This is a genomic window from Paraburkholderia aspalathi (assembly GCF_900116445.1).
Taxonomy (GTDB): Bacteria; Pseudomonadota; Gammaproteobacteria; order Burkholderiales; family Burkholderiaceae; genus Paraburkholderia; species Paraburkholderia aspalathi.
Genome location: NZ_FPBH01000015.1, coordinates 57,546 through 172,888 on the forward strand (window position 1 = coordinate 57,546; position 115,343 = coordinate 172,888).

Sequence of the window (115,343 nt, forward strand, 5' to 3'; positions counted from 1 at the left end):
TTACCGGTTTTCGAGCGTGCCGGCGTGACGCTCGTGATGCCGGGCTGCGGTTCGTGCGCGAATTGCGGACCGGGGCAGTCGGCCGATGCGAGCGAGGTGACGATCAGCGCGATCAACCGCAATTTCCCTGGCCGCTCGGGGCCGGGCAACGTGTGGCTCGCGAGCCCGTACACCGTTGCGGCGAGCGCGCTGGCCGGAAAAATCACCACCTTCGAACAATTGAAGCGCGCCCGCGGCTAGAATGCTGGCCGGACCTTGCGGCCCGGCATCGTGGTGCGTGCGACATCCGAAAGTACCCAAGGCCGGCACAAGACCGGCTGCGGCGAGCATCATCGTGCATCGCCTGAATGACCTGCATCACCAGGAGACAAACAATATGACATCCCCCGATCACGCTCGGTCCGTCGCGCGTAGTGCCGGCGGCGCGGCGTCTTCCGCAAGCGCAACTGCCTCGGCGTCCGCTGCGTCCACCACGCTCGACGCCGGCAGCATCTCCGCGCGCCTCGACCGGCTGCCCGCCACGCGTTCCATCTGGAAGCTGGTGGTCCTGCTGAGCCTCGGCTTCTTCTTCGAACTTTACGATTTGCTGTATTCGGGCTACGTCGCGCCTGGCCTCGTCAAAAGCGGCCTGCTGACCGCGACGACGCACGGCCTGTTCGGCTCCACCGGCGTCGCGAGTTTTATCGCGGCTCTGTTCAGCGGGCTGTTCATCGGCACGATCGCGTGTGGGTTTCTGGCGGATCGCTTCGGACGCCGCGCCGTGTTCACGTATTCGCTGCTGTGGTACACGGCGGCCAACGTCGTGATGGCGTTTCAGGAAACGGCGACGGGTTTGAACTTCTGGCGCTTCGTGGCGTGTGCCTGTGGAATTAAGGGGGTTATTTTCGAACGCTCTGCCTTTCCTGTCGGCCTTGTCGGGCGAAAAACCAGAATTTTTAACCCCTCGCTGGTTCTTAGGAATCAGGCTTTTCGATTTCACAGTGTGAAATTCGAGACTATGCTGCACTGCACTTTTAATTGAAAGTCTAAGACGAGCGGCAGCGATTCCCCGCGCGCGATCGTAGTTCCCAAGCGGTGAATAGTGTCGGACGACCAGACTATCTGGAAGCTGATCATTTATGAGCACAACAAATCTGGATCCAAGCAGTTGCATCGTAGATGCAGGTGCAATTTCGGCACGGTTAGATAGATTGCCGCCTACCCGGACCGTTTGGAAGTTAGTCATCCTGTTGAGTCTGGGTTTTTTCTTTGAGCTCTACGATCTTCTGTACACCGGGTATGTAGCGCCCGGGCTTGTAAAAAGTGGCCTCCTGACGTCTTCGACCCATGGCATCCTCGGCACTACTGGGATCGCAAGCTTTATCGCTGCACTATTCGCTGGCTTATTCGTTGGCACTATTGCGTGCGGATTCCTCGCCGACAGATTCGGGCGGCGCTCAGTCTTTACGTATTCTTTGCTTTGGTACGTTGCAGCCAACGTCATCATGGCCTTTCAACAATCGGCCACCGGTTTGAATTTTTGGCGCTTCGTTGCAGGGATCGGCATTGGCGTCGAGCTGGTGACGATCGGCACGTATATCTCCGAACTTGTGCCCAAGCAGATCCGAGGGCGCGCATTCGCATGCGAGCAGGCGGTCGGTTTCACGGCCGTGCCGGTGGTGGCGTTCCTGTCGTATCTGCTGGTGCCGCGCACATTGCTCGGCCTCGACGGCTGGCGCTGGGTCGTGCTGATCGGCGCGCATGGTGCAGTGTTTGTCTGGTGGATTCGTCGAGCCTTGCCGGAAAGCCCGCGCTGGCTCGCACAACAAGGACGTCTTGCCGAAGCGGATCGCGTAATGACCGAACTCGAAGCGAAAGTGCGCGCAGAGTATGGTCGCGAATTGCCGCCGCCCGCGTCGTCGATGCCGGTCGCGCCGCGCGGTAGCTTCAGTGATATGTGGGTGCCGCCATACCGCAGCCGCACGTTGATGATGACCATCTTCAACATCTTCCAGACGGTGGGCTTCTACGGCTTTGCAAACTGGGTACCGACGCTGCTCATCAAGCAGGGCATCACGATTACCACGAGCCTGATGTACTCGAGTGTGATCGCGTTGGCCGCGCCTATCGGTCCGGTGATCGGCCTCTTTATCGGCGACCGCTTCGAACGCAAGACGGTGATCGTTGTGATGGCTGCCGTGAATATTGTCTGCGGGCTGTGGTTCAGCCAGGCATCGGGCGCGGTGTTGCTGGTGAGCCTTGGGGTGTGTCTGACGCTTGCCGGCAATATCATTTCCTACAGCTTTCATGCCTACCAGACCGAACTCTTTCCAACCAGCATTCGCGCGCGCGCGGTAGGGTTCGTCTATTCATGGAGCCGTTTTTCGGCGATCTTCACAGCGTTTCTGATTGCCGCCGTGTTGAAGCAGTTTGGCACCACTGGTGTTTTTGCCTTTATCGCTGGAGCGATGCTGATCGTAATGCTGGCAATCGGCTTGATGGGACCACGCACGAAGGGTATTGAGCTGGAAAAAATATCTCAGTAGCTTGGAGAGACGAGTCTGTGAAAAGGCTGCTTACTGCGGCCGTAAAAATCGCTCCCCTTAATTGACAGCGCAGTCCCCGCGAAACGATTGAACTACACCCGGTTCGTACCATCGCCGAATATGGTCGATGCAAAAACCGATAGAAATCGTTCGAAGTGGCTGCTACCTGGCTGGACCGTCAACATAGCGAGCTCAGTCAGCGGACTTGGCGCGGCCCGGCGAATGGCTGGAACCTTTAAAGATGGTGTGACCAAGCAGCATCGCTTGGATGCTGGTGTGGGCATACAAAAATGTTTGCTCCAGACCCGTCAGGAAAGGGTTTGCGGGCGAGCGGCAATTCGCACAAGCCGTCTAAATTGTGCGCGGCACCACGCTTTTATGGGCGCACAACAAAGTCTGCACCAATCGGTTTTGGCCCTTTCGCGGACAACAAAGTGTGCTCCAAAGCCAAAAAGTGCGCTGCGATGCAGCATTCGAGATAGCAAGTAGCTATCAGAGCGTCTAATGGCGCCGGCACAGAGCCGAGAGACAAGAGCGGCACGCGGTGATAGACGTCGAAAGGTGGGGTTGATCTCGCGCGGGATGAGGCACGACAAGCATACCGTCGCTGCGGTAGTCGTCGCCGGCGCATCCGTCAGCGGTCTCGTATATGTGCCGCATGGTCGAACCATCTGTCTGCGGAGTACCCCGCAGACACCGATGTATTCGTCGAAGTCGTCGCAAAGCAAGCCTTCGCCAGACGCTGAGATGCCAAAGGCATTACGTTGTCCGGGCGTCGCAGCGTCCAGTCTTGGAAACCACGTTCACAGAATGCGGAGAAAACGCCCGTCGTCCAATGCGACGGCAAAACTCTGTCGTCAAACAGCAGGTCAGTTGCGAACGACGTTACCCGATATGAGGCAACGCTTTCCGTTGGTGCTGGCGGAAACTGCTCTAGAAACACTTATAGATGTAACTGTGCGAAGTCCAGGATGTCCAGTAATCGCTCGGTCATTGGCCTCGCCACACCTGTCGCGGCAATCTCGCGGTGGTTAGCATGCGTGTTTTATTGCTATCGATGTCGTGTGAACGGTCGAAAGCAGTTGTGTCTATTTACGGAATATCCCGATGCAACATAACTCCCAAGCTCAACGCATTGTCCTGGCTGCGCGGCCCGAAGGCGAGCCTAAAGCAACGGATTTTCGGCTGGAAAAAATGTCGATTCCGGGGCCGGCCTTAGGCCAGGTCCTTCTTCAGACCCTTTGGTTGTCGCTTGACCCTTACATGCGCGGGATGATGGATGACGTCGAGTCCTACGTGGAACCTGTCGCGCTAAATCAGACGATGGCTGGTGAAGTCATCGCGCGCGTACTCGCTTCTCGGCTTGACGGATATTCCCCGGGTGATGTTGTGCTGGCGCCCATCGGTTGGACGACTCATGGCCTCTCGGATGGGACGAGATTGCGCAAGATTGCGCCCAGTACTATCCCATTGGAAGCTCACTTGGGAGTTTTGGGCATGCCGGGGTTTACTGCGTATGCTGGGATGGCTGAAATCGGCAAGCCGAAACGTGGCGAGACGGTTGTGGTCGCTTCGGCCAGTGGCCCGGTAGGCTCGCTCGTCGGCCAGATTGCCAGACGTGCCGGGGCGAAAGTGGTTGGGATTGCAGGCGGTGCTGAGAAGTGCTCTTACGTGAAGGAAGTCTTTGGCTTTGACGTAGTCATCGACCATCGCAAAGGCAACCTCGGGCAGGCGTTGTCAGACGCATGTCCGAACGGAATTGATGTGTATTTTGAAAACGTCGGCGGCCCCGTCTGGGACGCTGTTTTCCCGTTGCTCAATCGCTTTGCACGAGTACCTGTCTGCGGCTTGATTGCCGACTACAACGGCATTTCAGGTGAAGACACGATTACCGCCCGGGACATTATGTTGATGACTCTGGTAAAGAGCTACACCATTCGTGGCTACATCAATTACGACCTCGAGCATTTGCTGCCCGCATTTCTGGCTGACATCGCACCGGGTGTAGAGGACGGCAGTATCGCTCACAGGGAGCAGATTGTTCAAGGATTGGAGAACGCACCCGCTGCTCTCAACGGCCTATTGAAGGGCGCAAACTTCGGAAAGCTGGTTGTTAAGGTAGCTGAATAGTTTGGGCCCGGGAGCGCCGCGGTTGTACTTTTTGGTTCCGATGTCTCCGGTCCATACAATCGGAATCTCGACCCGCTGAGACGCGTTGGAAGCTGGCCTGCGTGTGGCACACAGACGCACTTCAAGCGTTTTTTGCGAAATAGGAATTTTCCGAAACCGTGATGAACACCCAGCCGTCGCCGGGCATTCCGTTCATGGTTTCGTTGACCGGCGGACGGGGCTATCTGTTCCGATCCCAAGAGGCGCCCGCACGTTGCTCGAATCCGTCGCCACGCCGACGGCCATAAATTGAGTGGCTAGGTAAGACCCGTAAACGATAGCTACGAGCGATTGTTCGCCGCGTCCGGGCCGCTATGGGGCTGCTAGGGAGGCGGCGCGGAAGGGCTCCGCGCCATAGCTAGCGTAAATGGAGCGGCCGGCATCCCGCTCGCAGAGGGCAACTCGCCTTGCTCGACCTCGGGGACAGAGTCCGTCGCTTCGGCACTGGTTTCGAAGGCGTGTGATGCGACGCCTCGCTTGCGCAATGCTTGCCCGAACATAAGACGATATGTGAGTCCGCAGCGAGCAGCACTGGCGCTTCTCCGCGCCGGTTCGAGGCGTGGCGTCGTATTCTCCTCTCACTGTGCGGAGAGAAGGCAAGCGGGGATGCATTTCGAGCCCGGGTCGTGGCCGACTCCGGGTGAACTGAAGCCGGCTAGCAAATGAAGGATTGCGGAACGTTGGGCGTCCGACCAATCCGACGCTTACATTCGCCGGATAACTTCGAACGCGGCAGGCAATTCAGCAGCTTCAAAGCCTTTGGCCTTCGTTTTTTCCAGGTAGTCAGAAAATAGCTGGAGCAAACTGTACTCGACTCCGGCCGATTTTGCTCGGTCCCGTAGAGATTGAACACCATACGAATGCACGACAATCGAGGCCTCGTTCCCCGCGTAATCATTTCGCGAGATGGCATCGGTGGCCTTTGCGACTGACTTATCCAGGACGTGCCGGAACGAGTCCACTGCGTGCTTCAGGGTGTCGACGGATACGTCTGCTGCTTGCAACATCGCGGCACTCTGCAGAAAGCCGAACGTGGTCGCATAGTACATCGTTAGCAATCCACCATCGAGATGATTGGCTGCTGCGGGATTCTTTCCGACGTAGGTGAAGGCTCCGCCTAACAGATGGAAATAATCTGCGTATTGCTTATACGAAGCCTCAGGCCCAGAGGCTAGGAGCATGCATTCTTGAGTACCGATAGCGCGCGGATAATCCATAATCGCACCGTCGAGATAGTTCATCCCGATGTCGTTAGCCCAAATGGCGGAGCGAGCGGCTTCGTCACCGGTTCCGGTGGTCAATTGGAGAAGCGTCTTTCCCTTTAACAGCCTTTCAATTTCGGGCGTGCGGAATAGTGCGTCGCTCGTGCCGTAATCGCTGAGGCAAACGACGATTAGTTCGCTCGCGTTGATCGCTTCCTCGATGTTACCGGCAAGCTCAGCACCGAGTGCTACCAACGGTTTGGCCTTTTCTGCGCTTCGGTTCCAGACAGTGACTTTGTTTCCGCCTCGCAGGAACGGCGCAACTAAGGCGCTGCCCATCTGTCCCAAGCCGACAACCGACACAGAAATTGATTTCATGAAGCCCTCGAGTTCTAAAGAAAACGCCAAGATGTAAACGTCTCGGCAAAATATGACTTTAAGCGTCCCATATTTGGCGGTACATGTGCATTGGGGCCAACCCGCCAGGCGATTGCCACAAGTTCGACAACGGTTCGCCTGGCTAGGCTGTCCACTTCCGCCATCGTGCTACTCGACTGCCTTCACCATGTCCTCAATCACCTTCTTCGCATCGCCGAAAACCATCATCGTTTTGTCCATGTAGAATAGGTCATTGTCAAGGCCTGCGTAGCCCGCCGCCATCGAACGCTTGTTAACAATCACGGTACGCGCCTTGTACGCTTCAATGATTGGCATGCCAGCAATTGGAGACTTCGGGTCGGTTTTCGCCGCCGGGTTCACGACGTCATTCGCGCCGAGCACCAGGACGACGTCGGTTTGCCCGAACTCGTTGTTGATGTCGTCCATCTCGAACACGAGGTCGTACGGTACCTCGGCCTCAGCTAGCAACACGTTCATATGGCCAGGCATCCGTCCGGCCACCGGGTGAATCGCGTAGCGAACGTCAATGCCTTTCTCGACGAGTTTGTCCGTCAATTCCTTCAACGCATGTTGTGCGCGAGCGACGGCTAGGCCATAACCAGGCACGATAACAACCGACTCGGCGTTGCCTAGCATAAAAGATGCGTCGTCCGCTGAACCGGCCTTCACGGGGCGTTGCTCCTGTCCCGCTCCGCCAACGACAGCGCCTGGTTCAGCGCCAAACCCGCCTAGTAATACATTGAGGAATGAGCGGTTCATTGCGTGACACATGATGTACGACAGAATCGCTCCCGACGAACCAACCAGCGAACCAGCAATAATCAACATTGCGTTGTTCAACGAGAAGCCGATTCCAGCCGCGGCCCAACCCGAATAGGAGTTGAGCATTGACACGACAACGGGCATATCTGCGCCGCCAATCGGGATGATGATCAGCACGCCCAGAGCAAAGGCAATCAGGGTCATGGCGATGAACGGCAGCCATGACTGCGTGACAACGAAAATGACGCCGAAGCTAACCATCGCAATTGCGAGCAACAGATTGATTAAGTGCTGACCCGCGTAGATGACCGGCGCCCCCTGGAAGGGCCGAAACTTGTATTTACCAGCCAGTTTGCCGAAAGCAATCACTGACCCGGAGAAGGTGACAGCGCCGACGAACGCGCCGACGAAAAGCTCGATACGGTTGCCGTATGGCAGGAGCCCTGTATTCGGACTATCTGGCGATACGAGACCGAACGCCGATGGCTCGGACACGACGGCGTAGGCGATACAAACGGCGGCAAGGCCAATCAGTGAATGCATCGCAGCAACGAGCTCGGGCATTTTGGTCATCTCGACCCGCGCTGCTAGGAAGGCGCCGATAGTGCCGCCGACAATAAGTCCGGCGAGCAAAAGACAAATTCCCAGCCCGAGATTCGAGCCAAGAGCCGACGCTTGCTTCGAAATCAGGGCTATGGTTGTCAAAATCGCGATTGCCATACCACCCATGCCGAACATGTTGCCGGCTCGAGCAGTCTTCGGATTCGACAGTCCTTTGAGCGCCTGAATGAAGAACACCGACGCAACGAGGTACAGCAATGTGACGACGGTCATACTCATTTCGATTTCTCCATTGTGAGCTTTTTCGGCTCCTTCTTCTTGAACATCTCTAGCATTCGTCTGGTCACGAGAAAACCGCCAAATACGTTTACCGCAGCGAGTCCAACGGCGAGCGTGCCGAAGAATTTTCCGGTTCCTCCGATAGTCAGGCCGGCCGCAAGCATTGCTCCCACGATGACGATTGCCGAAATTGCATTGGTGACAGCCATCAGCGGCGTATGCAAGGCTGGTGTGACGTTCCAGACGACGTGGTAGCCGACATAAATGGCCAAAACGAAGATAATTAGGTTAATCACTGTATGGTTAATGACTTCCATTCCCGTCTCTCCTCAAGCCTTGCGTGTGAGTTCACCGTCTTTGGCTAGTAGTGTGGCCGCGATGATGTCGTCAGAGAAATCGATGTTCAAGGTTCCCGCCGGCGTGAGTATCAGCTTCAGGAAGTCGAGCATATTGCGTGCGTAGAGCGCTGATGCGTCCGAAGGCACCATGGAGGCCAGATTGGTGTACCCGGCAATCATTACTCCGTGTTTGGTGACAACCGTATCGACTTCGGTAAGAGGGCAATTGCCGCCTGGCCGCCCTTCGAATTCCGGACCGCGACCGGCAGCAAGGTCAATGATTACGGAGCCTGCCTTCATCGCCTTGACTGTCTCAACAGAAATCAAAGTCGGGGCCGCTCGACCTGGAATGAGGGCGGTCGTGATGACTATGTCAGCCTGCTTCGCACGCTCATGAACGATGTTGGCCTGACGCGCCAGCCAGCCCGGCGGCATTGGGCGTGCGTAACCGCCAACGCCGCTAGCCGCTTCCCGCTCCTCGTCTGTTTCGTAAGGGACGTCGAGGAATTTGGCGCCGAGCGATTCAATCTGCTCCTTCACTGCTGGGCGAACGTCCGACGCTTCAATCAATGCACCGAGTCGCTTGGCCGTTGCGACCGCCTGGAGGCCTGCTACGCCCGCGCCCAAGACAAGTATTCGAGCCGCTTTCACTGTGCCTGCCGCGGTCATTAGCATCGGCATGAAGCGTGGATATAAGCCCGCAGCCAAAAGGACGGCTTTGTAACCGGCAATATTGGCCTGAGACGAGAGAACGTCTAGGCTTTGCGCGCGCGTCGTACGCGGCGCTGAGTCCAGAGCGAAAGCGGTGACGCCGGTAGCCGCCAGCTTGGCAGCGTTATCTTTGTCGAAAGGGTCCAATATCCCGATAAGTGTCGCACCGCGCCTCAACAGAGGGAGTTCGGTTTCGGTGGGAGATTGGACCTTGAGAATAATGTCTGCGCCAAAGGCGGTTGCCGTATCGACAATCTCTGCACCGGCGGCAGCGAAAGCGCCGTCGAGATAGCTTGCCGTTATGCCTGCACCGCTCTGCACAGTCACCCGATGTCCTTGGGCGACATATTTTTTCACTGTTTCGGGCGTGGCGGCGACTCGCGTCTCGTACGCCCTCCTTTCGGTAGGCACTCCAATATGCATTTCTGGGTCTCCGTTGCATGTAACAACTGATGGCACGAGCCATCGAGTCAATCAAATGGGTAAGCTTGGACGTGTGTGAACAGGAGAGACGTCGAGCTCGACGTCTCTCCCCCGGTATCGAAAAAGTGCCAGCGTCAAATCCCTACACTTTGTTTATGCAGTTTGGCTTGCCTTTGAGGGCATCTGATGCAGGACGTGGTCACAGGAGGGGGCGCACGCCTGCGTCTGTACCATCGGTTGTGAACCCTCTGCGCGTATGCCAAGGCGTTCAAGCAGCCGCCGGTCGGCGTCAACCTGTGGATTGCTCGTCGTGAGCAACTGGTCCCCGTAGAAAATTGAATTGGCTCCCGCGGCGAAGCAAAGAGCCTGCAGGGCTTCATCCATTTTTTCACGCCCGGCTGAAAGCCGGACCATTGCGCGGGGCATGGTTATGCGTGCTATGGCGATGGTGCGCACAAACTCGAAAGGGTCGAGCGGTGCAGTACCAGTCAGCGGTGTACCGTCAACCTTGACGAGATTATTGATAGGTACAGACTCTGGGTAGGGCTCCATATTGGCGAGTTGCGCAATTAGTCCCGCGCGCTCTCGCCGAGATTCTCCCATTCCTACAATCCCTCCGCAGCATACGTTGATTCCAGCGTCGCGGACATGCTCGAGGGTGTCCAGGCGGTCTTGGTATGTGCGTGTGGAGATAATCTGACCGTAGAATTCGGGTGACGTATCGAGGTTATGGTTGTAATAGTCGAGGCCAGCTTCACGCAAAGCCAGCGCCTGGCGCGCCTCCAACATGCCGAGTGTCACGCAGGTCTCCATACCCATTGCCTTCACGCCCCGAATCATGTCTTTTATGGGCTCGAGATGTCGGTCTTTCGGGCTCCGCCATGCCGCGCCCATGCAAAAGCGAGTTGCACCGCTCTGTTGCGCCAGTCGAGCAGCAGCGAGAACTTCATCCACGGCCATAAGTTTGTCAGCTTCCACATTAGTAGCGTGATGTGCCGACTGCGGACAGTACGCGCAATCTTCCTCGCAGCCCCCGGTCTTGATAGAGAGAAGAGTAGATAGCTGGACCGTATTTGCGGAGAAATGCTCGCGATGTACTTGTTGCGCACTGAACAGCAAGTCGATGAACGGCTGCTCGTAGAGTGAAACCACGTCTGAAACCTGCCACCGCATTGCAGCGCTTTTCGATGTGAAATTAGTACTGCGTAACGGGATTTTTGAGTTAATCATCGCGAATATCCATTCCAGTGGTTCGTAAATTAGGGGCTTGTCAGACCGCTGCCTCGCGAGCACCGAAGAGGTGGCGGGTAGGTGTCTTCTTCGGCCGCTTCTGCGCTTAGGTGAGGTACGCGCGGAGAAAGTGCTGTGTAGACGGCCACGATATGGCATTTTGAACTGGCTTCGCTTGCCGTTTCGAAGGCGCGGCGGCCGATGCTAATGTCCCGCTGGGGGAGTCCGCCCAAGTTGCTTCCCGTACTCATGGACGCGGGGTCGCTCATGAAGCAGTATCCGTGCAGCTAATATCGAAGTCGGCCGCCTGATTTCGACTTCATATCGTCTGTGACTATTTCGAGGCACGCGGCCCTACGCAATAGATACGGTCCGCATCTTTTGAAAAAAACGCACACCGCTCAGTGCTAGCCCGAGAGCGATAACAAGCAAAACAGCGGAACCGAAACCAATGTAGTGCAATCCTCCGAGAGAAAAGAACAACGCGCCCAGAGCCGGACCGGCGGCAGCACCAAGGTTTAGAATTGCGCCGCCGATAGCGGCACTGCGGCCTGTATCGTCGAGCTCCGCAAGAAGGGCTTGGACATAGGGAAGTGTAAAGGTCAGGGCAGCGGAGAGCGTGACGGTCGACGCCAGGAAAAGCAACCGCGTCGGGACGACGTACATTCCAAATGAAATCGCGATTAGCAGAATCAGCCCGATAAAAATGGGCAGGCGGTAGCCAAGCCGCGTTCCTAGCCATGTAGCTGCAAGCGCCGCTGGGATCTGTGCCAGAGCTAAAGCAGTAAACGCGGTGGTTATCTCCGATTCGGCTAAATGCAAGAATTGAGCGGCGGCTTCGGCGAATGTCCAGCAGACCGCCTGCGATGCAAACATTGCGAATATGGAAACAAGAACTTGTATGACGCCGACTGGCACTATGGCTTTTGGGGAGGAGCTGACGCTGCTTATAACCGGTCGCGTGAGCTTCGCGCGTGGAACGCCGAAGGAGAAAAGCCCGACAAAGACGAGCAGGAGAAGCTCGACAAAATCGAATCCCCTCGGTCCGAATTCACTGATGGCAGACGGGACGCAATACATGAGCGCAGAGAACATGAAGGACATCGTCAGCAACATCTGCGCGTATGTTTTCTCTGGACTTTTGTACATCGCAGGCAGTGCGTTTGTGGTAGCGGTCAACACCCCGAGTCCTGCGCCAACGATAAGGCGCGATACAGTGGCTGTGGTGGAATTTTCCGCGAAAGTCGACAGGAGAGAGCCCGCTATAGCGATTGCGACCGCCGTAACCGAGAGAAGCCGCTTATCACGAAATTCAATCGAACGGCCTGCGACCACCGCCGCGATGGTCAGCGCAAGAAGTTCGGCGGAAGCTATCCAGCCCGCTGCCGCCTCGTTCACGCGAAAGCGATTTGAAAGACTCGAAACCTCATATGGGAGACTTGTAAAACTCAGCCACGCCAAGGTCGCGACAATTAACAGGGAGAGCCTTTCCGTGCGGTCGAGGCTGGGGTGATGGTTGTTCATCGAGTTACCTTCAATTTTCGCCGGGTTGACAGTACGATATTCGTCGACGAGCCTGACGCCCCGTCCGAAATACGATTCATATGAAAGATTGGGCGCCCCTGCAGTTTGTCAGTGGCCATTCACTCCCTTTGAGTTTAAGGAGCCATAGTCCTGATGAGAGGTGCGTCGAGGTCATTTCTAAGTGCGCCCAGGTCAATGTGAAGGGCCACTGGTTGACGAATGGGTACAAACCAGAATCCGCTCGACATCAAAATCGGCAGAGATTCGACTTGCCCTACAAAGGTTACGACGCGGTAGAAAGTTCAGATGCATTCGTGGTCTCCCTGTAGGTTGCCTGACAGGGAATCCCACTACACTTGCGAATGCTCGCGCGTGCATTCTGTAATCAATGTGCGCGCGAACCACAGGGAGCTCATCCGGAGGTCATTGGTTCACATCTCGCACCCTGACCGTTGAAGGACGGCCACTATCAATTTGGCACGTCGGACAAAATCTGGACATCTTGGGGGGGACTATTTGGTTGACCGGCAAGCATCACATGTTGTTGTAGATTGGGCTGCCACCGCCTTCCGGCGTGACCCAACCGATGTATTGGGTCGGGTCCTTGATATCACATGTTTTGCAGTGGATGCGGTTCTGGACATTAGTCTGCAGTTGCACGTTGCTACCAAAGAGTTTCGGCTCCAACCCGACCATTAGCGTTCCGAGGCGTAAGCCTTTATTCATGCTTTGAAGGCTTGCGAATATGCACACAGTTCATCGCGCTGTCGGCCTTGATCTCACTGCACCGGCGGTGGCTTCCGCTGCTAGCATCCCAGACTTGATTGCGGCGTGGCTTCCCCCGACGCGTGACGCGTTGAGGAAACCCGCCTTACACCCCACGAGTGCTCCATCGTTGACTGCCATGGGTGGTGTTGGCACAACAATCGCTCACAATTCGCGAAAATCGTTCGGACTTCTGGTGACGCTTGACTTATCCGAAATTTGCCCATCGCTCTCGATGACCGACCATGCAAAGCTGCAAGTCCATGAGGTGCGGCTATATGCCGCAAGGAATACGTTATGCGCGCTCGTGAATTCTGGAAGACGTTCGAAAAACTACCTGTGATTCCTAGTGACGCGCTCTTTATTAGACACCTTGTCGATATTGGTAAAGAGTGCGACTGAAAGTTAAAAAAAGCTAGATAAATTGATCGGCGCCACGACGCACAGCGAACCGCGCATCGACGACGAGCTGACGCAAGGGATGTTGGTCCTGTAAGTGTCGGCTTGCCAGCATGATCACGCATTGACTAATTGATTCTATCGATATTCGCTGTATTTGCAATGCTCCCACAGGCCAGAAAGAGCGAGACACATGGCCAACTTTCACCTCGACGCGGCCGCGACGTGCTGTCAACCTATGGCCGATTCACTGCCTGTCTGATTTGCCATGAAGGTCGGTGGCCATGTGTCACATCTTGATTGTCACAGATCCACATGTCGATGCCGAAGACCAAACCATTGACTGGAGTGAAATCCGAAAGGCGAAGTCTTGGCGGGCCACCCAGAATCGCTCACATAGAGGGAGTGCAGGTAACCGCGCGTCGCTGGCCTGGAGCATTGGTAGAAACTTCAGGCAATCAAAAATCGGGATTCGGCTCCTGAACATGAGATGAGGAGTCTCGTATCTCACGGAGTGAAGACTCCAGTGAAATAACCTTTGAGGAAAAGATGTCACAGTCGAAACTAACAAGACTTACCAACGCGGCGACCGTTGAAGATGTTGTGGCCGTGATTGAACGGGATGGAGGCGTAATCATAGAGGACTTCCTGTCGGAAGACGTACTCCGCAAACTGAACGCCGACCTTGAACCTATTTTGAATGTCACGCCGTTTGGGGAGGATCCGACGTTCGCAGGTGTCAAAACGCGACGTGCCGGTGCTTTGTTCTCGCGGTCGCGCTGTATGGTCGATATCGTTTTGCACCCCCTGTACAAGGGAGCGGCCGATTCAATTCTTAAAAAGCCGGTTGATGTGTGGTTCGGCGAAAATCGGGTGGCGGTGACGCCGATGATTCAGGTCGGCATGACACAGGCGATTCAGATTGGGCCGGGGCAGGGGGAGCAACCACTTCATCGCGACGACACGGTATTCTCCTGGCGGCATCCCACTTTCGCCCGTGAAGCGCGGCTTCAAATCATGGTCGCCGCCTCTGATTTCACTGCTGAAAACGGCGGCACGCTGGTCATCCCAGGTAGCCACAAATGGGATGACGAACGACAGCCGTCGCGGGCCGAAGCTATTTCCACGGAGATGACCGCCGGTTCTGCATTGATTTGGGTTGGCTCGCTGTATCACGCCGGCGGTCACAACAAGACTGAGACGGCAAGACTCGGCGTCACCATGTCGATTGACCTGGGAAATCTTCGTCAGGAAGAAAACCAGTATTTGAGCTTGCCCGTCGAGAAGGTGAAGTCGCTACCAAGTGAAGTCCAGCAATTGCTCGGATGGTCGGCGGGTGACAACTACATGGGTTGGGTCGAGATTGATGGGCAAATGTGCGACCCTCAAGTTCTATTGCGGACAGAAAGCGATAAAACGATAGAGAAACGCCAGTTGCAGGCGCTTAAGCAATAGCACGCAACTGTAGCTTGCCGAGAGCTTGACGATCTCAAGTACCCCTATAGCCATGCGATTATGCCGGCTACAGCGTTTGGGCTCTACGCTAGGGGTGCGGATACGTGGAACGTCCTCAATTCAGCCGTATCACCGTAACGTGGAGCTTTGGAAATACCAATATGAAGCTTAAAGATAGGGTGGCAGTCGTGACGGGTGCGGCAGATGGAATCGGGCTCGCGACCGTGCGACGACTTTCAGAGGAAGGGGCTGTCGTAGTCATGTGCGATATCGCCCATGCGCAGCTAGGCGAAGAGTGGGCAAAGCTCGATCAGATTGGCCGTAGAGTTGCGTGTTTTCCGTTGGATGTGACCTGTCGTCCTGATATTGATTCGATGGTCGGGGACGTGTGCGAGCGGTTCGGCCGGATTGACATCCTGATAAATAATGCTGGTATTACTCAAGACGCACGGCTCGTCAAAATGACCGACCAGCAGTTCGACGCCGTCATGAATGTCAATCTCAAAGGCGTTTTTAACTGCACCCAGGCCGTTGTGGACGTGATGCTCAAACAAAGACGCGGCGTGGTGCTGAATGCGTCCAGCATTGTCGGTGTCTACGGCAATTTCGGCCAGTCGAATTACTCTGCTAGCAAGTTCGGTGTGGTTGGTTTAACAAAAAGCTGGGCGCGTGAGTTTGGTCCGATGGGAATTCGTGTCAATGCTGTTTGTCCTGGATTTATCGGTACAACCAGCTTGCTCAAGATACCGGAGGATGGTCTCGCCAAGATGCGCAGTTCGTGCTGGCAGAGACGCCTTGGGCTGCCCGACGAGGTCGCGAATGTCTATGCGTTCTTGGCGAGCGACGACGCAAGCTTCATTAACGGTGCTGCAATTGAGGTGTCCGGCGGGATGACGCTGTAATGGTTGATAACCCTCGCGGCGGCGAGCCATTTTGAGGCACGCTGCTACTCACAAAGACACTTGCCCAGATATCTTTTGAACTTACAGCCCCGTCTAATTTTTGGCCGCAGCAAAGAACTAGTAGAGCCCTGGTTGTTGATATTCGACGAAGCGTAGCTCGTACGACCCGAGCAGGTTCGGAATACTTGCCTTGACGGTGTTCCGTGAACGTGCCCGTGCGGTCGGGCTCAAGGCAACGTGACCGCCGACCCTGCGGCGTGTCGATGGTCGTCGAGTTGCGAAAGCGTATCGTTGACGGTTTCCAGTGTCCTCTCCGCGAGCCAGTGTGCAAGCTCGCTGTTCAGAACGTATGGAGGCAGAAGATACACTGTGCGTCCGATCGGACGAATCAGCAGACCGTGCTGTCTACCCTGCATGTGGAAACGTTCAGCAAATCGGGGACCGGCAAATTCGTCACGGACGTCAAATGCCCATATCATGCCGCGCTGCCTGAAGCTCTCAATGCGGTGGTCAGCCGCGAGCTCTGCCAATGCTTTCGTTAGAGTCAACCCGACGAGTTGATTCTTGCGGAGAACATTGGTTTCCTCAAACCTGTCCAGGACAGCTAGCGCCGCGCGGCATGCTAATGCGTTGCCCGTGTACGAGTGAGAGTGAAGGAATCCACGCGAGATGTCATCGTCGAGAAATGCGTCGAAGATAGCGTTACGACTCAGAACAATCGAAAGCGGGAGGTATCCGCCGGTGATTCCTTTCGAAAGGCAGAGGAAATCAGGCCAGATAGCAGGTGCATCTGGCAGTGTGGCTTGCTCGAAAGCGAAGAAGGTGCCTGTACGGCCACAGCCGACAGCTATTTCGTCTGCTATCAGATGAACGTCAAATCTATCGCAAAGGGCACGCAGCCCGCGCAGGTAGGCCGCGTCGTGCATTGCCATACCCGCGGCACACTGGACCAGCGGTTCGATAATTATCGCTGCAATGTCCAGATGCCGTGCTTCGAATAGCGCGTGGACTTCTCGCAGGGCGCGGCTTGCCACGTCTTCGCTAGTCTCGGTGTCTCGCGCGGCGCGGGAGTCGGGCGACATGACCAGGTGAGGGTGCAGCAGTAATGGGTCATATACATGACGAAATAGCGCAACGTCGGTCACAGACAATGCACCGAGCGTCTCGCCATGGTAGCCGCCGCGAAGACATACGAATTCTTTTTTCCCGGCTACCCCCTTGTTGCGCCAGTAGTGGTAGCTCATCTTTAGTGCAATCTCAACTGCGGATGCTCCGTCGCTACCGTAAAATGCATGACCTAATGCTCCCCCGGTCAGGGCGTTCAGTCGTTCGGCTAACTCCACTGCCGGCGCATGCGTGCAGCCTGCAAGCATGACGTGGGGCAGAGTTACGAGTTGATGTCGAAGCGCTGCGCTTATCCCGGCGTCGGAATGTCCGAAGAGATTTACCCACCACGAACTATTGGCGTCGAAGTAGCGTCGACCTTCGTAATCTTCGAGCCATGGCCCTTGTGCTCGTGCAATAGGCAATGGAGGCGCGACGCCGGCCCGCTGCATCTGCGAGCACGGATGCCATACATGACGTGTGCTGCGTTGTTGCCACGTCGCGTTGGCGTTAGATCTGACTTTGCCACCGGACACTGGCGCATGAGATTTCGAGTTGTTCACCATAGTCGAGGTCGTTCCGAATGTATACCCGATTGCATGCCAGTCCGTTGATTGTCACCGGGGACGACGACGGACACTTCCATGATGCGAATCCATTGTCCACGTCTGTGTGGATTTAAAGAGGTCCTGAGCGGACAGATTCCTGTGCGAACGCTCCGCGTCAAGTTACAGTTGAATGCTTGCACGCGGTCGTGTCTTTTGTTGCACTTTTACTGTCCGTTTCGCACCTGTCTTCACCTATTTCCCTGATGTAGCCTCGGTACGTGTTGCAAGCCGGACTTTCACGGGAGCCAATCGGAAGACGATGTGCTGTGGTGCGACCAGGCGGGACAGTGCGATATTGCGCGTCTTTAGACCGCACATGCCGACCCTTCTGCACCGGGCACGGTCCATACAGCCCTCGGAAGAGAGCGTGCGGACGCGGCTACTGTCGCAGGTCGCTCCGCGCTCGGGACTATCAATGACGCTTGCGGGCATCCGGTAAGAGCTTTTTGTCTAATTGTCCTTGTATCGAGCAATACGTTGATGAATATCCTCACAGCCGGCTTTCTCGAAAACCCATATCCGACATACGAACAGTTGCGGAATGCTGGCCCGATTCACTGGAGCAACGAGTTTTTTGGCGGCGCTTGGCTTGTCACACGCTATCGAGATATTGCAGAGGTGTTGCAGAGTCGTCGATATTCCGCGCGTCGCACGGGAGGCTGGGTAACGGCGGGAAAGCTCGAACACAAGTTGGAACTCTGTCCGTTCCAGAAGCTGTTTAGTCGAGCGATGCTGTTTCTTGACTCTCCAGACCATTGTCGTCTGAGGCGGGTCCTGAATCGCGCGATGAAGCAAGCTGTTTCACGGGTTTCTCGCGAGTTCGTCGAAGCCACAGTACATGGGTTGATCGAAGGTGTCGGCGCGACCCGCGAGTTCGATTTCGTGGGTGAGATAGCTACTCCGCTGCCTGCCTTGGTTATCGCTCGGGTGTTGGGAATCGAAAATTTCAGCGAACCCCGTCTCCAGGAATGGTCGGCGGATTTGTCCGCCTTTATCGGCTCTCCGGAGCCGGATCTAGACGTAAGGAGACGAGCTCAGACCAGCCTTCTTGAAATGTCCGGCTTTTTTAGGGAGGTGATTGCGAGCCGTCGAACGCTCGGCTGCGATGATGACCTGGTGTCGTCGTTGATAACCGCCGAAGTGCGAGGGGAGATAGTTTCGGAGCCAGAACTTGTCACGCAATGCGCAATGATGCTGTTTGCAGGCTACGAGACAACGCGAAATCTGCTCGGCAACGGAATGCGGGCGCTCTTGACCAATTCGACAGAATGGAACGCGCTTCTGGCATCTCCCGAGCTCATACCTGGGGCGGTTCGTGAGCTCCTGCGCTATGACAGCCCGGTTCAATATACGGGACGGCGTGTCACTACGGACCACATGCTCCACGGACACAAACTGGAGCGCGGGCAACTAGTCATCGCGTTGATTGGTTCGGCAAACCGCGACCCTGAGAGGTATACGTCTCCCGACCGCCTGGATATCCGGAGGCGAGAGGGATTAAATCTGTCATTTGGGCAGGGTCCGCATGTCTGCATCGGGGCATCACTCACTCAGCTGGAGGCAGAGGTTACCTTTCGCGCCATTGCGAGGCGTTGGCCGGACATGCGGTTATCTGAGGCCAGTGGTTCGCAAAACCGCAACGCTGTCTATCGTGGGCTTGAAAGTCTGTCGGTGAGAACAGGAAGGCATGAATTGGCTCGATCCAACAATTTTGTTGGTTTGTAGCCGGTTTAAGCGGCGCGACCTCGGACTGCAGTTTGCTAACTGGACCTTTCCACACCGGTAGTTGTCCGATGCTCACCTTTTTCTCCTCGCGCCTCAATCGTAATCTGTAGCCAGCAGCCAGTAGAAGGGCGGACGGATTGGGTGACTCGTCACCTCTTAAATCGTCCGGGAACGTACCCGCTCGGTGGACTACAAGGCTGGAATTACTTCCAATTCCCCCCCAGTTCGAACGACCGGGCGTAAGTAATTTCAAGACTACGAGCTGAAACTTTTGAATTGAGGCATCGCGTGGCTTGGATGTAGAGATGCATCGTCTTCGAAGGCATCCTTCATCGTCACCTCTGCAAAATTCATCTTTTTGAATTCAGGAAGATTGATGGACATCAGACAATCCGATACCACAGCAGCGCATCTGCCGCGAATCGAAGAGATTTCGTATGTGCGTCGGTCGTGGACGCCAGCTCAAACCGAGGCGCACATCCGGACACTTCCGATTTGGAACGGCACGATTGAAGTTGAGCAGAAATTCGGAGGGCTTCAAAACCGAACCTTCTTCGTGACAACCAGTTCCAGAGAGAGATTCGCAGTCCGAGTCGGGTTCGACCAGTTCCGGACGAGGCAAACGGCCATCGTCCAGTGCACTATCGCTGCCCACACTCTCGGCGTTGGGCCACGACTAATTTACGCCGAACCGAACCTCACCGTCACCGAGTTCGTTGATGGTACCGGTGTGCAGCTTGAGCAGATGAAAGACCGGGCCATCGTGAAGCAGATTATCGATAGCATGAAGAAGCTGCACAACGGCTCCCACGCAGTAGAGGAAACAATCAGCTATTGGTGGCCGTTCGACTCGGTGAGGCGCTACCTGAACGCTATGGAAAATGGAAAAGAAGCCAACGGCTTCCATCCGTCGAAATGGGTCGAGATGGTGCCCAGGTTCCGGGAGATTACGAATCGGCTCGAAACGGCAATTCAGCCCTATCTTCCGGTCCTGACCCACAACGATATGGTGTTCGTGAACATGATTTTCGACCCTGACGGTCAAATCATGTTTATCGATTGGGACGGAGGCGCGTATGGACATCCCATGTGGGATGTCGCTGAGATGTTGATGTGGGGAGAGGCGGACGACGAAATGACGCGGTATGCGCTGCAGTGCTACTACGGCGAAATCGACGGTGAACAATTGCAGCAGCGTCTCCGTGAAGTTCACGCATTTCAAATCATGTCGGCGCTGCGTCTGTGCACTGAATGTGCTGAACACATCCTCGACCCTTATTTTTTCCTCACGCCTGAGGAGGTATCGAAGGGCATGGATATTGTTCTTCCTGGACAGGATCCATCTCTGGATGGTCTTTACGACCTGATTCTGCCGCGATTCGAATCACTTTTAAGCCAATACGGGCGTGAATTTGAGAGTTGATGTCAGTCGGGTCTGCCGGCGGACTGCGAGCTCCCCCCAACGGAATGAATCGCTGCATAAAGGATACTGACATGAAGCTAGCGGGAAAGAAGATACTGGTGACGGGTAGCACGATGGGTATCGGCTATGGCGCGGCGGCCCAGTTGCTCGAAGAGGGTGCGGTTGTAGCTATCCATGGCCGCGATATGACGCGCGTGCGCGACGCGATTCAAAAGTTGGGCGGAGGCGAGCGTCTCGTTGCCGTCGTCGGAGACGTCGCTGACTTGGACTCGTGCAAATCTATCGTCCAACAGGCCGTGGCGAAAATGGGCGGCCTCGATTGTTTGGTCAACAATGCTGGTATCGGCGAATTGGGCTATCTCGAGGACCTCTCCGAAGAACATTTCGACCGCATCATCAATACGAATCTCCGGTCAGCATTTTTTCTTACGCAATATGCCCTTCCGGAGTTGAAGAAGACGCGCGGCAACGTTATTTTCACAGCTTCGACGGCCGGTATTTGTGCTGGACCAACAGATAGCCACGTGTACGCGGCGGCGAAAAGCGGAATGATTTCTCTTGGGCAATCGCTCGCCTTGGAGCTCGCACCTTATGGCATTCGAGTGAATATGCTGTGTCCGGGATACATCGACACGCCGCTTATCGCGGCCGAGAACGCCAAACTTAACGGTCAAGTGTTCCAGTTCATCGAGGCATGCGTGCCGCTCGGACGCTTGGGGAGCATCGAAGAGTGCGGCTCCGCCATCGCGTACCTAGCGTCAGATGCAGCAGCCTACTTTACGGGTTCTGTTATCTCGAACGACGGCGGGGCAACGGCCGCCCGCTCTTGGGGCGGCCGCAATTGAGCCGGGTTCGGGCGTCGCTGGTGGCCGACCAGATTGTTTTGGGTGTGAACAGGGCGGTACCGAAGTTTGCGAAAGCGTTGAGAGCAGCGCGGGTGGACCGTGCGTAGCTTTTCCTCGAATCCAGGGGCTAATTATGAAAGTGCAAATTGATTTCACGGGGAAGCGGGTTCTAGTTACCGGTGGTAACTATCCTATTGGGCGGGCGACTGTTGCAGCATATCTCGAACATGGCGCCATCGTGGCGGCTCAGGTACCAAACGAGTTAATCTCTGACGAATTGCTCAAAGAGTTAGCTCACGACGACAGATTGATCTGCATAGTTGGCGACCTCAATCAGGTGAGCGGATGCCGATCTGTGGTCGATGCGGCCGTTGCGAGACTTGGTGGCTTGGATGTCCTGGTGAATGCGAGTGGACTACGGGCGGACATTCCCTTTGAAGACGTAACTCCAGAGAACTGGGATTCTGCTATCAACGGCACGTTCAAGGCCGCGACGTTCGTTACACAACAGGCCTTGAAGAGTCTCAAAGAATCGAAAGGAAACATCGTCAATGTAGCAACGAACCTTGGCCTTATGGGCGGACCGGCTGGTTCCTCGGTGCATTCGGCAGCTATGGGCTCGATAGTCAACATGACCCGAATGGAAGCACTTCGACTCGGCGGTGAAGGCGTGCGGTCGAACTGCCTGTGTCACGGCGTCATTGATGAGTATGCATCTCGATGGGGTGCCAGCGCTGATCTCCCTGGGTCTGCGCTAAACACTGAACTGAAGGTACGTCCGATTGGCAGACATGGCCGTGTTGATGACATGACCCCGGCGATTCTCTTCCTTTCGTCATCTAATGCGGAGTTCATGACCGGCTCTGTGATTGTTAACGACGGTGGTAAGTTCTCCGGCTGTTAAACCGCGGAACTCATGCGTTGAAACTATTCGTCTCCGGAGTAAGTGATGCAGCAAAATGCGCTCGTGGCGGGTGTCGGAACTACTCGTTTTGGTCGTCACTCCGACCGCTCGCTCTCGAACCTTGCTCACGAGGCAATTCGTGATGCGCTCGAGGATGCCGGCATTACCATTGACAGGGTCCAGGCAGTTTGGTCGGGTAACGCCGCTGCGGCAGTAACAACGGGACAGGTTTGCATCGCGGGTCAAGCTATCCTGCGTGGCTTGGGGTTGGGAGCTGTTCCAGTCGTTAACGTTGAGAATGCATGTGCTACGGCATCCACCGCCTTCCAGCAGGCGGCGTCGATGGTGACGCTTGGGGCCTACGACATCGTCTTGGCCTTCGGTGTTGAGAAGCTTTACCACCCCGATAAGCAGCGCGTATTCTCGGTCTTTGCAGGCTGCGCCGACGTTGAGCATCCTGACGCTCTGAACGCATTTGTACTGAACGAAGGTCGTGCTGAGAGCGGTGCCGGTCAAACACGCTCTGTGTTTATGGACGTATATGCGCGAATGGCCCGCGACTATATGAAGTCGGCCGGTGCAACGGCGGCTGATTTCGCTGCTGTCTCTGCCAAAAACTCCTTCCATGGAAGCCTGAACCCGAATGCTCAGTTTGTGGAGGTGCTAACTGCGGAGCAGGTCCTTGGGGCTCCTATGATTATCGAGCCGTTGACGAGATTGATGTGCTCGCCGATTGCCGACGGCGCCAGCGCGGCAGTGATTATGTCACCGAGGGCCGCGCGTGAGCTCGGTGTGTCAAAGCCAGTCAAGATTCTGAGTTCAGTCCTGGCCAGCGGCTATGACTACCACGACGGCGACGAGAAGCTAACCGCCTCCGTTTCAAAGCTGGCCTACTGCGGTGCAGGAGTTGGTCCCGAGGATGTCAACTGCGTTGAACTGCACGACGCTTCATCACCAGCAGAACTTGTCTACTACGAGGCCCTTGGTCTGTGCGCTCCTGGGGAGGGCATTCGCTTACTTAGGGATGGAGATACGCGGCTCGGGGGAAGGATTCCGGTCAACACTTCCGGTGGTCTCGTGCGAAAGGGACATCCGATTGGTGCGACGGGTCTGGCGCAGATCCACGAACTTACAATGCAACTCAGAGGATGCGCCGGCGGGCGTCAAGTGCAAAACGCACGCGTCGCGTTGGCTGAGAACGGTGGTGGTTTTCTTGGAGAGGACTCCGCAGCAATAGTGATTTCAATTTTGGGTGTCTAAGTCGCGGCCATTTTGTTCTTCGCTCGTCGCTGGCAAAGACCGAAGTCGGAGAGTTCCGTCGTTACCGCATCCCACGCAATGCCCTATCGAGGCGAACTGAAAACGGAGAAGTCGAGAAATGAGCATCATTCCCGTACACGAGATAATGTTGAGCCATCCGGAGCATGCCCGGGCCCCTCACGACCCTGCTTTCGAGAGCGGCGCGGCTTACGTTGGGAGGATTTGTCCGCTTTCCGACGCGTCAATTCCACTTCTGGATTTGGGATTCCGACACGGCGACGCCGCATATGATGTCGTTAGCGTCAGCAAAGGTCTCATCTTTCGCCTCGATGACCACCTGGAGCGGTTTGCGCATTCTTGCAGGAAATTTCGCCTTAGAAATCCGTTCGATAATCAACGTACTTCTGAGATTCTGACTGAGCTCGTGAGGCACGCGGGAACCAAAGACGCGTACATATGGTGGTGTGTGACCCGCGGGCGGCTTGCTCATGGGGCGGGAAATTACAATACAGACGCGTACGAAAATCAGTTTTATGCCTATGTCGTCCCTTATAGATTCATTGCGGATGACTCGGTTCGTCAACGGGGTATGAAGTTACAGGTTAGTGAGTCATTCATTCGAATTCCGGAACGAGCGGTGGACCCGACTGCGAAGAACTTCCACTGGCTGGACTTGCAACTCGCGCATTTCAAGGCCCGTGATGAGGGGTTTGACCTGCCGGTGTTATGCGACGCGAATGGAAATCTGACGGAAGCGCCGGGGGCAAACATCTTCTTCATCAAAGACCGCGTGGTATATACGCCGGACCACGGAGTGCTTGAGGGCATAACTCGGCGCACAACAATGGAACTGGCGACTGAGCTCGGGCTTACGGTTCGTGTCGAAGCCGTTAATGCTGAACAGCTGAAAAATGCGGACGAAGCCTTTGTTACGTCGACTGCCGGTGGAATTATGCCTATCAATAGCGTTGACGAGAAGGTATTGGGCGGCGAAGCTGGGCCTGGCGAGCTGACAACCGAGCTTCACAATCTATATTGGCGGAAGCGCTGGGATGGATGGCTTGGAAAAAAAGTCGACTACAACCAATGAGCGCGTGCGTGGCCCAACCTCCATTTCGGGGCCGAGCGAGAATCGACGGATGCTCGGCCGTTGAATGTGCTTATCTAGGAGCGGGCGCCCTTTCGGTGAAAGAACATCTAACCGGTGATATCGGTAGCCACTCAACCTTGCAGAACTGGTAGGCGCGTTCGGCTGTCGCTTCCACGCAGCCCGGGTTCCGGCCCGGTGGATGCATGGGATGCTCTGCCCTTGATGGCTGAGCTATAAGCATGGCAGCGGTACGGCAGTCATCGCACAGTTGTCGGAATGGCGCGTGACCGTTATCGAAAGTCGATTGGGCGTAATGGCTCAAGCTCTTGGCTGGAACAGGTGCGTCGAGTGGAATTTTGCCAATGCGAACTCGCAAAAGTCCCTGTTGGCATCTCCCGCGTCATGCATTCCTTGGGCAAAAGTAGCGGGCGCGTCGCTTGGCGCATATATCGGAAAGGGGACGGAAGGTCGCTCCACTGGCGAGGACGCCAGAAAGCCGTTCTGGTTCCCCAGTGACAGTGGCCACATAAACGTGTCCCATCCACACCTCACTCTCGCTTTGGAATTTTCTTAAACTCAAATCGCTAATTATCTTAGCGACTGTTGAGGTGGGGGGCGCGGTGTTCGAAATAATTTCTCTCTCCCCGTTTGTCGTCGTTTTCCAGCAAAGGGCTGCGTCGTGATGCACTCAAATTCGAGCCGTGAAGCCACTCCCCTTGTAGCAACAACGGGTATCCACAACTTTCGGGATTATGGTGGCTACGAGGTAGCAGGAGGAGGGCGGCTGGTAGAGGGCAGACTATATCGCTCGGGCGAGCATGCCAAAGCTTCCGATAATGACCTGCTCGTATTGCGTTCGCTTGGCCTGGATGCCGTCATTGACCTGCGCGGAAAGAGCGAGCGCGCGAAGGCGCCGTGCCGCCGTTACGTCGGTTTCCCCGGTGTCGTCATTGCCTCGGATGGCGAAACTGCCGCCTTCGCTCCTCATGTCGAAGCGGCGTCTCAAGCTATGCAAGGCGCGGACGCGAGAAAAACGCTGACGTCTCGCTATAGAGAATTGCCGTTTCGCCCGGCAATTGTTGACGTGTTCCGCCAGTACTTTCGCACGCTTGCCGAGTGCGATGGACCGACCGTCGTCTACTGCTCTGCAGGAAAAGACCGCACAGGCGTCCTTGTTGCGCTCTTGCACACCCTGATGGGCGTTCACCGGGACGACGTTATCCATGACTACCTCCTCACGAACACGGCAGGCGATTCAGATGCACGTGCAGCTGCAATCAGAGCTGACCTCGAAAAGCGATTCGGGGCTGGACTTACCGATGATGCAGTCCGCGTGATTACCTCCGTAGAGGCGGGATTCCTTGAGGCCGCCTTCGAGGCGATAGCGGAACAACACGGAAGCGTAGATGCCTATGTGTCGACCGTTTTACACGTTACGTCGGAGATGCGCGAGGAGTTGGAGTCACGTCTCGTTGTCTGAATGGTTCCGACGAGCGAATGGAAACGCATAGGGCGGATTATAGCCGTCTCACATGGAAACCTTCAAAGACATGAACATTTCTACATTGCTTGGAAACGCTGCCCGGACATATGGGACCCGGCCCGCTGTTTCGATGGGAGACGAGCAGAGGTTCACCTACTCGGAGATGTATGAGCGGGTCGTAAGGATAGCAGGCGGTTTGCGTAATGTGCTGGGCTTGAAGGTCGGGGACCGTGTTGTCCTTGCGATGAGCAATCGGCCTCAGTACCTCGAAGTTCTGTTTGCGATTTGGCACGCTGGTCTCGTCGCTGTTCCGGTGAACGCGAAGCTACACGCTCGCGAAGTCGCATTCATTATTGATAACTGCGATGCGTCCCTCTGCTTCGTTACTGAGGAGCATGCGGAAGCGATTGCGTCTTTGGCGGGCAGCGGTGAGCGACCGGTCAAAGTTGTGTGTGTCGATGGGACTGACTATTCGGCATTGTTTCATGCCCCCATTACTCAGACCAATGTTGGTCGTGATGACTTGGCGTGGCTCTTTTATACGAGTGGCACCACCGGACGTCCCAAAGGGGCCATGCTCAGTCACCTGAATCTCCAATTGATGGCCTGGAGCTACCTGTGTGACTTCGACCATGTTACCGACCGGGACAGTCTTTTGCATCTTGGGCCGCAGTCCCACGCTGCGGGACTCGTGTCATTGTCGTTCGTTGCGAAAGGGGCCAACAATGTGCTGCCCGTGAGCGGTGGAGTGGACGCGAGCGAAATCGCGCTGCTCATAAATCGTTACGAGAATCTGACTTTCTTTGCTGCGCCCACGATGACCCGACGCCTTGTCGACAGTCCTGACATCGCTCGATGCGCAGTTGAGCACGTCCGGTCTATTGTTGGCGGTGGCGCACCATTCTTCGCAGCCGATGTGAAGCGTGTTCTGGAGGTGTTCGGCCCACGCTTTATCAACGCATATGGGCAGGGCGAATGTCCATGCACTATTACCGGCATGCCGAAACATCTGTATACCCCGGATGTGACTGACGAACGCCTTGTCTCTGTCGGCGTAGCCCGCTCTGGGGTTGATGTACGGATTGTTGATGCGGAAAACCGCGAGGTTGCGTGTGGAGACCCAGGTGAAATTGTAGTGCGAAGTCCAATTGTCATGAACGGATACTGGAAGCAGCCGCACGCGACAGCAGACGCGGTGCGCGATGGCTGGCTGCATACCGGGGACATGGGCACGATGGACGAGCGTGGCTTTGTCTGGCTGAAGGACCGTGCGAAAGACGTCGTCATCAGCGGCGGGTCGAATATCTACCCTCGCGAAGTCGAGGACGTCCTATGCTCCGACCCCGGCGTAGCCGAGGTCGCTGTAGTGGGTGAAGCCGATGCGAAGTGGGGCGAGGCCGTTGTGGCGTTCGTCGTCGCGCGAACTGGACACTCCTTGACAGTTGAGAGCCTTGACCGCTTGTGCCTCGACAATCTTGCTCGCTACAAACGTCCAAAGCGTTATGTATTTCTCGATACCTTGCCCAAGAACAGTACCGGCAAGGTATTGCGCACGGAGTTGCGCGAAAAATTGAAGGTGAGGTGACACAGCTGCATTCTTTGGCGAGGCGATTCCGCGTTTCTTCAATTCCATGAATTGCGCCCGAACGGGATCGAGGCGTCCCCGACGTCTCCGTTTTGAACGGTTCGGCTGAACCTCGAGCCGCGTCCGAGTTGACCAAAATTTTGATAAAGGAAAGTTATGACAATCTCTTCAGGCGACGTCGAAGCTATCGTTCGAATGTTTGAACAGAGCAAGTGGAAGCAACTTGAGCTTCGTGTTGGGAATTCCGAACTTTTCCTTAGCAAAGAGGCCGATGGTCGTGCGTCGTTTTCGCCGACTGCATCGTCGACAGTTTCGACGGCTGCGAATGGCCGACTGGCTGCTGCTTCGGCGGTTGCTACGCCTGCTTTATCGACGGTGGTTAACAAGGACCCGACGCCAAATCCACTGACTGGTGGGAGGATTGAGTTGCCCCCGGGTTGCGTGCATGTTTCGGCGCCGTCACTTGGGACTTTCTATCGTTCACCGAAGCCTGGCGCGGCCTTGTTCGTGGAGCTTGGGCAGGAGGTTACCGAAGACACCGAACTTTGCCTCATCGAGGTTATGAAGCTTTTCACCACCTTACGGGCAGAGGTAAAGGGCACCATCCGCGAAATCTTAGTCAAGGACGGCGACCTGGTTGAGTATGGACAACCGCTCTTTGTGGTGCAAACCAATGGCTAACCTATCCGCCAAGACCGAGCGATTGTTTGTTGCCAACCGAGGAGAAATCGCTCTGCGTGTCATCAAGGCCGCCCACGAGTTGGGTATTGAGACCGTTCTTGGCGTCTCAAAGGCTGACACCGACAGTCCAGCTGCGAGAGAGGCGGGGCAGACGGTAGTGCTAGGGCCATCAGCGTCACGCGACTCGTATCTCAACCAAAACCTGGTGGTTCATGCCGCCGTGGCAACCGGATGTACAGCATTGCATCCTGGATACGGCTTTCTGTCCGAGCGACCTGGACTGGCCGAACTTTGCGCTCAGGAAGGCGTGGTTTTCATCGGACCTACCGCTGAGTCTATTCGCGCCGTCGGTGACAAGCTCTCAGCTAAGCGATTGGCGGAAGCGGCCGGTGTGCCGATGACGAAAGGCAGTGACAAGGTCGCTGACAAGGATGAAGCGCTGCGCATCGCGGAGGCGATTGGCTACCCAGTCATTACGAAGGCATCAGCCGGCGGCGGCGGCCGCGGGATGATTGTGGCGCACAATCCTGAAGAACTCGCAGACGCTTTTGACCGGGCGGCGGCAACTGCACGTGAGGCCTTTGGTGACGACACGCTGTACATAGAAACGTACGTTGAGCGCGCTCGCCACCTGGAGGTTCAAGTTGTCGGGGATGGTTCAGGGGGGGTGATTCACTTTGCCGAGCGCGACTGTTCAGTGCAGCGCCGGTACCAGAAGATGATTGAAGAGGCACCGGCGGCAATTTTACCGGATGACGTCCGCACACGCTTACGCGCGGCAGCTGTCAGTCTTCTGTCTTCGATTTCATATCGCAACGCTGGTACCGTCGAGTTTCTCTATGACGTTGACCGTCAACAGTTTTTCTTCATGGAGGTCAACGCCCGGATTCAGGTCGAGCATCCCGTCTCGGAGCAGATTACCCGAGTTGACCTTATCAAGATGCAGATTGAGGTCGCGCTAGGCCGTCGACCGCTTCCGCAGCAGGAGACAATCGAGCCGCGAGGACACGCAATTGAGGCCCGCATCCTGGCTGAGGACCCAAGCCGGAACTTCTTGCCTAGCCCCGGAAGGATTACACGATGGATACCGCCCACCGGCCCGGGCGTGCGGGTCGACTCGGCGGTGATGGAGGGGTCCGTTGTTCCCCCCTTCTACGACAGCATGATTGCAAAGCTAATCGTCAGCGCTGACACGCGAGACGAAGCGATTGACCGGCTTATCAAAGCATTGTCGAAATTTCAGGTTCAGGGCGTTGCAACCAACATCCCATTGTTGACTGCAATCGTCAGTCACGACGACTTCCGAAACAATCGAATTAGTACCCGTTGGCTGGAAACAACTCTGCTTCCCAGCTTCAAAGCATAAAGGCGAAACCATGGCACATATTGAGTTTGTCGATGAAACTTTCCGCGACGGTATGCAGAGCCTTTGGGGCATGCGTTTGCAAGCGGGTATGGCTCTTCCGGTAGCAGGCAACCTGGACAGAACAGGTTTCAACCGCATCGAACTGAGTGGTTCGAATCACTTCGAGGTTCTCGTTCGATATTGCAAAGAGAATCCATGGGATTCGCTCGACGCCCTTGTTGAGGCGATGCCGCGGACTGTCCTCCGGTCCGGTATGCGTTCAAATGCGATGGGAACGTTCCGCACGTCATCCGATGCAATTATGGACGCTTGGATGCGTCAGCTGAACCGGCACGGCTGTCGCAGCTTTTGGATCTACGATTTGCTCTACAACGTCGACAAAATGACGCGTCTCGCGAAGGTGGCCAAAGAATTCGGCTCCGAAGTGACGGGCGCGTTGATGTATACCCTGTCGCCTGTTCATGATGACGCGTATTACGCCGATAAGGCGGACAAGCTGTCCGCATCCCCGGACATCGATACACTGCTGTTGTATGACACAGCCGGTGTGATTACCAAAGAGCGCATGGCAACGCTGATTCCGGCCATCAAGGCAAAATCTCGAGGGAAACCGCTCGAGATGCACGCAAATAACCTTTTGGGCCAATCGGCGAAGAACTATCTCGACGCTATCGAGCTCGGCGTCTCGGTTATCCACACCGCGAGTCGCCCGATGGCAAACGGCCCGTCGGTACCGTCGACGGAAATCATGGTCCACAATCTTGAGTTGCTGGGCCACACCCACTCGCTTGACAAGCGTCAGTTCCAAGCGGTGGCGGACCGCATGGAGCAAGTTGGTAAAGCAGCTGGCTTCCTTGTCAACCAGTCCGCAGAGTACAACCTGTTCTCTGTCCAGCATCAAATTCCAGGAGGCATGACTGGTACGCTCAAGGCACAACTTGCTCAGCACGGAATGTCCGATAGGCTGGACGAGGTGTTGGCGGAAGTTGCGATTGTTCGCAAGGAACTCGGCTACCCAGGCATGGCGACTCCGTTCAGTCAGCTCGTCGGCATTCAGGCTGTTTTAAACCTTGTACATGGTGAGCGGTATAAGACTATCCCAGACGAAATCATCGAGTATGCGCTGGGGAACTATGGCCAGACCGTGGCACCTATCGAACCGAATATTTTGGACCAAATCCTCAGCAGTCCGCGTGCAAAGTTCGTTAAGGACAATCCTCCGGAGCAACCGACCATCGAGGAACTGCGCAAGCGATATGGCACGCGGGATGATGATGAGCTTTTGTTGAAGGTATTGTTGCCGGAGGCGGATTTGGAGCGGATGAAGGCTGCAGGCCCCTTGAAGCGGGACTATCCTCTCTTGTCTTCGCCGGAAATGGAGCAGGTCGGTCGTCTGATGAAGCTGGCGAATCTTCCGGTGGTGCAGATGCAATCGGAAGGCCTCTCATTGACGCTTCGCAGTTAAGCAAGACAAGCGAAGGTCTGGGAGTATTTTGCCCGCACGGTCTCCGTGTGGGTTTTTTCGCCTCATCTACGCAGGTTGAGCGTTTTGCGCTGGGGCAATAGTCGAGGAGCTCTGGCGCAGAGCAGTATTTGGCGCTTTACGTCAGAGTGCGCGGAAGTTCAGATGCGATTGCCGACACCGATTCGGCCCAAAAACGAGCAAGGTCAGAGCCGGCATTGATGGCGCGCGTAGACGCCGCCTGCCTGGTCCGCTGCCGTGGAGAGATCGGGGGAAGAGAGGTGGCAACCGACTCAGTGCGAAATTGTCGAGGTGATTGGCCGGTCCATCGCTTGAAAGCGTGACGGAAATTTGCGGCATCGCTGTATCCCAGCAATTCAGCAATTTCCTCCGTCGTCTTCGCAGTGGTCGACAGATACTGGGTTGCCAGCGTTCTCCGAACGTCGTTCAGCACCTGAAGATAGGAGGTGTTCATGTCGCGTAGCCTTCTCCGTAATGTGCGTGGCGAGAGGCATAGCACGCTTGCGACATCGGGCAGACTTGGAATTTCGCGGTCGGTGCTAAGCAGCAACGCCTTCATCTCGTCGAGTAGATTCCTTGGATGGCGAAACTCGTCAAGCAGGTGGTCGCAAGCGCGCACGCAACTGGCATGGGTCACAGAATCCGCTTGCGGCAACGGGCGCCGGAGCCACCCGGCATCGAAGACGATCTCAGCGCGGACCGAGTTGGGTTCGACTGGGCAACCGTAAAAGGACAATGTTCCCGACGCGGAGGACGCATAGGCCGGAATCCGGATGAGGCCGGGGCGGAAGTTGGCACCTAGTAGATCTCTGAGCAGCGAAAGTATTGCCGCAATTTCCATGGTGAGACATTCGGCCGCCCGAAAGGTCGAACGCGGACCGTTATCGATTAAATAAATGGATGCATTCGTTCTGTCGGTGGCCAGCGCACTTGTCCACTTGCAATTGAGCAGCGGACCATATCTTGAAGCCAGCTCGAGAGCATCGGAAAGGGTCGCGCTACTCAACAACGCGAACCCAACAATACCAAAAGTGGTCAGATGCATCTGCTGACCAATCTCGAAAGCGAGGCTCGGCTCCGACAGATTCCGAATGCCGTAGTCGAGCGCTTGCAGTTGCTGCGTCAGCGATATCCTCGCCTTCGGATTGCACAATTCTTCAGGTGATACATCGATATGTGCGAGAACCTCGGCTCCCGAGATGCCTCGTGACTCAAGAACGTTGAGAATTGTACGCAGCTCGGCCAGCGTTAATGATGACGTTGTCGCGTTCATTTCACTGTTTTCGAATACGGGAATCATGATAGTTCCAATCTCAAGGTCTCGAGCGTACCTGTTGGGGCACCGGTGAGAGACAAACGCTGATGCAGCTGCTAAAGAGGGCCAGCAACAACCAAGTGAATCTGAGGACCGGCTTCCCACGAGCCGCGGACGCGCTGAACGTATTGTGCGGAGACGCGCGAAGCCGGCGCAATCAGCGGTCAAGCTCACCTTCGATATCAGCGCCTTGCGTCATCGTTTGGCGTCCATCGGCCTGCTCACAGGAGCTGTCGCTTCTCCATGTGGACTCGTCAATGAAAACCATTTGAGTGACCTAATTCTAGGCCTCAAGCGACCGAAAGTTCAAGGACAAAAAAATTAAACATCCCCAGTAGAATCCCTAATTACAGGCATGAGAGCGGTATCGCCCGAAAGAGTGATCGCGAGAGATCTCATTATCGACCATGGTTGATACGGAAGTGTATTTTGGTTTTGTGACCTATTTTTTAGGCCAAACTCGTCATCTGCCCTCGACAGACGAAGGTGTGAATATTACGTATTGCCTTCAATTTATATTTCAGGGGCATATCAATCTGCGAGCCTGTTCTGCTGCCATGCGGTCCTTGCGTCGCGAGGCACTAGCCCACTAGGGGGCAATCCTCCGTGAGCAGCTTAGACGAGTCCCGGTTCTCGGCTGCCTTGCCAACCTTGCAATGCTCGCAAGTGAATTGATGGACGTTGTTTCTTTGCTGTTGAGTCGATTGTGGGTTCGCCGTATCTGGGATGTTGCGCAGTCGCTCGCCCTGGCCTTTCGACCGACTTTCTTTGACCCGGTTACACCTGTTGAGCTCGCATGTGTCCGATAGGCTAACGCACAGCGATAGAACGGACGGGTCCAGGCACTTTGATAGATGAAAGTCAGCTGCCGGCTCAACGATTCGCCACTTTTCAACATGCGCATTGATGTTGTGCTGTACGAGTGATTGATATTCAACGGTACTTCAACTAGTCAGCCGGATCGTCTTTGACGATGGAGGGAATCACGAACGGTCGGATTTTTTTCGCTTTCGAGGTCTGAACCGCCACTTGTTCGCAAATGCAGCGGGTCGGCCGGGATGAGTAGCCGCAGCACTCGATGAAGACCGCAACTGCCGCGTGTATTCGTTTCTTCCTTAGCTCACGGACTTTTAAAGCAGCCGGTACGCGGAGCGTGCCGCGAACGGTCGATTCTTACCAAGGAGTTTCATTTTGAAGGTATTGGTAGCAGTAAAACGGGTGGTCGACTACAACGTTAAGATTCGCGTACGTGGCGACGGGACAGACGTCGAACTTGCCAACGTGAAGATGTCTATGAATCCATTCGACGAAATCGCAGTGGAAGAAGCGGTGCGTCTAAAGGAGGCTGGTGCCGCGAGCGAGGTGGTGGTGGTGTCGGCCGGTGGTCCACAATGTCAGGAGACGTTGCGAACGGCCTTGGCTATCGGTGCAGACAGGGCGATTTTGGTCGAATCAGCAGAGACCCTGCAACCTCTCGCCGTGGCGAAGATTTTGAAGGCTATCGTCGACAGGGAGCAACCGCAACTTGTCATTCTGGGTAAGCAAGCCATCGACGATGACTCAAACCAAACCGGCCAAATGCTTGCGGCCCTTGCGCAACTGCCGCAGGCAACGTTCGCATCCAAGCTGAAAATTGCTGACGGCCGAGCAACCGTTTCCCGTGAGGTCGATGGTGGCTCGGAAACGCTTTTGCTGACCCTGCCTGCTGTAGTCACAACCGACTTGCGCTTGAATGAACCTCGGTATGTGACTTTGCCAAGCATCATAAAGGCGAAGAAGAAGCCTTTAGAGACCATCAAGCCTATAGACTTGGAAGTCGACATTCTCCCTCGCTTGAAGACCTTGAAACTGGTTGAGCCGTCAAAACGCAACGCCGGGGTAAGCTTGCGAGACGCGAAAACACTAATCGAAAAGCTGAAAACCGAAGCGAAGGTTCTGTAAAGGAAGATGCGAAAATGACGATTCTGGTGATTGCAGAGCATGACAACACTTCGCTGAAGACGGCAACGCTCAACACGGTGGCGGCTGCGTTATGTATCGGTGACGACGTTCATGTCTTCGTTGCTGGGCATGACGCGCGCGGAGTCGCTGAAGAAGCGGCCAGGTTAAGCGGAGTAACGAAGGTTCTTTGGGCCGACGCGGAGCATCTTGGCAACAATCTGGCTGAGAATATTGAAGCGACCGTACTTAGTATCGCCCGAAGGTACTCTCATATTCTAGCCCCGGCGACGGCTTACGGTAAGAACGTCGCTCCCCGCATTGCGGCGAAGTTAGACGTCGCTCAAATTAGTGACATTACTGCGGTAGTCAGCTCTGATACGTTCGAGCGGCCTGTCTATGCTGGCAATGCGATTGCCACTGTTCAGTCAGTCGACGCAATCAAGGTCATAACTGTCCGGACCACGGGTTTCGATGTTGCAACCACCGGTGCGGTCGCGACGGAGGTTGAGGTGATAGCCGCAGCTCCGGACTCGGGCGCGTCACGTTTTGTCGGCCGTGAGGTAACGAAGCTGGATCGGCCTGAACTGACGTCAGCCAAAATCATCGTTTCTGGTGGCCGCGGCCTTGGCAGCGGTGACAATTACCAAAATGTCCTTGCTCCACTTGCGGACGCTCTGGGCGCAGCATTGGGCGCTTCTCGCGCAGCCGTCGATGCAGGATTTGTACCCAACGACTATCAGGTTGGCCAGACCGGAAAAATCGTTGCACCCGAGTTGTATGTCGCGGTCGGAATTTCAGGCGCGATCCAACATCTGGCCGGGATGAAGGATTCGAAGGTCATCGTCGCAATCAACAAAGACCCCGAGGCGCCCATTTTCGGGGTCGCCGACTACTCAGTCGTGGGCGACCTGTTCTCGGTAGTTCCCGAACTGGTTAAAGAGCTAACCTAGAATCAATGCAGTATTGATTCTGAGCAGCACTAGAGACGGGGGGCGGATAGCGCGGCGTTGCTGAACGGGCGCAGAGCTTATCTGCCCCACCGGCAGCGACCCTGATAGTCTTCGAGCATCGCCGAGCTGCGCAGTAAGCTCTGGGCGCTTCCTTGTCGGCACCGGACTTGCCCGGTCGCCGAAGTCAAATATTCCTCCCGCTATCTCGAGTGTACTGCCTAATGGCAGGAGTAAATCGGATCTTTCAGTGCGGGAGCGTAGCTGCCGCACTTAAGCTCAGATGGGTACTTCAGCGTCTAGCGCGCTCTTACGGAATGCCTTGAGCGTAATGTAGTAGAGGATGCCGAAGGCCATCCAACCGAACCCAAGTTCGAGAGCGGTACTGGACATCTGCGTAGCGACCGCAATGATAATTGCGATTCCCGCTATGGGGCATAGCATATGCGCAAACCAGCGGCCGGAGCGCCTCCGGAAGCCAAGTAGGACGAGGACGGCTAAATGCACGCCGATGTACGCGCAAAGTGCTCCAAAGTTCACGATGCCGGTTAGCTCGTCCGGATGAGCCGCGAAGGTCAGCGCGATGGCTACAGAAAGGACGGTTGACACTAGCAGGGCGCGATGAGGTACTTGATGACGCTTATGCAGCGCAGTCAAGAATTTGGGCATCTGTCCGCCCTCCGCCATCGCGCAGAGAACTCGTGAGACTGCTGCCAACATGGGGGGCGTAATGGCAATGCCGGTTACGGTCGCTGCGGTCCATGCCATGATGGCGCCGGCTGAGGGAGATACACGTGCGCCAGTGAGGTCATATACGCCACTGGCTAGGTCCTTAAAGGTAAATCCCTTCGCGAGAGCGGAAAGCACCCACGACTGCAGGACCGCCACGGCACCGATGAAAAGCAATACGACGACAATCGAGCGACCGATGAGATGCCTTTGACATGGTTTTACCTCGTCCGTGAGCGTCGTTATCGCGTCGAAGCCAATGAAGGCGAGAATACAAATTGACGTTCCCGCGAACAACCCGCTTGCTGTTACGCCAGGTGACCACAAGGTCGAAGCGGGAAAGGCGAATTCGCCGTTAGCCTTCAATTTGAAAATCGCCCACCCAAGAAAGCCAGCAACTGCTACGAGTTGGACAACCAGGAAGAGGATATTTACCCGGGCAGTGAACGCGATGCCGAACCAGTTGACGGCCAAACTAAATCCTGCGAATACGAGCACCCAGATCCATCTTGGTATGTCAGGAAGGAACGTATTGAGGGCCACACCTGCAATCACATACATTAGTGCCGGGATGAGAAGATAATCAAGAAGGACCATCCACCCGGCAATGAATCCGGGACCAACTCCCATGGCATGGCGTACATATGCATACACGGAGCCGGAACTCGGCACCTGCGTACAAATTTCCTTGTACGAATGAGCGGTGAAGTACATACAAACGACGCCGATGACGTATGCCGCGACTGCGGCGTGTCCCGATAGATCATAGACGTACGCGAACGTGCCCCATGGCGCTATCGGGGCAACAAAGACAATGCCGTAAATGACGAGGTCCCGAAAGGACAGGACCTTTGCGAAATGGCCGGCACCGCTGCTTTCCCTCGGAAGCGAAGAGGCATCGGTAGCTGAGATGTGTTCCATCACTTTCCTCAATATCAATAGTAAGATTGAACAGGCCGAACTCACGCTCCGAGCTTCCGTTCGCCCCAGGGTATATCGCCGTGGCTGACTGATGAAATCAGTCACTCGTGGCAGTTAGTGGGGTTGTGGGCCGATACGTACTTCTGGTCAACAATACACATCCACGACGATGGTTTGCCGCAAGCTGGTACAGCTTTTCCGCGCAAACACAGCTCCGTTCGGCGCTGCCAAGTATCGTCTCTGATTGACGATCCAGTGCGTATGTTTGTTGAAGCCAAAATGTGTGTGATATTAGGACAGTGAGCGATTCGTTCATCCGTGCCCGCGACGCGCGAGGTGACCAGAGAGGGAGAGCGTTGGCTCAAAGCGTCTGGAGATAGAGACCTGAGGTTCCGATGACCTTCCGTCTTAGACGGAGCTACGCATCGTCCAGGAGGTCATCCCGAGCTCTGTAGCAAGCCGCGGCGGTAGCAAGCTGACGGAATGCGGGCAGAGCGATGACCGGTTTTCATCGAAATTTTGTCCTGTTTGAACATGGTTGAGGTGGTGTTCATTCTCTAATCTGTAATCTCAGTTGATTTCATCTGTAGTTCTCGCTGCATCGGGCCAGCGTCCTGAGTCAGGAATTCACAACTGGAGTCGTTCTAGGTTAATGAAGATCGCATTGTAGGATTGAAATAAATATGTACTACGAATGAAATGTGGAATCTTTGTTGCCTGAGGATCGTGTTGACGAATGAAATAGCGCCGAAGCCGAATCGACGAAAAGTGGATTTGAACGGAAAGACAATAAGTATCGCAGGACGGGCGTTACGCTTGCCGGTCGAGAAATGGCTTAATCCGACTCTTTCGCCACCGGCGCGGGTGACCAAGTTCCGTCGTACGCGCTCAATAGCGAATAATCCGGAGAATTTCAAGCTTACGAGACTGGGACGTATGCGAGCAATACTGCCGGTTGAGATATGTCGTCCACCGTTGTTCAGAACCGCGACAAGCAGGTGTTCTTGGCTGAGACGGTAACGTTTAACATCTTGATGAACCATATGCTAAATGAGAAATATTACATCGCCGGCTGACGCGCAAGCGCTTGTTGGTCAGGGGGTGCTCCTTTCGTCTTGGACTGAAATCGGCCAAATGCGCATAGATGAGTTCGCTGCGGCGACCGGGGACCGGCAGTGGATTCACGTGGACGTCGAAAGAGCCGGCGTTGAGTCACCCTTTCGGAGCACAGTCGCGCACGGCTTCCTCACCTTGTCTTTGCTTCCGTACTTTCTGGACTCGTGCCTCGAGTTCAAGCAAAAAATGGCCGTTAACTACGGACTGAACAAGGTCAGGTTCATAACGCCGGTTCCGAGTGGAAGCAGGGTGCGGGGACGGATTGCTCTGATCTCGGCGGAGGAAGCGTCTGGGACATTGCAACTGGTTTGGTCCATTACCGTGGAGCTTGACGGTAGCGTGAAACCGGCATGTGTAGCAGAGATGCTGACTCGCCATGTTTTTTGATTGCATCGCTGGTGGAAGTTTGGCTTCGGTGACTTGGCCTGCGTTGAGACTAATTTTTGACGAGCGGGCTGAGGCATCGGCATCCCCAGCAGACTAGGTATTGCCGAAGCAAGAGGCGTTTGCTCTTGGCAAAGCGAAAATTGAGGCAACGGTTAAGCGACTGCTTCGTTGCATGACAGGCGTACCGGTCGTGGTTACCTCCGCCGAGTTGACCCATTCAAGCTAATGGATTTCCTGGACATGGTCTCCAGTTCCCTGAATCATTGGCGACCTCCAACGAGGGTAATAAGATATGTATTACGCACCCGTACAGGACATGCTCTTCACTATCGAGGAATTGACGAGCTATTCCCGTGTCCAGAAGCTTCATAGATTTTCCCACGTGGATTCAGCTACGGTAGCGACCGTGTTGGAGGAGGCTGGACGTTTCGGACGTGATGTCCTAGCGCCGCTAAATGCGCCGGGTGACCGGGATGCTGCCGTTTTCGAGGCTGGGAAGGTTCGCACGGCGGCCGGATTCAAGGAGGCGTACAAGCAGTTTGCGAAGAACGGTTGGCAGTCACTCGCTCATGATTCGTCTCTGGGCGGGGAAGGGTTGCCGGGAGTTCTTGCTGCTGCGTGCGAGGAAATCTGGCATGCCGCAAATATGTCCTTCGCCCTATGTCCGATGTTGACGGAAGGAGCGATAAAGGCACTCAACATGACCGGCTCAGAAACTTTGAAAAGGCTTTTCGCAACTAAACTGGTCTCGGGGGAGTGGACGGGCACGATGAACCTGACGGAGCCACAGGCGGGCTCGGACCTTTCGTTAGTTCGTACGCGCGCGGAGCGCCAAGCGGACGGAACCTATAAGATTTTCGGTACGAAGATTTTTATCACGTATGGCGAGCACGACTTCACCGACAACATCATTCATCTGGTACTCGCGAGGGTAAACAGCGCGCCTGCTGGTGTGAAGGGGTTGTCTCTCTTCGTTGTCCCGAAGTTTCTCGTTGAGGAGGACGGAGGCATCGGTTCGCGAAACGACGTTGCGTGCGTTAGTATCGAGCACAAACTCGGAATCAAAGCGAGCCCGACGGCGGTGTTGCAATTTGGCGACGCTGGCGGTGCGGTAGGCTACTTGGTTGGCGAAGAAAATCGGGGCCTTGAGTACATGTTTATTATGATGAACTCGGCACGTTTCTCTGTAGGCATCCAAGGGGTTGGCCTATCTGAGCGGGCCTATCAGCAAGCGCTCGCCTATGCTTGCGAACGTCGGCAAGGTCGCGACGAGGGGACTACCGAAAATCCGACGGAAATCATCAATCATCCTGACGTGCGACGCCAATTGGCGACTATGCGCGCTTCGGTTGAAGTTTCTAGAGCTTTAGCCTACAGCGCCGCTGCTTTTGATGATCTGGGCAAATATTCGGACGATGTCTTCGTAAGAAACTCGAACGCAGCGAAGTACGAATTTATGGTTCCGATCGTCAAAGGCTGCTGTACGGAGGCCGCAGTCGATGTGGCGAGTGCGGGGGTTCAAGTCCATGGGGGGATGGGATACATCGAAGAGACTGGTGCCGCGCAATATTACCGTGACGCCCGTATTCTTCCCATTTACGAAGGAACAACTGGTATCCAGGCTGCGGATTTTGTCGGTAGAAAAATCGCGCGAGATAAGGGTCGGGTAGGTTCAAGCTTTATCACCGAGATGGAAGAGGTAATTTCGGAGTTGGAAGCGCATGCCGGAATAGCCTTTCTACGGGCAGCACGTTCGCTCTACTTCGCTCGTCGGTCGTTTGGTATGGTTATCGACTTCGTTCTGCGGAACTACGATTCGAACAGGGTGCTGGTGCTCGGCAACTCGGCTCTGATTCTAAAGTTGTCTGGCCTTGCGCTTGGCGGTTTGCAGATGGCGCGGACGATGCTGGCTGCCTCCCGAAGGATGAACGAAAACAGGGTGTTCTTTCAATCCAAGCTGGAGATTGCGGATTTTTATATGCGTACAATTCTTCCGACATGTACGTCGCTGGAGATTTGCATCTGTAATGAGGATGGCAGTGGGAACCACGTGCCTTCGAGACAGGCGTTGGCTTCGGTTTGAATGTTCCCATTCGCAGGGTTGTACTGGAGCAGCCCTGCGTCCATTACCGCGGCGTTATGGCGCGAACTACGAGAAGAATTCTGCGGGACTGGGAGCGAATCTGTTCGCAGTGGCACGGAGTTCGGTGAGCAATAAGTCAAGCTGCACTCCCCCTCATGGCGGTCCTTGTGTACCGGTTGCGTGTGAGGGAAAAATCTGACCGAACATTCGGAATGTCAGCATCGCGGCGTAGTCCAGACGAAGCGAGAACTTGGAATCGGCGGAGGCGCGCAAAGTAATTTGATTTGGCGGAGCCGGCGATGTCGAGCCACCGAATTACGATCTCGCGATGAACAGTCTACGCTGCCATAGCCTCGTGAAATCCACTATGCTTTTGCAGCTGCTGACTGCTCACAGTCATTTCACACGGCATATCGCCGCCGCATTCTTTGGCGCGATATTGACGGGGAGCCTGCCCAGTCCAACGCTTAAACGCGTGGCTGAAATTAGCAGCATCACTATATCCGAGCTTCTCTGCGATTATTTCGGTCGTGTGTGATGTCGACGATACATAGTGAAGCGCAAGCTTTTTGCGGACGTCATCGAGAAGCTGGCTGTAGGACGTGTCCATTAGGTCGAGTCGGCGTCGCAGGGTACGCGCTGACATGCAGAGCGAGCTGGCAACCTCGGGAAGGGTCGGAATGATACCCGCGGCATTCATGAGCATGGCACGTACGCTCGCAGCCAGGTCCACGTCAGTGCCTCGTGCTTCCATGAGCTGGTCGCACGCCTCAAGGCAGGCGCGATGGGTACGCGGGTTTGCTTGAGATAGCAAGCTGTCGAGCCAGGCTGCATCAAACCGAATCTGGGCGACACTCCCTTGGCGTACGCTCTCACAACTCAGTAACGCGCTGGCGCGACTCTGGAATTCCGCCGATGTTGAGGGAAGGCAGATGGACGATGTGCGAAACCCTGCAATCTGCAGGTCCCGGAGGAACGTCAATACCTTCGCTACTTCAAATTCGACGCACAGCCCGCTCTCTTCCGTTGAAAGGCCGACAGGCTCGGAGAAGTACAGGATGGCTTCACTTCCTTCAATAGAGAGCGTCGGTCCACATTTCATGTTCAGTAGCAGCTTGTACTGCGCGGTGACGGCCAGTGCCTCTCGCAGCGTCGAACTGCTCCACAGCGCGTATCCGATGATGCCGAATGCTGTCAAATGGACGCGCGACCCAGTGCGAAGAGGCATTAATCGGTCGCCGGTAAAGCGAGTAGCGTTCGCAACTACAGTTGCATGCTGCGTAAGGGTTGTAAGGCATTTTCCCTGATGTAGCACGGCGCTCGTCAAACCTGTGCCCTCCAGCGTGACCATGGATCGCACGCCAAGAGAGCTAGCCGAGTCAATGATGACCGAAATTTCCGTCGGGTTAAGGCAGGAAAACCCTGCGGATGCGTCCATATCCAGTCGTTTCATGCTAGCTCCTACGCGCTTGCGGACAAATTTATGCTGCTGGCTCGACACCGGCATCATTTTTCTCATATAAAACCGGTTGAGTGACCTAAGTTTATGAGTTGACGGACCAAACATGCAAGATGAAAAAAATAAACGTTTTCCCCTATAACACCATGTCAGATAAGGGTAGGGTAAATTCTTCAAGAACACCGTCCAGTCCCGGAAGTGGCGCATTCTAGATGATCAATGTCATCGTAAAACATTCTGTAAACTTGTGTGTTGACCTATAATGGCGTGACAAAGCGCGGAGCGAGTCTTGGGGAGGATGTGGTGTACAGGGTTGGGGCAACGGAGGCGGCGAATATGACAGTGGAGGACTTCGGCGGGTCGGTGCAGAGTCGTAACCGAGAGCGTCGCATTAGCGAAATACTTCGCTCGGCGATTGAAGTGTTTAAGGAAGACGGGTATGCAGGCTTTGCAACCCGCAAGGTTGCGGTACGAACTGGGTTGACACTGAGCAACGTCCAATACTACTTTCCGACGAAAGAAGACTTGCTACGCACGACCGTGCAAGCGTTCCTCGACGACTCGCTCAAACACTATCGGACAATCGCACGCCAAAGCGACATCCCGGCGCACCGCCGGTGCTCGGTCCTTCTCGACCGTATCGTTGAAGAAATTCAAACGACAGACGCAAGAAAATTCCTCTATGAAGTTTGGGCTCTTGCGCAGCACGAGACATACATATCGAGCCTCCTCAAGGCTGCATATAGCGCCTATTGCGACGTGTTCGCTGGACTGCTTCAAGATATTAATCCAGACCTTTCCGACGACGAATGCGCCGCGCGCGCACTTGTCCTAACGGCGCAGGGAGAGGGCATGATGATATTTTCCGGATTTTCGGTGGATTCCGAAAAGGACTACGCCGAATTTATCCGGACTACAAAGCGCAGCGTCAGGCTGGTGGCCGGGCTGTCCGAGCGCGGCGCGCGGGCCATGCCTGAGGAGCGTAGCCTGCAACTCGCGCCAGAATCGAACGGCTGCGACGACGAGGCTCAGCCCGCGCCCACACTGGCAGGCGTTTTCGGGTCAGAAGGCCATCTTCAACACGGCCGGGCGGAGTTGAGCCTGCGGCAGGTTCCCAGTGGCAGCGGTCCCTGTCGTCCGACAATGCAGAACAAGAGAAGGGAGGAGAAGGTCAACAAAATCGTGACCGCTGCCGCGAACGTTCTGTCGCAGGCCGGATACGCCAGCTTCACGCTCGGTCGGGTTGCCAAGGAAGCGGGCATGTTGACGTCGGCACTGCAGCACTACTTCCCGAATCACGAAGATTTGTTGCAAGCTACCATCTCCGCTCTAATGAGAACCTACCAGGACAGGTATGCTGAGATGAGCAGGCCGAGCGGGAGGCCTGCGATGGAGCGTCTGCTCGACATTCTTGATGACGTGACGGATGAGGCGTGTGATCCCCGTGTCTGCAGATTTTCGTTCGAGATGTTTGCTCTTTCCCAACGTTCGGACGTCACTCGCGACTTGGTGAGCAGCATCTATTCCGCTTATCGAAACGTGTATGTGGACTTGGTGAGAGAAATCGACCCGTCTGCTACTAATCGTGAATGCCTGGCGCGAGCGACGTTGATAGCCATGCAGGTAGAAGGTTTGATGGTCTATACCTACGAGGCTGGGAAAGGCACACACGGTATTTCCAGAGTGCGCGAAGTCATCAAGGCTAACGCCGTCCAGATTGCTGTCGGACCATTGAAAGGTAGGGTCCACGACTCTGACGACCGGCCGGCCTAACGCGGGCGTTGCTCGTGCGTGCGGGGGGCGCTAGCGAGTCGCCTCCGCGCGTTGTACGCCGACATCCGTGCCGCAGCGCACGCGGCTTTTGGCCCAATCGCCGCTGCACTTTCCAGTGCTTGCGCGGTTCTTGTGTCCGACTATCGATAGTCCTTTCTCAACGCCTGACTGGTGCGGGACAGCACGTTTCGTCTATCCGCCGCGGCGGCCCATGGCGGATAGACGGGGGCGTGGACAATCGCCGATATAGCCATATCTTTGGGCTCTGTTTGGGATGCCTGCGAATAGCCTCGGGACACTTCCTAAGTGCTAGCAAGGCCACGTCAGTATTTCACCTGGTGCGGTGGCTTCGCCGTGGGTGCCCGTATTGCTCGGTCAAACCGCACACCGTCTTTGGCCGGGGCCCACCTGTTGAACTGCCACGCCTCCTATAGTCTGCATACCATCGCAGCCCTGTCGTCGAGGTAGGTCTACTCCTTCGCCAAGCTGCATCCCGGAAGTACCTAACCTCAGAAAATCTATGTCCGTTGAATTCGAAACTCAAAGTGGCGTGGCGCTTATCACGCTGAATCACGCGCCGGTAAATAGCTTGGGCCTGGCAGTTCGAAAGGCAATCGTTTATGCGGTTCGCAGAGCTGAGGCAGACAGCACAGTGAAGGCCGTAGTTATCACGGGCGCCAACGGGTGCTTCTCGGCGGGCGCAGATATTGAGGAGTTCGCCGACGAGGGCGGATTGGCATTTCGGTCCCCCACGTTGCCTGAGGTGATTGACGTTGTCGAACGTTGCAAAAAGCCCGTCGTTGCCGCAATTTCGGGTTTTTGCCTCGGCGGAGGGATGGAATTGGCGCTTGGTTGTCATTTCCGGGTCGCTGAACGTGTAGCTCGGTTCGCGTTGCCCGAAGTCAAGCTCGGTTTACTTCCTGGTGCAGGCGGGACGCAGCGGCTCGCTCGGGCAATTGGGATGCGCGAAGCGCTTGGCATCATTTGCACTGGTGAGCCCCTAAACGCAGAAAGAGCAGCGCTACTCGGCCTGGTAATCCTCGCTGAGGGGGATGCCTTAGGTATCGCAGCCGCAGTGGCCTTGGAGGCGGCCTCACGCGATGAGAGACCGAGTCTTCGAAATCGAGAGGTCTCGGAAGAAGACCGCACAGACGCAGAGAAAATTGCAAAAGAGCAGCTGTCCACCCTCCGTCACGCGAGATTGGCCCACACGGCATGCATCAAGGCAGTGACGGCCGCCGTTACGCTTCCCTTCGACGAGGGAGCGAAGGTCGAGTTTGAGTGCTTTCAGGAGCTGCTGGAAAGTGCTGACAGCAAGGCGCTGCGATACGCCTTCTTTAGCGAGCGCACTGCGGGCAAGATTCAAAGTGTTCCTGCCAATGCGGGCATTCGCCCAATCGACTCCGTTGCTGTCATCGGCGCAGGAACAATGGGTGCGGGTATCGCGATGTGCTGCCTGAATGCAGGCTACCCTGTCGTGCTGGTCGACCGCTCTCGCGACGTCCTCGACAAAGCGATGGCGACTATAAGAAAGACCTACGACGCCGGTCTGAAGAGAGGCCGACTGACGGAGGCTGTTCACAAGAAGCGGCTCGAGGCGATTGAGACCACGACAAATATGGCTGCAATTGCTCGGGTGGACTTGATTATCGAGGCGGTCTTCGAGCAGATGGACGTCAAGGAGGCGGTGTTCAGAACGATCGACGAGCACGCGAAGGATGGCGCCATCCTTGCCTCGAACACGTCGACGCTGGACGTAAACCGAATCGCCGGCTTCACCAGGCGCGCGGGCGACGTGATCGGCTTGCATTTTTTCAGCCCCGCGCACGTCATGAAATTGCTGGAGGTCGTGCGCCCGAGCCAAACGCTCCCCGACGTGCTGGCCACAACGATGAAATTCGCAAGAAAGATCGGCAAGGTCGCAGTCGTTTCGGGTGTATGCGACGGATTTATCGGGAACCGTATGGTCGAAGAATACTGTCGCCAAGCGTTCTTCCTTCTTGACGAAGGTGCAACGCCGAACCAGGTTGACCGCGCTCTCGAGCAATGGGGCATGGCGATGGGCCCGTTCGCGATGTCAGACCTCGCTGGCAATGACATTACATATGCCATCCGTAAGAGACGCGCTGTTGAGCAGCCTGACCGCCCATATTCAAATATTCCGGATGTAGTTTGCGAGATGGGACGTCTGGGTCAGAAGAGTGGTGCCGGCTGGTACTTGTATCCGGCCGGCAGTCGCAAGCGTGTTGTTGACCACGAGATTGAGTCGGTCATAAGCCGCCTTCGCGGCAAAACTGGCGTTCCGAGGCGTGATATCTCGGACGGCGAAATCGTATCGCGATGTCTGCTCGCCTTGGTTAACGAAGGTGCCAAGATTCTTGAAGAAGGGGTGGCACAACGCGCGTCGGATATTGATGTTGTGTACCTCAACGGATACGGATTTCCCTCTGTGCAGGGTGGCCCAATGTTCTATGCCAACAAACTCGGTATCCCGGAGGTCGTAAGTCAGATGGAACGATTTCAACGAGGCTATCAAGGCAAATTCTGGACGCCAGCATCGCTCATCGCCCAATTGCTGAAGGACAAGAAAGATTTCAATCACGCATAGCCGGTGAGACTTGTCGCCGCGGAGGAAAAAATGAAGGAAGCCGTAATTGTATCAACCGCTCGTACCCCGATTGGCAAGGCATACAGGGGCGCGTTGAACGCGACCAAAGGTGCGACGCTCGGTGCACATTCAGTTCAGGCGGCGGTTGAAAGGTCAGGCGTTGAGCCGGGAGAGGTTGAGGACGTCATCATGGGCGGGTCGCTGCTCGAAGGCACGACGAGCTGGAATATCGCTCGCCAGATTGGGTTGAGAGCGGGCTTGCCTGTCACAACAAGTGGAGTCAGCGTCAACCGATTTTGTTCGACGGGCTTGCAGACGATTGCTATGGCAGCGCACAGCATTCTCGTCGACGGAGTCAATGTGGCAGTCGCCGGTGGGCTGGAGTCCATCAGCCTCGTGCAAAACAAGCACCAAAACATGCATGCCTTCAAGGACGAGTGGTTGGCGGAGCATCGCCCAGAATACTTCTGGTCGATGCTCGAAACCGCTGAGGTCGTTGCCAAGCGCTATGGAATTTCTCGGGAGCGACAGGACGAATATTCCCTCCAGAGCCAGCAGCGATTTGCGAAGGCTCAGGAGGCCGGCCTCCTTGCGTCGGAGATTGTCAGTATCTCGTCCGAGATGGAGATCACGGACAAGGCGACGGGCGAGGTAACTCGCCAAAAAGTGACGCTTGAAAAGGACGAATGCAATCGACCCGAGACTACTATCGAAGGCTTGGCCGCACTCAAGCCAATCAAAGAAGGCGGCACAATCACCGCAGGCAATGCAAGTCAATTATCTGATGGTTCGTCGGCATGCGTTGTGATGAATGGTGCACTGGCAGAGAAGCGGGGAATTGAGCCACTCGGCATTTTCCGAGGGTTCGCTGTAGCAGGATGCGAACCTGACGAGATGGGCATCGGTCCTGTCTTCGCCATTCCCAAACTCCTGAAGCAGACGGGTGTTCGTATGGAGGATATCGGACTGTTCGAACTCAACGAAGCATTTGCGGTACAAGTGCTCTACTGTCGCGACAGGCTGGGAATTTCCAATGAGATTCTCAATGTCAACGGCGGGGCCATTGCGGTGGGACACCCATATGGCATGTCCGGCTCGCGATTGACAGGGCACGCATTGCTTGAGGGGCGCCGCCGTAATGCCAAGTACGTCGTCGTCACGATGTGCATCGGCGGGGGGATGGGAGCGGCTGGATTGTTTGAGGTCGTCAAATGAACTCTCTGATTCTTTCTCGTCGCGATATCAATTTCATGTTGTATGAGTGGCTCGCAGTTGAGTCTCTCACCAAGCGCGAGCGATTCGCGGACCACTCGAAAGAAACGTTCGATGCCGCCCTCGACACATACGAGGAGGTTGCGACGGAACTCTTCGCGCCTCACAATAAAAAGAATGACCAGGTTGAGCCGTCTTATGACGGTGATGTGGTTACGGTCAATCCGGAGGTAATTTCAGCAGTTCGGGCCTTCGCGGATGCTGGGCTACTCGCGGCAGTGCAAGATTATGACTTGGGTGGAATGCAGCTTCCGAACGTCGTTGAGCGAGCGGGAATGGCTTACTCGATGGCCGCCAACCCTTCCACTTCGGGCTATCTGTTTCTGACCGCCGCGAACGTCAATCTGTTGCTGGAATACGGCGGCGAGAATCTGATCAGACGCTTTGTAGCGGACCTTCTAACGGGAAAGGCGTTAGGCACGATGTGCTTGTCGGAGCCTCAAGCGGGTTCGTCACTCGCGGACATCACAACCCGTGCGGTCGCGCAACGCGATGGTACCTACCGGCTCTCTGGAAACAAAATGTGGATCTCCGGCGGCGACCACAATATCTCGGAGAACATCGTCCATCTCGTGCTTGCCAAAGTTCCGGACGAAACTGGGAAATTGCCGGCTGGCGTTGCCGGTATCTCGCTGTTCGCCGTGCCGAAGTTCGTAACGAACTCAGACGAAACGCAAAAGCAGCGCAATGACGTCGTGGTTGCGGGACTCAACCACAAGATGGGATACCGGGGCACCACGAACTGCCTGCTCAATTTTGGCGAGGGCAAGTATAAGCCGCGAGGTCAGGCCGGTGCCGAAGGGTACCTCGTTGGCGAAGTCGGACGTGGGTTGAGCTATATGTTCCACATGATGAACGAAGCTCGCATTGGTGTGGGGCTGGTGGCGGCTGCGCTTGGCTATACCGGATATCTACATGCTGTCGACTACGCAAGAACGCGTCGGCAGGGACGGCCGGCTTCGAGCAAGGGAGCGCCGGCGAGAAACGGACAGGTTCCGATTATTGACCACACCGACGTAAAAAGGATGCTTCTTGCGCAGAAGGCGTACGCCGAGGGCGGGTTGGCGCTGGCTTTGTATAGCGCGAGACTCGTGGACGAGCAGCAGACAGCACCAGATGAGCCGGCGCGTATCCGCGCCGGACGTCTACTCGATTTGCTTACGCCTATCACAAAGAGTTGGCCGTCTCAGTGGTGCCTGGAAGCCAACACTCTCGCGATTCAGGTGCATGGCGGCTACGGCTACACGCGAGATTACAACGTGGAACAGTTCTATCGCGACAACCGTCTGAATCAGATTCATGAGGGAACGCACGGAGTGCAAGCCATTGATTTTTTGGGCCGAAAATTTCCCATGCAAGGTGGTGCACTCGTTCAAACTTTCGCGTTAGAAGTTGCCGCTACAGTCAACGCCGCGCTTTCAATTTCAGACCTGAAGAATTACGCCGAGAGCTTACAGACCGTTATGGCGCGCGTTTTCTACACGGGAGCGCGTCTTCAAGAGGACTCGGATCGTGAACGACAGCTCGCGAACGCATCGAGTTTTATGGAGGCATTTGGCCATGTCGTAGTGTCGTGGATATGGCTTCAGCAGGCGATGGTTGCCGAGCGTGCCCTTAAGGGAGCGGTCGACGATTCAGGCGCAAACTTTTATCGTGGGAAATTACAGGCGTGCAAGTATTTCTTCGAATGGGAACTTCCGAAGATCTCTTCCATGCTTGCTGTGTTCGAACCCTTGAGCGTTGCTTGCCTGGAGATGCAGGACGGGTGGTATTGAGATTGGCACATGGATAACGCCGGCGAGCATCTTTGAACTTCAAAATGGCCTGGTCTCACATTGCTATTGATTCCCGCGAGACTAAAATTTCACACGAATCAGAACACTCGTGTTCGTCTGTTCGCAGCATACGCTGATCTCGATGCAGAACGCTATGCGCCGTTGTGAACGTTCTATCATCAATCTCCCGGGAGCTTCACCGTGTCGTCAACATCCAATGGTCAAAGGCTGCAGCGAGTCCGCGCCGGAACCCCGCCCGTAGAAGTAAAGAAGATTATTGACGCAGATGGTGGCGTCATCATTCAAGGTCTCTTTGCAGAGCAGGTAGACCGTCTGAACTTTGAGTTAGACCCCCTCATGAACGACTGGCATGAGGGGGTAAAGGGTAATGAGTGGATGGTGGAATTTGCCGGGCGGCAAACCAAGCGCATGACTCAGTTGATTGCGCGGAGTAAGGTGTTTCGTGAAGAAATCGTTGACAACCCCACGATGCTCTCGTACATCGACACGATGATGCTTGGAACCTCGGACTCGTACTGGATGAATGCCGCACAAGTAATTCAGCTCCAACCTGGAGAAAAGGCGCAGTTCCTTCATCGCGACCTCGAGAACTATCCAATTTTCAGAAAGTACGGTCCTGAGGGCCCGGAGGTGATGTGCAATTGCCTTGTTGCGTTATCCGAATACACCGAGGAGATGGGCGCGACTCGTGTTATTCCCGGCAGCAACAAATGGTCAGACTTCGAGGAAAGCGGCGACCCGGAGCAGACTGTCGCGGCGGAGATGGAGAAAGGCGACGCTCTGGTCTTCTCCGGTAAGTTGCTCCATGGCGGCGGAGCGAACCGCAGCAACAAGCCTCGGCGGGGCATGGCACTTGCCTTCTGTCCGGGATGGCTGGTTCCCGAAGAGGCGTATCCATTTGTCGTTCCGATGGAGATTGCGCGTACGCTTAGCCCGCGTGCTCAACAGCTGGCAGGTTTCCGGTCGTTTCACAACTCCACCCTCGGCGGGGGTAGCCTTTGGCAAGTCGACTATCTTGAGCTCGGCGACTTCCTCAAGCTGAACGAGCCACTGAACGAGAATTCATAGGGTCTCGGATGTTGCTGCCCGTTTCGCAGTGCCGTTGCAATATATAGGGCGGCAATTGCATGGACGATTTCTTAGTGTAATCAAGTAAGAGAAACTATGAAGACTGTACTTATTCTCGGGGCGACCGGAAATCTTGGCGGCTTGGCTGCTAGTGTTTTGAACGAAAGGTATCCGGAAGTCGGCCTGAGGCTGACAAGCAGCCGGGAGTCGGGTTGTGACTCGCTCCGCGAGCTTTATCCAAATGCAGAAGTCCTTGGAGCAGATTGGTACGACCCGAGTAGTCTGGTTGAAGCCATGCGAGGTGTTGACTCTGTCTTCATTGTTGTCCCAGACTTTACAACGGACGAAAGCATTGTCACTCCGAACATAATCAGTGCCGTCAAGACCGTTGGCGGCATCTCTCAAGTTGTGAGGTTGATTGCTATCCCTCCGGGCCTAACCGCAGCGCAACTGTCGCCGGAGTTTCTGGCAACGCGATGCGGGGCAAATCTAAGCGTTATCGCCAAGCCACTTTTGGATGCAAGTGGTCTTCCGATGACCTACATAAATGTGCCATGCTGGATTATGTTCAATCTGCCATGGTTCCTCGCACCTGAAATAAAGGCGAGGCGTCGATTGGCGATGCCGCGTTTGTCTGACTCCTCGCGGTTATGGATTTCTGAGGCCGACGTCGCGGAGGTCGCAGCCAAGATACTCGCGGAAGACCCGTCGAAGCACGTCGGAGAGGAGTATGTGCTGACCGGGACGGAGCGCATCGATTTCGTTCAGATTACCAAGCTCCTCGGTGAGGTGATAGGCGAAGAGGTCGTATTCGCAGCCGACGACCACCCGCTACGCGACGCCATGGGAGACAAGTTTGACGCACTAATGACGTACTTTCGCCACGAGACACGCGACTACGGCGGAGTGCCGGTGACGAATACGGTTGCTCGTCTCCTTGGGCGCCCGCAAGTGACCCTCAGGCAATACCTGACAACCAATCGAGATCTATTCATCTAACGTTGCTCGGCGCGACTACTCGCGTCGGCCGGACGGAGACTTGCCAACAAGCCTCGGCAGGTCGGGTTTGTTCGCGAGTGATCCGCCTACTTCATCGACACACGCCAGCATGTGTGCGTCTGTTCGAGCCGAATAGAAAGTGCCTGCCCGGCTGCGTCGGATTAACAGCACCCCCGTCGGTGTTTAAGACAAGAACCAGTTTCCCCTGAAGAAAGGCTAACCGAGCGAGCGACACTCGCAATACGGTGCGGGTCGCCGGCCGCCATAACGCACCGTTAAGGCTGGCGAGTGCTTGTGCAACGCCACACATTCAACGATGTTCGTTCGTGACGGTCGGGTATACGCTTACCGGGCGAGCAATCATGTCTTTCACGGCTGGGTCTCCTCAGATTAGGGGGAGCACTCATTTCCTGTCCGAGCACCCCACTTTGGGCCTTGCACCGACGCTAACGTTTGATTCTGCTTACGTCGATGACGATGGCCGCGATTCACAGCCATTGAGGCCTCGATACACATTACCGTTTAATTTTGATCGAAATAGTCTGATGGTGAGCAGGGTTGGGGTCATCGTCAGCGAGTAGCGGGCGTGTGGGCAACGAGGAATTGCCCATCTATTTTCGGTTTCGCATTCTCTCCCGGACTATCTGTAGCGCGGAGTGAGATTGCCTACACCTGATGAAAGATACGTGCACCAGAACGACCGAAAGACTGACCTGGCCGGCGAAAGCAGGGTTACCTAAGGATTGGGGAGCGGAAACGAAATGGCAACATCAAGCGTCGAGGTTTCGTCGGACACGACCGACCGTGGACTGCAACTAAATCAAGACCTGGTCAATCAACTGAACGAGTTGGTACAAGGGGGACACGCCGATTCAGAATGTTGGTCGTCCAGTCGGCCGGTGCTGGTTGAGGGTCTGCTCTGGAGCATTCTTGGGGCGGTCCTCTGGATGGTCACTCTCTATATCGTGTCGTAGGAGTAGCACCATGACCGAGTCCAATCAGAGTCACGCGAGCGATGTTGAGCAGGAAGCGCTGTCTGGCCGCCTTCCCGTTCTTGCCAGTGAGCGCCTCTATGAAAGTTACGGCTCGTTTATGTGGACGTGCTGTACGTTCAGTGCCGCGACATGGGCGTTCCTTATCGGCGGATTTTTGCCGTATGTCGGTGATTGGCGTCTTGGCGTCATCGGCTACGTCATCGGCCTCATTATCGGCATGGTCATCGTGTCACTCGCTTCAGGGATGCCGAGTTACAAGTACGGAACTGACATAATCGATACGGCGAAGCCAAGTTTTGGTTACCGCGGCATTGTGATTCCGTTGTTCGGCGTACTTGCGACGCAAATCGGATGGTCTTACGTCGTTGAAGCATTGACGTCCCGCGGTGCCGCTAATATCGCTGCAACCGTGACAGGTACGGATGTGACGGGTGGCGCTCATGAGAAGTTGGTGATTGTAGTTGCGCTTGCGCTACTACTTGTTGTCTGGCTGTTGGCGTGTAAAGGACCCAAGCTATTCGAGCGACTCAACGGTTATATCGGGCCGCTCCACATGGCAATTACTGTAATGATGTTCGGCATTCTGATTCATAAGTTTGGGGTGCACTCGCTCTGGGTAAATCAACTTCCTTCTGACAAGATGCTGACACACGACAGGACCAGTGGGCTGGCCTTGGCGGTTGAGTTTGGCATGTCGAATGCCATGGGTTGGTGGTCGGTGATGGGCGGTCTGACGCGGCTCGTGAAGCGACGGACTCACATCATGGGGCCATCGATAATCGGTATCGGGCTGATGGGCGCCGCCTTCGTTTCTTCCGTTGCAGCTCTCGCAGCAATCAGTGCAGGGACCTATGACCCGACGGTTTGGATGATTTCCCTTGCCGGACCGATTCTGGGAAGCGCTACGATGGCGGTAGTCCTTAGTGCGAACCTCGCAACAATGGTTGTGATGATTTACCTTGCCGGTGTATCAATCCAGCAGGTGAAGATTCTTTCCAAAATCAAGTGGGAACTATTGTTGGCCCTCATGCTTCTCCCGGGAATTTATTTCGCATTCAAGACGGAGTGGTTGCTTTCAGCCGTCATGAGTTGGTTGTCGTACAACGGCGTGATGTTTGTCGGTGTAACGGGCATCACCTTCGTCGACTACTTCTTTCTTCGGAAGGAGCATCTTGATCCGGCTCACTTCTTTGCGACGACCGGAAGCAAGTATGAATTCTGGGGAGGTGTTAACTGGATTGCTGTCGCCATCACCGGTCTTTCGACGTGGGGCTATCTGTTGCTTTACAACCCCGTTACGTCGGAAACGTACGGGCCGTTCAAATACCTTGGCGCGACTCTCCCGATGGTGATTCTCTCGGGGCTCGCATATTTCATAGCAGCCAAGCTCATCCTCATTCCGCTAAGCAAAGGTGCTTACACAGGCGAATGGAAGACTAGCCGGGCGACGTTAAGTCAGAAGCCCGAAATCGACGCGGTAACTGTTGCACTTTGATGTTCGACTCGGACGTTGAAATCTTCTAATCATGCGCCGTTTCATTTAACTGCCATCCTGGCTGTGCATGTTCGAGCGATATTCATCGGAACGGTGATAGTCGATACGGGGAGGCGAACCTCTGTAGATACAAATCAGGATGGTATGGCGATGATGTTGGCGCGCCATGTATCCTGATCACTCGCGAATTGGGGCTGTAGAAGCAATAGGTTGAAAGTCCGTTGGCGTTGCTTGACTCTCCGAAGAGAAGGCGCTGGAAGGAGATAGACAAAAACGGTGATTCCGTCACAGCAGGTAAAGTCAAAATGGACGTGTCAATGTCAAAAGGACGAAAAGCTTCACTCATCGGGCTCGGCGCTATGGGAGCGGCTTTGGCGCGGGCCTTCATTCAGAATGGCTTCGATCTAACAGTCTGGAACCGGACGGCGGCCCGAATGGAAGCAGTTGTCAAGGAGGGGGCGAGGGGCGCCTCGTCTGCTGCTGACGCGGTGGCTGCAAGCCCGTTGCTTGTAATCTGCACGATAGATAAAGCAGCAGCCGCCCAAATTTTGAAGCTAGACGATGTTGCTTCGTCTCTGATGGGCAAGACAGTTGTGAACCTCAGTACCGGAAGTGTCGACGACGCGCGTGGCATCTCTGCGTTTGTCGAGTCACATGGGGGGAGATACATCGATGGCGGAATCATGTGTTATCCGCGCGATATCGGGAAGCCGGCTACATCCCTTCTTTATTCCGGTGATAGTGAAGCATTTGAAGAATGGAAAGAGTCGCTAGCTGCACTCGGCGGCGATGTGCGATATTTCGGAAATGACCCAGGCACAGCTCCGACTGTTTACCTCGCACTTTATGCGTTCTACTTTGGTTGTGTTGCGTCGTTTTTTGAGGGGGCGGCACTTGCGGAGCGCGCAGGCGTCACTCCGGAGTCGTTTCGAGAAACCTCGAAGATGATGGTCGATATGCTCAACGACGCGCTGCCAGATACGACTCGCCGTCTCGAGTTGGAAGAGTTCTCTGGCGATCAGGCCTCTATTGACGTACACCATGCGGGCCAACTCGTGGTGCGAGATGCGTATAGGGTCGAGAATCTCTCCTGCGAAGTGACAAACGCATACATCACATATCTCGAACGAGCTCAAATGGTTGGCGATGGCCCGAACGACATCGCAACCATGTATCGTGCTGTGAAGGGGGCTTCATGAGGTCTTTGGATAGGGTTCTCAAAAGTCGAATCTATTTACAGATGTAAATGCCAATCTGTGTCGCGAGTCAATAGAGCGTCAATTAACGCGGCATTTCGTCTGCCACTCGATTCGATTCTTGAGAGAGGGGGGGCGCGTCTGAGCCGGTGCTCATGTCGGTCTATACCAAAGACGGGCAGCCGCTAGCTATGTGCGTCTGTTCGCGACTGGACGTTCTGTGCTGTTTGTTCGAATAGACTCACATCCGAACACCGGTGTGGAGCGCGTCAACCAGGTCGACATCCAGGACTTCCCATTCACGGGGCTGGAGATACACGCAACGCCGGCTCTCAGTTTTCGCCATCTGCGTGCCTTCATCTTGGTTGCCTCTCCTCGATTTGCTGCGACGCACGCATTTCTTGGAACTTTGCCGATCTGTACCTTTACGCGCCATGATGGAGTGTCGTCATCGGTCGTCAGGTCGAGCGCTACTGAACTCGATAGCGAAGTGTCCCACACAACCGCCTTTGAGGAAGGGAGGCTCGAGAGGAGGTACGTCGCAGGATGCGGTGAAGTCCCCAGCTCAGGCGCTTTAGCGAAACCTTGAAGCGCTTGGGATACACCAGGAACCTACTTCGCGCGTCTTGGCTAAAGTTAGGAGATTGCTTCGGCCTGATTTAATTTCAGATAGTTGGCGAGCTCGAGATAGTCAACTTGCCAGAGGCTGCCACCCTCAAGTTTGCCGTTGTGGAACGAGCGGAACCCGATAAGTTGTTGGGCTCTCGGGCTAAGAGTGCGCGCAACTTCCATAGGAACGACGAACGGATACGCCTCTTCCGGGACGAGCCAGCCTGGGCAGAATGCGAGTGTCATCGCGCGACGAGGACGATTGCTTCAATTTCCCCGGCACCGTGGAGAAGTTTTCCAGCGAATAGCATCGCATTACCCTTTTCCATGACAGCTGCGACTGTCTGCGATGGATCGCCACGATTTTCAAAGTCTTCCCATTTGTGGCTGCCGGGAATAACGCGCGTTGCTCCCATTTCTTCCGTGTAGTCAGATAAAACAATAATACAGTTGCACATGACTTCAAGACCTTTAGGGCCATAAGCTCGAAAAATCGGATAGTTTTCGAGATCGCGATGCAGAAATTGTGCTTTCTCACCAGGCTGCAATTGAATGACCTGTGCCGCATTCATCCAGTATGAATCGGAAGTGTCGAGCATCAGTTTGTCGACGTAAGACAGCATCGTCGGGTCATCGAGCATCTCCTCACGAAATGCTTTGCTACGAGCGATCAGCTGCGTCACGCGCTTTGTCTTATAGCCGGCGAATTCCTTCATCCAATCGTTGCCCACAATGCCTTGGACCCACTCTTTTACAATGGAGTCAATTTCATCGTATAAGCGGTCGACTTGTTTGGCGAATAGCCCTTTTAGAATCACGTCGCCGTCGGCCTGAGTAAGTCCGTTGACTTCGTCCGCTGGCGTGCCCGTCGCAACCTGTTGAACGTTTCTAATGGTCATTTCTGACGATATGAATATGCTCCTTAACGAATACTGTGAAATCTCTGACGATAACTAAGGTGCGACAGGTATGTGGCGACAGAGGGGTTGTTAGATGATGGACTTAACGAGGCGACAATTTTAGGCTGTCGCAAAAGCTTGCCAATGTGCATAAAGGACATTTGTCATGCCCTCGGGCCGTGCGTCACACAAGGGCGCTGAAAACGAGGTCGGTCGCTGATGGGGTAAGGGTGGAAATTTCGTTTTTTCGACCGTCTGAAATTGGCCGTTAGGCGGGAAATTTTGGCCGGTGAAAACCTGTGTTTCTTTAACGTATCTACATAAAATTTCCAAATTATTCGCAGTACATCGCTTCGAGTGCACTAGCTTCCGCAGCATGAGACCGATGTCATCGCGCACTTCAGGACCCTTGATAGGAGTTTTCACAAATGGCTTTGAAATTGCAGAATCGCGTCGCGGTAGTCACGGGTGCCAGTTCCGGAATCGGACGCGCCATTGCTCTCGCATTCGCGAAGGAGGGTGCGTCGATAGTGTGCTCGGATATCCGCAAGTCGGCGAATTCTGAAGGGTACGAACCTGATCTTAAGATTGATACGGATGACCTCATTGTGCAGCGTGGGGGTGCGGCACACTTTGTGTCTTGCGACGTCACGCAATCGAAGGACGTGCAGGCTCTGGTAGCCGCCGCAGTCGATAAGTTCGGTCGGCTGGATGTGATGGTCAACAATGCGGGCGTAGCGTTCGATTTCGCGACTGTCCTCGAAGAGCGTGAAGTGGACTTCGATATCACTATGGCTGTTAACGTGAAGGGTGTGTGGCTAGGCAGCAAATATGCAATCGAGCAATTCATGAAGCAGGACCCTGTCACGATGACCAACGGCGGACAGGTCCGCGGCCGAGTCATCAATATGGCCTCTATAGCCGGGCTGGTCGGCCTCAAGCAGCAGCCGGCTTATTGCGCATCCAAGGCGGCAGTAGTCGGTCTTACGAAAGAAATGGCCGTTGACTTCGCTGAACACCGCATCAACGTCAACGCGATTTGTCCGGGTTTTCTTGCCACGGCGATGGTGCGCTCGTGTCTCGAGGATGAGGCGACTAGCAAGCGGCTACATGGCCTGACGCCGTGGCCGCATCTAGGCACGCCTGAGGACGTATCGAAAGCCGCATTGTTTCTGGCGTCCGACGACGCAGAGTGGATGACGGGTTCGATGCTAACTGTCGATGGTGGATTCACCGCTCCCTAATGAGCACTTCAAAAACCTCGGCGAACTGGGAGAAGGCTGTGAAACGACTTGAAGGAAAAGTAGCAATTGTGACTGGAGCGAGCTCGGGCATCGGGCGCGCAATCGCACTTCAGTTTGCAGCAGAAGGTGCGAAAGTCGTTGTTGCGGACTTGCACGAAGGCTGGAATCGAGGTGGATTCGAAGAAACGGCGTCAGCGACGACTGTCGAAGAGATAGAGAGGAATGGAGGCGCCGCATTCTTCGTGACGTGTGATGTCACTAGTCAGCAGCAGGTGGCTGCCTTGGTCGATTCCGCTGTTGAGCACTTCGGCACTCTGGACGTCATCGTGAACAATGCAGGAATCTATCGTGTTGGAAAGCTTGTTCACGAGTTCGAGGAGGCTGACCTTGATGCGTGCTGGAACGTCAATCTGAAAGGCACCTGGTTCGGGTGTCAGGAAGCCATCAAGGTATTCCTTGCGAAGGGCGCCGGCACTATCGTCAACATCGTATCGACAGCAGGTCTTGGCGGACATCCGAAACAGTCCGTTTACAACATCTCAAAAGGCGCCGTATCTAGCTTGACGAAGTGTATCGCTATCGAATACGGCCGAGACGGTATCCGCGCGAACGGTATTTGCCCAACTTATGCCAAAACGTCGATGACGCGGGGGCATTTTGATGATGCCGATTACATGAAGGCGTTTGCGGAATCCATCCCGCTGAAACGTTGGGGCGAAGTCGCGGACGTCGCAAATCTGGCGGTATTTCTCGCAAGTGATGAATCAAGTTACATCCATGGCGCACTTATTCCGGTGGATGGTGGGGAGACACTTTGCCGCTACTCGGTAGAAGATGAATAAGGCGCTATTTAAGTCGAAGCTGCCGGTATTCGGAGGGTAGGCTTGCTTGCTTCGATTGAGGAAGATGCATTTTATGTGCTTGGTCGTACGCTGGGTGGAAAATGGGCTGTTGCGTCAATGATGCCTTGAAGTAATTCAAATACTCGAGAGAATTCATGAGCAGTAAACTTAGCAACCTGTCGAAAGCAGATGTCTTACATCAATTTCATCCATACACAGATGCACGGTTGCACGAGGAAGTTGGTCCCCTAGTCATTACGCGAGGTGAGGGGGTCTATGTTTTCGACGAACTGGGGCGCCGCTATCTTGAGGCGATGTCCGGCCTTTGGAGCGTTGGCCTTGGATTCAGCAATGAGCGTCTGATACGCGCTGCTGAGGCCCAACTTCGAACGCTGCCCTTCTATCACCTGTTTTCGCACAAATCGCACGTATCAAGTATCCAGCTCGCGGAGAAGCTCATCGAACTGGCGCCGGTCCCTATGAGCAAGGTGTTTTTTACTAATTCTGGTTCCGAGGCAAACGATACAATCGTCAAGCTCATTTGGTACCGGAGCAACGCTGCAGGGAAACCGGCGAAGAAGAAAATCATTAGCCGCGCGGGCGGTTACCACGGGGTCACGGTTGTCAGCGCAAGTCTCACGGGGCTTCAGGGAATTCACCGCGGGTTTGACCTGCCACTTCCAGGATTTTTACACGTTAGCTACCCGCACCTGTATAGATTTGGCCTCCCGGGTGAAACAGAGGAGGCATACGCCGACCGCCTGGCTGCGGAACTCGAAGACTTAATTCAGAAAGAAGGCCCCGAGACAATCGCAGCTTTCTATGGGGAGCCTCTGATGGGAGCAGGTGGCGTAATAGTTCCGCCGAGGACCTATTGGGAAAAGATCCAGAAGGTCTGTCAGAGGCACGATATTCTTATCGTCGCGGATGAGATTATTTGTGGGTTTGGTCGGACTGGAAACATGTTCGGTTGCGAAACATTTGATATCAAGCCGGACATCATGGTGGTTTCGAAGCAATTGTCTTCTTCGTATCAACCGATCGCTGCGGTTCTGATAAACGACAGGGTGTTTCAGCCTATCGCAGAGCAGTCGCATGATTTCGGTGGATTTGGGCACGGTTTGACTGGTGGAGGCCATCCGGTTGCTTGCGCCGTCTCACTTGAGAACATTCGAGTCATTGAGGACGAGAATTTGGTTGAACACGCCCGACACATGGGGCATCGACTGCATACTGCTCTTACGTCGATGACCGATCATCCGCTAATTGGCGAGGTTCGTGGATGTGGCCTTGTGGCAGGGGTGGAATTGGTTATAGACAAGGCGGAAAAGACAGCGTTACCAGAGAAGGGTAAGCTCGGTCGAGAATTCATCACACGGGCTCATTCGAACGGGATCATTTTCCGAGGCATATACGACACGATTGCGATATGTCCGCCTCTTATCAGTACGTCCTCTGAGATTGACGAACTGATTGAAAAATTTGGCCGCACGCTCGATGACGTTAGTCGTGCTTTAGGCTGAAGAGCATCTAGCCAAGCCACAAGTGTCGCTACGGTGTCACGATGGACTCCCGGCGAGCTGGCGGTGGTGGCGGATTGGTTGGGCAGGAACCTCACGCCGAACGTTATGATGTGCGACGTGATCCCGTCAGGCAGCGAGATAGCTCGCAGTTGAGCCCCTATTCATTGCATAGATCATGCCGTTTGTATATTGGCCCGCGCCTGAGGTCAGAAAGCCAATCACGTTGGCCACATCAAAGGGCGTGGCACAGCGGCCCATTGGCACGCTACGACGATAGAATGGGTGTGTCGACGAAGCCGGCCGATGCGGCATTTGACGCGATTCCGTTGCGGCCGTAGCCAGGTGCGAGACACTTTATCGAGCCATTAACGCATGCTTGCTGGCGCAGTACGCCGCAAAGCCTTTCACCCCCTCGTGCCAGCATCTGGACTAGCCGCGATGAGCGAGCCATGAGTACAAGCGACAGCGGGGGCATGGGAAGCGACCGACGGGGCGATATTCGACTCAAGTGATAGGTGAGCCCGTTCACTTGAGCGTTAGTAGCGGACTCGGGTGGACACCTGAAACCTGTTTACCCTGGAGTAATTCGATCGGGCTGCGCATTTCGCCACCGATTTCGACAAAGCCCATTTTGCTGGAAGGAATCCATGACCAACCTAGGAGTTTCTGCATTTCCTCGGAGAAAGTCTTGACCACCTCCACAGGCAGTGCGAGGTACATGTTCTCTTCTTGGCGGACCTGTGCCAAATCGAACGTCATCGTTAGGCCGGTGCGCGGTTGGTCGGTCTTGTTGCTGCCGCCGGCGTGATAGACCGAGCCCACCCAGATCAATGCCGAACCTGCTTTCATTGCGGCGGGAATGGTTTCTTCCCGTGTCGGCATGCGTTCGTCGTCCCAGCGATGGCTTCCTGGAATCACCAGAGTTGCCCCATTGTCCGCCGTGAAGTCGGTGATGGCTACCATGACCTGGACGCGAGCTTCGCCACTGGTCGGCGTATGCTGCCACAGGAATGCGAAATCGTCGCGATGCAACGGCTGACCACCTTCACCTGGGCCGATCTGAATAACCTGCGTCACCCCGATGCGAATATCTGGCACTTGCTCGACGCGTTCGCTACCCATCCACCCGTAGACCAGCTTGCTCCGCAGAATTTTTTCCGCTGCCCCTTTGAACGTGGGATGGAGCGCGACATCGGTCATGTACTTGGTGCGTGCGAACAACGCGCTGGCTCTGCGTGTCTTGGTTCCGGCGAACTCGTGGTCTGTACCCGTCGGCGTATCGGCAAGAATGCGGTCCAAGTCGATCTTGAGTTTTTGCAGAAGACTTTCACTAAGAAAGTTCTCGATGATGACGCCGCCGGCATCCATGATCGCCGCGACGGCGTCATCGACGGAGGCCGTAGAGGGAAGGCTGGGAATGTTGACTGACATGATTCATTCACGTTTAGTTAAGGAGAGACCGATTTCTGACCAAGGTATAGCTGTCCTGGCCAAGGCATGAAGGCGTTATCCGCCAGTCGGGCTTCTGGATTCGATTGATCACACCGGGCGCAACGAGGGAATCGAATTCGTTGAAGCCTTGGAAAGGCAGGATGGCAATGTGCATGAGTATCGTGGGTGATAGTTCATGCACGATGAGGCACGATTTGTAAATGGTCTCACACGCGTATGGAGACCTCGACGGTGCTTTGAGTTAATCCTGGGCCTTGTCGGAGCTCTGCGAGGAAATTAGAGGCTAAGAGGGGGCGGGTCCTCGTTGCGCACGGCTCGTAATCCAGTCTCTCCAGGATAGTGTCCTCGTGATGAAGGCACGACGAAGAGTCTCATCAGAACGTAGTAGCCGATGCCACTGACGACCGTTGCTGGGATACCAGCCCCAAAATAGCGGAACCATGGCTTTACTGCTAGCGTAATAGGATTGTATGGCAGGAGATACAGCACGACGGCGCCAGCACATACGACGACGGCGATCCAATTGACACCACCCCAAAACCAGTATTTTCCATGACTCGAACGCGTGAAAATGTGGTCGATGTCGATGTGTTCACGGCGCAGGATGAGGTAATCGACAAACGTCACTGCTAAAAGACCGGAGAATATTGTTCCGTTGTACGCTAGCCATGTCATCGTCGAGTCTAGTGTCCATCGCGTGTGAAATGAGACCCAAAGACCAGGTGAGAGAATGATAGCTACCAACCAAGGCCATTTGATTGTTGAGAAGAAGCGGACCTGCTGAATGGAAACACCTGCTTGGTAAACGAGGACCACGCTTGTGGCGACGTTCGCGAACAGCACGAAGGTCATGATCGCCGTACCGAGATAATTCCCGCCAATCTTGATCATCCAGATCGTTGGATCTGCCGTACCCGCCGCGACAGCTGCGTAGGAAGCCACTAGCGCCAGAAAGCCAGAACCTATAACGCCAGTCCCCAACACCATTGGCCCCATAATCAGTCCGCGACGTTTGACCAGTCGCGAAAGGCCTCCGGAGAACGGCCACCAAGACAAGCCGTTCGCAAAGCCGAATTCAACGCCATATGCAAAAGCGGTCTTGGGATCAGAGGTAAGCGCCTTTGATGGGTCGACGTTCATATTCCACAAGCCTGACCCGTATTTTGCAAAAAGCAATGCCAGCATGAGTGCTGTGATAATAAGGTGACCTGGCGAGATGTAGTCCGCCAGCCGCTCAAGCATGTGAGGCCCTTTGCTGGCAAGGATCCATGTCCCTAGCAGCATCGCAATCGCGACGAAAACGACCATCGTCTCGTTTGGTGCGCCGCCTCCCTTGACTGTTTGGATAACGTTAGCGGCACCTCGCCCGGTCATTGCAAATACGACATAGGTCCAGCCGAGCGACGCTGCTAGAACGCCGAATAAGGGAACGATCGACCCTCGTGTTCCGAAGGAAGACTTAGACACGTCGATTCCGTCGATCCCCGAGCGAAAGGACGGAATTCCCATTGCCAGTTGAACTGGCACGATACCGACGATAAGTCCCACGATGTACCCTGCCAACCCAAGCTTCGTGTTTCCCACAAACGGCAGTGCTCCGCCGATCAGAAAAGCGTACGTCGCCGCCGCAAAGGTGACCCCCGTCCACATATAGGACATGTAGCCGTCATAAATACGCTCAGCGGGCAGTACGGGTAACCGTCCAGCCAGTGACTCCCTCCCGCTGCCCGATTTCAAATCGTCAATCATTTCATCCTCTCTTATGCCAGGAAGTTGAGCGCGATAACCCAGATGATCGCTGCCACCACTATCCAAATAACGCCTTCCACATAGGTCCTCGTCAAGGGTTGCCCGTATTGACTGAGGCGATGTTCTGCGCTCTTGAGCATTTTTAGACGGTGGGGGAGATCGACATTGATCTCGCTTTGTGAGGGAGCGTTACTAGCCGTTTGCACAGCAAGCTGCTCTGCTTCGTGTGAACTGCGTATCATGCGCAGACTCCTTCAGGTTGATTCGTGATTCGCGCAGGGTGCGCCCGGATTCTATTTGGGTGCGGGAATGCTCAGGATCCTCCGTCTTGAGCATGCGCGCTTGCGGTCCGGCATCTGGTGAGACACCCGGGGCAAGCCGTCCGATGCAAGGAGCGGGTAAATAATCGATGTTCAAATTAATGGACGCCATGCGCCATCCGGTCAAACCATTGTGTGAAATGGCCAAAGAGACGCGGACTAGTCGGTTCGTCGGGATTTCGAAAGCCTTGGATACCCTCCCCGTGGGCTGCGCTCGTCATTCCGCAATCGGAGACGCATTCCAAGATGACTCTCTATGCTTTCCTCCTGTCCGCGTCATGATTGACGATCTGCTCCCGCGCTGAGCGGCACAGACACCTGAACCCACTAAAACATGCTCATCGCCATATACGAGAGCTATTCGCACGGCCGGTTGATCGTGCTGGCCGCCTGTCTTTCACGAGTCGCTATCTCGCATCGTCGGTGACGCGCGAACGCAAAAAGTCACAACGAATCTGGCCGATCGACTAGTCAGCGGTACTCTGAAAAGCGCCGTTCATCAATTCTGATGCGTGTTTCCATATTCCGCCCTGTGGTATGGGTAGAAAACTGAAACCATTTTCTGTAGTCACGGCATTCTGCTGTTGATGAACGAAGTCGTTACAGGCTTCGGCAGAGCGGTGAGATGTTTGCGTGGCAGTAGTGCGGGTCCAACCGGATTTGTTGGTCTTCGCGAAAGGACGTGCGTCCAGTTACTTCCCGATGTCGGCGGTTGGGCTAGGGAATGCCGTCGACCAGGTCGTGTCGCACGACAACGTGGATTTTGAACGCGGGCTCACTAACTCCGAATATCCGGTCCGCGCGGTCGTCGCCTTGGCGAACATTGATGTGATCAAAAACTGGGCTTGCTGAAACTTGTGCCCAAGAATTTTTGAACCTGCGTTGCTCAACCGTATGGAGAAAACCGGACAACATCCCGCCGTTGGTTAGGCTTGCTCAGCTGGGACTTTCGCCACTATTGATTTTTACGATGAATAGGCTTGGACTGTCCAAGGTAAGCTCTGTGACCTCGGCGCTCGAGAAGCGTATGGCCCGCAGCGTGAGTGACTGCACGCTCCGTCGGACCAGTTGTTGGTCTAGTTTTCATGTGATAAATGCCATGGGGCAAGCCTTCAATTGTCCTTGTCGAACATGGCGGTATACAGTCCTCTGGCTGAGAATGGCGGGGCGCCAAGCGTCCGACAAATTTACGGTGAAAGGATGGCGGGTGCGCCAATTTGACACGCGAAACGACGAGGTAGCAGTGAGTGAAGCCGTAATGACTCGCAGGGTATCGGTTTTCGGACTTGGTGCTATGGGTAGCACGCTGGCGCGTGCATTGTTGCGCGCCGGCCATGACGTCACCGTCTGGAACCGTTCTGCGGGCCGTATCATTGACCTTGTCAACGAAGGGGCGACCGGCGTTGAGGCGGCGGAAGTAGCGACCGCAGCGAGTCCTTTGCTTGTGATGTGCACCATCGATAAGGCTGCAACTGAAGCGATTCTTCGAGCCGAGAGTATCGGGGGAATGCTTTTGGGAAAGACGGTCGTCAATCTGAGCACTGGCAGTTGCGATGACGCGCGCCGCATCTCCGACTACGTTCGGCAAAAGGGCGGCCAGTATATTGACGGCGGGATTATGGCCTACCCCCGAGACATCGGCAAAGCGGAGACGACGATAGTTTATTCGGGAGATGCAGAGGGGTTCGCGAGACACAAAGCTGTGTTGCGAGCCATGGCGGGAAAAGCCGAATTCTTCGGTGACGATCCGGGCACTGCGTCTGTGATTTATCTGGCGCTGTACGCATACTATTTTGGCGCGCTGACAGCGTTCTTTGAGGGCGCCGCGCTTGCCGAGCGGGCTGCCGTCAGCCCTGAGTCGTTCCGAAAGATATCTGGCATCATGAATACGATGCTCGCGGACGGGCTCAGTGACATCACCCGACGCCTAACCGGAGGCGACTACTCTGGCGATCAGGCCACGGTTGACGTGCACTATGCAAGACAGCTTGTCGTTCGTGACGCGTACATCTCTGAGAACATCGGCTATGAGACAACAAAGGCCTATCTGAGCTATCTCGAGAGAGCGCAGCGGGCGGGAAGCGGCCAGAAGGATATTTCCATCATGTACGCATCTGTGAAAGATGGTAGTTAGTCCCTTTCGGCGGTGGCCTGTTAGCATTTTTGGACGGCGAGGACATCGTCTTGGAAGGGGGGAGCCTCGTCTCCCCTGACTACTACCAAACTAATCGCTCACGATATTTCCTCTGGGTAAAGCTTGGACATTACGGATACGTCCTGTGCTTCACCGCTTTCGACACGCCACAAACAGTCCACATGCAGTTGACCGTCTGTCACCGACATTTTGTCCCGCTGGAACATGTTTCGCCCGGAGTGTCTCCTCTAACCTGCTAATCAATCGCTTGTTGAAGTCAAAAGAGTGTGAGCGGCAAGAAAATTCTGACCTTGCCACCTGAATCAGGCCCAGCGCCTCGTTCTCTCTCGATTGCGCGATGGGCCCGGCCGTTAGCACGGCGTAAACCGTAGAGGATGTGATGGCGATTTCCCGGACGAAACTATTTGCCGCGATTTCATTGGCGGCTGTGCTGTTTGATTCCACGGCAGCTGCTGTTGCTGCTGACTTGACGTACGCTGGTGCCGAGGCGGGCGCCAGCAAAGATGGAATTCCCGCATTCGACGATGCCAGCAGTATTAGCCCGGGTTGGGGGCCTGGTAAGAGTCGCGCGGATTTTTGGAAGTACAAAGGCGAGAAACCTTCGTTCGTTATCGACACGTCGAATGTCGAAAAGTATGCGGACAAGCTAACGCCAGGGCAAATTGCCCTTCTGAAAACGAACAAGGGCTACACGATGCCAGTGTACCCGTCGCATCGTGACTGTGTGCTACCCGCCTTCGTGCAGGCGAACACAAAGGCTGCCGCTGGCAAGGCCGCAATTGGTCCCGATGGCTGGTCGCTAGCGAACGCGCAAATGCCGAGCGTACCGTTCCCCGAGCCGAAGTCTGGTATCGAAGCGATGTGGAACTTTCTCACCCGCTATCACGGCGTTGGGCTGGAATGGCAAGATGGTTACACGATGGTCTCCGCAAGCCCGGGCCAGAGCAATCGCATCGACATTCGTTGGAAGCAAATGTACTACTACCCATGGGGTAAGAAAGGACAAACTGCCCCCATGTCAAGCAACGAGCTTATGATGGGCGTGTACTATGGATACAACACGCCGGCCGCCTTGGCGGGACAAGCCGTTGTGAACCGCGTCTACTTTAAGGAAGACACGGAGTCCTATTACTACTTCACTGGGCAACGTAGAGTTCGTCGTCTACCTAGCTACGCGTACGATACGCCGCTCATTGGTTTCGAAAACCAGTATACGGTCGACCAGAGTTTGAACTTCTTCGGACTTCCGGACCGCTTCGACTGGAAGCTTCTAGGCAAGAAGGAAATCTACGTACCGTACAACGCATTCGGTATGGTTGATACCAAAACATCGGCTACTGACGGCGCGCAAGACCACTTTATCAACCCGAACAACCGCCGCTATGAATTGCATCGCGTGTGGGTGGTCGAGGGCACGGTGAAATCCGGCATGCGTCACACCATGCCGAAAAAGCTGCTCTATCTGGACGAGGATTCGTGGATTGCGGTTGCTGGAGACGACTACGACACCCAAGGCAAGGTTTGGAAGGTGAAGGAGTCGCCGGCGATTCCGATTGCCGAGTTGGGCGGCGCATGTAGCGCGGACCAATTCGTTATGTACGACGTCAACTCGAGCCGTTATGTTGGTGACGGTCTCGTGTTCGGCGCGACCAAGGATGCTAAGTACTACGAGGACAGCGGCGACAATGCAATTCTCCGCGACGATTTCTACACGATGCAAAGTCTCCAGCAGCAAAGCAGCCGCTAAACCGGCTGTACGACGCGAACCCACGCTTCGCGTGATTCCTCTCGAAGGGTAGTCCCTTCCGTTTCTGCCTGACTGCGCCCAGTGGTCAGGCCTTTTTTTGCATATCACATTACTCCACAACTTCGCCCGTCTGTAGAGCGACGCAGAGGCGAATGGTTCGTCGTACGTCCCTCTGCATTGCAATCGATAAGTATGCATCTGGAACGATTAGTCGAAAAAATTCTCTGCTCGCATGGTGAGGAGTCCAGCCTCGGCCAATGCGTTGACCACATCAAATAAAGTGGCCTCGCAAACCATTCGCATGGCCATTATCAACATTGGCGAGGAAATTTCCGCTTATTACTGTGCGGTTGTCGGACTCTTATGCGTAGTGGTTCTGGAAGTCGCCGTGAGAAAAACGTCACACGTTCTGGCGTCAGCGGCTAGGAATGTCCGCTCGTTAGCAAAATTGAAACGTTAGGGGAGAGGCATGAAGATTCGGAAAACAAAGTTGGTGTCTGTTGGTGTTCTAACTGCAGTAGCAGCATCGTGTGCGCATGCCTTTACGTTCACATACGGCGGCATCCAGGGGAACTTCGACTCCGCATATACTGCGGGCATTGGATATCGTCTGCACGATCCAAGTTGCGCGTTGACCGGCGACTCTGTCTCATGCGGCGGAACCGCCAACACAGCACAATGGTCGAACGGCGACGACGGCGATCTTAACTATCGGCGTAACCGACTGTTCACGGCGTACCTGAAAGGCACCAACGAGCTGTTCCTCGATGATCCGGAATACGGGTTAAAGTTTCTGGCTCGCGCGACGTATTTCTATGACTTTGCGGCGGCGAATACCAGTCGGACGGAATTGAGTTCGGCCGCTTATGCCCAAATGGTCCGCAACATCCGTTTGCTCGATTTGTGGGCCGAGAAGGATTTTCGTCTCGCAGACCAGTCCGCACACATTCGCGTTGGTAACCAGGTCGTCAACTGGGGTGAGAGTCTCTTCCTGGCAGGTGGTATCAACGCAACTAACTCTTATGACTATCAAAAGCTTCTGATTCCGGGGACGCAGCTTAAAGAAGCTGTCCTTCCGGCGCCAATGATCGAATTTGAATCGGCGCTGGGCCATGGTCTCAATATTTCTGCCTATTACCAGCTCGGATGGAACGGCAACATATATCCTGCGGTTGGATCGTATTTCAGCACATCTGATTCACTTAACAACGGCAATGTTCCGCTCAGCGTCAGTACAGTAAACGGCAATGTCGGCGCGGCCGATGGAGCGACAATCGCCGGTAGCGGTACTCGGGGCGCATACGGGGCGGCGAACAGTGGTTTGGTGAACGGCACCTACGTGGGCTCGCCGTTTAACGCCATCGGTGTTCCCGTGGCAGGTAACGTCTACGGTAAGAACAGCGGGCAGTATGGCATTTCGATGCACTATAAGCCGACATCGATACAGGCAGATTTCGGGTTCTATTACCTCCGCTACAACGACAAGAGCCCTGTCCTCAACATTACGTCAGCCGGCCAGTATCAATATCAATACCTCAATAGTCGACAACTCTTCGGACTAAGTACGAACTTTCAACTTGGGGATTGGGCTATAGGCAGTGAACTCGCCTATCGTCCCCATAGCGCAGTCTCTTTGTCAGGCTGCTACGGCGCGAACGGGCCAATCAACGCAAATACAAATGCCGCCAGTGGATATTGCCCGTTGTGGGAGGACACGAAAAATATCAACCTCGATATTAACGCGTTGCTGGGCATTACCCCGGCAAACTATCCGATAGTCTTGAAGGCTTTGGGTGGTGCGGACACAGCAAACCTTTCGCTCGAGGTAGGCGTTACCAAGTTTCCTGGTATCAGTTCCAACAGTGTTGTCACCCGTACGATCAACGGACAGACCGTCCAGCAAATACCGGCCGCAGGCTACGTGGCGTGGCTTAACGACCCCTCGAGCGCCAACGCGACACCGATCGGAGTCGGAACCTCAACGTCGGCCGGCATGGTGGTGGATTTCAACTGGACATATGACGGGACACTCATTCACGGCTGGCAGGTTACCCCGGGCGCTACTTATTCGCGCACGCTTTTCGGCAATACGCCGACGTTCAGCGCCAACTATCTCCATAACGCGAGTTCGCTCAACGTGTATGTGCTCTTCAACCAGAACCCGGCGACATGGCAAGCGGGCATCAACTGGACTACATATATGGGTAAAGCCCCGTATCAGTACTACCGGGACCGTGACTTCGTCGGCGCATTTGTAACCCGCAATTTCTAGTAGTCCGTCCCCCGCATGGGGGACTTGTTTTCTTGAGGAAGAGACCGTGCTTATAAGTGCAATCGGAAAACTCGAACGTTGGTTGTTCGCGCATCGTGCCATAACACTCATCACTTTTTTGCTCTTCACCCTCGTGATGGGAGCGTTCGCAATCCAGCTGCGAATGGAGGCCGGCTTCGAGAAGCAGATTCCTATTGGCCACGAATACATCAAGACCTTCCAGAAATATCGAGATGATTTGTTGGGTGCCAACCGGCTAACAGTCGTTGTCCGCGCCAAACATGGAACCATCTGGAACAAGGAAGGGCTGACGCGCCTCTACAAGGTCACGCAAGCCGTTGCTTATCTGCCGAACGTAGACCGGCTCGGTGTGCAGTCTCTGTGGACGCCGAACAGCTTCGTCAACGAAATCACGGAGGAGGGCTTCCGCGCTGAGCCGATTATCCCAGGAACCATAACGCCAGAAAATATGAATGCTGCGCAGGTTGAAGCTGCGCGGAAGGCGACCGATCAGGGCGGCTACATGGGCTCGCTGGTCTCGCGGGACCAGAAAGCTGCCATGGTGACGGCTTCGATCAATGAGGTCGGTGCGGATGGCAAGGTTCTGGACTACGTCGCCTACAACAAGTTGATTGAGGATAAAGTTCGCAAGCCATTTGAGGACGCGGGTTACGAGGTCCAGATCATCGGCTTTGCAAAGCAGATTGGCGACATCGCGGACGGAGCCGAGGGTGTTCTGCTGTTCTGCGGTATTGCGTTGGTTCTGACTGGTGTTGCGGTTTACTGGTATTGCCATTCTCTGCGCTTTACGATTCTGCCGATCGCGTGTTCTCTGACATCACTCGTGTGGCAGTTCGGCACGTTACGCCTACTGGGGTTCGGGTTGGACCCGCTAGCCGTGCTCGTTCCCTTTCTGGTTTTCGCTATCGGTGTGTCGCACGGAGTCCAGCAGATTAACTTCATCGTCCGGGAACTGGCACACGGCAAAACGACCGAGGAGGCCGCGCGGCACAGTTTTACTGGACTGCTGATTCCAGGCACGTTGGCCTTGGTCACCGCGTTCGTTTCGTTCGTTACGCTGCTACTCATCCCGATTCCGATGATTCGAGAACTGGCAATCACGGCGTCGCTGGGTGTCGGATACAAGATTCTCACTAACCTGGTGATGCTGCCGGTTGCCGCGTCTTGCTTCACTTTCACGCGTGAGTATGCGCAAAAGGCGATGCAGAAGCGCGAAAGTCGCGCCCGTTGGCTTCGGGTGCTTGCACGTATCGCCGAGCCGCGCAATGCTGTCATCACCTTGCTTGTCGTTGCCGGAATCTTTTCAGCAGCGGTATGGGAAAGCCGTGACCGCGTAGTGGGGACATTGCAACCAGGGGCACCTGAATTGCGTCCTGACGCGCGCTTTAATCGCGATGCTGTATCGATTGCCAACAGCTTCGATGTTGGTCTTGATTGGCTTACGCTGGTTGTCGAAGCGCCGCCGAATTCATGCGAGTCGCCAGCTGTCGGGCAATACGGTGACGCGCTTGCCTACGAGATGAATACCGTGCCTGGCGTCGTGTCGGTCGGTTCATACGCCGGCATGCTGCGGACTTACAACCAGGGATACAACGAGGGCAACCCCAAGATGGGTGTGGTGCCGATCGACCCAGGGAACTACTCGTCGCTCAGCGCTGAAATCAATCGCGTGCGCGGCTATATGCGCCCAGACTGCAGCATGACGGCGGTCCATCTCTACCTTGCTGACCATAAGGCATCGACCATCAACCGGGTGATTGCCGCCGCCAAGGCGTTTGCTTCGAGCCATAAGACTGCGGGAGTCGAACTCCGGCTGGCCGCAGGCAATGCAGGTGTGCTCGCGGCGACAAACGACGAGGTTGAGAAGAGCGAGTTGCCGATGATGCTATACGTGTATCTGGCCATCGTCATACTCGTCTTTGCGGTCTATCGAGATTTTCGGGCAGTGGTCGCATGCTGCCTGCCGCTGACTGTGGGCACTTTCATTGGATATTGGTTCATGAAGGAGTTCGAGATTGGTTTGACGGTCGCCACGCTTCCGGTCATGGTGCTGGCCGTCGGTATTGGCGTCGACTACGCGTTCTATATCTACAATCGACTCCAGGCTCACCTTGCGGGCGGTGAAACGATTGTTAAGGCATTGGAGCATTCGATTCTGGAGGTCGGCATGGCAACGATCTTCACGGCAATCACGCTCGCGATCGGTGTTGCGACCTGGTCGTTCTCAGCGCTTAAATTTCAGGCCGACATGGGCAAGCTGCTCGCATTCATGTTTGTCGTCAATCTCGTTATGGCGATGACAGCGCTGCCCGCACTCGCCGTTGTTCTGGAAAAGCTCTTTCCGCGGCGTCGCCCTGTACGCGCGCCCGGTGTTCTCAGTCACTGAGGTGTTCCGATGCAAAATATTTTGCGGAATCCGTTCCGTTCTCCCGTAAGCGCGCCGCGCGCAGGAATCCGGGCATGCGCAGCCGCTGCCTGCCTGCTGGTTTTCTCGAACTATGTTCTGGCTGCTGACGCACCGGCCGCCAAGCCGGCACTCGCGGTTATGCCGGCTGCGCACAGTGCCGGCGCGCTTGGCACGGCAATGCTTAGCGCGGCCACGGCCGGGAAGCGGATCGTGAGCGTCGGCGACCATGGCGCCGTATTGCTGTCGGACGACAACGGCGAACACTTTCGTCAGGCCAAGAGCGTGCCAGTCAGCTCGATGTTGACGTCTGTCGTCTTTGTCGATGACAAGACGGGCTGGGCTGTTGGGCAGTGGGGGGCGATTCTCAGGACAGACGACGCAGGCGAGACGTGGCGGCTTCAGCGCGTCGACATCGCCAATGACCGACCATTCTTCTCGGTGTATTTCAAGGACAAGTCCGAGGGATGGGCCATTGGGCTTTGGTCTTTGATGCTGCATACAACCGATGGTGGTGCGACATGGAAGGAAGTCGCCCTGCCGCCGCCACCGGGCAGTACAAAGGCCGACGTCAACCTCTACGGCATGTTCCCGAACGCGAAGGGCGAGCTGTTCATTTCGGCTGAGAAGGGTTTCGTGTTGCGGTCGACCGACGTTGGCGCATCGTGGACCTATCTTCCAACTGGATATGCCGGTAGCTTTTGGAGCGGCACGGCGTTGAAGGACGGTACCCTGCTGGTCGGCGGCCTTCGTGGCTCAATCTACCGCAGTAGTGATGATGGACAGACGTGGACCAACGTTTCGACGAGCTTCCACAGCTCGGTGAACAGCATCATTCAGCGTTCGAACGGAACAGTCCTCGCGGTTGCACTGGATGGCGTCTCAATGCTGAGCAATGACGACGGGAAGACCTTTGGCGGAGCGCAACGGTCTGACCGGTTGCCACTGACTGCCGTGGCACAGGCACAGGACGGGAGGGTGGTTCTTTTCTCCGACAGTGGGCCAGTAAAGCAATAGCCTTGGTGTGGGCCTGCCTCTGCAACATTGACGTCATAGCAGTAGGCTACGTCGAAGTTTGGCAGCGCGCGTGGCGAGCGGGGAGCGAGTTTTGCTTACCACGTGCAGCCTGCCATTCCTGGCTATCCAGGAGATCAGGGAACTTGACCATTATGAATCACTATCGAGGACACGTCCTTGCCATTGAGGAGGTGAGAAATACCGATGGCAGCCATAGTGCCTACGGAATCATCTTCTTCAGAGGCGAGGTGCTAATGCGCGCGCGACAGAGCGAGCGATTCGATAACGAATGCGCTGCGTACGTGTCGGCAATGCAGTGGGCGCGGGCATGGGTCGACGAGAATGGATTTGAAGCTACGGTCTGATCGTCGGCTTCATATTCGGCTGACCGGGAAGGACGGTTACTCAGTGGTCGTTAGCTGGTATGAATGAGGTTGCAGTTGTGGGCGCTGCAAGAAGTACCGACAATTCGCTTAACTGAGTTAACCCACTGCGTAGCTTATTTATGCACGATCGCGCGGCATATGATGGGGTGGGCGAGAGCTTTGGGCCCGGCCCGCAGCCTGCCTTGAAGGATAGCCGGGGAGCCGGGAAACACGATTGTGTCGGCGGATAGATTTGCGACGCTCTTACTTAAGGCGCGTTCAGCTTGAGGAAGTCAGCGAGTTCGAGGTAATCGACTTGCCACAGACTACCGCCGCCGAGTTTGGCGTTGTGGAATGACCGGAATCCCATCAACTGTTGAGCGCGCGGGCTCATCTTCCGGGCGATTTCAAGTGGCACCACAAACGGATAGGCTTCTTCCGGCACCAACCACCCGAGGCAGAAGGCGAGCGCCAAGGCGCGGCGTGGTTTGCTGCTACGGTTTTCGCCGCCGCCGTGAAGCATCTTGCCGGAGTAGACGAGAGCGTCGCCTTTCTCCATGACTGCGGGAATGGTCTGCGCAGGATCGCCTCTGTCTTCGAAGTCGGCCCACTTGTGGCTATCTGGGATGACGCGGGTGGCACCCATTTCTTCCGTATAGTCAGAAAGTGCCACCAGGCAGTTACACATCACTTCGGGACCTTCTGGGCCGTATTTTCGGAAGACGGGATAGTTCTCAAGGTCACGATGTAGCATTTGCGCTTTTTCGCCAGGCTGCAATTGGATCACTTGGGCCGCATTCATCCAGTACGAGTCAGCATTCTCGAGCATCATCGTGTCGATGTAAGAAAGCATCGTCGCGTCGTCAATCATCTCTTCGCGAAAGGTCTTGCTTCGTACCACGAGCTGGGTCATGCGCTTGGTTTGACGGCCAGCAAACTCTTCCATCCACTCGTTGCCCTTGACACCCTCGTGCCATTTGGCGATAAGCGGGTCGAGCTCTTCATTCATGCGGTCGACTCGCCCCGCGAATAGACCTTTGACGATGACGCCGCCGTCGGCGTCGATGATTCGTTTAACTTCGGCTGCCGGAGTACCGGCCGGAACTTCCTGGAGGCGTTGCTTGTTTGAGGTTGACGACATGAGAAGGCTCCGTAACGGATATCAGATAGTTCGAATACGCTGATGCGTCGATTCCTCGCGTCATAGCTGTTCGACGCAACGAAATCGATGTGCAATTCAGGAATCGCGTACCAAGTCTAGTCGGGCTTAAATCAATAACAATGTGCGGAAAGGACATTTGACATGTTCACGGGCCGTGCATCACAGGAATTGAATGGATATCGCTGTATACCCCGAGGCGTGGTGCTTCAACACGCATTAGAAGGGTTGCAAGAAACGCATATCCTGACCGGGATACCCCAGCGACGCCACATGTTCTATAGGCCGGGGCACACAAATAAATGTCCCCTCAGAACCTCGAAATGTTGCTGGCGTTTGCGCAAAATAGATTCAAACGCATCGACCTGTATCGACCGTTCGACCTGATCGAGCGGCGACAAATTTTCCGCAGCGAGCATCCTCCATATCATTCAAGGTCAAGACGCATGGAAATTGTATTTCCTACCCCCGACGCGGTCTCGTTTGAAGACGGGCATGCGGTATTCGACGCCATCGTAGACGGCGAGCCCGTGAACTGCCTGATCACAGAAGGTGCCTTGAGTGCAGCTGCGCTTGTGGACCATATTATCCCGAGGAAAGAGGCGTTCTCGATCGGTCGGTCATCGATTTTTGAGGCCGTCACAAGAATCCTCAAAGCCTCTCCCGGGGTGCCCGTGGTGTTGACGTGGGCCGACCTCACGATGGCATCTGTCTCCGCGTCATAGTCACCGGTTTATCGGTCGTACCGATAGCGAAGTCGGGCCATGCACTATCGGGAACGTGGCCCGCTGTCACTGGTTAAAGTCAGTGTGTTGATTTGCACGGAATCCTGACCCACGGGGGGTGCGGCTAAATACTTGGACTGGTTTATGCTGCCATTCCCAGGCTCTCCCGGTATTCGAGCGGGCTGAGAGCGCCTAGCGAGACCTTGATCCGCTTTGCGTTATACCAGCGTATGTAAGAGTCAAGTACCTCAATGAATTGCTCGACGGTCGTAGTCCGCCAATCCCGCGGATGGAACCACTCTGTTTTGAGCCGACCGAAGAAGCCTTCGCAGGCCGCGTTATCGGGTGAGCATCCCTTGCGTGACATCGAGCGAACTAGTTTGGCATCACGTATGCGTGAGAGCCATCCGGGCCAGCGATAGTGCGCCCCGCGATCAGAGTGGACCACAGGCCGTTTATTACTGTTGGCTATCGTCTTGATGCCCTCATCGAGCATGGTATTTACAAGTTCGGCATCTGGCCGCGTGCCGATTGTCCAGCTCACTACCAGTCCATCGAAGCAGTCGATCAACGGAGACAGATACACCTTGCCGGCTGGGATCTGGAATTCGGTAATGTCGGTGAGCCACTTCTCGTTCGGGGCTCCTGCACGGAAGTCGCGATTGATGATGTTCTCCGGCGCAGGGCTTATTTCTCCGCCGTAGGAGCGGTAGCGACGTCGTCTGGCCGTGGCAGCGGTCAACCCATCCTGCCTCATCAAGCGTCGCACCACTTTCTCCGAGATCACTACCTTCTGCCTGCCCAGTGCCGCGCGTATCCGGCGATAGCCATAGCAGCGGTGATTGACCTCAAAGATGTCTGCGATGACTCGACGAGCGCCAGCATACTTGTCGGCCACGAGCAGACGCGCACGATGATAGAAGTAGGAACTGCGCGCTAGCCCCAATACGGCTAAAAGTTCTGACAACGTGTAGGTGTCTTTCAGGGCATCAACCAGCATCGTTTTCTCCCGGTTGCTCAGGAGTTGCGGGACGATGCCCATTCCTTTTTTATCAGTTCGTTCGCCTTCTTCAGGATGTCGTGCTCGAGCTGCAGTTGCCGGACGTCGCGTCGAAGCGATTCGACCTGTTGTTCCAGTTTCGCACGCTCACTGTCCGGTGCTGGCTTCTTCTGGCGTTTCATGGATGCTGGGGCTTCACGACCGAGTAGCTGGTTCTTCCAATTGTAAAGCGTCGGCCTGCTCACGCCTGCTTTCTGGGCAAGCAGGCGCGCGCTTTCCTCTCGGGTGCACAGTTCGATGACTGCCGCCTGCTTCACCGCCGGCGATTTCGGAAGGCTGCCAGTTGCTCTGCCGACAATGCGTTTTCCGATTTCGGGATGCAGCTCTTCGATCCAGGCAACGAGCGTCCCGCGACTTGGATATCCCAACGCCCTCAAGGTTGCAGCAGCACAACGGCCATGGCCTAAGTAATGATCGACGGCCACCTTCTTCTGTTCGGCCGAATATTTCGGCGTGGAACGAACATAGCCGGTCCGCAAATCATGACATCGTTCGTATTCGAGATGCCACGATTTCAGAGAATTCTTTGTCGGATAACCCAGCTGTCGGATGGTCGCCCCGACGCGCTTACCCAACTTCAAATAAAGCCGGACCGCTCGCATGCGGTCTTCGTACGAGTACATGAACTACCTCCAGGTAGTCCAAGTTTTCGTCCGCAGCTCCACGATTTGCATTGAATTCTGACCCACCCGTTGGACCAGCTTTGCGGCTTACTCGGTGGGTGTCTGGGTCTTCTTTCTCTCCTTCTTTGGTTGTGTCGTGCTGTTTCTGAAACGATAGCTTTCGTTGCCTGTTTCTGCAATGTGGCAGTGGTGCGTAAGCCGGTCGAGTAGCGCTGTCGTCATCTTTGCATTGCCGAGCATCCCGTCAATCGCGTTGACGAACTGTTGCCATGGGTCGTTGCCGATCAGCTTCAGCACGACATCGCCTGAATCAACACGCCGCCTTCAATTGTTCGATATCAACACGCTGTCAAGAACGGTCGCGGTCGGACGGTTACGGTGAGGAAGAGAACGTCTTGGTTTCTCAGGAGCTGTTGAAGGCCGCCGCCAGTGAGAACTGTGGGTCCTTTCTCGCGATGAGCGTTCAGCTCGACGAAGCCGTGGGGCGCGTGTTCGATGTCGCGAAGTGCTGCTGGTGTTTTAGTCCTGGTGAAAAGCGTGTCTAGTTACACAAGAAGAAAAGCGTCCGGAACCAGAGTTCGGGACGCTTACCAGTTGGCGATACGGATTTCGTGGGCATCGACGCGTGTCGCCGACGGAAGACATGACACCTGTTCGGTCGAGCTTGCGCTCCTTTCTATGCCGCCGTCTGAAGCAACTCGAAGCGTTGTGCGGCACGCGGCATGGCGACGAGGGCTCCCCTCGGGACAGCAATTTTCGCGACAGACGTCGCACGATATTGACGCGGAGCCTGACCGGTCCAGCGCTTGAATGCGTGGCTGAAGTTCGCGGCATCGCTGTAGCCGAGCTTCTCGGCGATGAGCTCCGTGGTTAAACCAGTCGACGCGACATATCGGATGGCCAGTGTCTTGCGCACATCGTCGAGCAACTGGCTATATGACGTATTCATCAGGTCGAGACGGCGGCGAAGCGTGCGTGCTGACATGCACAACGTGCTCGCCACCTCTGGCAATGTTGGGATTGCAGTGGAGGCATTGGCGAGAATCGAACGCACGCTGGACGCGAGGTCGACATGGCTATCCTGCGTTTCGAGAAGCTGATTGCACGCTTCGAGGCATGCTTTATGTGTGCGTGGATTGGCTTGCGACAGCGAGTGGTCAAGCCATGCGGCGTCAAAGCGGATTTGAGCCACGGTGTCTTTGCTGACATTGTTGCAGCCCAGCAAAATGCCGGCTCTGCTGTGGTGGTCGGCACACGAGGAGAGCAAACGCACGCACGACGGTTGAAAGTGCGGGATTTGCATGTCCCGAAGGAACGTCAGGACCTTCACCAGCTCGAATTCGACGAAGAATTCAGTCTCGTCAATGCTCAGCCCGCTCGGTTCGATGAAGCGCAGAACCGCGGAGCCGCCCTCAACTGAAAGCGTGGGGCCGCATTTTAAGTTGAGCAGCGGCGCATATTCACGGGCCACGGTGAGCGCTTCCCGCAACGTCGCGCTGCTCCAAAGTGCATAGCCAACAATGCCGAAGGCGGTCAGGTGCGCGCGCGAGCCCGCGCGGAGGGCCAGCAGGCGGTCGCCGGTAAGACCTACAGCGTTACTGAGCGCAGTGACGTGTTGCTGCATTGATGTCTTGCACTTCCCCTGGAGCAAGGCGGCCGGCGAGAGCCCGGTTCCCTCCAGAGTTGCCGATGAGGGAATGCCTGTGGCCGTTGCTGTGTCGGCAATCAACGTAATTTCCGCCGGGTTCAGCGCAGCGAACGCGACAGCCGAGTTGATATTTTGCCTTTCCATGTTTGCTCCCTGGGCGTTGAAGGCGCAGATGCCGTTCGAGATACCCCGTCTTCGGCGTATCCGAGACAAATATCTTGTTGCGTGACCTAAGTTTATGAGTTGAGTGACCAACAAATCAAGAAAAAAAATAAAAACAGAACCCGGTAGAATCCCTTATGGGTTGGAGTTTGAGCGCTGTTATAGTGTGCATGTCGCGCTCCATCTTGGTGCGTTTATGGTCGGGATAATTTTCGGAATGGTAATCGTAAGCCGGTGTTTTGACCTATAATGCCGACTGGACAACGCAGGATGTTTTTGTGGGGGGATGTACACGTGCAAGAGAAGTTAGCTGCGCGCGCGGGCGCGATGAAGGTGCAGGGTGAGGCGGCCGAGGCCGGTTCAGTGCAGCGGCGCAACCGTGAACGTCGAATCGGCGACATTCTGGTAGCCGCCACGGAAATTTTTTGTGACGAAGGCTACGCCAGCTTTACTACACGGAAGGTGGCGACGAAGGCCGGTCTCACGCTGAGTAACCTCCAGTACTACTTTCCAGACAAAGATGAACTGCTGTCCATCGTCATCAAGAACTTCCTGCAGGGCTTTCTCGACCAGTATCTCGGCATCGCGAACCGCAGCGGCGCGCCGCCGCAACGTCGGTGTGCCGCGCTCATCGAGCAGATTTTCGAGGATATCAACAAGCCCGATGTAGGGAAATTCCTGTTCGAAACTTGGGCTTTTGCTCAGCACGAATCTTATGCTTCTGCTTTAGTCGTAGAAGCCTACGCTTCGTATCGGAATATTTTCGCCGGCTTATTGTCTGAGATTAACCCGGCGCTTTCGGCCGACGAATGCAGGGCGCGCGCGTTGGTGCTCACGGCGCAGGCAGAAGGCATGATGATCTTTGCCGCGCGCTTTGATGATTCCGAAAAGGATTATGAGGAATTCGTCCGCACGACCAAACGGAGCGTCAAGTCGGTTGCCGGCCTGACGGGGTCAACGTTTGGTATCGACCTAATTGATAACGAGCATTCCGCCGTGGCACTGCCAGCGGCTCCCGCGGGCACGGGCGTTCGGGAGAGCCTGTTCGGTTCCGAAAGCCACATGCGGAGAGGCCGATACGAGATTGCTGTCCGGCAGAGTAGTTCAGAACCAAGCTATCTCCGTCCGACGATGCAGAGTCGCAAACGGGAAGCGAAAATCAACGAGATTGTTGCCGCAGCGGCCAATGTGCTGGCCTCGGAGGGGTACGCGAATTTTACGCTAGCGCGCGTGGCCAAGGAGGTCGGGATCCTCACGTCGGCTCTACAACACTATTTTCCGACACACGAAGACCTTCTGAGTTCGACAATTAACGCGCTCTTCTCCACGTACTACGACCGTTGGTCGGAAATGAGCCAGCCGAACGACAAGCCTGCGATTGAGCGGTTGTGCGAAATATTTCAGGACGTCTTTGAAGAAGCATGCGATCCACGTGTATGCCGCTTCTCGTTCGAGATGTTTGCGCTGGCTGAACACTCTGCCATCACTCACGAACTGCTCGGCAAGTCCTACGCTGAGTACCGTCAGATTTACGTCAATCTTGTGCGGGAGATCGACCCCCTGGCGTCAGGCCGTGAGTGTCTGGCACGCGCGACTCTCATCGCAGCGCAACTTGAAGGATTGCTGGTCTATACGTACAGTGCCGGCCGACAGACACCGGGTATAGATATCGTGCTGCAATTGCTCATGGCAATATCTGTCGAAATTGCTCGCGGCGCAACCGGAAAAGCCAGGGAGACCGCTTCCTAGTTACTGCCGACGGCCCGGTACGTGTGTTAAATGGCACGCTCATTTGACCATAAGACACATGTTAAAAACCATGTGGACCAGATAGTCTTCTCCCAACCAACACGATTGGGACGCATCGCGCATAGGTAGTAGCCGCGAAGTCTTGGTGACTCATCTCATGGCGCGGGAGTTCGCCGCGCTTTGCCCGCAATGAAAACAACGAACCACATCGACGCAGCTGGCCAGCACGTACCGCCCAGTTTCGGCGACGAACTCGGCATCCTGCGCAGCATCACCGGCCGGCTCAATGGCTTTCTGTACCGTTGCATGAATGACGCAACTTACTCGGTCCTGTATGTCACTCCTTCAATCGAGACATTGACTGGCTACGCATCGTCGGAATTTTTCGGGGCACACCCGAGGGCGATGGCATCTTTGCTCGACCGTGAGGACGCGGCTCACATGGAGCGCATGGTCAACAAAGCTCTGTCGAGAAAGGAATCTTGGACGATTGATTACCGGCTGAAGACCAAGGATCGGGGCTCCGTCTGGACACACGAAGTCGGCGGCGGAGTCTTCGGTGAGGACGGTGAACTTCTGTTCATTGAGGGTTTGGTGCTGGGCGTCGAGGGAGAGCGTGCTGCTGAGCTGAAGAAGCAGGAGCGCCTTGTAGCGCTCACTACGGAGACGAACGGCATTCTCTCAGACGCTGACGACATCCTCACCACCATCAAGACGTTGTCGCTTCTGTCTTTCAATGCGCGTGTCGAGGCCGCGAGAGCCGGAGAATCGGGTCGCGGATTCGCTGTCGTTGCCAGCGAAATGAAGCGGCTCGCTGACGGAACGGACCGGCTTGCAAAGGGTATCGCGACCAGAGTGAGCCGCGTTCGGGCGGCGATGGCCAACTGAACTTTGTGAAGGCACGCGAGCTCGCTTCGTTAGGGCTATCGTTCACGTTGCGCGCGTTGCCGCGGTGCGGATTCAAGCGCTGCATCGACAGATTTCAATAGCGACAAGAGGTATTCAATCACCGCTCCGATTGTCGATGAACCCTGCGAGCCTATTTCCACAGTCCTCGACGAGACCTACAAGATTGCTATAACACGCATCGACAATCGAATCCGGGTGGGCGGCATGGCGGAGATTGCTGGATATGATCGGAAACTTCGACAGGCACGCCGCGAGACGCTCGAGATGTGCATGAATGATCTGTTTCCGGGTGGCGGTGACACCGCAAATGCCACCTTCTGGACGGGCCTGCGCCCGATGACGCCTGATGGTACGCCGATTGTCGGACCCACGTGCGTCCCGAATCTCTACATCAACGCGAGACACGGAACGGCTGGATGGACTATGTCATGCGGTTCTGGTCAGTTGCTCGCCGACCTGATGAGCGGCCGAACCCCAGAAATCAAGTCCGATGACCTTTCAGTGTTTCGATACCTCTATCAGAATCGGACGGAGTATGAGGTCACGCCAGCATAGGGCGATGGGCCCGCAAGGCACTCCCTGATTGGCCCGCCACCGAAACTGTTTGGCCGCTCCTAACCTGTTTCGTCATGCGTGGCGACCTATCATCGGATGCATTGCCCTTTGCGGTATTACCGCCTTGGGATTTTGCAATGTCGTTGAACTGTGAGAGGGACAGGCTAGATATGAACATCACGCGCGCCGCTAACGTCATGCTGACGGACCCGTCACATGCACGGCTCGAGTACGCTCCGGAGTTTGACCGTGGAAGCGCGTACATCAACGGGACCTTTTGCTCGATAGACGAGGCAAGCGTGCCGATTACCGACGGCGGTTTCATGCAGGCGGACGCGGCATATGACGTTGTCAGCGTTAGCAAAGGTCTTTTCTTCCGGCTGGAAGATCATCTCGAACGCTTCGAGAACGCGTGCAAGAAATTCTATCTTCGCAGTCCTTACGATAAGAACGAAACGACCGAGATTCTCAACAAGCTTGTAACGCTCGCTGGTACGCGCGAAGCATACGTCTGGTGGGCGGTCACGCGCGGGCCGACGCCAGCGAACCGAACGGATCCGAACAGCTACAACAATCGGTTTTATGCTTTCGCTGTTCCATATCGCTTTATCGCAAGCGATGAGCAACGCGAGCGCGGCTTGGACTTGCTGGTCAGCAAGCGCTACGTTCGCATTCCGCCGGATTCCGTAGACCCCACGGCAAAGAATTTCCATTGGATGGACTTGAAACTTTCACTTTTCGAGGCGGGAGAACAAGGGCGGGAGTGGACGGTGTTGTGCGATGCGCACGGCAACCTGACCGAGGGGCCGGGGGTAAATATCTTCTTCATCAAGAGCGGAAAATTGTTCACGCCAGACTCTGGCTGTCTTGAGGGTATCACCCGGAAAACAACGCTTGAACTGGCGGCGGAACTTGGGATGCCTGTTCATGTCAAGCCGGTTACTGCGGACGAGTTGCGCGCGGCTGATGAAGCGTTTCTTACGTCAACCGCTGGCGGAATCATGCCGATCAACAGTGTCGACGGAATTATCCTCGGTGGAGAAAACGGACCGGGTGCTTTGACCACGAAACTGCATAACCTTTACTGGTCCAGGCGCTGGGACGGTTGGCTTGGAACCAGGGTCAATTACGGGAGATAATGCTGCGGCCGCTCACTTCCTTCAGGAGGGACCTCCAGTTGGTCTAGTAGGCGGACATTGCCACGCGAGTGAACAGCGCACATTCGACGGCCGCGGAGTTCGGATGCCGGTCCACGAGCGAGTTGGGCTACCGTGAACCTTGCACACCGATTCGCATCGCCTCCGCGAGAACTCCTCTTTCTCCTGCGTCTCCGCTGTCACGTCAGTCGCCAGCGTTATGTGTGCTCCCGTGTCTAGAAACAGAGCGCCAGCGGGGCGGTTGTGAATAGAAAATAACTGCACCGTTCAGTTTCCCGAAATCGACACTGATGCCGATACCGCACTGGTGTCTCGCGATGCGCGTGCCATATTCGCTTGCCAGCTGTGGGTCCCAGCTTGACGCAAGGGCAATTGGTCTGAGGGAGTGCAGGTGCTTAATTAGGCATCCGATGCTCGGCTTGTAATGTCCGCCGAGCGGCCAAATTTGGCGTTGAGGTGCGCTTGAGAAAATGTGCTCCACGGTCAGATTGCTGCGCCCTTAGGCACATCTGGTAGGCGTGGAGCGCCGCCAAAAGAAAGCATGCGTTCTGTTTTCCTGACGCCAATTTTGGGGTGAAGCGGCACGTTTGCCTCCAGAGAATTCTGCTTGGCCATTCGCTCGTGAATATTGGCCCTTTCAAACATGTGCTGTTACGCCGTTACTGCATAATATTTTCCAGATTAAGCGTGGTTAAATTGCCTCGAATGTGCGAGCAGTCGAAGCTCTGCAATGATGTTGCCGTACACCATCAAAGCCGATGGCAAGAGTTTTCACGAATGACTTTGAAATTGCAGATCCGTGTCACCGGCGTCAGCTCCGGCATCGGTCGCGCTATCGCTCTTGCTCTCGCAAAGGACGGTGCCGCGGTAGTGTGCTCCGACATGCGAAAGTCGGAGGACGCAGATGGGTCAAGTAATTCGACAGATCAGGAGCGGGGGTGAATCGACTTGAAGGAAAGGTGGCAATTGTCACTGGGGGGAGTTCCGGTATTGGCCGCGCAATCGCCGTCCGGTACGCAAAAGAAGGTGCGAAAGTCGTCGTTGCAGACTTGCACGAAGGCCGCAATCACGGCGGTTTCGAAGATGCTGCGTCAGCGACAACTGTCTCAGAGATTGAGGCAAGCGGAGGTACTGCAATCTTCACGGCGTGCGATGTCACCAGCCAGCAGCAGGTTGCCGATTTGGTGGGCGCCACCGTTCAGCGGTTCGGCACTCTGGATGTCATCGTGAACAATGCTGGCATCTATCGGTCTGGAAAACTTGTCCACGAGTTCGATGAAAATGATCTTGACTGTTGCTGGGACGTCAATCTGAAGGGTACCTGGTTTGGTTGCCAGGAAGCAATCAAGATTTTTCTCGGGAAGGGCGGCGGCACTATCGTCAACATCGTTTCGACTGCGGGGCTGGGCGGCCACCCGAAGCAGTCGGTGTACAACATCTCGAAGGGTGCTGTATCGAGCCTGACGAAGTGCGTCGCGATTGAATACGGCAGAAATGGCATTCGCGTGAATGGCATCTGCCCGACTTACGCGAAAACGTCGATGACGCGCGGGCGCTTTGATGACGACGACTACATGAAATCATTCGCGAAATCCATTCCGCTGAAACGTTGGGGCGACGTCAGGGACATCTCGAATCTGGCGGTGTTCCTCGCCAACGACGAGGCAGGTTATATCCACGGCGCCCTCATTCCGGTCGACGGCGGAGAAACGCTGTGCCGCTACTCGGTGGAAGACGAGTAGTCGGAATATGAGAGCTATGCCTTGGTTGCAGCAACGGTCAGGGCTATTTAGTACACCAATCACAACTGCAGCGCTCGGCGTTTTCCTTGCGCGCGGGTTTTCTCGAATCGCAGTTCGAGGGTCTAAGACGGGAGACTTTGCATGAAGAGCCACCTTGATGTCGTCATTTTGGGTGCGGGTTTTAGCGGAATCGGACTTGGTGTCAAGTTGCTGGAGGCGGGCAAGCGGAATTTCGCAATTCTTGAGCAGGCCGATGATATCGGCGGTACGTGGCGCGACAATACCTACCCGGGCTCAGGTTGTGATACCGAATCGCACCTGTACTGCTTTTCGTTCGCTTTGAATCCGACTGTGAGCCGTGTGTACGCGCGCCAGCCGGAAATTCTGGCGTACATGCAGCGCATCGTCGACGACAACGGTCTCCGTCCGTATATTCGGTTGGGAACGAGGGTTGCGTCGGTGAAATGGGATGACGAGACCCTGCTGTGGAATGTTTCGCTTGCCGACGGCGGTATGCTGACGGCCCGCAATTTCGTTGCTGCGTGGGGGCAGCTTAACCGTCCGCAAACTCCGCTCATCGCAGGGCAAGACACATTCAAGGGTGTCCAGTTCCACTCGGCGCGCTGGAGGCACGACGTTGATCTGAGCGGCAAGCGTGTTGCGAGCATCGGCAATGCCGCGAGCGCCGTTCAGTACATCCCCGAAATCGCCCCCGTTGTTGGGCACCTTGACGTTTTCCAGCGCAGTCCGAACTGGGTTGTTCCTAGAATGGACCGTCCGTACACGGACAAGGAAATCGAGGACTACTGCACCATCCCGAACTTATTCGCGACTCACCGCGAGGATCTGTTCGAATGGCGTGAGACGACCTTTCTGCGCATGAAGCAAGGCAGCGCGGAAGCTGAGGAACTCGAGCGCATCGCGGTGGAGCATTTGCAAAATCAAGTGCCCGACCCTGAACTGCGCAAAAAACTCACTCCGGACTATCCGCTAGGCTGCAAGCGAATTCTGCGTACCGATGACTATTTTCCCGCTATCGGCCGCGAGAACGTATCGCTGATCACGTCAGGCGTCTCTCGCATCGAGCCGGAAGGCATTGTCACTGCGGATGGCGAATTGCATCCGGTCGACGTCATCATCTATGGCACTGGATTCGAAACACAGTCTTTCCAGGGACCTGTTGAGGTTATCGGGCGTGAAGGGCACAGCCTCCGCGATACCTGGAAAGACGGTGCTTACGCGTACCTTGGCATGTGTGTGTGCGGGTTCCCGAACTTCTTCGTGATGTATGGCCCCAACACCAATCTGGGTCATAACTCGATTCTGTCGATGCTTGAGGCTCAGTTTGGCTACGTTGTTCAGGCTCTGGCCGCGCAGGACGAACTTGGCGTCGAGGCGTTGGAAGTACGGCCGACCGTAGTCTCGCACTTCAACGCCGAACTGCAAGGCGAGATGGATGACGCCGCGTGGTCGGGTGACTGCAACAGCTGGTACAAAAACGCCACAGGGAAGGTTATCAATAACTGGTCTGGCACGGTGCATCAATATCATGACAAGACTCGCCGTTTTGTTAGCGATGAGTTCATGATCTTGTCCGTTTCTGAGACTGCTCGCCAGAACTAATATATTGAAGGGGGGCGAGACCCCCTTGAACTTTCAAAGCGAGGAGACCCATGAGCCTGGACCGAGACGTCCTAGCCTATCTGGACCTGGTCGAACGGGCGAAACGACCACCGCTGCACCAAATGACCGTCTCGGAAGCGCGCGCTACATACGCATTGGGGTGCGAGATGAACGGGCTGCCGTGCGATGCGTTGGTAGCGACAGCGGACGTGGTTGCGCATACGTCAGTCGGCCGGCTTAACCTTCGTTCATACTGGGCCAATGAAGACACCGAACGGTCTCTCGCGGCAGGGCTCGTGTTCTTCCACGGCGGTGGCTGGGTCGTCGGCTCACTCGACACGCATGATTCGATTTGCCGTGAGCTTGCTCGTGTATCGGGCTGCCGCGTCGTGGCGGTGGATTATCGTCTGGCGCCTGAACACCCATTTCCAGCCGCTATCGACGACGCAATCGCTTCTTACCAATGGATTGCCCAAAACGCAGCAGGATTGGGCATCGACTCTTCCCGTTTGGGTGTTGTTGGCGACAGCGCGGGTGGCTTTCTTGCGACGTTCGTCGCTTTGTCCGCACGTGACTACGCCGAGGAGATCCGACCGAAGCTGCAGTTGTTGTTTTATCCCGTAACTGACCTCACCGTTGAATCGGCGGGCTATTCGCGCGTTGCGTCCGGGTTGCCCTTCACGTCTGCAACCATGCGATGGTTCCGCGACCACTATGTGCAGCACTCTCAGGGCGCGGACGATGTCCGCCTCGCACCGTTGAACGCTCTGGACCTGACCGGCTTGCCCGATACGCTGATTGTCACATCGGGTTTCGACCCGTTGTGTGAAGAAGGCGCGGCATACGCGCACCGATTGCAGGACGCTCGCGTGCGTGTCAACCACCTTCATCTCGCAGACCAGATTCACGGCTTTCTCACGCTCGGCCTTCGTATCAATACGGCGAGAGCCGTACTCGGCTGGGCGGCAGCCTATGCGCGACAAAAATTGAACGCGGGCGACGTCTAGCACCGGCGCCTTCGCTGTATTCGAAATATCAAGAGGTATGCGTGAAGCCCTTTTCGTTTGAAACCACTCCGTCAATTCGCTGTGGCTCCGGTATCAGCAGGGATGTCGCAGTAATTGTCGCGCCGACGCTCGGGCAACGAGTTCTCATTGTCACTGATGCGGGTCTCCGTAAAGTAGGGCTGCTTGGCCCGATTGAAGAGAACCTCCGCGCTGCTGGAATCGAAGTCTGCGTATACGATGACGTCGCAGCGGATCCGCCTGAGGCAAACATCCTCGGTGCGGTCGAGCTGGCGAAGGAGAAGGGGGTGACCGGTGTGCTCGGGATCGGCGGCGGCTCTCCTATGGACGTTGCGAAGGTCACGGCTCTGCTTGCCGGCAACAAGGGCGCCCTCAGCGACGCATATGGCGTGCGCGTTGCAAAGGGCCCGCGGTTGCCATTGGCGCTCATTCCAACGACTGCGGGCACGGGCTCAGAAGTCACGCCCATCGCCATCGTTACAACCGGTGAATCCGAAAAGAAGGGAATCGTCTCTCCGCTTCTTCTGCCGGATATCGCCATTCTCGATGGTGAACTGACCCTTGGCCTTCCAGCTGCGGTGACTGCGGCGACCGGCATCGACGCCATCGTCCATGCCGTCGAAGCTATCACGTCGGCATCTGCAAACAACAATCCCATCTCGAAGACGCTAGCCATTCAAGCTTTGAGATTATTGGGAGCGAACATTCGTACGGCGGTGTTTGACGGCGGGAACGCAGCGGCCCGTAATGCAATGTTGCTCGGTTCCTGCCTGGCGGGGCTTGCGTTCGCGAATTCTCCGGTGGCTGGGGTGCATGCGCTGGCCTATCCGGTCGGTGCGCGCTATCACGTACCGCATGGTCTGTCGAACGCGCTCGTTCTTCCGCACGTTATGCGCTTCAATGTGAGTCACGCCAACGGCTTGTATGCGGAACTGGCTTGCGAGCTCTTTCCCGAGTTGTCCCGTTCTCCTGCGGCCGAGCGCGCATCCTTGTTGATTGGGCAACTGCAGGCATTGAGCCGCGAATTGGGTGTGCCGCAGCGTCTTCGCGACGTCGGTGTTCCTGAGGACGCGCTCGCAACGCTGGCATCCGATGCGATGAAGCAGACTCGCCTGCTGGTCAATAATCCTCGCGAGGTGACTGAGCGGGACGCGCTGGCCATCTATCAGGCAGCGTTCTAAAGGCCTTGTTCAAGACCAACGTCTCACACGACTCTATTTTAGGTTGAATCATCATGTTGAATACACGGTTTGCTGCGTCAGTCGCTCTGAAGGACGAGAGCCTTGTCAAAAATACCTGCTTCATCAATGGCGAGTGGGTCGGTGCGGACAACGGCGGGATCATCCAAGTCACGAATCCTGCTACCGGCGAAGTGTTGGGCATCGTACCGAAGATGGGGGCCGACGAAACGCGTCGCGCCATCGAAGCCTGCGAGAAGGCATTGCCTGGGTGGCGCGCGAAAACGGGTAAGGAGCGCGCTGCCATTCTGCGGCGCTGGTACGAACTCATGCTCGAGAATCAGGACGATCTTGCTGTCATCATGACCGCCGAGCAGGGCAAGCCGCTCGCTGAGAGCCGGGGCGAAATCGGCTACGCAGCGTCGTTTCTCGAGTGGTTCGCGGAAGAAGGCAAGCGTGTCTACGGTGACACCATCCCCGGTCACGCCCGCGATAAGCGAATCATCATCTTGAAGCAACCGATCGGCGTGTGCGCCGCAATCACACCGTGGAACTTCCCCGCAGCAATGCTGACGCGCAAGATTGGTCCGGCGCTCGCCGCCGGCTGCACGATGGTCCTGAAACCTGCCAGTCAGACGCCGTTCTCGGCGCTCGCACTGTGCGTGCTGGCCGAACGGGCAGGCATGCCGAGCGGCGTCATCGCCTGCGTAACGGGGGCGGCCAGCGCTATCGGCGGTGAGCTTTCGAGCAATCCCACGGTACGCAAGCTGTCCTTTACCGGGTCCACCGAAGTCGGCAAGGTTCTACTGGCACAGTGCGCGACCACCGTGAAGAAAGCGTCGATGGAGCTTGGTGGCAACGCTCCTTTTATCGTATTCGATGATGCAGATCTTGATGCGGCTGTGAAGGGTGCAATCGCTTCCAAGTATCGCAATGCAGGCCAGACTTGTGTCTGCGCCAATCGTCTGCTGGTGCAAGACGGCGTCTACGACGAATTTGTGGAAAAGCTTTCCCGCGAAGTGTTGAAATTAAAGGTCGGTAACGGACTGGAGAGCGGAACACTTATCGGACCGTTGATTGACAGCAAGGCGGTCGCGAAAGTCGAGGAACACGTCGCGGATGCTGTCGCGAAGGGTGCGAAGGTTGTCCTCGGTGGTAAAAAACATGCTGCTGGCGAGAACTTTTACGAGCCAACCATCCTTTCCGGCACGACACCTGACATGCTCATCTTCCGCGAAGAGACGTTCGGCCCGGTCGCACCTGTGTTCCGGTTTTCGACGGATGAAGAGGCTATCGCGATGGCCAACGATACCGAATTTGGCCTTGCGTCCTACTTCTATAGCCGTGACATTGCGCGCGTCTGGAAGGTCGCCGAAGCGCTCGAGTATGGAATCGTGGGCATCAACGAGGGTCTGATTTCAACAGAAGTAGCACCATTTGGTGGTGTGAAAGAAAGCGGCTTGGGCCGCGAAGGCTCGAAGTACGGCATCGATGACTACCTCGAACTGAAGTACCTCTGTATCGGTGGTGTGCAGTAAGCAGGTTCCACGATCGAACTGGGGCTGGCGTGGTTTGCCGGCCCTTTCCGTAACCGGGCGCACCGGACGAAGGGATCGACGTGGTATCTGCCTGCGTGGTCAGCGCCCGTATCACTAAGGCTGTCGAGTCCTCCATAGAATCTGAGCTCTCTGCGCATTCTTGGGACGGTCGGCGAACCCATCAATCCGGAAGCATGGAAGTGGTATCACACGAACGTCGGCGGCAGCCGGTGTCCCATTGTCGACACATGGTGGCAGACAGAGACCGGTGGTCATATGATTTCACCGCTGCCAGGTACGATGCCTCTCGTTCCGGGCTCGTGCACGTTGCCACTACCGGGCATCATGGCAGCTGTCGCTGATGAGACGGGCCAGGACGTAGCCAATGGACAAGGCGGTATTCTGGTCATCAAACGTCCTTGGCCATCGATGTTGCATAACGTCTGGGGCGATTCTGATCGGTATAAGTCGAGCTACTTTCCCGAAAAGCTCAGCGGGAAGCTCTACCTTGCGGGGGGCGGTGCGCGACAAGGACGCCGGCTATTTCACTATCATGAGGCGCATCGATGACGTACTCAATGTATCCGGTCATCGTCTTGGGACAATGGAAATAGAGTCGGCACTGGCTTCCCACGTGGCAGTTGCGGACGCGGCGGTGGTCAGCCGTCCAGACGATAAGACACGGCAGTCGTTGTTGCTTTCGTGATCCTGACGCGGGAACTTCCTGTAGGCGATATCGCTGGCCCGCTGGCGAATGAACTGCGTGCATGGGCGGGCACAGAAATCGGACCCATTGCCAAGCCGAAGGACGTCCGGTTCGGTGAGGGCCTGCCGAAGACGCGTTCCGGGAAGATAATGCGCCGCCTGCTGCGCTCCCCTGTCAAGCGCGAAGAAATCACTCAGGACGTATCGACTCTCGAGAATCCGGCGATTCTCGAGCAGCTTGCCGAATGGCGTTGACAATCGCTAGTCTGAAAATCGGAAGCGGCCCCTTCGGGGCCGCTACTGCTGTATCTAAATCCGATGGATTGGCATAGACCTCACTTGCGGAAATGCGAAGAAGGGCGAGCAATTTGAATTGCCACTCCTCCCATGCAGCTTCACATCAATTCAGTTTGACGATTGACCGGGGTCGTTGCCGGAGCCATAGGCTAGTCGGTCGCAGCAGTGCCGTCCTGCGCGCTGGTCTGCTCGAAGCGCTCGATGTGCGAAGCGATCAGCTGCATATTTGTTGGATGTTTATTAAGAAATTCAATGCTCTTGATGAGTGGCCTCTAAGGACCACGCAGTGTCCCACCATAACATGTTCCGATTCAGCGCTGGCGTTTAAGCTAACGTCACTGCATAGAACATAATTTATGGAAAGACATGTTCGGGAATTCACGTCGCGGTCAGCGTGGGCCGAATTCATGAAATATGGATAACTAATGACTAGTGTTGGCGTTGGGTTCACTAGTCGAAGTGCCTGTTTATAGGGGATTCCGTGCTAACGCCCGGGCTATTTGCGAGAAAACGTTTCTCGATCGGATGCGCGGCCTGGATTCGAAAGCGAAAGTGGCATCGCCTCGACCTCAATCATGTGATTTCGTTGATTTTTCAATTCGTATGGAATTTCGCTATGAGTATCGTCCTTAATCACACGATGTTGCGGGTTCGTGATCCGCAGAGTTCTGTACGGTTTTATCAGGAGCACTTCCGCATGAAGATGGTGCGTCAGTTTGATTTTCCGGAGGGGAAGTTCTCACTATATTTTCTGGCGCCTTCGGACTGCGAGGAAGATTTTAGCAGTTTGGACTGGATTCCAAAGCAGAAGGGGCTTCTAGAACTGACCCACAATTGGGGAACCGAAAGCGATCCTAACTTTGCTGGTTATCATACCGGTAACGCGGACCCCCGCGGGTTCGGCCATATCTGCTTTTCTGTGCCCGACGTCAATGCATTTTGTGACCAGCTTGTTGAAAAAGATGTTTCGTTTGTGAAGCGGCCGAACGATGGATCGATGAAAGGTATTGCCTTTGTGGCAGACCCGGATGGCTACTGGGTTGAAATCATTGACAAGGAGTCGTTTACACGCGTTGTGTCGTGAGGGGTGACCGAGCCCGCACAAAGTCATTTTCACTGGAAATAAGGAAATAGCCATGGCCCTCCAAGATATTACCCCGCTTAACCCTGCACTGATGGACACTTTGGTAAAACATAGTGATACCGAGGGTTGGTATCCGGATCCGAATGATCCTGAACGTTCCTTCACGAAAGTACTGTGGGCAGGTCACGAATCGGGACGAATCGCATTATTGTATCGCTGGTTGAAGGGATTTCAGGCGCCCCCGCACAAGCACATCGGCGCATCGCACACTTGGATAATCAAGGGGAAGCTAAAGGTGCGTGATGCGACGCTGGAGGCCGGTGACTATGTCTACGAGCCAAATGGCATGATTCACGGTTCGACGACGGCGCTCGAGGATACGGAGTATCTGTTCATAATGGAGGGTGCTATCCTCTTCTTTGACGATAATGGCATTCTTGGGTACGAGAGTTGGGAAGAATATATTCGTCAATCGGAGACCGTGCCGCACCTCAGCGAGCGGCGTGTGTGAGTCGATAACATTAGTAAAAACGCGTCTCACACGAAGTCGCGGGCAAGGTGGCGCCCATAACCAAGGCGATTTTGGGCCTTGCTTGGCGACTGGCGCGGTCATAGGCAGGAGTGGGTGGTACGGCCGCGACCATTCTCAGTCAAGCGGTTGGGGCGATCGCTATGAGTTCGGTTTAAGCGAAGATTAGACGGGGCGATGTGTTCAGGGTGCCGCTTGGGCGGGCTGAGCAAAGGGCAGAGCCGACTGTTGCCGGTACACGAGTAAGACATCCCGCGTACCTGACCCGGATGCAGCGCTTTCGTTCTCCCGCTTCTGGCAGGTCCAAACTACGGGGCTGCAGCCGGCGTATAAAACTTCATTGATCTAGCCGACAAGCAACATGGCAAAAAGCCTCGAATACATCCCGGTACCGTTCTTTGAAGACAATTACGCATGGGTAGTCACGGACGGCGTCTCCGCGATTGTCGTTGACCCCGGAACGGCGGAGCCGGTCGAGGAATTTTGTAAGTCCCGAAATCTGGTCATCACGGCTGTACTGCTCACGCACCATCACGGCGACCATGTCGGCGGCGTTCGGGCATTGCTGCGCTCGTGCGGACAACAGGGCACGCCAGTTTATGGGCCTGCGCGAGAACCGATAGAGTGCGTCACCTGCCCAGTTGGCGATGGGTTCGAAGTCGAAGTCAGCGAACTGGATTTTTGTGCGACGATCATCGGTACGCCGGGGCACACGCGTGATCACATCGTCTTTTTCCAGCGTGGGTTCGATGGTCAGCCAGGCCATCTTTTCGCCGGAGACACCCTATTCGCCAGCGGCTGTGGCCGACTGTTCGAGGGCTCGGCTGAAGAAATGCTTAAGTCTCTAGACGAGCTGGCTACCTTGCCGCCGTCCACACTCCTGCATTGCGCTCACGAATACACATTGTCCAATCTGGAGTTTGCGCGCGCATGCGAACCCGGCAACGAGCACGTCAGGCGCTGGCAAGAGAAAGCAGCCGCGCTCCGCTTGGCGGGCCGACCGACGCTACCGACGACTATCGGCCACGAGTTGACCGTCAATCCATTCCTGCGCGCACAACAGGATGAAATCCACGATGTGCTCATCGACCGCTTCGGTGTGCCAGTTCCCCATCGGCTTGCCGCGTTCATGCTACTGCGCGCTTGGAAGGACCAGTTTCAGGCTCCAATGTCGCGCGAGACGTCGTGGAAATAGGCAGTAACACTTCTGTGTGGTATCGGCATCATTTATACCAAGGGACTCGGCAGTCTCAGTAGGACTGTGTGTCGCTGGCAGTGGCGACTCCGTCCCGTCGACAGCGAAGAGGATTTAATAAATGATTGCTTGGGGGCGCAGCGGTGTTCTCGAGATTCGCCTCCACCGGAGGCGGCTTGGATTTATCTGAAGACTGGCAGGCAGCCTTGTGATGAATAAGTTGCAACAGACAAACATGTTTCGCAAAGATGCATCGGCTGGCGTTCATCGCACTCGGCCTCGGCTCAACAAGAAATTACTTCTGCCTGTCGAAAGAACATTTGCCACTAAGCTGTGTTTGACTCACCATCTGTCGTTGGCGGCATGCCGCGAAGATGCCGGGAGTGATTTCCTCATGAGTCAGCTGGTGCGGTCGTTGTATATGACCTACTTTTTGTGGCGTGATGGTTTCGGAAAGGCCATGCCACAGCTGTTCGAAGACGCGGAGGGCGCCCTTGAGGCCAGCCTCAACAAGGGACGCAATTCGGGCATATGGCGCATGGATGCCGAATGCGTTGATGTCATCGGCAAGGTGCTTCTAATTCATGACGACCAGCTCGCTGCCGCTCCACTCCACCGGGTGCTGGATGCGGAAGCAAATGTCTATGGTTTCCTGCGAAGCTCGGATGCTTCGGACCTTATTCGTTTGAATCACAGCAAGATGCAATCCGCACGCGTCTCCTTGCGAGGTTAAATCGGGCCTCTCTCAAGCGATAATCGGGGCAGTCCTCATGCATATCCCGGCCCTCGTGCTGGAGGAACGGTGTTGGCAACCACGCTGCGATCGCACTTGGTGTGAAGCGTGTGCTGATCATAGAGCACGTGTGTCGGACCGTTCTGTTCTAACGATGGGTTTCAAGGATTACGTTGCTCGTCAGATCCTCGTGGATGGATTCTGGGCAGTGCACGCGATCGCGAAGGGGCAGATGAAATACCCAAGGGAATACCACTCGTGCGCTGCAAAGCGATTCTCCTCCCCGGTCTCATAAACCATTGAGGTTTTACAGGCGATGTTTGCCTAACTGTTCGCATCACGAAACCCCGATGCGTTCCTGGTCTTTGCAAGGATGACCGTCCTTGGTTCATCTGTTGGGATGCGACCGTCGGCGCAATGCCTAACTGCTGTCGGACTTGGCCTGCCCGACGAGTATTTGCCCAGCAGGAAGCGGAACCAGAAATGCCTTGCCACATAGGTTGACACGGCAACTTTGGGTCGGTTAGCCCAAAAAGTTTTTCGCTAAAAGCTTCGATAATAAATTTGATATGACTATTGAGTCGTTCCCTATTTGAAAGTCGAATACGAAGCTGAAAATCAAGGGATTTCACCAACATGAAAAGATGTAAATTTCACTTGAAAAATAGGTCGAGTAGCAAGTAAACTTAGGTCAAGAAACAAGTAAATGTAGGTCAGAAAAACAATAAAGTATGAATTATGGCTAGCTAGCCACCAAGTGCGTTGCACTGGCGTCAAGAACGCGTTGCGACTGCGTGAGGCGTTTGCAGAAGTAGCTGGAATTTGTGTGCGGCACTACGTTCGACACGATAAACGCAGCAGCCAGTGCTGCTCGTGGCGGGTGCTGTTGCGGACTCAGGTGCTTTTCGTGAAGTTGTGCTTGATCGCCCGCGGGGACTCACGTCGACAGGCCTTCTGCAAGGGCTATGGGTACTTTTTTGCAGAAGCATGCGCGGCGTCAACACAGGCAAATGCGATTGAAGGAGTAAGACGTGAATACCGGCGAGAAGTCCCTGCGTGTTCTGGTCGATAAATGGCTTGCGCCGACACCGGCGATGCCGGCTCGCATTAGCCGATTCAGTCGCACGCGCATGAATCGGAGACGCTATGTCTGCGTCGAGGTATCCCGGCCGACCGGCTCGTTTGCCATTTTTTTCTTCTGGCACGATGACGGCTCATGGTGTGTGTTCCCGCCTGCGGTCGAACGTCCGACGATGCATGCTTACCAGCGCGCAGCTTGATCGGGCTACGCATTGGACGGTGGAGCACCGAACAGACTATATGTAACGGGAGTATTGCAATGGACATCTTGGAAATCGCGAAGAACTCTGGCATGCAGGTGATTCTCAATGGCAGAATCGGTCGCGAGGAGTATCAGAGCGTGTATGGGTCCATTCAGGCGCTAAAACGGTTTGCCGAGGCGCTGAGCGCCTCGGCGGCTGGCGCAACTCAAGATGCAAGTTCGGGAATTGAGGTGAGCAAGCCATTGTTGGATTGCTCGGTCTGAACTGCATTGCGTAAACGTTTGACCGCGCCATCAGAACTGGAACGGGTTATTGCAAGGACCAGAGGCGTTATTTCGCGGTGGGCTATTCAGGTGTGATCGGGACGGAGCATGGAGGTATCGGGTAGTTCTCGAACCAAACTTTTGACGAGATGGCTGACGCTATCTGCGAAGGCGTCGACGCTGACGTTAAGCTGCTTGAATTTCCAGCGTTTCACATACCAGTCTTGAATCACCGCTTGGCAATGCGCGGCCGCCATTTCCGCACAAATACAGTCTTGTACGCCGGACGCAATAATTAGCCGCGAGAGATCACGTTGAAAGGCTAGTTCGGAATCCCTGACCACCTTCTTCTGCGTCTGAGGGAGACTTCGCGACTCCATGAATACGAAGTAAAACCACGGTTGCAGTAGTTCCGACATGAAGATATGGCCGCGAAGCATCGCGTCAAGCCGATCGCTAGCGGAGGGTAGAGAGTTGAACCACTTTGGGATCTCGGATCCAACATGCCGTATCACATCTTCAATCATGGCTGCGAGGTCGTCCTTACTGGCGATGTATCCATACAGCCCTCCCATCGACAGTCCGGTGTCCTTGCAAAGGTCGCGAAGTGACATGCCGGCAAAGCCTACTCTGTTCGCGAGCTTGAACGTTGCGTCAAAGATTTTCCGTAGATTCTCGTGCGCGGCATCCGTCCGCTTGACCGTGATCCGTTTCCCATGGCGTTCGATGATGAATTCGAGCAGGTTTGATGCGTTGACTGGTGCGACCTGTTTGAATTGAGCAAAGCTGAATCGCGGCGGTAGTGTCAGGTCCATACGAGCGTCGTGGCGCAAAAGAAAGAATCAATGGAAATCATGAAAACACTGGCGTCGTCGCAACGCCCGTTGTCCGCGCATCTCAAGCCGATCGAACGCTTGCCGCAGGATGAATACCTCTTGCGTGGGACGTCGAACATGTTAATCGGTCGTGCGGAACCCTGCTAGGGGTTGGCCAGCCACAGGTCGACTCGCGATCAGTGTAATCCCGAGTCGCTGTCGGACTTGACAGCATTGCTGTCAAGCCGAATAATTCAAAAAAAGAGCGAGCGCTCGCTCTGTTTATGTGACGAAGAATCAGGAGCCGGTCATGCAATCTCTTGTTGACGAGCGCGAAATTGCGTTCTTGCTATATGAGTTCCTTAATACAGAGGGGCTGCTGGAGCGTCCGCGTTATGCTGATCATTCGCGGCACGTGTTCGACTCCACGCTCGAAGCGGCGCGCCAGATTGCGTTGGATTTCTTCGCGCCTCACAACGCGCTGGGAGATCAACGCGAACCGAAATTCGAGGCAGGGCGGGCCTCTGTTATCCCTGAGACGGCGAGTGCCTGGCGACAGTTCGCGGAGGCGGGATTTCTCCGTGCTCACTGGGAGGAGGCGGAAGGAGGGCTGCAGTTGCCGGAGGTCGTACTACGCGCGGCACTGGCTATGTTTTTTGCTGCGAACGTGGCAACGTCCGGATATCCGTTTCTTACCATCGGAGCGGCCAACTTGCTGCGAAGCTTTGGTACCGATCAGCAAAAGCGCCGCTTTCTCGAGGGGCTCGGCAACGGAAGGTTTTCGGGAACCATGAGCTTGACGGAACCAGCACAAGGCTCCGCGCTCGGCGACATCAAAACCGTCGCTGTTCCTCAGAACGACGGCACATACCGGCTATTTGGTCAGAAGATGTTCATCTCCGGCGGAGACCAGAACTTCACCGAAAACATCGTGCATATGGTCCTTGCGCGGATCGAGGGCGCGCCGGCTGGCGCTAGTGGGGTCTCCCTGTTCATTGTGCCAAAGCGACTGGTAAACGACGACGGCAGCCTTGGTGAACACAATGACGTCGCGCTTGCGGGTCTTCTGCACAAAATGGGATGGCGCAACACCACATCAACGGTCCTGTCCTTCGGAGAACAAGACGGTGCGGTTGGCTTTTTGCTTGGTCAGGCGAATCGCGGCTTGGCGCATATGTTCCAAATGATGAACGAGGCGCGTATTGGCGTTGGACTCATTGCTTCGTGTCTGGCGTATCGCGGCTTCGCCGAGTCACTAAGCTACGTCCGGGAGAGGCCGCAAGGGCGCATGCCATCCCAGAAGGACCCGCTTTTGCCACAAGTTCGGCTGATCGAGCATGCCGATGTTCGTCGCCTGTTACTCGCCCAGAAAGCATTTGCCGAGGGCGGTCTGGCGATGTGCCTTTTTGCGAGTGCATTGTTCGAAGACCAGCACACTCATCCGGAGTCCGACGAACGCGCACGGGCGTCACTACTTCTCGATCTGTTGACGCCGGTGGTGAAATCATGGCCGGCGAAATATGGCTGTGCGTCCAATGATATGGCTATCCAGCTGCTCGGAGGAGCGGGTTATACCCGGGAATATCCTGTCGAACAGCTCTATCGAGACCAGCGCCTCAACCCAATCCACGAAGGCGCGGAAGCGATTCACGGTCTGGACCTTCTTGGACGGAAGGTTTCCGTGAGAAACAGGGAAGCTTTGTATCTTTTCCAGCAGACGGTTGGTACAGATATCCGACGTCTGGAAGGTGATTCCGAACTGGCCAGCCTCGCGCATGCACTGAAGACAGCGTTGAACGGCTTGGTGGCAGTCACGGAGACCCTCCTTGCACTTGCGATCGACGAACCGGACCTGGCGCTTGCCAATAGCACGGTCTATCTCGACGCGTTCGGGCGTGTAACCGCTGCGTGGATGTGGTTGCGACAGGCTGAGGCTGCCCAGCGGGCGAAGGATCGGCCGGCTACAGAGTTTGATGCAGCTTACTACTCCGGGAAAATTCATACTGCCAAATACTTCTTCGAGTGGGAGCTTCCCGTTGTGACGCAGCAGTTTGCTCTACTTGCGACTTCAAGTCGGCTTCCGTTCGACATGAAAGAGGAGTGGTTCCAGTGAGTTCGCTTATTCGCACCGAACGGCGTGGCAATGTCGCGCTCATAGTTATGAGCAACGAACCTCTTAACGTACTCTCTGCGCAAATGAGGATGGAGTTGCTCGAAGCGTTTGCGGGTGCGCGGAATGACAGCGAGATAAAGGGCATTTTGATAGCGGGTCAAGGTCGCTGTTTTTGTGCGGGTGCCGACATCTCGGAATTTTTGCAACCCGACGACCAACTGTTCTCCGCCGACTGCGATCCACGCGCCATTGCCACGTTGCTGGAAGAAGCCGACGTTCCGGTGCTTGCTGCCATACATGGAAGTGCGTTGGGCGGGGGCCTCGAACTGGCACTTGCGTGCCATCATCGCGTGGCAACGGCCGGTGCCGAGCTTGGACTTCCTGAGATCAGTCTGGGGGTATTGCCCGGAAACGGCGGGACACAACGGCTGCCGCGTCTCGTCGGCCTCGAGCAGGCGTACCAGATGCTCGTGTCTGGTCGGTCAGTCGATGCGGACCGCGCTCACCAGATTGGCCTCGTGGACGCGGTCATTGACGGCGACTTGATCGAGGGTGCTCTTGAATATCTCGAGACGCGAATCGCTTGCGACGAGCCGATTCGCAAGACGCGAGAACGCCAGATTGCGGGGATCGAAGACGCGGCGAGCTTGTTTGCGCGTGCGCGCAAGGAGGTTGCAACACTGCGAGCGAAGGCCACGGCCGCGGCAGCGATCATTGGTTGTCTGGAGAGCGCGCTTGAGCGTCCGTTCGAGGACGGTATTGACTTCGAGCGTCAGCAGTTTGTCGCGTGTAACGCCACGTTGGAGGCCAAGGCTCTGCAGCATGGCTTCTTTGCACGCCGACAGGCAACAAAGATCCCTCAGATCGCGCCAGGTACGGTTTCCCGCAAAGTCGCTTCCGTGGGCGTTGTTGGCGGCGGCACAATGGGACGTGGTATCGCCATGGCCTTTATGAATGCAGGGTTCCCCGTCTTGTTGGTCGAGGCGAACGCCGACCGGGGGCATCTTGCCATCGAAACGATCCGGGATCAGTACCGCCACGCTGCAGCGAGCGGACGCATGACGTCCGATGAGGCGACGTCACGGGCTGCGTTACTCACGGTAGTGCACGCCCTCGATGCGATTCGCGACTGTGATCTCGTGATCGAGGCGGTATTCGAAGACCTGGCTGTCAAGAAAGATCTGTGCGAGGCGCTTGGCAAGGTTTGCAAGCCGGACGCAATTATTGCAACAAACACCTCTACGCTGAATGTTGATGCGCTCGCACGGGCGAGCGGAAGGCCATCTGACTTCGTCGGCTTGCATTTTTTCAGCCCGGCGAATGTCATGCGGCTGCTTGAGATCGTTCGAGGTGAGCATACCGCCGACGACGTACTTGCTACAGCCGTTAGCATTGCCCGCAAGCTCAGGAAAGATCCGGTGGTCTGCGGAGTCTGCTACGGCTTCATTGGCAACCGGATGCTGGAGCCTTATCTGCGAGAGGTCGAGTTTCTATTGCTCGAAGGCGCCACGCCGCGCCAGATTGACTCCGCACTTGAGGCATTCGGAATGGCCATGGGACCGTGTCGCATGATGGATCTGGCCGGTGTCGATGTTGTGGCCAAAGTCGTCATCGAACGCGACAAGGAGGGCCATCTGCCGGCCGACTCGCGTTACCGAATTGTCTCCCGTGCGATGTTTGATGCGGGACGTCACGGTCAGAAAGCGTCAAAGGGCTTCTATGCTTATGAGGGCCGCCGCGCGTTGGATGATGAAGACGCCATCCGCATTATCCAGAAGCTCGCTGCTGAGCATGCCTTGCATGCACGATCCGATATCAGCGCAAATGAGATCGTGGAACGCTGCATTGTGCCGCTCATCAACGAGGGCTTCAAGATTGTCGAAGAGGGCATTGCATATCGACAGTCGGATGTCGACGTCGTCTGGCTAGCTGGATATGGTTTTCCTGCAGAACTGGGAGGGCCGATGTTTTACGCCGGGTCCGTCGGTGCGGATCGTCTCAGGGAGCGTATCGACTACTACGGAAAGGCGTCAGGAGATGCGCATGGCTATTGGGTGCCTGCCGTGTCGCTCGCAGCGTCGAAAGAGGCGCTGCCTGCCAGTAATCCTATTGGAGTGAACTGATGAGAGATGCGGTCATTGTGTCGACAGCGCGTACGCCAATAGGTCGTGCGTTCAAGGGCAGTCTAAGTGCCATTAGGTCCCCAACCCTGCTCGGGCATGCGATCAGGCATGCCGTGCTACGTGCAAATGTAGCGCCGCAGGAGATCGATGATGTTGTGATCGGTACGGTATTGTCCACAGGTACGGCTGGCATGAATCTCGCTCGAAATGCTGCGCTTGCGGCTGGGCTCGGCTACGGTGCAAGCGGTCAGACGGTGGATCGGCAGTGTGCGTCTGGTTTGATGGCCATCGCCACTGCAGCGAAGCAAATTATCGTCGACAAGATGGACGTTGTTGTGGCCGGGGGGCAGGAAAACATCTCCGCGGAACAGCATGAATACTTCGCAGCGATTTCGCGCGCTGCGGACCCGAACGTTATTTCGATGGCGCCCCATGCGTACATGCCGATGCTTCTTACCGCCGAGCATGTCGCAACGAAATACCATATCAGCAGTGAATCACAAGACATCTATGCCGTCGAGTCTCAGCACCGAACAGCGCTGGCCCAGGAAGAACGCAGATTCGATGCTGAGATCGCACCCATAACCGTAAAGCGGATTGCGACCGATGCGCAGGCACCAGATGAGCCTCGCGAAACCGTTCTCGAGTTCTCGCGAGACGAGGGAAATCGGCCTGGTACAAACCTAGCGTCGCTTTGTCAAATTAAGTCCGTTGTGGAGGGCGGCTCCATCACCGCAGGTAATTCCAGCCAGCTTTCGGACGGGGCGTCCGCATGCGTATTGATGTCAGACTCAGTTGCGGCCAGCAGAAATCTGAAGCCTCTTGGCATTTATCGGGGGATCGCGGTGGCGGGCTGCGCCCCAGAGGAAATGGGCCTTGGCCCAGTGCTGGCAGTGCCCAAACTGCTGCGGCAAAGTGGTCTGTCGGTCGACGACATCGGTCTTTGGGAACTGAATGAAGCGTTCGCTTGCCAAGCCTTGTACTGCCGCGACACATTGCGGATCGATCCGCAGAAATTCAACGTCAACGGCGCCGGAGTGGCCATTGGACATCCCTACGGAATGACGGGATCGCGCCTGGTCGGACATGCGTTGATCGAAGGTCGGAGGCGCGGTGTTCGCTACGTCGTCGTGACCATGTGCGTCGGTGGCGGGATGGGGGCGGCCGGACTCTTTGAGGTGATATCGTGAACGATATTCAATTGTTGTTTAGCCTGGCAGAGAAGACCGCTTTTATCAGCGGCGCCTCCGGCGGTATCGGACTTCACATCGCCCGTGTGTTGGCTCAGGCTGGCGCAGCGGTGGTGCTGGCGGCGCGGCGTGTCGACAAGGTGCAAGCCGAAGTCGCAAGTCTTCGCGGGGATGGGTATCGCGCGTGCGGCGTAGCTCTAGACGTCACATCGCCGCAATCCATCACTCAGGCATGGCAGAGCGCGCAGGAGGAGATCGGTGCACCGATCGACATCTTGATCAATAACGCTGGCGTTCTGTATGCAGAGCGGTTTTTGTCCCAGAAGCTCGAGGATATCGAGAGAGTCTTCGACACAAATCTAAAAGGAGCATTCTTGCTGGCACAGAGAGCAGCCCAGAGTATGGTCGAGCGTGGTAGCGGCTCGATCATCAATATCGCGTCGACCTCTGGCCTGCGTGCGGCCGGTCATCTGTCGAGCTACGGTGCTTCAAAGGCGGCTCTTATCCAGCTTACACAAACGATGGCTCTGGAACTTGCGCGCAAGGGTGTACGGGTGAATGCACTCTGCCCGGGAAACTTTAGGACGGAAATGCATCTTTCCTTTCAGGAAAATGGACTGGAGGAGAATATCCTGCAACGTATCCCAATGCGCAAGATTGGTGAAGTGGACCAATTGGACGGCGCAACGCTCCTCTTGGCTTCGGACGCGGGCAGCTATATGACCGGTGCTGTCGTCGTTGTTGATGGAGGTCAGACTCTGAGTTGGATGTGAGCGTTAAAGACGATGTCTGCCGCTGGACCGACACAGAGTCGTCTCCGGAAGACTAACTACCGCAGCTCACAAGTAGATTGGTGTTCGAAAAGCAGCGCGGTCAGGCTGGCAAGCTTGCCGTTCCTGGGTAGCGTCGAAGCCACCAAAAAATCAAATTACTGCGCCGACTATCGTTCAGGGTCATGGGTGATCACCGTTGGCCGGGAGACTTGCAATGTCCACATCTCAATCGATCGACCCGATCACGTCAGCGTATGCCTACCCGTTACTGGTAAAGCAACTGTTGCGCTCGTCACTTGCCAGTTGCCCCGACCAGCAAATCGTTTATCGCGATCTTGTACGCTACACGTACAGCCAGTTCGACGAACGGATTTCGCGGCTGGCGAATGCGCTCGACCGCTTAGGCGTGGCGATGGGTGATACGGTAGCGGTGATGGATTGGGACAGCCACCGCTACCTCGAAATGTACTTTGCGGTTCCCATGATGGGCGCTGTGATGATGACCGTCAATGTTCGTCTTTCGCCGGACCAGGTTGCCTACACGATTCAACATTCCGGTGCGTCGGTGGTGATTGTCCACCGCGATTTTCTTCCCGTCCTGAACAAGATTCGGGATCGGTTGGATACGGTCAAGCAATTCATCTTGCTGCAGGATAGCCCGGAGCCATCGCTGCCGGATAGCTTTTCCCTGGAGTACGAAGCTTTGCTCGAGGCAAGCGGGACATCCTTCGAATTCCCGGATTTCGACGAGAACTCACGCGCCACGACCTTTTATACGACAGGAACAACAGGTCTGCCCAAAGGCGTTTTTTTTAGTCATCGACAACTGGTTTTGCACACACTTTCGGTTGCCATGGCTTTTACAAGCGCAGCCCAGCAGGGGCGCATCCATCGGGACGACGTCTATATGCCGATGACGCCGATGTTTCACGTTCACGCGTGGGGCGTTCCTTATGTCGCAACGCTGCTCGGGATGAAGCAAGTCTATCCCGGCAGGTACAGTCCCGAAATATTCATCGATCTGATCGAACGCGAGGGGGTCACATTTTCACACGGTGTTCCGACGCTTCTCGATATGGTCTTGGGACATCCTCGCGCGCGTGCGACAAACTTTTCGCGCTGGAAAGTCATCATCGGCGGTGCAGCCTTACCCAAAGCGCTTGCCGAGGCCGCGCTTTCACGCGGGATTGACGTCTTTGCGGGATACGGCATGTCAGAAACCTGCCCCTTCCTCACGCTGTCTCAGGTCAAAAGCGCATCACTCGGCGCTGGACCACAGGAGCTTGAACTACGGACAAGGACCGGGTTACCAATTCCTCTCGTTGAGCTTCGCGTCGTTGACGAAGGGATGCAAGAGGTTGCCCACGATGGAATCGCGATGGGGGAAGTCGTTGTTCGTGCTCCATGGTTGACGCAGGGCTATCTGCACGAACCGTCAGCGTCGGAAGAACTATGGTCGGGCGGCTATTTGCATACCAAGGATATCGGGGTACTTTATCCTGATGGATACCTGAGAATCAAAGACCGCTTAAAGGACGTGATCAAATCCGGTGGGGAATGGGTGTCGTCACTAATGATCGAAGATCTGATTTGTCGACACCCGTCCGTACGGGAGGCAGCGGTCGTTGGAGTGAAAGATTCGTTATGGGGCGAACGTCCACTCGCGCTCGTCGTGTTGCAAGAAGGCCTGTCGGCGGATGAATCGCTGATCAAGTCGCATCTTCTATCGTACGTCGAGAATGGAACGCTGTCGAAGATGGGTATTCCGGATCGCGTTCTGTTTGTTGACTCGATTGAACGGACAAGCGTCGGGAAGATCAACAAGAAGCTGCTGAGGCAGAAATATGACGGATGATCGGCGAGGGGCGATTTACGCACCTCGAACGCGTGCGAATATGCGGAGGGACGGCCGGCGGAACTTGCAACACTTCGTGTCCACATTGTCGATGGGTGAGCTCATTTGTCGAACCATGCAACGGTCAGTTTTTTACCACGTGCGGAGCGGATACCCGGCGCTCTCTTAGTGGCTCCAGTGTGAACGCCTCGACGTCCTTCAGTGCGTCGGCCCGCCGCCCGTTATCTACGGCTCAATCGAGAGAGCGTCGCCGAGGGTACTCCTGTATTTCTGCCTACATACCGCGCATTTCGGCGATGGTGATCAGCGATTTCGTTTGAACCACGCCCTTGGCGGTTTGCGTCACTATGGTCTCCGTGTTTCTTTACAGCTCCGCGCGCGCATTTGCAGTTGCAGGCAGAAATAACAGGTGGAGGAGGGCCAAATAACCGCACGTTCGAGGCCAGCAATTCGGTTGGCCGGCAACCGCAGAAATTTGGCCACCACGAACCTGTGCATACAAATGGCGAGCATTCAACATCTGCGAAGGGACCCATAGCTACGGCACGACAGGATGCTCATGCGCAGCGATATCAGCTTCAAGACAACCGATGGCCTGACATTGAAGGGTTGGCTTTATCTCACGGGTGATGCAACCGCTCACCACCGTGCCGTTGTCATGGCGCATGGTTTTACGGCAGTCGCGAGTACGAATCCGCGTACGCCATCGACCGCATCAGCCCTACGCCACTTCAAATCATCGCTGCGCGGAAAGACGCCGTCACCGTTTCGGACTTTGCGCTCAAGTCCTACGAGCGGGCGTTGCAACCCCAGCACCTGGTGCCACTCGACTGCGGGCATTTCGGCCCCTACCTGAGCGAGTTTGAGACCTCCAGCACCGCGGTCGTCGAATGGTTCAAGCGCCGCCTCTGATCAAGCCTACTGCCTTTGAAGGAAACACCTATGTCCGCTGCAAAATGGCCAGAAACCCATAGCCAGTCCAAAGCCCTGTACGACCGCGCCAGCAAGGTCATGCCGGGAGGTATTACCCGCATCTTGCCATGGCAAGAGCCTTTCCCCGTCTACGCCGGGAGCGGCTCTGGCGCTTATGTCACGGACGTCGACGGAACGCGTCGGCTGGACCTGCTGAACAACTTCGCCTCGCTCATCCATGGCCATGCTCACCCGGCGATCGTCGCGGCTATTCAGGAGCAGGTCACCAAGGGCACTGCGTTTACCCTGCCGACCGAGCCAGAGGTGGCGTTGGCCGAGACCATTTGTGCACGCACCGAAGGCTTCGAGTGGATCCGATTCTCCAACTCCGGCTCCGAAGCGGTGATGTGTGCGATCAAGGCTGCGCGCGCGATTACTGGCCGCTCCAAAATCGTCAAAGCCGAAGGCGTCTATCACGGCTCCTACGATTATGCAGAAGTCAGCTTGGACTCTTCACCAGAAAACTGGGGTGATGACCCCAAGTCTGTCGGGTATTCGAACGGTACGCCCGAAGGCGTCAAGAACGACGTCGTGGTGATCCCGTTCAACAACGTCGAAGCGGCAGAGCGGATCATCCTGGCGAACCGCGATTCCATTGCAGCGATCCTTATCGATCCAGCGCCGAGTTACTTCGGTTTCGTCCCGGTGTCGCAAGCCTTTATTGAAATGATCCGTCGTGTATCAACTGAAATCGGCGCCGTGTTTATTCTCGATGAGGTCATCACGTTCCGCGTACACAGCGGCGGCGCGCAGACGCGTTTCAATATCAAGCCCGATCTTACCGTACTTGCAAAAATCATCGGCGGTGGCTTTCCTGTGGGGGCCGTGGCAGGTTCACGTAAGTTCATGCAAGTGTTCGATCACCGTGAGGGCAAACCGCTACTACCATGGAGCGGTACCTTCACAGCTAACCCGATTACCATGACTGCAGGCAGGATCGCACTGGACTTGTACACCCAGGCGGAGTCCGATCGCATGGACTTGCTGGGGGACCGTTTGCGCGCCGGCGTGACCCAGGCATTTGCCAATGCCGGCTTCCCGGGGCAGGTCACCGGCTTTTCGTCGATGTTCATGGTGTTTGGTCATCAGCGCGAGATTCACGACTACCGATCCGGTTATTCGAGCAAGGAGGAGATGAAGCGGGTGACCAAGCTGCAACGAAATCTGGTGCTTGAGGGTTACCATATCGCGAAGACGGGCAAGGCATTCTTGTCGACTGTCATGACTGAGGCCGATGTTGATGGTTTTATTGCCGCGACTGAGCGAGCGGCGAAGCAGGCGATGATCGAGGTCTGACCAGCTACGAGCACGAGGTCATAAAAAACTGCGCGGTGTCTAAGAGGACAGCCGCGCAGCAACAGATATCCATTGTGCGCTTGGTGGCAATTGAATGACTGATTTGTTTTCGAAAATCCCCGTCCAGCCCTTGGCGGAGAAAATGCGGCCCCGGTCAGTTGACGAGGTGGTTGGGCAGCGGCACCTCCTAGGTCAAGGAAAACCACTTAGGCGGGCCTTCGACGCAAAAAAATTGCATTCATTCATTTTGTGGGGCCCCCCGGGCGTGGGAAAAACCACGTTGGGGCGTCTTGCCGCGAATGTTGCCAACAGCGAGTTTGTGAGCATTTCGGCCGTTTTGGCCGGTGTGAAAGAAGTCAGGGCCGCGATTGATGTCGCTCAAAATGCACTTGACGTTCAAGGTAAATCAACGGTTTTGTTTGTTGACGAAATACACAGATTCAATAGGGCGCAGCAGGATGCACTGTTGCCACATATCGAAAGCGGTTTATTTATTTTTGTCGGCAGCACGACTGAAAATCCATCTTTCGAAGTAAATAGCGCGCTTCTCTCTAGGGCTCAGGTTTATGTTTTGCAGCCACTGAATGAAGCCGATTTTCGCCAGCTTTATCTCCGGGCGCTCCCGCATCTAAATGCTATCTCATCTGGATGAAAATGCGATGTCGGTATTGGTGGGGTTCGCCGACGGCGACGCGCGTAGGTTTTTGAACTTAATCGAGCAAGTGTCTACCGCTGCGTCTGGCGCTGGCGTTAGCGTGGTGACGGCCGATTTTGTGCTGTCAGCAAGCAGTCCCTCGCTACGTAAATTTGATAAGGGTGGTGACGAGTTTTACGACCAAATTTCGGCCCTGCATAAGTCCATTCGCGGCTCGCAACCAAATGCCGCGCTATATTGGCTCGCGCGAATGCTAGATGGCGGTGCGGATGCTCGTTACGTTGCGCGTCGGTTGATTCGGATGGCCAGTGAGGAAGTCGGAAATGCCGACCCCCGAGCTCTCCAAGTGGCCATTAACGCTGCGGAGGCGTACGAACGTCTAGGTTCGCCTGAGGGAGACCTGGCCTTGGCTCAGGCTGCTACATATATCGCGATGGCGGCAAAGTCGAACGCGGTCTACGTTGCATGGAATGAGATCCGGGCCTTTGTTCAAGCCGACGGTTCCCGGCGGGTGCCAATGCACCTTCGGAATGCGCCGACCAAACTGATGTCTGAGCTTGGATATCACAAGGGTTACAGGTATGCGCATGACGAACCGGATGCTTATGCCGCGGGCGAACGGTATTTTCCCGACGAGATGCCAGAACCTCAATGGTACAAACCAGTCCCGCGCGGACTTGAGATAAAGATTGCTGAAAAACTTCGATGGTTACAGTCGCTTGACGATGGCGCTCGTTCGAAGGATTCGAAAAATTAAAATTTGTCCCGCGGTTGTAGGCGAGAACCACGCATCGGATGTCACCATGCATAGTACACATGCAGACAGTGATGCCCTGTTCTCAGGACTGAGTGGCGCTTTTGATCGAGATATCTATAGATTGGATATAATCTCGACTGCTCTGGTAAATTTTGAAGCGAGCGACAGCAAGTTAAAAATTTGCCGATGAATTTACGAGGTATGTCATGGACGTTCTTGATTTCGTCCCAAGCGTTTCGTCAGACGGAAGCAAAATTACCTTCCGATTGTCCGAACGGATCGGCTCCGAAGAGTGCGCAATCACACGCAAGGCACTTGAAGCGCATTTCTGGCTCTCGCCGGGTGCCGATGCAAGTCGCATGCTGAAGACGTTCGCCGACGGTCGAAATCGGATTGCCGCAATCGCGGAAAGGAAGATGCGGGCTCGGCCGGACCAGCCCGTGCAACTTACAAGTGATGACTTCATCACAAAGCGTTAGGTGGCCTCGGCTCAATCCAGGCACAGTTCAGATCTCCGGAGTCTTCCGGCATTACGTTCGATTGCCATCAATCGAGTAAAAGACACGAATGTGCATGTCGATGCCATTCTTAAATGTCGTAGCGATGGCTAGATAGATGTCGGGTTTTGACTCTGTCGCCCTGACCGCGATCTGCCCGTCCGGATACTCACAGACGTCAATATAGCGGTGAACCAGTTTTTGGTTCCCCGGTGTGTCCGCGAGCAGGTAGATCATGCGGCCGTACTGCACGGTCAGCGACTTCGTCACGCGCCGCGGCTCGCGCCAGGTCAGGATCGCGTCAAAATCCTCATCATCACGGCAGCTGGTGTACATCGAACGCGCTCTTCGGCGGTTTCGCAAAGCGCACATTGTAGGAGGCGATAGAGGCGGGCGCGTACGCATTCGCGGCGTCAATCGTGCTGATGCCGCGCAGCCGCAGCTCCTTCCCCCCCGGTCCTGCAGCGTCAGGTGTGCGCGCCCCACGCAGCCCTTGGCCGAACTGCTGTTCGCGCACCACGTGTCGATGTTCAGCTCGTACATCGTGAGGTCACTTGCTGCTGCCGCAAAATCCTGACAAAGTTCAGCACCGTTGGCGACTTTTCGCGCTGCCGATGGATTAACGCGATACCGGTCAAGAGCGGCTTGCCCCGCAGTTCGTGATACGAGACGCCTTCGACCTGGATCTGCCGGATCGATGCAGGCACCACCGCAACCCCGAATCCAGCTGCCACGAGGTTCGCCGCCGATGAGATCTGCGGCGACTCCATACTGATGGTTGGCGCGAAGCCGGCTTCGCGGCAGGCGCTGATGATCGAGTCGTAGAGATCAGGGCCGATTGGCCGCGGAAAGAGGATGAACGAATCGTGCGCAAGGTCTGCCAGATCGACACGCCGTCGCCGGTTCAGGCGATGGCTTGCCGGCAGCACCGCCAACATGTCTTCGTCGACCAGCGGCTCGACGATCAGATCCCGGCAGTTCAACGGCATGCGCACCAGAGCGGCATCGAGCTGCCGCTCGGCGACTTTGTCGAGCAGCAGCGAGCTGTTGCTTTCCTCGCAACTGATCGACACGCGCTCATACGCATGCCGATACCGTTGCATTGTCGTCGCGACCGTCGGATGAAACACGGTCGAACCCGCGAAGCCAAGCGAAAGCCGCCCCGTCTCTCCGCGTCCTGCGTTTTGTACTTCGACGAGCGCTTGCTGCGCATCCTCGACGATGCGTAGCGCGCGCTCGCGAAAGAGCCGTCCCGCTTCGGTCAATTCGACGCGGCGCGGATGCCGGATAAACAATGGAGTGCCGATTTCCCGCTCGAGCTTCAGGATCTGCTGGCTCAAAGGCGGTTGTGCGATGCCGAGCTGTGTCGCGGCATCCGTGAAATGCAGGCGCTCTGCGACGGCGAGGAAGTAGCGTAACTGACGAAATTCCATATCTTTTTCGTCTCCAAAATGTGACTTTGAGATATTGGACTAATGACCGGCCTGATTTTAACCTTTGCGTCAACCTGATGCGCTCAAAGGCCGCACCCGAAACGGCTGGGCGAAGTTGATGCGCGTCATGCTCAACGTTTCGTGAGGAGAATTCGATGTCAGCAGCGCGTGCACCCCTAGCCATCCTTCCGGCCGACGCGGCCCACACGTTGATTGCCGATCTGGGCAACATCGTGGGCAAGAAGCACACCCTGACGGATGACCGCGCGACCCGCCGCTACCGCTCGGGCTTTCGTTTTGGTGCAGGCAAGGCGCTCGCGGTGGTCCGTCCCGGCACGATCGTCGAGCAATGGAAGGTGCTGCAGGCGTGCATTGCGGCGAACGTGATTGTCATCACGCAGGCGTCGAACACGGGCCTCACGGGCGGCTCGACACCTGACGGCAACGACTATGATCGCGACATCGTGATCGTCAGCACGAGCCGCATGAAGAAGGTGTACGTGATCAACGATGGCAAGCAGGTCGTCTGCCTTCCGGGTGCCACACTCGACCAGCTTGAAAAAATGCTGAAGCCGCTTGGCCGCGAGCCGCATTCGGTGATCGGATCGAGCTGCATCGGCGCGTCGGTGTTTGGCGGCGTGTGTAATAACTCGGGCGGTGCGCTGGTGCAGCGCGGCCCGGCGTACACGGAAATGGCGGCATTCGCACGGGTCGATGCGACAGGCCGACTGAGCCTCGTGAACCATCTGGGAATCGAGCTGGGCGAAACGCCGGACGACATCCTTGGCAGGCTTGAGGGTGGCGAGTTTTCGGATTCCGATGTCCGGCATGACGCGGGCGCCGGCTCGGACCACGGCTACGCGACTCATGTTCGTGAGATCGACGCCGATACACCGGCGCGTTTCAACGCCGATCCACAGCGCCTCCATGAAGCGTCTGGCTCGGCCGGCAAGCTGATGGTGTTCGCGGTGAGGCTCGACACGTTTCCGATTGAGCGGAACGCAAAAGTGTTCTATATCGGCACGAACCGACCAGACGAGCTCACTGAGATCCGCCGTCATGCGCTGCGCGACTTCAAACACCTGCCGATCTCGGGCGAATACCTGCATCGCGACGCCTTCGACGTCGCTGAGGAGTACGGTAAGGACAGCTTCCTCGCGATCAACTATCTCGGCACGTCCCGGCTGCCCGAGCTGTTCGGACTGAAAAGCCGTTTCGATGCGTTGTTCGATCGCCTCGAGTTTTTCCCTTCGCATTTCACCGACCGCGTCATGCAGGCCGCGAGCCGGCTGTTCCCAAGCCATTTGCCGCCGCGAATGAAACAGTATCGTGACAAGTACGAGCATCATCTGATATTGAAGGTGACGGCCGAGAGTGTCGAAGAAACGCGCGCCTTCCTCTCGAGCTACTTTGAAAACGCCGCCGGCGGCTATTTCGAATGCACCGACGAAGAAGGCAGGAAAGCGTTCCTGCATCGCTTTGCCGCCGCCGGTGCCGCAGTCCGCTATCGCGCCGTGCACAGCCGGGAAGTGGAGAACATCGTCGCGCTCGACGTTGCGCTGCGCCGCAACGATCGCGACTGGATCGAGACGCTACCGCCTGACATCGAAGAGACGATCTCCATCAAGTTGTATTACGGCCACTTCTTGTGCCACGTGTTCCACCAGGATTACATTATCAAAAACGGTAACGACTGCCTCGAAGTTGAACACAAGATGTGGACGCTGCTGGACCGCCGCGGAGCCGAATATCCGGCGGAACACAACGTCGGTCACCTGTACCACGCGAAACCCCAGCTCGCCGCCTTCTATCAGCAGCTCGATCCTTGCAACTGCTTCAACCCGGGAATTGGACAGACTTCGAAGTTCGCAAGGTACCGAGAAGCGACGGCCTAGCTGCTGTCTATTGCAGACAGGTAGAGTTCGCAGTCGCTATTTCTGTTGTCTGAGTTGCCGCGACGAGAACCACAGAGTGTTGCTATGGCGCATGGCGTCGTGCCGTGCACAAGGGCCCGTTCTGGCCGGTTAAGGGACGCCTCTCGTTCGACTTTTTCTCTGCGGCAGTCGTTCGCAGCAACGTCTGTTGCCCGATAAGATGGGTTTGGCTTCTGCCACCGACTAGCGCGATGGCAGTTTGATCTCGCATAACCACTTTTGCTGGCTGTGGGCCAGGGATTAACTGCGACACGGTTGTCAGATGTTTACTTTCGGTACCGGTAATAGCTCACCGCTGCAGGTTGTTTACAAGTCAAAATATCGCAATGGGCATCGCTTTGCCCGCTTCGCGTTGCATCCGGCCAGCCGACGTTGCCTGCAACCGGTCGAGGCCACCGAACTCGTCCAGCGTTCGTTCGACGCGTGAAGGCGTGACGCTCGCCAGCTTTCTCTGCAGTGCCGCAACCGGAATGGGATAGACCACCAGGCATGGGCCCTTCGGCCGCACGTAAAGCACAGGCAGCTCAGTGCCGAACCGGGATGCGTGCGCAAACAGGTCATCCAGTGGCAGCAGGACGGCACCACACTCAAGGGCAAAAAACGGCACCAGCGTCGTGTGCAAGGGTGTGTTGCGGAAGGCGCGTGTCTCGCAGTGCCAGTGCCGCCTGTCAAAGCGCCTGCCGAATGGACTGACATCATGGCGCGACGCATCCACGACCAGCATGTGGCGGCTGGTGGTCGCATTGCAAAGGCCCGGCGGCGGGGCATCGACCGTTGCGATGAAACCGGTGTGGGGGCGGTGCGCGAACAGCTTGCTGACGGGTGTGATGAAGGGCAACGGCTCGCATACTTCAATGCGTCGACCGGTCGCCGGCCCGGTCCAGGCAAACGGGTGACCGGGCGGCGCGGACCGCTCACCGTATGCCGTGGCCAGCCGAAGCGCGCGAACGGTGCGCCGCGCCGGTTCCTGCAGGGGCTGGTGCCTTTCCCGGTGCAGCACATGCTCAAAATCTTCCCGCGTGGGCCGACCGCATTCGCAGTCGTCGAGCGAACACGATATTTCCTCTTCGGCATCCAGGTGAACGCCGACGTGATGGCTACAGGCCTGTGCCCGCAGCCGCCGGAGAAAACGCAGGCCCTCGAGGAGCTCGCCCGACTGGTCATTTGCCCTCACCGCGTCGATGAGCGCGGGTTCGCGCTGTTCCAGTATCCAGACCAGCACTTCGGCTTCAATAGCGGACACCCCTTTGTCCTGCGTCGTGTCCAGTTCGCGAAGTAACTGGATCGCGTGGTGCAGCGCGTCGTCGACGTGCGGGCAGGAGCAGGTTTGCGCATGGGGTCTCCAGGACGTCGCAATGTGAAAGGATGGTCCTTTCTATAGCGATGGCTTTTAGACACGCGGCCGGTTTCCAGAGGGACCCTGTTCCCTGCTCCTGCGCGCACCGTCCGGCAGACGCATGAATGCCCCGACGCAGCAGGACAGGCGAGGGCCTCGCTGGCGTCGACGGTGGTAGCACGCCAGCAGGGCTTCGTCATCGCGCGGCGACCTTCTTACCCGGGATGACGCCCGGCCAGCCGCCGCACCACGCTGTCCACGACAGGCACGTCCCGACGTCGCGCGAGGCGTCCCTGCCTGATCCAGAGCATCTGCCGGCGGCGGGGAGGCAGACCGCAGGGACCCATGGATGCGGACGTCCGCTTCCTGTCCGACCTCTTTGTCAAAGTGGCGCTGCTGTCCCACCGCCGCGAGGGGTGCTGCGCCCGAAGGCCGCGCCGACCTGGCGTGCGCGCCGCGCATCGTCGGCGTGCAGATAGGTCGAGGTCGTGGCAATGGATGCATGGCGCAGGTTGTCGCGCACGGCAACCAGTTCGACGCCGTGCTCCAGCGCGTGGGTCGCGTGGGTATGGCGCATCCAGTGGGGACTGGCGCGCCGCAGCCTGGCGGCGAGCGTGGGATCGTTGTCCTCAAGGCGCGTGGCGGCCTGCACAAAAAAACGCTGCAGCACCTGGCGCAGCCGCGTCGCGGTGATGCCGGCCTGTCGGCTTGCGGAGAGATCACCGGCGCGTC

The 115,343-nt window shown here is 55.8% G+C and carries 81 protein-coding genes and 8 pseudogenes (2 of these 89 cut by a window edge); 64 read left to right on the forward strand and 25 right to left on the reverse strand.

The genetic code is table 11. The features are described 5' to 3' along the window. The 4 genes and pseudogenes from BM438_RS22400 to BM438_RS22415 all read left to right on the forward strand — a co-directional run. A protein-coding gene (locus tag BM438_RS22400) for an aconitase family protein (RefSeq protein ID WP_093637958.1) crosses the window boundary here: on the forward strand, positions 1-240 show its 3' portion. It extends 1,719 nt beyond the left edge of the window; 240 of the gene's 1,959 nt are visible here — the last part of the coding sequence; the start codon falls outside the window, past its left edge; the stop codon is at positions 238-240. Between the two features lie 136 nt (positions 241-376). Then, positions 377-853, forward strand: a pseudogene (locus tag BM438_RS22405) (MFS transporter); the annotation flags it as partial. Positions 854-1,118: 265 nt separating this feature from the next. Then, on the forward strand, positions 1,119-2,525 hold the full coding sequence (locus tag BM438_RS22410) for an MFS transporter (RefSeq protein WP_093637961.1): 1,407 nt from the start codon (positions 1,119-1,121) through the stop codon (positions 2,523-2,525). 1,107 nt (positions 2,526-3,632) lie between these two features. After that, positions 3,633-4,655, forward strand: coding sequence for an NADP-dependent oxidoreductase (locus BM438_RS22415; RefSeq protein WP_093637964.1), 1,023 nt, complete (start codon positions 3,633-3,635; stop codon positions 4,653-4,655). A 743-nt stretch (positions 4,656-5,398) separates the two neighbouring features. Here the strand turns inward: BM438_RS22415 and BM438_RS22420 are convergent. From BM438_RS22420 to BM438_RS46280, 7 genes and pseudogenes are all read right to left on the reverse strand, one after another. Continuing rightward, positions 5,399-6,274: an NAD(P)-dependent oxidoreductase gene (locus BM438_RS22420; protein ID WP_093637967.1), complete on the reverse strand. Its 876-nt coding sequence runs from the start codon at positions 6,272-6,274 to the stop codon at positions 5,399-5,401. A gap of 168 nt (positions 6,275-6,442) precedes the next feature. Further along, positions 6,443-7,897, reverse strand: a complete 1,455-nt coding sequence (locus tag BM438_RS22425; RefSeq protein WP_093637970.1) for an NAD(P)(+) transhydrogenase (Re/Si-specific) subunit beta — start codon at positions 7,895-7,897, stop codon at positions 6,443-6,445. Further along, positions 7,894-8,214 carry an NAD(P) transhydrogenase subunit alpha part 2 gene (locus tag BM438_RS22430; RefSeq protein ID WP_093637973.1) on the reverse strand — a complete coding sequence of 107 codons (321 nt, stop codon included), beginning with the start codon at positions 8,212-8,214 and terminating at the stop codon, positions 7,894-7,896. Before BM438_RS22430 ends, BM438_RS22425 begins: the two co-directional genes overlap by 4 nt. A 12-nt stretch (positions 8,215-8,226) precedes the next feature. Next, positions 8,227-9,369 (reverse strand): Re/Si-specific NAD(P)(+) transhydrogenase subunit alpha, encoded by a 1,143-nt coding sequence (locus tag BM438_RS22435; RefSeq protein ID WP_093637976.1) that lies wholly within the window; start codon positions 9,367-9,369, stop codon positions 8,227-8,229. Between the two features lie 153 nt (positions 9,370-9,522). Then, positions 9,523-10,599 (reverse strand): biotin synthase BioB, encoded by a 1,077-nt coding sequence (bioB, locus tag BM438_RS22440; RefSeq protein ID WP_093637979.1) that lies wholly within the window; start codon positions 10,597-10,599, stop codon positions 9,523-9,525. Between the two features lie 354 nt (positions 10,600-10,953). Then, positions 10,954-12,123 (reverse strand): MFS transporter, encoded by a 1,170-nt coding sequence (locus tag BM438_RS22445; protein ID WP_093637982.1) that lies wholly within the window; start codon positions 12,121-12,123, stop codon positions 10,954-10,956. Positions 12,124-12,657: 534 nt separating this feature from the next. Further along, positions 12,658-13,035, reverse strand: a pseudogene (locus tag BM438_RS46280) (electron transfer flavoprotein-ubiquinone oxidoreductase); the annotation flags it as partial. 801 nt (positions 13,036-13,836) lie between these two features. Between BM438_RS46280 and BM438_RS22455 the strand changes: the two are divergent. Further along, entirely contained in the window at positions 13,837-14,742 is a 906-nt protein-coding gene (locus tag BM438_RS22455; RefSeq protein WP_093637988.1) for a phytanoyl-CoA dioxygenase family protein, read from the forward strand. A gap of 161 nt (positions 14,743-14,903) precedes the next feature. After that, positions 14,904-15,644, forward strand: a complete 741-nt coding sequence (gene fabG / locus BM438_RS22460; RefSeq protein WP_093637991.1) for a 3-oxoacyl-ACP reductase FabG — start codon at positions 14,904-14,906, stop codon at positions 15,642-15,644. 227 nt (positions 15,645-15,871) lie between these two features. Here the strand turns inward: fabG and bioA are convergent, their stop codons facing one another. Further along, positions 15,872-17,314 (reverse strand): adenosylmethionine--8-amino-7-oxononanoate transaminase, encoded by a 1,443-nt coding sequence (gene bioA, locus BM438_RS22465; protein WP_093637996.1) that lies wholly within the window; start codon positions 17,312-17,314, stop codon positions 15,872-15,874. 522 nt (positions 17,315-17,836) lie between these two features. Between bioA and BM438_RS22470 the strand changes: the two genes are divergently transcribed. From BM438_RS22470 to BM438_RS22520, 11 genes are all read left to right on the forward strand, one after another. After that, complete coding sequence (locus tag BM438_RS22470) at positions 17,837-19,081, forward strand: cytochrome P450 (protein ID WP_093638000.1); 1,245 nt, start codon at positions 17,837-17,839, stop codon at positions 19,079-19,081. Positions 19,082-19,457: 376 nt separating this feature from the next. Further along, positions 19,458-20,504 carry a phosphotransferase gene (locus tag BM438_RS22475; RefSeq protein ID WP_093638004.1) on the forward strand — a complete coding sequence of 349 codons (1,047 nt, stop codon included), beginning with the start codon at positions 19,458-19,460 and terminating at the stop codon, positions 20,502-20,504. Between the two features lie 71 nt (positions 20,505-20,575). Continuing rightward, entirely contained in the window at positions 20,576-21,349 is a 774-nt protein-coding gene (locus tag BM438_RS22480; RefSeq protein ID WP_167378434.1) for an SDR family NAD(P)-dependent oxidoreductase, read from the forward strand. A gap of 133 nt (positions 21,350-21,482) precedes the next feature. Then, complete coding sequence (locus BM438_RS22485; protein WP_167378435.1) at positions 21,483-22,253, forward strand: SDR family NAD(P)-dependent oxidoreductase; 771 nt, start codon at positions 21,483-21,485, stop codon at positions 22,251-22,253. Between the two features lie 45 nt (positions 22,254-22,298). After that, on the forward strand, positions 22,299-23,513 hold the full coding sequence (locus tag BM438_RS22490; protein ID WP_093638014.1) for a thiolase family protein: 1,215 nt from the start codon (positions 22,299-22,301) through the stop codon (positions 23,511-23,513). A gap of 118 nt (positions 23,514-23,631) precedes the next feature. Beyond that, positions 23,632-24,603, forward strand: coding sequence for an aminotransferase class IV (locus BM438_RS22495; protein WP_093638017.1), 972 nt, complete (start codon positions 23,632-23,634; stop codon positions 24,601-24,603). Between the two features lie 682 nt (positions 24,604-25,285). Continuing rightward, a complete protein-coding gene (locus BM438_RS22500; RefSeq protein ID WP_093638020.1) occupies positions 25,286-26,083 on the forward strand; it encodes a tyrosine-protein phosphatase in 798 nt (265 codons plus the stop codon). Positions 26,084-26,135: 52 nt separating this feature from the next. Then, positions 26,136-27,671, forward strand: a complete 1,536-nt coding sequence (locus BM438_RS22505) for a class I adenylate-forming enzyme family protein (RefSeq protein WP_244179432.1) — start codon at positions 26,136-26,138, stop codon at positions 27,669-27,671. A gap of 156 nt (positions 27,672-27,827) precedes the next feature. Further along, positions 27,828-28,352 (forward strand): acetyl-CoA carboxylase biotin carboxyl carrier protein, encoded by a 525-nt coding sequence (locus BM438_RS22510; protein WP_093638023.1) that lies wholly within the window; start codon positions 27,828-27,830, stop codon positions 28,350-28,352. Next, a complete protein-coding gene (locus BM438_RS22515) occupies positions 28,345-29,718 on the forward strand; it encodes an acetyl-CoA carboxylase biotin carboxylase subunit (RefSeq protein WP_093638026.1) in 1,374 nt (457 codons plus the stop codon). Before BM438_RS22510 ends, BM438_RS22515 begins: the two co-directional genes overlap by 8 nt. A 10-nt stretch (positions 29,719-29,728) precedes the next feature. Continuing rightward, positions 29,729-31,183, forward strand: a complete 1,455-nt coding sequence (locus tag BM438_RS22520; protein WP_093638029.1) for a pyruvate carboxylase — start codon at positions 29,729-29,731, stop codon at positions 31,181-31,183. Between the two features lie 136 nt (positions 31,184-31,319). Here the strand turns inward: BM438_RS22520 and BM438_RS22525 are convergent, their stop codons facing one another. Continuing rightward, on the reverse strand, positions 31,320-32,501 hold the full coding sequence (locus BM438_RS22525; RefSeq protein WP_093638032.1) for an AraC family transcriptional regulator: 1,182 nt from the start codon (positions 32,499-32,501) through the stop codon (positions 31,320-31,322). Positions 32,502-33,707: 1,206 nt separating this feature from the next. On the opposite strand from BM438_RS22525, the gene BM438_RS22530 reads away from it, so the two are divergent. Further along, on the forward strand, positions 33,708-34,457 hold the full coding sequence (locus BM438_RS22530) for an electron transfer flavoprotein subunit beta/FixA family protein (protein ID WP_093638035.1): 750 nt from the start codon (positions 33,708-33,710) through the stop codon (positions 34,455-34,457). Between the two features lie 14 nt (positions 34,458-34,471). Next, the gene (locus tag BM438_RS22535; protein WP_093638038.1) at positions 34,472-35,407 is read left to right on the forward strand and encodes an electron transfer flavoprotein subunit alpha/FixB family protein; all 936 of its coding nucleotides are present in this window, start codon (positions 34,472-34,474) and stop codon (positions 35,405-35,407) included. A 276-nt stretch (positions 35,408-35,683) separates the two neighbouring features. Here the strand turns inward: BM438_RS22535 and BM438_RS22540 are convergent, their stop codons facing one another. Beyond that, entirely contained in the window at positions 35,684-37,054 is a 1,371-nt protein-coding gene (locus BM438_RS22540) for an APC family permease (RefSeq protein WP_093638041.1), read from the reverse strand. 1,050 nt (positions 37,055-38,104) lie between these two features. Here BM438_RS22540 and BM438_RS22545 point away from each other — a divergent pair. Together BM438_RS22545 and BM438_RS22550 are read left to right on the forward strand one after the other, a co-directional pair. Continuing rightward, complete coding sequence (locus BM438_RS22545; protein WP_093638044.1) at positions 38,105-38,557, forward strand: MaoC family dehydratase; 453 nt, start codon at positions 38,105-38,107, stop codon at positions 38,555-38,557. A gap of 292 nt (positions 38,558-38,849) precedes the next feature. Then, positions 38,850-40,640, forward strand: a complete 1,791-nt coding sequence (locus tag BM438_RS22550) for an acyl-CoA dehydrogenase family protein (protein WP_093638047.1) — start codon at positions 38,850-38,852, stop codon at positions 40,638-40,640. A 337-nt stretch (positions 40,641-40,977) separates the two neighbouring features. On the opposite strand, the gene BM438_RS22555 is transcribed toward BM438_RS22550, so the two are convergent. Then, positions 40,978-42,093, reverse strand: a complete 1,116-nt coding sequence (locus BM438_RS22555; RefSeq protein WP_167378436.1) for an AraC family transcriptional regulator — start codon at positions 42,091-42,093, stop codon at positions 40,978-40,980. 342 nt (positions 42,094-42,435) lie between these two features. On the opposite strand from BM438_RS22555, the gene BM438_RS22560 reads away from it, so the two are divergent. The 8 genes from BM438_RS22560 (at position 42,436) to BM438_RS22600 (ending at position 55,304) form a co-directional block, all read left to right on the forward strand. Then, positions 42,436-43,872 carry a TetR/AcrR family transcriptional regulator gene (locus tag BM438_RS22560; protein ID WP_093638054.1) on the forward strand — a complete coding sequence of 479 codons (1,437 nt, stop codon included), beginning with the start codon at positions 42,436-42,438 and terminating at the stop codon, positions 43,870-43,872. A 520-nt stretch (positions 43,873-44,392) separates the two neighbouring features. Beyond that, on the forward strand, positions 44,393-46,480 hold the full coding sequence (locus BM438_RS22565) for a 3-hydroxyacyl-CoA dehydrogenase NAD-binding domain-containing protein (RefSeq protein WP_093638057.1): 2,088 nt from the start codon (positions 44,393-44,395) through the stop codon (positions 46,478-46,480). 30 nt (positions 46,481-46,510) lie between these two features. Further along, complete coding sequence (locus BM438_RS22570; protein ID WP_093638258.1) at positions 46,511-47,695, forward strand: acetyl-CoA C-acyltransferase; 1,185 nt, start codon at positions 46,511-46,513, stop codon at positions 47,693-47,695. Next, positions 47,692-49,527, forward strand: coding sequence for an acyl-CoA dehydrogenase (locus tag BM438_RS22575; protein ID WP_093638060.1), 1,836 nt, complete (start codon positions 47,692-47,694; stop codon positions 49,525-49,527). Before BM438_RS22570 ends, BM438_RS22575 begins: the two co-directional genes overlap by 4 nt. A gap of 201 nt (positions 49,528-49,728) precedes the next feature. After that, positions 49,729-50,616 (forward strand): phytanoyl-CoA dioxygenase family protein, encoded by an 888-nt coding sequence (locus BM438_RS22580; protein WP_093638063.1) that lies wholly within the window; start codon positions 49,729-49,731, stop codon positions 50,614-50,616. A gap of 96 nt (positions 50,617-50,712) precedes the next feature. Beyond that, positions 50,713-51,615 carry an NmrA family NAD(P)-binding protein gene (locus BM438_RS22585; protein WP_093638066.1) on the forward strand — a complete coding sequence of 301 codons (903 nt, stop codon included), beginning with the start codon at positions 50,713-50,715 and terminating at the stop codon, positions 51,613-51,615. 984 nt (positions 51,616-52,599) lie between these two features. Next, positions 52,600-54,105 (forward strand): cytosine permease, encoded by a 1,506-nt coding sequence (locus BM438_RS22595; RefSeq protein WP_167378437.1) that lies wholly within the window; start codon positions 52,600-52,602, stop codon positions 54,103-54,105. Between the two features lie 221 nt (positions 54,106-54,326). Then, on the forward strand, positions 54,327-55,304 hold the full coding sequence (locus BM438_RS22600) for an NAD(P)-dependent oxidoreductase (RefSeq protein WP_093638072.1): 978 nt from the start codon (positions 54,327-54,329) through the stop codon (positions 55,302-55,304). Positions 55,305-56,152: 848 nt separating this feature from the next. Here BM438_RS22600 and BM438_RS22610 read toward each other — a convergent pair. Continuing rightward, positions 56,153-56,809 carry a phytanoyl-CoA dioxygenase family protein gene (locus tag BM438_RS22610; protein ID WP_093638080.1) on the reverse strand — a complete coding sequence of 219 codons (657 nt, stop codon included), beginning with the start codon at positions 56,807-56,809 and terminating at the stop codon, positions 56,153-56,155. Positions 56,810-57,237: 428 nt separating this feature from the next. On the opposite strand from BM438_RS22610, the gene BM438_RS22615 reads away from it, so the two are divergent. The 3 genes from BM438_RS22615 to BM438_RS22625 all read left to right on the forward strand — a co-directional run bounded on the left by BM438_RS22615 (position 57,238) and on the right by BM438_RS22625 (position 60,418). Then, positions 57,238-58,053 carry an SDR family NAD(P)-dependent oxidoreductase gene (locus BM438_RS22615; RefSeq protein ID WP_093638083.1) on the forward strand — a complete coding sequence of 272 codons (816 nt, stop codon included), beginning with the start codon at positions 57,238-57,240 and terminating at the stop codon, positions 58,051-58,053. A gap of 38 nt (positions 58,054-58,091) precedes the next feature. After that, positions 58,092-58,895, forward strand: coding sequence for an SDR family NAD(P)-dependent oxidoreductase (locus tag BM438_RS22620; protein WP_093638264.1), 804 nt, complete (start codon positions 58,092-58,094; stop codon positions 58,893-58,895). A gap of 155 nt (positions 58,896-59,050) precedes the next feature. After that, positions 59,051-60,418 carry an aspartate aminotransferase family protein gene (locus BM438_RS22625; RefSeq protein WP_093638087.1) on the forward strand — a complete coding sequence of 456 codons (1,368 nt, stop codon included), beginning with the start codon at positions 59,051-59,053 and terminating at the stop codon, positions 60,416-60,418. A gap of 525 nt (positions 60,419-60,943) precedes the next feature. Here the strand turns inward: BM438_RS22625 and BM438_RS22630 are convergent. From BM438_RS22630 to BM438_RS22645, 3 genes are all read right to left on the reverse strand, one after another. Then, positions 60,944-61,849 (reverse strand): phytanoyl-CoA dioxygenase family protein, encoded by a 906-nt coding sequence (locus tag BM438_RS22630; protein WP_093638091.1) that lies wholly within the window; start codon positions 61,847-61,849, stop codon positions 60,944-60,946. Between the two features lie 297 nt (positions 61,850-62,146). Next, on the reverse strand, positions 62,147-63,619 hold the full coding sequence (locus BM438_RS22640) for a cytosine permease (RefSeq protein WP_208620692.1): 1,473 nt from the start codon (positions 63,617-63,619) through the stop codon (positions 62,147-62,149). Positions 63,620-63,630: 11 nt separating this feature from the next. Then, complete coding sequence (locus tag BM438_RS22645) at positions 63,631-63,861, reverse strand: hypothetical protein (RefSeq protein WP_093638094.1); 231 nt, start codon at positions 63,859-63,861, stop codon at positions 63,631-63,633. Between the two features lie 1,237 nt (positions 63,862-65,098). On the opposite strand from BM438_RS22645, the gene BM438_RS22655 reads away from it, so the two are divergent. The 5 genes from BM438_RS22655 (at position 65,099) to BM438_RS22675 (ending at position 73,555) form a co-directional block, all read left to right on the forward strand. After that, the gene (locus BM438_RS22655) at positions 65,099-66,073 is read left to right on the forward strand and encodes an NAD(P)-dependent oxidoreductase (protein ID WP_279630557.1); all 975 of its coding nucleotides are present in this window, start codon (positions 65,099-65,101) and stop codon (positions 66,071-66,073) included. Between the two features lie 400 nt (positions 66,074-66,473). After that, positions 66,474-67,841 carry a DUF1329 domain-containing protein gene (locus BM438_RS22660; protein ID WP_093638103.1) on the forward strand — a complete coding sequence of 456 codons (1,368 nt, stop codon included), beginning with the start codon at positions 66,474-66,476 and terminating at the stop codon, positions 67,839-67,841. A 469-nt stretch (positions 67,842-68,310) separates the two neighbouring features. After that, complete coding sequence (locus BM438_RS22665) at positions 68,311-70,113, forward strand: DUF1302 domain-containing protein (RefSeq protein WP_093638106.1); 1,803 nt, start codon at positions 68,311-68,313, stop codon at positions 70,111-70,113. Between the two features lie 46 nt (positions 70,114-70,159). Next, positions 70,160-72,520: an efflux RND transporter permease subunit gene (locus tag BM438_RS22670; protein ID WP_244179433.1), complete on the forward strand. Its 2,361-nt coding sequence runs from the start codon at positions 70,160-70,162 to the stop codon at positions 72,518-72,520. A 9-nt stretch (positions 72,521-72,529) separates the two neighbouring features. Then, on the forward strand, positions 72,530-73,555 hold the full coding sequence (locus tag BM438_RS22675; protein ID WP_093638110.1) for a YCF48-related protein: 1,026 nt from the start codon (positions 72,530-72,532) through the stop codon (positions 73,553-73,555). Between the two features lie 633 nt (positions 73,556-74,188). Here the strand turns inward: BM438_RS22675 and BM438_RS22685 are convergent. Continuing rightward, positions 74,189-75,061, reverse strand: coding sequence for a phytanoyl-CoA dioxygenase family protein (locus BM438_RS22685; RefSeq protein ID WP_093638116.1), 873 nt, complete (start codon positions 75,059-75,061; stop codon positions 74,189-74,191). Between the two features lie 320 nt (positions 75,062-75,381). Between BM438_RS22685 and BM438_RS22690 the strand changes: the two genes are divergently transcribed. Next, positions 75,382-75,804, forward strand: coding sequence for a DUF1488 family protein (locus BM438_RS22690; protein ID WP_244179434.1), 423 nt, complete (start codon positions 75,382-75,384; stop codon positions 75,802-75,804). Between the two features lie 142 nt (positions 75,805-75,946). Here the strand turns inward: BM438_RS22690 and BM438_RS22695 are convergent. From BM438_RS22695 to BM438_RS22705, 3 genes and pseudogenes are all read right to left on the reverse strand, one after another. Beyond that, a protein-coding gene (locus BM438_RS22695; RefSeq protein ID WP_093638122.1) for an IS3 family transposase occupies positions 75,947-77,487 on the reverse strand; the annotation gives its coding sequence in 2 pieces (ribosomal slippage) (positions 75,947-76,857 and positions 76,857-77,487; 1,542 coding nt in all). Positions 77,488-77,574: 87 nt separating this feature from the next. Continuing rightward, positions 77,575-77,727: pseudogene (locus BM438_RS22700) on the reverse strand (ATP-binding protein); the annotation flags it as partial. Between the two features lie 436 nt (positions 77,728-78,163). Next, positions 78,164-79,279, reverse strand: coding sequence for a helix-turn-helix domain-containing protein (locus BM438_RS22705; RefSeq protein ID WP_093638125.1), 1,116 nt, complete (start codon positions 79,277-79,279; stop codon positions 78,164-78,166). A 312-nt stretch (positions 79,280-79,591) separates the two neighbouring features. Between BM438_RS22705 and BM438_RS22710 the strand changes: the two genes are divergently transcribed. The 17 genes and pseudogenes from BM438_RS22710 (at position 79,592) to BM438_RS22785 (ending at position 96,862) form a co-directional block, all read left to right on the forward strand. Then, positions 79,592-81,046, forward strand: coding sequence for a TetR/AcrR family transcriptional regulator (locus tag BM438_RS22710; RefSeq protein WP_167378439.1), 1,455 nt, complete (start codon positions 79,592-79,594; stop codon positions 81,044-81,046). Positions 81,047-81,235: 189 nt separating this feature from the next. Beyond that, positions 81,236-81,934, forward strand: coding sequence for a methyl-accepting chemotaxis protein (locus BM438_RS46720; RefSeq protein ID WP_093638131.1), 699 nt, complete (start codon positions 81,236-81,238; stop codon positions 81,932-81,934). A 105-nt stretch (positions 81,935-82,039) separates the two neighbouring features. Further along, positions 82,040-82,510: pseudogene (locus BM438_RS22720) on the forward strand (FAD-dependent oxidoreductase); the annotation flags it as partial. 170 nt (positions 82,511-82,680) lie between these two features. Then, a complete protein-coding gene (locus BM438_RS22725; protein WP_093638276.1) occupies positions 82,681-83,649 on the forward strand; it encodes an aminotransferase class IV in 969 nt (322 codons plus the stop codon). Positions 83,650-84,444: 795 nt separating this feature from the next. Continuing rightward, positions 84,445-84,609, forward strand: a complete 165-nt coding sequence (locus BM438_RS44940; RefSeq protein ID WP_143131741.1) for an SDR family NAD(P)-dependent oxidoreductase — start codon at positions 84,445-84,447, stop codon at positions 84,607-84,609. Continuing rightward, complete coding sequence (locus BM438_RS22730; protein WP_093638134.1) at positions 84,606-85,409, forward strand: SDR family NAD(P)-dependent oxidoreductase; 804 nt, start codon at positions 84,606-84,608, stop codon at positions 85,407-85,409. The genes BM438_RS44940 and BM438_RS22730 overlap by 4 nt, the downstream gene beginning before the upstream one ends. 141 nt (positions 85,410-85,550) lie before the next feature. Next, positions 85,551-87,032, forward strand: a complete 1,482-nt coding sequence (locus tag BM438_RS22735; RefSeq protein ID WP_093638137.1) for a flavin-containing monooxygenase — start codon at positions 85,551-85,553, stop codon at positions 87,030-87,032. 50 nt (positions 87,033-87,082) lie between these two features. Then, positions 87,083-88,039 carry an alpha/beta hydrolase gene (locus BM438_RS22740; protein WP_093638140.1) on the forward strand — a complete coding sequence of 319 codons (957 nt, stop codon included), beginning with the start codon at positions 87,083-87,085 and terminating at the stop codon, positions 88,037-88,039. A gap of 41 nt (positions 88,040-88,080) precedes the next feature. Further along, entirely contained in the window at positions 88,081-89,238 is a 1,158-nt protein-coding gene (locus BM438_RS22745; protein WP_093638143.1) for an iron-containing alcohol dehydrogenase, read from the forward strand. A 53-nt stretch (positions 89,239-89,291) separates the two neighbouring features. Further along, complete coding sequence (gene gabD, locus BM438_RS22750) at positions 89,292-90,773, forward strand: NADP-dependent succinate-semialdehyde dehydrogenase (protein WP_093638147.1); 1,482 nt, start codon at positions 89,292-89,294, stop codon at positions 90,771-90,773. A 138-nt stretch (positions 90,774-90,911) separates the two neighbouring features. After that, positions 90,912-91,733: pseudogene (locus BM438_RS22755) on the forward strand (AMP-binding enzyme); the annotation flags it as partial. 658 nt (positions 91,734-92,391) lie between these two features. Then, positions 92,392-92,859 carry a lactoylglutathione lyase gene (gloA, locus tag BM438_RS22760; RefSeq protein ID WP_093638151.1) on the forward strand — a complete coding sequence of 156 codons (468 nt, stop codon included), beginning with the start codon at positions 92,392-92,394 and terminating at the stop codon, positions 92,857-92,859. A gap of 52 nt (positions 92,860-92,911) precedes the next feature. After that, the gene (locus BM438_RS22765; RefSeq protein WP_093638154.1) at positions 92,912-93,370 is read left to right on the forward strand and encodes a cupin domain-containing protein; all 459 of its coding nucleotides are present in this window, start codon (positions 92,912-92,914) and stop codon (positions 93,368-93,370) included. A gap of 379 nt (positions 93,371-93,749) precedes the next feature. Then, positions 93,750-94,583 carry a hydroxyacylglutathione hydrolase gene (gene gloB, locus BM438_RS22770; RefSeq protein WP_093638158.1) on the forward strand — a complete coding sequence of 278 codons (834 nt, stop codon included), beginning with the start codon at positions 93,750-93,752 and terminating at the stop codon, positions 94,581-94,583. A 211-nt stretch (positions 94,584-94,794) separates the two neighbouring features. Beyond that, positions 94,795-95,316 (forward strand): hypothetical protein, encoded by a 522-nt coding sequence (locus tag BM438_RS22775; protein ID WP_093638161.1) that lies wholly within the window; start codon positions 94,795-94,797, stop codon positions 95,314-95,316. 1,031 nt (positions 95,317-96,347) lie between these two features. Continuing rightward, positions 96,348-96,596, forward strand: a complete 249-nt coding sequence (locus tag BM438_RS47040; protein WP_093638164.1) for a hypothetical protein — start codon at positions 96,348-96,350, stop codon at positions 96,594-96,596. Between the two features lie 59 nt (positions 96,597-96,655). Beyond that, complete coding sequence (locus BM438_RS22785; protein WP_093638167.1) at positions 96,656-96,862, forward strand: hypothetical protein; 207 nt, start codon at positions 96,656-96,658, stop codon at positions 96,860-96,862. 86 nt (positions 96,863-96,948) lie between these two features. Here BM438_RS22785 and BM438_RS22790 read toward each other — a convergent pair whose 3' ends face one another. Next, complete coding sequence (locus BM438_RS22790) at positions 96,949-97,677, reverse strand: TetR/AcrR family transcriptional regulator (protein WP_093638170.1); 729 nt, start codon at positions 97,675-97,677, stop codon at positions 96,949-96,951. A gap of 310 nt (positions 97,678-97,987) precedes the next feature. Between BM438_RS22790 and BM438_RS22795 the strand changes: the two genes are divergently transcribed. The 8 genes and pseudogenes from BM438_RS22795 (at position 97,988) to BM438_RS22830 (ending at position 109,890) form a co-directional block, all read left to right on the forward strand. Continuing rightward, positions 97,988-99,790 carry an acyl-CoA dehydrogenase gene (locus BM438_RS22795; RefSeq protein ID WP_093638173.1) on the forward strand — a complete coding sequence of 601 codons (1,803 nt, stop codon included), beginning with the start codon at positions 97,988-97,990 and terminating at the stop codon, positions 99,788-99,790. Continuing rightward, positions 99,787-101,913, forward strand: coding sequence for a 3-hydroxyacyl-CoA dehydrogenase NAD-binding domain-containing protein (locus BM438_RS22800; protein ID WP_093638176.1), 2,127 nt, complete (start codon positions 99,787-99,789; stop codon positions 101,911-101,913). The genes BM438_RS22795 and BM438_RS22800 overlap by 4 nt, the downstream gene beginning before the upstream one ends. Beyond that, on the forward strand, positions 101,913-103,103 hold the full coding sequence (locus tag BM438_RS22805) for an acetyl-CoA C-acyltransferase (RefSeq protein WP_093638179.1): 1,191 nt from the start codon (positions 101,913-101,915) through the stop codon (positions 103,101-103,103). Before BM438_RS22800 ends, BM438_RS22805 begins: the two co-directional genes overlap by 1 nt. Then, positions 103,100-103,876 (forward strand): SDR family NAD(P)-dependent oxidoreductase, encoded by a 777-nt coding sequence (locus BM438_RS22810; RefSeq protein WP_093638182.1) that lies wholly within the window; start codon positions 103,100-103,102, stop codon positions 103,874-103,876. The genes BM438_RS22805 and BM438_RS22810 overlap by 4 nt, the downstream gene beginning before the upstream one ends. Before the next feature lie 214 nt (positions 103,877-104,090). After that, positions 104,091-105,731: a fatty acid--CoA ligase gene (locus tag BM438_RS22815; RefSeq protein WP_093638185.1), complete on the forward strand. Its 1,641-nt coding sequence runs from the start codon at positions 104,091-104,093 to the stop codon at positions 105,729-105,731. 942 nt (positions 105,732-106,673) lie between these two features. After that, the gene (locus tag BM438_RS22820) at positions 106,674-107,999 is read left to right on the forward strand and encodes an aspartate aminotransferase family protein (RefSeq protein ID WP_093638188.1); all 1,326 of its coding nucleotides are present in this window, start codon (positions 106,674-106,676) and stop codon (positions 107,997-107,999) included. Positions 108,000-108,093: 94 nt separating this feature from the next. Continuing rightward, positions 108,094-109,411 (forward strand): annotated as a pseudogene (locus BM438_RS22825) (replication-associated recombination protein A). A gap of 206 nt (positions 109,412-109,617) precedes the next feature. Further along, positions 109,618-109,890: a DUF1488 family protein gene (locus BM438_RS22830; RefSeq protein WP_093638191.1), complete on the forward strand. Its 273-nt coding sequence runs from the start codon at positions 109,618-109,620 to the stop codon at positions 109,888-109,890. Positions 109,891-109,941: 51 nt separating this feature from the next. Here the strand turns inward: BM438_RS22830 and BM438_RS47045 are convergent, their stop codons facing one another. The 3 genes and pseudogenes from BM438_RS47045 to BM438_RS22840 form a co-directional block, all read right to left on the reverse strand. Further along, complete coding sequence (locus BM438_RS47045; RefSeq protein WP_425270746.1) at positions 109,942-110,244, reverse strand: hypothetical protein; 303 nt, start codon at positions 110,242-110,244, stop codon at positions 109,942-109,944. A 12-nt stretch (positions 110,245-110,256) separates the two neighbouring features. Next, positions 110,257-110,451, reverse strand: a pseudogene (locus BM438_RS47050) (ISNCY family transposase); the annotation flags it as partial. Beyond that, complete coding sequence (locus BM438_RS22840; protein ID WP_093638195.1) at positions 110,439-111,341, reverse strand: LysR family transcriptional regulator; 903 nt, start codon at positions 111,339-111,341, stop codon at positions 110,439-110,441. The pseudogene BM438_RS47050 and the gene BM438_RS22840, both read right to left, overlap by 13 nt. 155 nt (positions 111,342-111,496) lie before the next feature. Between BM438_RS22840 and dld the strand changes: the two genes are divergently transcribed. Further along, complete coding sequence (gene dld / locus BM438_RS22845; RefSeq protein ID WP_093638198.1) at positions 111,497-113,236, forward strand: D-lactate dehydrogenase; 1,740 nt, start codon at positions 111,497-111,499, stop codon at positions 113,234-113,236. A 352-nt stretch (positions 113,237-113,588) separates the two neighbouring features. Here dld and BM438_RS22850 read toward each other — a convergent pair whose 3' ends face one another. Both BM438_RS22850 and BM438_RS22855 read right to left on the reverse strand, forming a co-directional pair. After that, on the reverse strand, positions 113,589-114,518 hold the full coding sequence (locus BM438_RS22850; RefSeq protein ID WP_093638201.1) for a hypothetical protein: 930 nt from the start codon (positions 114,516-114,518) through the stop codon (positions 113,589-113,591). 475 nt (positions 114,519-114,993) lie between these two features. Then, a pseudogene (locus BM438_RS22855) lies at positions 114,994-115,343 on the reverse strand (phage integrase family protein); it runs 1,478 nt beyond the window's last position.

Excerpts from the sequence above, each read along its gene's own strand:
- BM438_RS22410 (WP_093637961.1), top strand. The coding sequence starts at position 1,119 with ATGAGCACAACAAATCTGGATCCAAGCAGTTGCATCGTAGATGCAGGT.
- BM438_RS22415 (WP_093637964.1), top strand. The coding sequence starts at position 3,633 with ATGCAACATAACTCCCAAGCTCAACGCATTGTCCTGGCTGCGCGGCCC.
- BM438_RS22420 (WP_093637967.1), bottom strand. The coding sequence starts at position 6,274 with ATGAAATCAATTTCTGTGTCGGTTGTCGGCTTGGGACAGATGGGCAGC.
- BM438_RS22425 (WP_093637970.1), bottom strand. The coding sequence starts at position 7,897 with ATGAGTATGACCGTCGTCACATTGCTGTACCTCGTTGCGTCGGTGTTC.
- BM438_RS22430 (WP_093637973.1), bottom strand. The coding sequence starts at position 8,214 with ATGGAAGTCATTAACCATACAGTGATTAACCTAATTATCTTCGTTTTG.
- BM438_RS22435 (WP_093637976.1), bottom strand. The coding sequence starts at position 9,369 with ATGCATATTGGAGTGCCTACCGAAAGGAGGGCGTACGAGACGCGAGTC.
- bioB (WP_093637979.1), bottom strand. The coding sequence starts at position 10,599 with ATGATTAACTCAAAAATCCCGTTACGCAGTACTAATTTCACATCGAAA.
- BM438_RS22445 (WP_093637982.1), bottom strand. The coding sequence starts at position 12,123 with ATGAACAACCATCACCCCAGCCTCGACCGCACGGAAAGGCTCTCCCTG.
- BM438_RS22455 (WP_093637988.1), top strand. The coding sequence starts at position 13,837 with ATGTCACAGTCGAAACTAACAAGACTTACCAACGCGGCGACCGTTGAA.
- fabG (WP_093637991.1), top strand. The coding sequence starts at position 14,904 with ATGAAGCTTAAAGATAGGGTGGCAGTCGTGACGGGTGCGGCAGATGGA.
- bioA (WP_093637996.1), bottom strand. The coding sequence starts at position 17,314 with ATGGTGAACAACTCGAAATCTCATGCGCCAGTGTCCGGTGGCAAAGTC.
- BM438_RS22470 (WP_093638000.1), top strand. The coding sequence starts at position 17,837 with ATGAATATCCTCACAGCCGGCTTTCTCGAAAACCCATATCCGACATAC.
- BM438_RS22475 (WP_093638004.1), top strand. The coding sequence starts at position 19,458 with ATGGACATCAGACAATCCGATACCACAGCAGCGCATCTGCCGCGAATC.
- BM438_RS22480 (WP_167378434.1), top strand. The coding sequence starts at position 20,576 with ATGAAGCTAGCGGGAAAGAAGATACTGGTGACGGGTAGCACGATGGGT.
- BM438_RS22485 (WP_167378435.1), top strand. The coding sequence starts at position 21,483 with ATGAAAGTGCAAATTGATTTCACGGGGAAGCGGGTTCTAGTTACCGGT.
- BM438_RS22490 (WP_093638014.1), top strand. The coding sequence starts at position 22,299 with ATGCAGCAAAATGCGCTCGTGGCGGGTGTCGGAACTACTCGTTTTGGT.
- BM438_RS22495 (WP_093638017.1), top strand. The coding sequence starts at position 23,632 with ATGAGCATCATTCCCGTACACGAGATAATGTTGAGCCATCCGGAGCAT.
- BM438_RS22500 (WP_093638020.1), top strand. The coding sequence starts at position 25,286 with ATGCACTCAAATTCGAGCCGTGAAGCCACTCCCCTTGTAGCAACAACG.
- BM438_RS22505 (WP_244179432.1), top strand. The coding sequence starts at position 26,136 with ATGGAAACCTTCAAAGACATGAACATTTCTACATTGCTTGGAAACGCT.
- BM438_RS22510 (WP_093638023.1), top strand. The coding sequence starts at position 27,828 with ATGACAATCTCTTCAGGCGACGTCGAAGCTATCGTTCGAATGTTTGAA.
- BM438_RS22515 (WP_093638026.1), top strand. The coding sequence starts at position 28,345 with ATGGCTAACCTATCCGCCAAGACCGAGCGATTGTTTGTTGCCAACCGA.
- BM438_RS22520 (WP_093638029.1), top strand. The coding sequence starts at position 29,729 with ATGGCACATATTGAGTTTGTCGATGAAACTTTCCGCGACGGTATGCAG.
- BM438_RS22525 (WP_093638032.1), bottom strand. The coding sequence starts at position 32,501 with ATGATTCCCGTATTCGAAAACAGTGAAATGAACGCGACAACGTCATCA.
- BM438_RS22535 (WP_093638038.1), top strand. The coding sequence starts at position 34,472 with ATGACGATTCTGGTGATTGCAGAGCATGACAACACTTCGCTGAAGACG.
- BM438_RS22540 (WP_093638041.1), bottom strand. The coding sequence starts at position 37,054 with ATGGAACACATCTCAGCTACCGATGCCTCTTCGCTTCCGAGGGAAAGC.
- BM438_RS22545 (WP_093638044.1), top strand. The coding sequence starts at position 38,105 with ATGAGAAATATTACATCGCCGGCTGACGCGCAAGCGCTTGTTGGTCAG.
- BM438_RS22550 (WP_093638047.1), top strand. The coding sequence starts at position 38,850 with ATGTATTACGCACCCGTACAGGACATGCTCTTCACTATCGAGGAATTG.
- BM438_RS22555 (WP_167378436.1), bottom strand. The coding sequence starts at position 42,093 with ATGAAACGACTGGATATGGACGCATCCGCAGGGTTTTCCTGCCTTAAC.
- BM438_RS22560 (WP_093638054.1), top strand. The coding sequence starts at position 42,436 with ATGACAGTGGAGGACTTCGGCGGGTCGGTGCAGAGTCGTAACCGAGAG.
- BM438_RS22565 (WP_093638057.1), top strand. The coding sequence starts at position 44,393 with ATGTCCGTTGAATTCGAAACTCAAAGTGGCGTGGCGCTTATCACGCTG.
- BM438_RS22570 (WP_093638258.1), top strand. The coding sequence starts at position 46,511 with ATGAAGGAAGCCGTAATTGTATCAACCGCTCGTACCCCGATTGGCAAG.
- BM438_RS22575 (WP_093638060.1), top strand. The coding sequence starts at position 47,692 with ATGAACTCTCTGATTCTTTCTCGTCGCGATATCAATTTCATGTTGTAT.
- BM438_RS22585 (WP_093638066.1), top strand. The coding sequence starts at position 50,713 with ATGAAGACTGTACTTATTCTCGGGGCGACCGGAAATCTTGGCGGCTTG.
- BM438_RS22595 (WP_167378437.1), top strand. The coding sequence starts at position 52,600 with ATGACCGAGTCCAATCAGAGTCACGCGAGCGATGTTGAGCAGGAAGCG.
- BM438_RS22610 (WP_093638080.1), bottom strand. The coding sequence starts at position 56,809 with ATGACCATTAGAAACGTTCAACAGGTTGCGACGGGCACGCCAGCGGAC.
- BM438_RS22615 (WP_093638083.1), top strand. The coding sequence starts at position 57,238 with ATGGCTTTGAAATTGCAGAATCGCGTCGCGGTAGTCACGGGTGCCAGT.
- BM438_RS22625 (WP_093638087.1), top strand. The coding sequence starts at position 59,051 with ATGAGCAGTAAACTTAGCAACCTGTCGAAAGCAGATGTCTTACATCAA.
- BM438_RS22630 (WP_093638091.1), bottom strand. The coding sequence starts at position 61,849 with ATGTCAGTCAACATTCCCAGCCTTCCCTCTACGGCCTCCGTCGATGAC.
- BM438_RS22640 (WP_208620692.1), bottom strand. The coding sequence starts at position 63,619 with ATGATTGACGATTTGAAATCGGGCAGCGGGAGGGAGTCACTGGCTGGA.
- BM438_RS22645 (WP_093638094.1), bottom strand. The coding sequence starts at position 63,861 with ATGATACGCAGTTCACACGAAGCAGAGCAGCTTGCTGTGCAAACGGCT.
- BM438_RS22655 (WP_279630557.1), top strand. The coding sequence starts at position 65,099 with ATGGCGGGGCGCCAAGCGTCCGACAAATTTACGGTGAAAGGATGGCGG.
- BM438_RS22660 (WP_093638103.1), top strand. The coding sequence starts at position 66,474 with ATGGCGATTTCCCGGACGAAACTATTTGCCGCGATTTCATTGGCGGCT.
- BM438_RS22665 (WP_093638106.1), top strand. The coding sequence starts at position 68,311 with ATGAAGATTCGGAAAACAAAGTTGGTGTCTGTTGGTGTTCTAACTGCA.
- BM438_RS22675 (WP_093638110.1), top strand. The coding sequence starts at position 72,530 with ATGCAAAATATTTTGCGGAATCCGTTCCGTTCTCCCGTAAGCGCGCCG.
- BM438_RS22685 (WP_093638116.1), bottom strand. The coding sequence starts at position 75,061 with ATGTCGTCAACCTCAAACAAGCAACGCCTCCAGGAAGTTCCGGCCGGT.
- BM438_RS22690 (WP_244179434.1), top strand. The coding sequence starts at position 75,382 with ATGTCCCCTCAGAACCTCGAAATGTTGCTGGCGTTTGCGCAAAATAGA.
- BM438_RS22705 (WP_093638125.1), bottom strand. The coding sequence starts at position 79,279 with ATGGAAAGGCAAAATATCAACTCGGCTGTCGCGTTCGCTGCGCTGAAC.
- BM438_RS46720 (WP_093638131.1), top strand. The coding sequence starts at position 81,236 with ATGAAAACAACGAACCACATCGACGCAGCTGGCCAGCACGTACCGCCC.
- BM438_RS22725 (WP_093638276.1), top strand. The coding sequence starts at position 82,681 with ATGAACATCACGCGCGCCGCTAACGTCATGCTGACGGACCCGTCACAT.
- BM438_RS44940 (WP_143131741.1), top strand. The coding sequence starts at position 84,445 with ATGACTTTGAAATTGCAGATCCGTGTCACCGGCGTCAGCTCCGGCATC.
- BM438_RS22735 (WP_093638137.1), top strand. The coding sequence starts at position 85,551 with ATGAAGAGCCACCTTGATGTCGTCATTTTGGGTGCGGGTTTTAGCGGA.
- BM438_RS22740 (WP_093638140.1), top strand. The coding sequence starts at position 87,083 with ATGAGCCTGGACCGAGACGTCCTAGCCTATCTGGACCTGGTCGAACGG.
- gabD (WP_093638147.1), top strand. The coding sequence starts at position 89,292 with ATGTTGAATACACGGTTTGCTGCGTCAGTCGCTCTGAAGGACGAGAGC.
- gloA (WP_093638151.1), top strand. The coding sequence starts at position 92,392 with ATGAGTATCGTCCTTAATCACACGATGTTGCGGGTTCGTGATCCGCAG.
- BM438_RS22765 (WP_093638154.1), top strand. The coding sequence starts at position 92,912 with ATGGCCCTCCAAGATATTACCCCGCTTAACCCTGCACTGATGGACACT.
- gloB (WP_093638158.1), top strand. The coding sequence starts at position 93,750 with ATGGCAAAAAGCCTCGAATACATCCCGGTACCGTTCTTTGAAGACAAT.
- BM438_RS22775 (WP_093638161.1), top strand. The coding sequence starts at position 94,795 with ATGAATAAGTTGCAACAGACAAACATGTTTCGCAAAGATGCATCGGCT.
- BM438_RS22785 (WP_093638167.1), top strand. The coding sequence starts at position 96,656 with ATGGACATCTTGGAAATCGCGAAGAACTCTGGCATGCAGGTGATTCTC.
- BM438_RS22790 (WP_093638170.1), bottom strand. The coding sequence starts at position 97,677 with ATGGACCTGACACTACCGCCGCGATTCAGCTTTGCTCAATTCAAACAG.
- BM438_RS22795 (WP_093638173.1), top strand. The coding sequence starts at position 97,988 with ATGCAATCTCTTGTTGACGAGCGCGAAATTGCGTTCTTGCTATATGAG.
- BM438_RS22805 (WP_093638179.1), top strand. The coding sequence starts at position 101,913 with ATGAGAGATGCGGTCATTGTGTCGACAGCGCGTACGCCAATAGGTCGT.
- BM438_RS22815 (WP_093638185.1), top strand. The coding sequence starts at position 104,091 with ATGTCCACATCTCAATCGATCGACCCGATCACGTCAGCGTATGCCTAC.
- BM438_RS22820 (WP_093638188.1), top strand. The coding sequence starts at position 106,674 with ATGTCCGCTGCAAAATGGCCAGAAACCCATAGCCAGTCCAAAGCCCTG.
- BM438_RS22830 (WP_093638191.1), top strand. The coding sequence starts at position 109,618 with ATGGACGTTCTTGATTTCGTCCCAAGCGTTTCGTCAGACGGAAGCAAA.
- BM438_RS47045 (WP_425270746.1), bottom strand. The coding sequence starts at position 110,244 with ATGTACACCAGCTGCCGTGATGATGAGGATTTTGACGCGATCCTGACC.
- BM438_RS22840 (WP_093638195.1), bottom strand. The coding sequence starts at position 111,341 with ATGGAATTTCGTCAGTTACGCTACTTCCTCGCCGTCGCAGAGCGCCTG.
- dld (WP_093638198.1), top strand. The coding sequence starts at position 111,497 with ATGTCAGCAGCGCGTGCACCCCTAGCCATCCTTCCGGCCGACGCGGCC.